Origin of the sequence: Donghicola sp. XS_ASV15 (assembly GCF_041224595.1) — a bacterium.
Taxonomy (GTDB): domain Bacteria; phylum Pseudomonadota; class Alphaproteobacteria; order Rhodobacterales; family Rhodobacteraceae; genus Donghicola.
The window spans coordinates 1-111,133 of record NZ_JBGFGN010000103.1 but is presented as its reverse complement, the minus strand read 5'-3'; the positions used below and the strand labels follow the sequence as shown (position 1 = coordinate 111,133).

General features: G+C 59.5%; 109 protein-coding genes and 1 riboswitch. Of the genes, 66 read left to right on the top strand and 43 right to left on the bottom strand.

The annotated features are described in order from the left end of the window. Positions 1–189: 189 nt before the first annotated feature. From tnpB to AB9K37_RS03900, 7 genes are all read right to left on the bottom strand, one after another. Positions 190–540, bottom strand: a complete 351-nt coding sequence (gene tnpB / locus AB9K37_RS03930; RefSeq protein ID WP_369835648.1) for an IS66 family insertion sequence element accessory protein TnpB — start codon at positions 538–540, stop codon at positions 190–192. Continuing rightward, positions 537–938: a transposase gene (locus AB9K37_RS03925; protein WP_369835647.1), complete on the bottom strand. Its 402-nt coding sequence runs from the start codon at positions 936–938 to the stop codon at positions 537–539. The genes tnpB and AB9K37_RS03925 overlap by 4 nt, the downstream gene beginning before the upstream one ends. 32 nt (positions 939–970) lie before the next feature. After that, positions 971–1,108 (bottom strand): hypothetical protein, encoded by a 138-nt coding sequence (locus AB9K37_RS03920; RefSeq protein WP_369835646.1) that lies wholly within the window; start codon positions 1,106–1,108, stop codon positions 971–973. A 121-nt stretch (positions 1,109–1,229) separates the two neighbouring features. Beyond that, positions 1,230–2,474, bottom strand: coding sequence for an organoarsenical effux MFS transporter ArsJ (gene arsJ, locus AB9K37_RS03915; protein ID WP_369835645.1), 1,245 nt, complete (start codon positions 2,472–2,474; stop codon positions 1,230–1,232). Continuing rightward, positions 2,471–3,469: an ArsJ-associated glyceraldehyde-3-phosphate dehydrogenase gene (locus AB9K37_RS03910; protein ID WP_369835644.1), complete on the bottom strand. Its 999-nt coding sequence runs from the start codon at positions 3,467–3,469 to the stop codon at positions 2,471–2,473. Before AB9K37_RS03910 ends, arsJ begins: the two co-directional genes overlap by 4 nt. Then, a complete protein-coding gene (locus tag AB9K37_RS03905) occupies positions 3,466–4,290 on the bottom strand; it encodes a helix-turn-helix domain-containing protein (RefSeq protein WP_369835643.1) in 825 nt (274 codons plus the stop codon). The genes AB9K37_RS03910 and AB9K37_RS03905 overlap by 4 nt, the downstream gene beginning before the upstream one ends. Before the next feature lie 94 nt (positions 4,291–4,384). Beyond that, positions 4,385–5,815 carry an alanine/glycine:cation symporter family protein gene (locus AB9K37_RS03900; protein ID WP_369835642.1) on the bottom strand — a complete coding sequence of 477 codons (1,431 nt, stop codon included), beginning with the start codon at positions 5,813–5,815 and terminating at the stop codon, positions 4,385–4,387. Positions 5,816–5,953: 138 nt separating this feature from the next. Between AB9K37_RS03900 and AB9K37_RS03895 the strand changes: the two genes are divergently transcribed. Then, positions 5,954–6,766 (top strand): helix-turn-helix domain-containing protein, encoded by an 813-nt coding sequence (locus tag AB9K37_RS03895; protein ID WP_369835641.1) that lies wholly within the window; start codon positions 5,954–5,956, stop codon positions 6,764–6,766. On the opposite strand, the gene AB9K37_RS03890 is transcribed toward AB9K37_RS03895, so the two are convergent. After that, the gene (locus AB9K37_RS03890) at positions 6,763–7,716 is read right to left on the bottom strand and encodes an asparaginase (RefSeq protein ID WP_369835640.1); all 954 of its coding nucleotides are present in this window, start codon (positions 7,714–7,716) and stop codon (positions 6,763–6,765) included. The genes AB9K37_RS03895 and AB9K37_RS03890 overlap by 4 nt on opposite strands. Positions 7,717–8,110: 394 nt before the next feature. Here AB9K37_RS03890 and AB9K37_RS03885 point away from each other — a divergent pair, with 394 nt between their 5' ends. Further along, positions 8,111–9,364 (top strand): AGE family epimerase/isomerase, encoded by a 1,254-nt coding sequence (locus tag AB9K37_RS03885; RefSeq protein ID WP_369835639.1) that lies wholly within the window; start codon positions 8,111–8,113, stop codon positions 9,362–9,364. Here AB9K37_RS03885 and pobA read toward each other — a convergent pair. The 3 genes from pobA to AB9K37_RS03870 all read right to left on the bottom strand — a co-directional run bounded on the left by pobA (position 9,358) and on the right by AB9K37_RS03870 (position 13,137). Then, positions 9,358–10,527 (bottom strand): 4-hydroxybenzoate 3-monooxygenase, encoded by a 1,170-nt coding sequence (gene pobA / locus AB9K37_RS03880; RefSeq protein WP_369835638.1) that lies wholly within the window; start codon positions 10,525–10,527, stop codon positions 9,358–9,360. The two genes, AB9K37_RS03885 and pobA, sit on opposite strands and share 7 nt — an antisense overlap. Positions 10,528–10,633: 106 nt before the next feature. Next, a complete protein-coding gene (locus AB9K37_RS03875; protein WP_369835637.1) occupies positions 10,634–11,446 on the bottom strand; it encodes a sugar phosphate isomerase/epimerase family protein in 813 nt (270 codons plus the stop codon). Next, complete coding sequence (locus tag AB9K37_RS03870) at positions 11,443–13,137, bottom strand: FAD-dependent oxidoreductase (RefSeq protein ID WP_369835636.1); 1,695 nt, start codon at positions 13,135–13,137, stop codon at positions 11,443–11,445. The genes AB9K37_RS03875 and AB9K37_RS03870 overlap by 4 nt, the downstream gene beginning before the upstream one ends. 120 nt (positions 13,138–13,257) lie before the next feature. Between AB9K37_RS03870 and AB9K37_RS03865 the strand changes: the two genes are divergently transcribed. From AB9K37_RS03865 to AB9K37_RS03750, 24 genes are all read left to right on the top strand, one after another. After that, positions 13,258–14,166, top strand: a complete 909-nt coding sequence (locus AB9K37_RS03865) for a LysR family transcriptional regulator (protein WP_369835635.1) — start codon at positions 13,258–13,260, stop codon at positions 14,164–14,166. A 140-nt stretch (positions 14,167–14,306) separates the two neighbouring features. Next, positions 14,307–15,311 carry a Bug family tripartite tricarboxylate transporter substrate binding protein gene (locus tag AB9K37_RS03860; protein ID WP_369835634.1) on the top strand — a complete coding sequence of 335 codons (1,005 nt, stop codon included), beginning with the start codon at positions 14,307–14,309 and terminating at the stop codon, positions 15,309–15,311. A 126-nt stretch (positions 15,312–15,437) separates the two neighbouring features. Further along, positions 15,438–16,016, top strand: a complete 579-nt coding sequence (locus AB9K37_RS03855; RefSeq protein ID WP_369835633.1) for a tripartite tricarboxylate transporter TctB family protein — start codon at positions 15,438–15,440, stop codon at positions 16,014–16,016. Next, positions 16,013–17,530: a tripartite tricarboxylate transporter permease gene (locus AB9K37_RS03850; protein ID WP_369835632.1), complete on the top strand. Its 1,518-nt coding sequence runs from the start codon at positions 16,013–16,015 to the stop codon at positions 17,528–17,530. The genes AB9K37_RS03855 and AB9K37_RS03850 overlap by 4 nt, the downstream gene beginning before the upstream one ends. Next, positions 17,530–18,381 carry a shikimate dehydrogenase gene (locus AB9K37_RS03845; RefSeq protein ID WP_369835631.1) on the top strand — a complete coding sequence of 284 codons (852 nt, stop codon included), beginning with the start codon at positions 17,530–17,532 and terminating at the stop codon, positions 18,379–18,381. Before AB9K37_RS03850 ends, AB9K37_RS03845 begins: the two co-directional genes overlap by 1 nt. Further along, complete coding sequence (locus AB9K37_RS03840; RefSeq protein ID WP_369835630.1) at positions 18,381–20,267, top strand: bifunctional sugar phosphate isomerase/epimerase/4-hydroxyphenylpyruvate dioxygenase family protein; 1,887 nt, start codon at positions 18,381–18,383, stop codon at positions 20,265–20,267. Before AB9K37_RS03845 ends, AB9K37_RS03840 begins: the two co-directional genes overlap by 1 nt. A 193-nt stretch (positions 20,268–20,460) precedes the next feature. Beyond that, complete coding sequence (locus tag AB9K37_RS03835) at positions 20,461–20,769, top strand: hypothetical protein (protein WP_369835629.1); 309 nt, start codon at positions 20,461–20,463, stop codon at positions 20,767–20,769. Next, positions 20,769–22,010, top strand: coding sequence for a methyl-accepting chemotaxis protein (locus AB9K37_RS03830; protein ID WP_369835628.1), 1,242 nt, complete (start codon positions 20,769–20,771; stop codon positions 22,008–22,010). The genes AB9K37_RS03835 and AB9K37_RS03830 overlap by 1 nt, the downstream gene beginning before the upstream one ends. A 462-nt stretch (positions 22,011–22,472) precedes the next feature. Continuing rightward, entirely contained in the window at positions 22,473–24,842 is a 2,370-nt protein-coding gene (locus tag AB9K37_RS03825; RefSeq protein WP_369835627.1) for a substrate-binding domain-containing protein, read from the top strand. A gap of 21 nt (positions 24,843–24,863) precedes the next feature. Next, positions 24,864–26,147, top strand: coding sequence for a hypothetical protein (locus AB9K37_RS03820; protein ID WP_369835626.1), 1,284 nt, complete (start codon positions 24,864–24,866; stop codon positions 26,145–26,147). A 104-nt stretch (positions 26,148–26,251) separates the two neighbouring features. Then, a riboswitch (TPP riboswitch) is annotated at positions 26,252–26,378 on the top strand. A gap of 136 nt (positions 26,379–26,514) precedes the next feature. After that, positions 26,515–28,314, top strand: coding sequence for a phosphomethylpyrimidine synthase ThiC (thiC, locus tag AB9K37_RS03815; RefSeq protein ID WP_369835625.1), 1,800 nt, complete (start codon positions 26,515–26,517; stop codon positions 28,312–28,314). After that, positions 28,314–29,240, top strand: a complete 927-nt coding sequence (locus AB9K37_RS03810; protein WP_369835624.1) for an FAD-dependent oxidoreductase — start codon at positions 28,314–28,316, stop codon at positions 29,238–29,240. The genes thiC and AB9K37_RS03810 overlap by 1 nt, the downstream gene beginning before the upstream one ends. Next, the gene (gene thiS / locus AB9K37_RS03805; RefSeq protein ID WP_369835623.1) at positions 29,230–29,427 is read left to right on the top strand and encodes a sulfur carrier protein ThiS; all 198 of its coding nucleotides are present in this window, start codon (positions 29,230–29,232) and stop codon (positions 29,425–29,427) included. Before AB9K37_RS03810 ends, thiS begins: the two co-directional genes overlap by 11 nt. A gap of 3 nt (positions 29,428–29,430) precedes the next feature. After that, positions 29,431–30,189 carry a thiazole synthase gene (locus AB9K37_RS03800; protein WP_369835622.1) on the top strand — a complete coding sequence of 253 codons (759 nt, stop codon included), beginning with the start codon at positions 29,431–29,433 and terminating at the stop codon, positions 30,187–30,189. Next, positions 30,189–30,788: a thiamine phosphate synthase gene (locus AB9K37_RS03795; RefSeq protein WP_369835621.1), complete on the top strand. Its 600-nt coding sequence runs from the start codon at positions 30,189–30,191 to the stop codon at positions 30,786–30,788. Before AB9K37_RS03800 ends, AB9K37_RS03795 begins: the two co-directional genes overlap by 1 nt. 1 nt (position 30,789) lies before the next feature. Further along, positions 30,790–31,506: a hydroxymethylpyrimidine/phosphomethylpyrimidine kinase gene (locus AB9K37_RS03790; RefSeq protein WP_369835620.1), complete on the top strand. Its 717-nt coding sequence runs from the start codon at positions 30,790–30,792 to the stop codon at positions 31,504–31,506. Positions 31,507–31,698: 192 nt separating this feature from the next. Continuing rightward, positions 31,699–32,736, top strand: a complete 1,038-nt coding sequence (locus AB9K37_RS03785) for an efflux RND transporter periplasmic adaptor subunit (protein WP_369835619.1) — start codon at positions 31,699–31,701, stop codon at positions 32,734–32,736. A gap of 3 nt (positions 32,737–32,739) precedes the next feature. Further along, positions 32,740–35,784, top strand: coding sequence for an efflux RND transporter permease subunit (locus AB9K37_RS03780; protein ID WP_369835618.1), 3,045 nt, complete (start codon positions 32,740–32,742; stop codon positions 35,782–35,784). A 192-nt stretch (positions 35,785–35,976) separates the two neighbouring features. Then, the gene (locus tag AB9K37_RS03775; RefSeq protein WP_369835617.1) at positions 35,977–36,894 is read left to right on the top strand and encodes a lipid A-modifier LpxR family protein; all 918 of its coding nucleotides are present in this window, start codon (positions 35,977–35,979) and stop codon (positions 36,892–36,894) included. A 76-nt stretch (positions 36,895–36,970) separates the two neighbouring features. Further along, positions 36,971–38,026: a Hint domain-containing protein gene (locus AB9K37_RS03770; RefSeq protein ID WP_369835616.1), complete on the top strand. Its 1,056-nt coding sequence runs from the start codon at positions 36,971–36,973 to the stop codon at positions 38,024–38,026. Between the two features lie 143 nt (positions 38,027–38,169). Next, positions 38,170–38,790, top strand: coding sequence for a 30S ribosomal protein S4 (rpsD, locus tag AB9K37_RS03765; RefSeq protein ID WP_072704785.1), 621 nt, complete (start codon positions 38,170–38,172; stop codon positions 38,788–38,790). Between the two features lie 160 nt (positions 38,791–38,950). Beyond that, a complete protein-coding gene (hisC, locus tag AB9K37_RS03760) occupies positions 38,951–40,036 on the top strand; it encodes a histidinol-phosphate transaminase (RefSeq protein ID WP_369835615.1) in 1,086 nt (361 codons plus the stop codon). Next, positions 40,033–40,953 carry a prephenate/arogenate dehydrogenase family protein gene (locus AB9K37_RS03755; RefSeq protein ID WP_369835614.1) on the top strand — a complete coding sequence of 307 codons (921 nt, stop codon included), beginning with the start codon at positions 40,033–40,035 and terminating at the stop codon, positions 40,951–40,953. The genes hisC and AB9K37_RS03755 overlap by 4 nt, the downstream gene beginning before the upstream one ends. Next, positions 40,950–41,825 carry an extensin family protein gene (locus AB9K37_RS03750; RefSeq protein WP_369835613.1) on the top strand — a complete coding sequence of 292 codons (876 nt, stop codon included), beginning with the start codon at positions 40,950–40,952 and terminating at the stop codon, positions 41,823–41,825. The genes AB9K37_RS03755 and AB9K37_RS03750 overlap by 4 nt, the downstream gene beginning before the upstream one ends. A gap of 12 nt (positions 41,826–41,837) precedes the next feature. Here AB9K37_RS03750 and AB9K37_RS03745 read toward each other — a convergent pair whose 3' ends face one another. After that, entirely contained in the window at positions 41,838–42,824 is a 987-nt protein-coding gene (locus AB9K37_RS03745) for a DUF2125 domain-containing protein (RefSeq protein ID WP_369835612.1), read from the bottom strand. A 63-nt stretch (positions 42,825–42,887) separates the two neighbouring features. On the opposite strand from AB9K37_RS03745, the gene AB9K37_RS03740 reads away from it, so the two are divergent. The 3 genes from AB9K37_RS03740 (at position 42,888) to AB9K37_RS03730 (ending at position 46,660) form a co-directional block, all read left to right on the top strand. Continuing rightward, a complete protein-coding gene (locus AB9K37_RS03740) occupies positions 42,888–43,418 on the top strand; it encodes a gamma-glutamylcyclotransferase (RefSeq protein ID WP_369835611.1) in 531 nt (176 codons plus the stop codon). A 71-nt stretch (positions 43,419–43,489) separates the two neighbouring features. Beyond that, on the top strand, positions 43,490–44,701 hold the full coding sequence (locus AB9K37_RS03735) for a biopolymer transporter ExbB (protein WP_369835610.1): 1,212 nt from the start codon (positions 43,490–43,492) through the stop codon (positions 44,699–44,701). Positions 44,702–44,704: 3 nt separating this feature from the next. Further along, the gene (locus tag AB9K37_RS03730; RefSeq protein WP_369835609.1) at positions 44,705–46,660 is read left to right on the top strand and encodes a peptidoglycan -binding protein; all 1,956 of its coding nucleotides are present in this window, start codon (positions 44,705–44,707) and stop codon (positions 46,658–46,660) included. Between the two features lie 30 nt (positions 46,661–46,690). Here AB9K37_RS03730 and AB9K37_RS03725 read toward each other — a convergent pair whose 3' ends face one another. The 3 genes from AB9K37_RS03725 to gloB form a co-directional block, all read right to left on the bottom strand. After that, positions 46,691–47,647: a M23 family metallopeptidase gene (locus AB9K37_RS03725; protein WP_369835608.1), complete on the bottom strand. Its 957-nt coding sequence runs from the start codon at positions 47,645–47,647 to the stop codon at positions 46,691–46,693. Then, positions 47,648–49,984, bottom strand: coding sequence for an ATP-dependent Clp protease ATP-binding subunit ClpA (clpA, locus tag AB9K37_RS03720; protein WP_369835607.1), 2,337 nt, complete (start codon positions 49,982–49,984; stop codon positions 47,648–47,650). Between the two features lie 155 nt (positions 49,985–50,139). Continuing rightward, on the bottom strand, positions 50,140–50,910 hold the full coding sequence (gene gloB / locus AB9K37_RS03715; RefSeq protein ID WP_369835606.1) for a hydroxyacylglutathione hydrolase: 771 nt from the start codon (positions 50,908–50,910) through the stop codon (positions 50,140–50,142). A gap of 62 nt (positions 50,911–50,972) precedes the next feature. On the opposite strand from gloB, the gene AB9K37_RS03710 reads away from it, so the two are divergent. The 7 genes from AB9K37_RS03710 (at position 50,973) to AB9K37_RS03680 (ending at position 57,293) form a co-directional block, all read left to right on the top strand. After that, positions 50,973–51,722: a class I SAM-dependent methyltransferase gene (locus tag AB9K37_RS03710; protein ID WP_369835605.1), complete on the top strand. Its 750-nt coding sequence runs from the start codon at positions 50,973–50,975 to the stop codon at positions 51,720–51,722. Positions 51,723–51,972: 250 nt separating this feature from the next. Further along, on the top strand, positions 51,973–52,533 hold the full coding sequence (locus AB9K37_RS03705) for a F0F1 ATP synthase subunit delta (RefSeq protein ID WP_177218625.1): 561 nt from the start codon (positions 51,973–51,975) through the stop codon (positions 52,531–52,533). After that, a complete protein-coding gene (atpA, locus tag AB9K37_RS03700; RefSeq protein ID WP_369835604.1) occupies positions 52,534–54,072 on the top strand; it encodes a F0F1 ATP synthase subunit alpha in 1,539 nt (512 codons plus the stop codon). Between the two features lie 18 nt (positions 54,073–54,090). Continuing rightward, a complete protein-coding gene (locus AB9K37_RS03695; RefSeq protein WP_369835603.1) occupies positions 54,091–54,963 on the top strand; it encodes a F0F1 ATP synthase subunit gamma in 873 nt (290 codons plus the stop codon). Positions 54,964–54,984: 21 nt separating this feature from the next. Continuing rightward, positions 54,985–56,406 (top strand): F0F1 ATP synthase subunit beta, encoded by a 1,422-nt coding sequence (gene atpD, locus AB9K37_RS03690; protein WP_072704827.1) that lies wholly within the window; start codon positions 54,985–54,987, stop codon positions 56,404–56,406. Between the two features lie 22 nt (positions 56,407–56,428). Next, positions 56,429–56,827: an ATP synthase F1 subunit epsilon gene (gene atpC / locus AB9K37_RS03685; RefSeq protein WP_072704830.1), complete on the top strand. Its 399-nt coding sequence runs from the start codon at positions 56,429–56,431 to the stop codon at positions 56,825–56,827. A gap of 115 nt (positions 56,828–56,942) precedes the next feature. Then, entirely contained in the window at positions 56,943–57,293 is a 351-nt protein-coding gene (locus AB9K37_RS03680) for an H-type lectin domain-containing protein (RefSeq protein ID WP_293709705.1), read from the top strand. Here AB9K37_RS03680 and AB9K37_RS03675 read toward each other — a convergent pair. Then, positions 57,290–58,312 (bottom strand): ribose-phosphate pyrophosphokinase, encoded by a 1,023-nt coding sequence (locus AB9K37_RS03675; protein WP_072704836.1) that lies wholly within the window; start codon positions 58,310–58,312, stop codon positions 57,290–57,292. The two genes, AB9K37_RS03680 and AB9K37_RS03675, sit on opposite strands and share 4 nt — an antisense overlap. 102 nt (positions 58,313–58,414) lie before the next feature. Between AB9K37_RS03675 and AB9K37_RS03670 the strand changes: the two genes are divergently transcribed. The 3 genes from AB9K37_RS03670 to AB9K37_RS03660 all read left to right on the top strand — a co-directional run bounded on the left by AB9K37_RS03670 (position 58,415) and on the right by AB9K37_RS03660 (position 62,914). Then, positions 58,415–59,014, top strand: coding sequence for a 2-hydroxychromene-2-carboxylate isomerase (locus AB9K37_RS03670; protein ID WP_369835602.1), 600 nt, complete (start codon positions 58,415–58,417; stop codon positions 59,012–59,014). A gap of 229 nt (positions 59,015–59,243) precedes the next feature. Beyond that, positions 59,244–62,051, top strand: a complete 2,808-nt coding sequence (gene polA / locus AB9K37_RS03665) for a DNA polymerase I (RefSeq protein ID WP_369835601.1) — start codon at positions 59,244–59,246, stop codon at positions 62,049–62,051. A gap of 71 nt (positions 62,052–62,122) precedes the next feature. Then, complete coding sequence (locus AB9K37_RS03660) at positions 62,123–62,914, top strand: alpha/beta hydrolase (protein WP_369835600.1); 792 nt, start codon at positions 62,123–62,125, stop codon at positions 62,912–62,914. A 15-nt stretch (positions 62,915–62,929) separates the two neighbouring features. On the opposite strand, the gene AB9K37_RS03655 is transcribed toward AB9K37_RS03660, so the two are convergent. After that, positions 62,930–63,166, bottom strand: coding sequence for a DUF2798 domain-containing protein (locus AB9K37_RS03655; RefSeq protein ID WP_369835599.1), 237 nt, complete (start codon positions 63,164–63,166; stop codon positions 62,930–62,932). A 92-nt stretch (positions 63,167–63,258) separates the two neighbouring features. Further along, positions 63,259–63,834, bottom strand: coding sequence for a DUF1285 domain-containing protein (locus AB9K37_RS03650; protein WP_369835598.1), 576 nt, complete (start codon positions 63,832–63,834; stop codon positions 63,259–63,261). Between the two features lie 82 nt (positions 63,835–63,916). Here AB9K37_RS03650 and AB9K37_RS03645 point away from each other — a divergent pair, with 82 nt between their 5' ends. From AB9K37_RS03645 to AB9K37_RS03630, 4 genes are read left to right on the top strand one after another with little or no spacing between them, the layout of a single operon-like run. Continuing rightward, complete coding sequence (locus tag AB9K37_RS03645) at positions 63,917–64,924, top strand: AAA family ATPase (RefSeq protein ID WP_369835597.1); 1,008 nt, start codon at positions 63,917–63,919, stop codon at positions 64,922–64,924. Beyond that, on the top strand, positions 64,921–65,790 hold the full coding sequence (locus AB9K37_RS03640; RefSeq protein WP_369835596.1) for a DUF58 domain-containing protein: 870 nt from the start codon (positions 64,921–64,923) through the stop codon (positions 65,788–65,790). Before AB9K37_RS03645 ends, AB9K37_RS03640 begins: the two co-directional genes overlap by 4 nt. Beyond that, the gene (locus AB9K37_RS03635) at positions 65,791–68,538 is read left to right on the top strand and encodes a DUF4159 domain-containing protein (RefSeq protein ID WP_369835595.1); all 2,748 of its coding nucleotides are present in this window, start codon (positions 65,791–65,793) and stop codon (positions 68,536–68,538) included. After that, positions 68,535–70,586 carry a hypothetical protein gene (locus AB9K37_RS03630; RefSeq protein WP_369835594.1) on the top strand — a complete coding sequence of 684 codons (2,052 nt, stop codon included), beginning with the start codon at positions 68,535–68,537 and terminating at the stop codon, positions 70,584–70,586. Before AB9K37_RS03635 ends, AB9K37_RS03630 begins: the two co-directional genes overlap by 4 nt. A gap of 7 nt (positions 70,587–70,593) precedes the next feature. Here the strand turns inward: AB9K37_RS03630 and AB9K37_RS03625 are convergent, their stop codons facing one another. Together AB9K37_RS03625 and AB9K37_RS03620 are read right to left on the bottom strand one after the other, a co-directional pair. Beyond that, entirely contained in the window at positions 70,594–70,860 is a 267-nt protein-coding gene (locus AB9K37_RS03625) for a hypothetical protein (protein ID WP_369835593.1), read from the bottom strand. 137 nt (positions 70,861–70,997) lie between these two features. After that, the gene (locus tag AB9K37_RS03620) at positions 70,998–71,717 is read right to left on the bottom strand and encodes a DUF599 domain-containing protein (protein ID WP_369835592.1); all 720 of its coding nucleotides are present in this window, start codon (positions 71,715–71,717) and stop codon (positions 70,998–71,000) included. Positions 71,718–71,810: 93 nt separating this feature from the next. Between AB9K37_RS03620 and AB9K37_RS03615 the strand changes: the two genes are divergently transcribed. The 5 genes from AB9K37_RS03615 (at position 71,811) to AB9K37_RS03595 (ending at position 77,251) form a co-directional block, all read left to right on the top strand. Then, positions 71,811–73,259, top strand: coding sequence for an FAD-linked oxidase C-terminal domain-containing protein (locus tag AB9K37_RS03615; RefSeq protein WP_369835591.1), 1,449 nt, complete (start codon positions 71,811–71,813; stop codon positions 73,257–73,259). A gap of 84 nt (positions 73,260–73,343) precedes the next feature. Continuing rightward, the gene (locus AB9K37_RS03610; protein WP_369835590.1) at positions 73,344–74,456 is read left to right on the top strand and encodes an FAD-binding protein; all 1,113 of its coding nucleotides are present in this window, start codon (positions 73,344–73,346) and stop codon (positions 74,454–74,456) included. Next, the gene (glcF, locus tag AB9K37_RS03605) at positions 74,456–75,772 is read left to right on the top strand and encodes a glycolate oxidase subunit GlcF (RefSeq protein ID WP_369835589.1); all 1,317 of its coding nucleotides are present in this window, start codon (positions 74,456–74,458) and stop codon (positions 75,770–75,772) included. Before AB9K37_RS03610 ends, glcF begins: the two co-directional genes overlap by 1 nt. 63 nt (positions 75,773–75,835) lie before the next feature. Then, entirely contained in the window at positions 75,836–76,657 is an 822-nt protein-coding gene (locus AB9K37_RS03600; protein WP_369835588.1) for a serine protease, read from the top strand. Between the two features lie 129 nt (positions 76,658–76,786). After that, on the top strand, positions 76,787–77,251 hold the full coding sequence (locus AB9K37_RS03595) for an Hsp20 family protein (protein ID WP_369835587.1): 465 nt from the start codon (positions 76,787–76,789) through the stop codon (positions 77,249–77,251). Between the two features lie 57 nt (positions 77,252–77,308). Here the strand turns inward: AB9K37_RS03595 and AB9K37_RS03590 are convergent, their stop codons facing one another. Beyond that, positions 77,309–78,274, bottom strand: a complete 966-nt coding sequence (locus tag AB9K37_RS03590) for an NAD(P)-dependent alcohol dehydrogenase (protein WP_369835586.1) — start codon at positions 78,272–78,274, stop codon at positions 77,309–77,311. A 98-nt stretch (positions 78,275–78,372) separates the two neighbouring features. On the opposite strand from AB9K37_RS03590, the gene AB9K37_RS03585 reads away from it, so the two are divergent. Further along, positions 78,373–79,269, top strand: a complete 897-nt coding sequence (locus AB9K37_RS03585) for a LysR family transcriptional regulator (RefSeq protein WP_369835585.1) — start codon at positions 78,373–78,375, stop codon at positions 79,267–79,269. Here AB9K37_RS03585 and AB9K37_RS03580 read toward each other — a convergent pair. Continuing rightward, positions 79,266–80,735, bottom strand: a complete 1,470-nt coding sequence (locus AB9K37_RS03580; RefSeq protein ID WP_369835584.1) for an NAD-dependent succinate-semialdehyde dehydrogenase — start codon at positions 80,733–80,735, stop codon at positions 79,266–79,268. The two genes, AB9K37_RS03585 and AB9K37_RS03580, sit on opposite strands and share 4 nt — an antisense overlap. Before the next feature lie 91 nt (positions 80,736–80,826). On the opposite strand from AB9K37_RS03580, the gene AB9K37_RS03575 reads away from it, so the two are divergent. Then, positions 80,827–81,603 carry an alpha/beta hydrolase gene (locus AB9K37_RS03575; protein ID WP_369835583.1) on the top strand — a complete coding sequence of 259 codons (777 nt, stop codon included), beginning with the start codon at positions 80,827–80,829 and terminating at the stop codon, positions 81,601–81,603. Here the strand turns inward: AB9K37_RS03575 and AB9K37_RS03570 are convergent. The 4 genes from AB9K37_RS03570 to AB9K37_RS03555 form a co-directional block, all read right to left on the bottom strand. Beyond that, positions 81,600–82,358 (bottom strand): MaoC family dehydratase N-terminal domain-containing protein, encoded by a 759-nt coding sequence (locus AB9K37_RS03570; RefSeq protein ID WP_369835650.1) that lies wholly within the window; start codon positions 82,356–82,358, stop codon positions 81,600–81,602. The genes AB9K37_RS03575 and AB9K37_RS03570 overlap by 4 nt on opposite strands. A 22-nt stretch (positions 82,359–82,380) precedes the next feature. Beyond that, positions 82,381–82,926, bottom strand: coding sequence for an NADPH-dependent FMN reductase (locus AB9K37_RS03565; protein WP_369835582.1), 546 nt, complete (start codon positions 82,924–82,926; stop codon positions 82,381–82,383). A gap of 172 nt (positions 82,927–83,098) precedes the next feature. Next, entirely contained in the window at positions 83,099–83,779 is a 681-nt protein-coding gene (locus tag AB9K37_RS03560) for an OmpA family protein (protein WP_303968059.1), read from the bottom strand. A 107-nt stretch (positions 83,780–83,886) separates the two neighbouring features. Beyond that, positions 83,887–84,774 carry a methylated-DNA--[protein]-cysteine S-methyltransferase gene (locus AB9K37_RS03555; protein ID WP_369835581.1) on the bottom strand — a complete coding sequence of 296 codons (888 nt, stop codon included), beginning with the start codon at positions 84,772–84,774 and terminating at the stop codon, positions 83,887–83,889. A gap of 52 nt (positions 84,775–84,826) precedes the next feature. Between AB9K37_RS03555 and nth the strand changes: the two genes are divergently transcribed. Both nth and AB9K37_RS03545 read left to right on the top strand, forming a co-directional pair. Further along, the gene (gene nth / locus AB9K37_RS03550; RefSeq protein ID WP_369835580.1) at positions 84,827–85,471 is read left to right on the top strand and encodes an endonuclease III; all 645 of its coding nucleotides are present in this window, start codon (positions 84,827–84,829) and stop codon (positions 85,469–85,471) included. Positions 85,472–85,488: 17 nt separating this feature from the next. Beyond that, the gene (locus AB9K37_RS03545) at positions 85,489–86,478 is read left to right on the top strand and encodes an adenosine kinase (RefSeq protein ID WP_369835579.1); all 990 of its coding nucleotides are present in this window, start codon (positions 85,489–85,491) and stop codon (positions 86,476–86,478) included. Positions 86,479–86,555: 77 nt separating this feature from the next. Here the strand turns inward: AB9K37_RS03545 and AB9K37_RS03540 are convergent, their stop codons facing one another. The 8 genes from AB9K37_RS03540 to AB9K37_RS03505 all read right to left on the bottom strand — a co-directional run bounded on the left by AB9K37_RS03540 (position 86,556) and on the right by AB9K37_RS03505 (position 93,205). After that, positions 86,556–87,599 (bottom strand): low specificity L-threonine aldolase, encoded by a 1,044-nt coding sequence (locus AB9K37_RS03540; RefSeq protein ID WP_369835578.1) that lies wholly within the window; start codon positions 87,597–87,599, stop codon positions 86,556–86,558. After that, positions 87,599–88,069 carry a YcgN family cysteine cluster protein gene (locus AB9K37_RS03535; protein WP_072704925.1) on the bottom strand — a complete coding sequence of 157 codons (471 nt, stop codon included), beginning with the start codon at positions 88,067–88,069 and terminating at the stop codon, positions 87,599–87,601. Before AB9K37_RS03535 ends, AB9K37_RS03540 begins: the two co-directional genes overlap by 1 nt. Beyond that, positions 88,066–89,001 carry a bifunctional riboflavin kinase/FAD synthetase gene (locus tag AB9K37_RS03530; RefSeq protein ID WP_369835577.1) on the bottom strand — a complete coding sequence of 312 codons (936 nt, stop codon included), beginning with the start codon at positions 88,999–89,001 and terminating at the stop codon, positions 88,066–88,068. The genes AB9K37_RS03535 and AB9K37_RS03530 overlap by 4 nt, the downstream gene beginning before the upstream one ends. Before the next feature lie 38 nt (positions 89,002–89,039). After that, positions 89,040–89,483, bottom strand: coding sequence for a MaoC family dehydratase (locus tag AB9K37_RS03525; protein ID WP_369835576.1), 444 nt, complete (start codon positions 89,481–89,483; stop codon positions 89,040–89,042). A 122-nt stretch (positions 89,484–89,605) separates the two neighbouring features. Beyond that, positions 89,606–90,481, bottom strand: coding sequence for a TIGR01459 family HAD-type hydrolase (locus AB9K37_RS03520; protein ID WP_369835575.1), 876 nt, complete (start codon positions 90,479–90,481; stop codon positions 89,606–89,608). 98 nt (positions 90,482–90,579) lie between these two features. Beyond that, the gene (locus AB9K37_RS03515; protein WP_369835574.1) at positions 90,580–91,068 is read right to left on the bottom strand and encodes a DUF2867 domain-containing protein; all 489 of its coding nucleotides are present in this window, start codon (positions 91,066–91,068) and stop codon (positions 90,580–90,582) included. A 135-nt stretch (positions 91,069–91,203) separates the two neighbouring features. Further along, on the bottom strand, positions 91,204–92,124 hold the full coding sequence (locus AB9K37_RS03510) for a manganese-dependent inorganic pyrophosphatase (RefSeq protein ID WP_369835573.1): 921 nt from the start codon (positions 92,122–92,124) through the stop codon (positions 91,204–91,206). 85 nt (positions 92,125–92,209) lie between these two features. Continuing rightward, positions 92,210–93,205, bottom strand: coding sequence for a TraB/GumN family protein (locus AB9K37_RS03505; RefSeq protein ID WP_369835572.1), 996 nt, complete (start codon positions 93,203–93,205; stop codon positions 92,210–92,212). 229 nt (positions 93,206–93,434) lie between these two features. Between AB9K37_RS03505 and groES the strand changes: the two genes are divergently transcribed. The 4 genes from groES to AB9K37_RS03485 all read left to right on the top strand — a co-directional run bounded on the left by groES (position 93,435) and on the right by AB9K37_RS03485 (position 97,078). Next, positions 93,435–93,722 carry a co-chaperone GroES gene (gene groES / locus AB9K37_RS03500; protein ID WP_072704948.1) on the top strand — a complete coding sequence of 96 codons (288 nt, stop codon included), beginning with the start codon at positions 93,435–93,437 and terminating at the stop codon, positions 93,720–93,722. Between the two features lie 45 nt (positions 93,723–93,767). After that, positions 93,768–95,408, top strand: a complete 1,641-nt coding sequence (groL, locus tag AB9K37_RS03495; RefSeq protein WP_369835571.1) for a chaperonin GroEL — start codon at positions 93,768–93,770, stop codon at positions 95,406–95,408. A 128-nt stretch (positions 95,409–95,536) separates the two neighbouring features. After that, positions 95,537–96,013, top strand: coding sequence for a GNAT family N-acetyltransferase (locus AB9K37_RS03490; protein ID WP_369835649.1), 477 nt, complete (start codon positions 95,537–95,539; stop codon positions 96,011–96,013). Between the two features lie 228 nt (positions 96,014–96,241). Next, entirely contained in the window at positions 96,242–97,078 is an 837-nt protein-coding gene (locus tag AB9K37_RS03485; RefSeq protein WP_369835570.1) for a DMT family transporter, read from the top strand. On the opposite strand, the gene AB9K37_RS03480 is transcribed toward AB9K37_RS03485, so the two are convergent. Then, on the bottom strand, positions 97,044–97,493 hold the full coding sequence (locus AB9K37_RS03480; protein WP_072704957.1) for an NUDIX hydrolase: 450 nt from the start codon (positions 97,491–97,493) through the stop codon (positions 97,044–97,046). The genes AB9K37_RS03485 and AB9K37_RS03480 overlap by 35 nt on opposite strands. A 74-nt stretch (positions 97,494–97,567) precedes the next feature. On the opposite strand from AB9K37_RS03480, the gene AB9K37_RS03475 reads away from it, so the two are divergent. Next, positions 97,568–98,752 carry an alpha-D-ribose 1-methylphosphonate 5-triphosphate diphosphatase gene (locus AB9K37_RS03475; protein WP_369835569.1) on the top strand — a complete coding sequence of 395 codons (1,185 nt, stop codon included), beginning with the start codon at positions 97,568–97,570 and terminating at the stop codon, positions 98,750–98,752. Here the strand turns inward: AB9K37_RS03475 and AB9K37_RS03470 are convergent. The 3 genes from AB9K37_RS03470 to AB9K37_RS03460 are packed head-to-tail and all read right to left on the bottom strand — an operon-like array spanning position 98,745 to position 100,572. Continuing rightward, complete coding sequence (locus tag AB9K37_RS03470) at positions 98,745–99,818, bottom strand: 5-(carboxyamino)imidazole ribonucleotide synthase (RefSeq protein ID WP_369835568.1); 1,074 nt, start codon at positions 99,816–99,818, stop codon at positions 98,745–98,747. The genes AB9K37_RS03475 and AB9K37_RS03470 overlap by 8 nt on opposite strands. Next, the gene (purE, locus tag AB9K37_RS03465) at positions 99,811–100,299 is read right to left on the bottom strand and encodes a 5-(carboxyamino)imidazole ribonucleotide mutase (RefSeq protein WP_293709626.1); all 489 of its coding nucleotides are present in this window, start codon (positions 100,297–100,299) and stop codon (positions 99,811–99,813) included. The genes AB9K37_RS03470 and purE overlap by 8 nt, the downstream gene beginning before the upstream one ends. A 48-nt stretch (positions 100,300–100,347) precedes the next feature. Continuing rightward, on the bottom strand, positions 100,348–100,572 hold the full coding sequence (locus tag AB9K37_RS03460; protein ID WP_369835567.1) for a YdcH family protein: 225 nt from the start codon (positions 100,570–100,572) through the stop codon (positions 100,348–100,350). Between the two features lie 159 nt (positions 100,573–100,731). Here AB9K37_RS03460 and AB9K37_RS03455 point away from each other — a divergent pair, with 159 nt between their 5' ends. Continuing rightward, complete coding sequence (locus AB9K37_RS03455; RefSeq protein ID WP_072704970.1) at positions 100,732–101,145, top strand: Hsp20 family protein; 414 nt, start codon at positions 100,732–100,734, stop codon at positions 101,143–101,145. 5 nt (positions 101,146–101,150) lie between these two features. Then, positions 101,151–101,378: a DUF1150 family protein gene (locus tag AB9K37_RS03450; RefSeq protein ID WP_072704973.1), complete on the top strand. Its 228-nt coding sequence runs from the start codon at positions 101,151–101,153 to the stop codon at positions 101,376–101,378. A gap of 112 nt (positions 101,379–101,490) precedes the next feature. Here AB9K37_RS03450 and trxB read toward each other — a convergent pair whose 3' ends face one another. Continuing rightward, positions 101,491–102,441, bottom strand: a complete 951-nt coding sequence (trxB, locus tag AB9K37_RS03445; RefSeq protein WP_369835566.1) for a thioredoxin-disulfide reductase — start codon at positions 102,439–102,441, stop codon at positions 101,491–101,493. Positions 102,442–102,657: 216 nt separating this feature from the next. Between trxB and AB9K37_RS03440 the strand changes: the two genes are divergently transcribed. Continuing rightward, positions 102,658–103,158 (top strand): Lrp/AsnC family transcriptional regulator, encoded by a 501-nt coding sequence (locus tag AB9K37_RS03440; RefSeq protein ID WP_072704980.1) that lies wholly within the window; start codon positions 102,658–102,660, stop codon positions 103,156–103,158. A 718-nt stretch (positions 103,159–103,876) separates the two neighbouring features. Here the strand turns inward: AB9K37_RS03440 and pgeF are convergent. Genes pgeF through lgt form a run of 3 tightly spaced genes read right to left on the bottom strand, consistent with a single transcriptional unit; the run spans position 103,877 to position 106,568 of the window. Continuing rightward, complete coding sequence (pgeF, locus tag AB9K37_RS03435) at positions 103,877–104,632, bottom strand: peptidoglycan editing factor PgeF (RefSeq protein ID WP_369835565.1); 756 nt, start codon at positions 104,630–104,632, stop codon at positions 103,877–103,879. A 2-nt stretch (positions 104,633–104,634) separates the two neighbouring features. Further along, a complete protein-coding gene (locus AB9K37_RS03430; RefSeq protein WP_369835564.1) occupies positions 104,635–105,702 on the bottom strand; it encodes a class I SAM-dependent methyltransferase in 1,068 nt (355 codons plus the stop codon). Continuing rightward, a complete protein-coding gene (gene lgt, locus AB9K37_RS03425) occupies positions 105,699–106,568 on the bottom strand; it encodes a prolipoprotein diacylglyceryl transferase (RefSeq protein WP_369835563.1) in 870 nt (289 codons plus the stop codon). Before lgt ends, AB9K37_RS03430 begins: the two co-directional genes overlap by 4 nt. 96 nt (positions 106,569–106,664) lie before the next feature. Between lgt and AB9K37_RS03420 the strand changes: the two genes are divergently transcribed. The 5 genes from AB9K37_RS03420 (at position 106,665) to AB9K37_RS03400 (ending at position 109,860) form a co-directional block, all read left to right on the top strand. After that, positions 106,665–106,910 carry an accessory factor UbiK family protein gene (locus AB9K37_RS03420; protein ID WP_369835562.1) on the top strand — a complete coding sequence of 82 codons (246 nt, stop codon included), beginning with the start codon at positions 106,665–106,667 and terminating at the stop codon, positions 106,908–106,910. A gap of 298 nt (positions 106,911–107,208) precedes the next feature. Further along, positions 107,209–107,709 (top strand): YbjN domain-containing protein, encoded by a 501-nt coding sequence (locus AB9K37_RS03415; RefSeq protein WP_303961033.1) that lies wholly within the window; start codon positions 107,209–107,211, stop codon positions 107,707–107,709. A gap of 60 nt (positions 107,710–107,769) precedes the next feature. Further along, the gene (proC, locus tag AB9K37_RS03410) at positions 107,770–108,582 is read left to right on the top strand and encodes a pyrroline-5-carboxylate reductase (RefSeq protein ID WP_369835561.1); all 813 of its coding nucleotides are present in this window, start codon (positions 107,770–107,772) and stop codon (positions 108,580–108,582) included. Continuing rightward, entirely contained in the window at positions 108,575–108,913 is a 339-nt protein-coding gene (locus AB9K37_RS03405) for a tRNA-binding protein (protein WP_369835560.1), read from the top strand. The genes proC and AB9K37_RS03405 overlap by 8 nt, the downstream gene beginning before the upstream one ends. After that, positions 108,907–109,860, top strand: coding sequence for a 2-hydroxyacid dehydrogenase (locus AB9K37_RS03400; RefSeq protein ID WP_369835559.1), 954 nt, complete (start codon positions 108,907–108,909; stop codon positions 109,858–109,860). The genes AB9K37_RS03405 and AB9K37_RS03400 overlap by 7 nt, the downstream gene beginning before the upstream one ends. Positions 109,861–109,886: 26 nt before the next feature. Here AB9K37_RS03400 and AB9K37_RS03395 read toward each other — a convergent pair whose 3' ends face one another. Further along, complete coding sequence (locus tag AB9K37_RS03395; protein WP_369835558.1) at positions 109,887–110,480, bottom strand: thymidine kinase; 594 nt, start codon at positions 110,478–110,480, stop codon at positions 109,887–109,889. Between the two features lie 130 nt (positions 110,481–110,610). Here AB9K37_RS03395 and AB9K37_RS03390 point away from each other — a divergent pair, with 130 nt between their 5' ends. Continuing rightward, complete coding sequence (locus AB9K37_RS03390; protein ID WP_369835557.1) at positions 110,611–111,084, top strand: BrnA antitoxin family protein; 474 nt, start codon at positions 110,611–110,613, stop codon at positions 111,082–111,084. Positions 111,085–111,133 lie beyond the last annotated feature (49 nt).

Sequence of the window (111,133 nt, the reverse complement as noted above, 5' to 3'; positions counted from 1 at the left end):
CCTCACAGAATTGGCCTGACGGCCAATGCGCCTTGGACCGGGCTTGCTATATGAGGGCCGCACGCTCCAAGGCGCTCGCCCCAAACTGGCCGACTTTTGCTCCGCCACAATGGCCGAATTTTACTCCGCCGTTGACACCATACCACAGGCGCCCCGGATCCCCAATAAAAACGGGCGCTTTGCAGCATATTACCCAGCTTTTGTAGGGCGTTGCGTCCAACGCGGGTTGCGCCAGTCAATCCCTTCGAGAAGATAACCGAGTTGCGCCGCAGAGACCGGCACAGCGGTGCCGGACTGGCTGACAGGCCAGATGAATTTACCTGCTTCCAGCCGCTTGAGATAGAGCGACATACCAACGCCGTCATGCCAGAGAACCTTGATCAGATCGCCTTTGCGACCCCGAAAGCAGAAGATCTCTCCACCATGGGGATCGCGCCCAAGTCCTTGCTGGATCTTCAGCGACAGCGTGTTCAAGCCGCACCGCATGTCCGTGACCCCTCCTGCGATCCAGACCGTGACGCCTGCCGGAAACGCGATCATTGCGGATCCACCACACAAAGCAGCCCCGCAAGCGTCGCCGGCGCAATGCTTGCAGGAGCCGTCAGCCGCCGCCCATTGGCCAGAACTATCTCGATCGTCCCATCGCTGCGGTCCTGATCTGTCTCGGGCTGAACTGGGATGGGGCTTTCCGGAACCAACTGAACGAATGTGTCTTGGTCAGCGCCCTCACACAACGTCCCTTCGCGACACGCCCGCCGCCACAGGCTGAGCAGTGATCGCGACACCCCGTAGCGGCGCGCGGTGGCTGACCCCTCCCGGACCCCTTCAAAGCTCTCTTCGACAATCCGGAGCTTGTCTTCATCAGACCAATGCCGCCGACGCGGCGTGTCCTCCGGTGATAAAATCTCGACGTTGGGAAAGTTGCTTAAAAATGACATAAGCCATGCCTTAAGCCTAATTCCTAAATGCGCTAAGACGCTCCTCGCCGAAGGCGTACCAGAAGCGCGCCAAGATCCCCACTCAGGTCGATCGCATACCCGTCACGTGCGTCCGGGATCAGCATAAGCTTCTCGATCAGCCCGCGAAGGCTCTCCCAAATCTCAACCATCTCACGACGATCCCCCAAGAGAACGGATAAAGGCCGTGACTTCGTAGGGGGCCGCTCGGCAGCAGCCCTCTCACAAACCCCTCAAATTCCCAATCCTGAATCAGGTACCGGCGGCCAGACCTCAGCTCAGCCGTAAGCGTCCTGCAGCCAACGCGGACAGAAGCACGAGCGCAGTCGCTGTCCCAAGCAGTAATGGAAGACCGCCAACCTGATATGAAAAACCAGAGAATAACGTGCCGAGGAGGCGGCCCGATGCATTTGCCATATAATAGAATCCGACATCCATCGTCACGCGCTCGGATCCAGTAAAGGACAATATGAGATAGCTGTGCAGTGATGAGTTCACTGCGAACACGGCGCCAAAACAAAGCAAACCAACAATCAAAATACTCGTCAGCCAGATCGAAGGCTCCCCAGAGAACAGAACGATGCTTGTGAGCGCTCCGGGCACTAAGGCAAGGAGAAGTGCCCACCGACGTGCATCAGAAATCAGATCCGCTTCTGAGCGTGACGCGGCCTTTAAGATCTGCGGTGCGAACCCCTGAACCAAACCGTATAGGATGATCCAGACGGCCATGAAGCTCCCGATCATAAAGAACGCCGCACGGTTCCCTGCCTCGGACCCATCAGACAAAACACCGTAGAAGTAAATCGGGATCCCAACCACAAACCAGACGTCCCTCGCACCGAAGAGGAACAGTCGCGCAGCAGACAGCCAATTCACGTTGGCTGACTTCGAGAACACTTCAGAGAATTTAGCACCTTTGCGGCCAGTGGGTAGCCCAGAGGGCATCGTGAAGATGATGACAATCAGGATCAGCAAGAGGATCGCCGCCATCAGATAGGTGGCCGCCACAAAACCAAGTGTTGCGAGCATCAGCGCACCAAGAAGGAAACCCGCACCTTTGACTGCGTTTTTGGAACCGGTCAACACGGCGACCCAGCGGAAAAGGCCGTCGCCAGACGGTGCGAGCAATTTGACAGCAGATTTTGACGACATTTTCGCAAGATCTTTGGCGACGCCGCTGGCGCCTTGGACACACATCACATAAGCGACCGAGACTGCGATGGACCATGCCGGATCCAGCTGTGCGAGCGCCAGCAATGCCAGCACCTGTATCCCGAGGCCAACATACAGCGTAGAGGTCAGCCCAAACCGCGCTGCAATCCAGCCTGCGGACAGGTTGGTGATCATTCCGGCAATCTCGTAGAGCACAAAGAGGTAAGCCAGTTGGACGGGGCTGAAACCCAATGTGTGAAAGTGCAGAAGCACCAGCATCCGCAGCGCCCCATCCGTCAGCATAAAAGCCCAATAGGCGGCAGTGACCGCGATGTATGCGGACAGGCCTTCGGGACGCGTGCTCACAGGCTGGCTCCGACCATCAGGGCAACGTCGGCGAGGCGGTGTGCGTAGCCCATCTCGTTGTCATACCAAGCGTAGATTTTGACCTGAGTGCCGTTGATCACCATGGTCGACGGTGCATCCACAATCGAGGAACGGACGTCGTTGGTGTAGTCGGTGGACACCAGCGGGCGTGTCTCGTAGCCCAGAATACCAGCCAATTTGCCCTCGGACGCGGCTTTGAACAGGGCATTGACCTCATCGGCGGTTGTCTCGCGCTCCACCTCGAACACGCAATCGGTGAGCGAGGCATTCAGCAGAGGTACACGGACAGCATGGCCGTTCAATCGGCCCCGGAGTTCGGGGTAGATCAGCGTGATCGCCGTGGCGCTGCCCGTTGTGGTGGGGATCAATGAGTTCAGCGCCGAGCGGGCGCGGCGCAGGTCTTTGGCGGGGCGGTCCACGATGGTCTGGGTGTTGGTCACGTCGTGGATTGTGGTGATCGAGCCGTGCTTGATCCCGAGGTTTTCGTGGATCACCTTGACCACCGGGGCGAGACAGTTGGTGGTGCAGCTGGCGGCAGTAACGATCTGGTGCGTCTCCGCGTCATAGACATCGTTGTTCACGCCGTACACGATGTTCGCCGTAGGGCCGTCTTTGACAGGGGCCGAGACGACGACTTTTTTCACGCCCGCCTCGAAATAAGGAGCCAGCTTGGCTTCGCTTTTGAAAACGCCGGTGCAGTCGATAACCACGTCGACGCCGTCGAGCGGCAGGTCGTTCAGGTCAGATGTCCCGACAAAGGGCAGGCGGGTTCCGTCGATGGTGACACTGTCCGCATCATGGCTGAACGCGGCGTCCCAGCGGCCGTGGACGGTGTCGAATTCCAGCAGGTGCGCGTGCATCTCGGGATCGCCCACTGCGTCGTTGATCCATGCGATGTCTGCGCCGCGCTCTAGTAGTGGTTTCAGGGCAAGCTTACCGATGCGGCCAAGGCCGTTCAGTGCGTATGTGGTCATGCGTCATAGTCCTCTGGTAGGCGGGCGATGAAGTCGACCGCGCTTTGCATGGCGATCCGGTCCATCGAGTCGAGGCGGAGTTGTACGAAGGCAGCGATGCGTTGGCGCAGTGCAATGAAGGTTTGCTGGAAGGCGGCTTGCATGTCTGCGCCATCTGCAACCAGACTGCTTGGGTCGGGTAGACCCCAATGGCCATTGATGGGCTGCCCCTCCCATGTCGGGCATTCTTCGTTGGCGGCATGGTTGCAGACGGTGAACACGAAATCCATCTCTGGGGCGGTGTGCCCATAGAAAGCGTCCATGTGTTTGGGCGAGAGCCCGACAGCCGTAATTCCGTTCGCCTCCAAAGCCTGCAGAGCATTCGGATTCACTGAATCTCGCGGGTGGGTGCCGGCCGAGTAGGCTTTGAAGCGGTCGCCGGCCATGTCCCGCAGAATTGCCTCTGCCATGATTGAGCGCGCGGAATTGCCGGTGCACAGGAACAGCACGCTTCTCTTGCCGCTGGTCTGCGGTACAGGGACTGGGGCGCACATTTCGGGGCGGCCACGGCAGCAGTCGATCAGCAGATAATCAAAGGTCTGTCGCACAGTCTCCATATCCACAGAGTACATCAGCGAGGTGCCCGCACGTTGCTGTGTCACCAGCCCGACCTGCATGAGCGAAGACAGGTAGGTGGACAGGGTGCTGGCCTTCAGGTCCAAGGCTCCTGCGATTTCCCCCGCAGGCAATCGGTCCGGATAGCGGCGCATGAGCAGGCGGAACAGGGCCAGCCGCGCAGGGTGCCCCAGAATAGCAAGACGATCGGGAATCATTTTTTCCATATTTCAGGTATATCCGAAATATGACTGTTGGAGCGTGAAATTTTTGTAACGCCGCAATAAAAAAGGGCCACCCGAGGGTGGCCCTAAGTTTGGCTTAGCCGTTGTGGCCGCGCCATGCTGTGCGGTCGATATCGAGATCCGCAAAGTCATCGGGGTTCAGGACAGGGCGTTCGATCCCGTCCTTGAGTTGTTCTCGGAAGTCGCGCAGCAGGCGCATCGCGACAGGGAAGAGCATCATGATCGCAAGCAGGTTTACCAGCGCCAGAATGCCCATCATCGGGTCCGAGAAGAAGAAGAAGACGGCGGTTGCTCCGGGTGCGACGGCGCCAACGAAAACAATGCCCATGATCGCCAGACGGAAGCCGACCAGAACCGCTTTGCTCTGGGTCATGAAAGTCAGAGCGTTTTCGCCAAGGTAGTAGTTGTAGATGATCGACGAGAAAGCAAAGAGCAGGATCGCCAGTGTCAGGTAGTACTGCGCCCAATCTCCAAGGTGGAAGACGATCGACTGCTGTGTCAGCGCGACACCGTCGATGCCTTCGGCGCCCGGAACGTAGACGTCACCCAGCAGGATCACGAACGCGGTGCACGAGCAGATCAGGATCGTGTCGATAAAGACCGAGAACGCCTGCGTGATGCCCTGGCTGATCGGGTGACGCACATCTGCAGTCGCCGCGACGTTGGGGGCAGAGCCCAGACCGGCCTCGTTCGAGAACAGACCGCGACGCAGACCTTGGGCAATCGCTGCACCCATGCCGCCGCTGACGGCTTCTTCCCAGCCGAATGCGTTGCGCACGATGGTGGTGATTACGGCGGGGATGTCACCGATGTTCATAACGATCACAACCAGCGCCATCAGGATGTAGCCGATTGCCATGATCGGAACGACCACGTCAGATGCTTTGGCAATGCGGTGAATGCCACCAAAGATGATGAAGCCAGAGATCACAGCCAACGCCAGACCGGTCCACAAACGGTCCACACCCAGCGAGTCCTGTACAGCGCCCGCGACGGTGTTGCCTTGGAATGCGTTGAAGCCGAGGCCGAACGCCGCGATCAGGCAGACCGCGTAGACAACCGCCAGCCATTTGTAGGACGCGCCGAGCCCATGCATGATCGCAGTCGCCGGACCACCGCGGTAGCCGCCGTCATCGGTCTTGCGCTTGAACAGCTGCGCGAGCGAACATTCCACGAGGCTGGTGGCCATGCCGACCAGTGCAATCGCCCACATCCAGAACACCGCACCGGGCCCGCCAAGGGTGATCGCAACCGCAACGCCCGCAATGTTGCCACCGCCGACACGACCGCCAACAGACACCAGTAATGCCTCGCGTGCAGAAATCTGGGAGTTGTCGTCCGAGTTGTTCTTGTTCGACAGCACGCGGAACATGCGGCCAAAGTACTCGATCTGGACAAAGCCTGTGGCGATGGTGATGAACGCGCCAAAGACGACAAGGATCGGGATCAGGGACCAACCCCATGTCAGATCGCCGATCTTGCCAAAGATCATTTCTAGAAATTCCATGAAGCCCCTCGTGGATCTGGTCTTGGTTCAGAGTTCGGGGCACCCTAATGAGCGAAACTGGGGTTACCATTTCGCTAGCTTGCGCACATGCGGTGCGACTTGTAGGCAAAGTAGCGTCAACTAGTGAAAGATGTCTCCATGTCCCGAGATTTGCCCGCCAACCTCAGGGCGCTGTGCAGTTATCATAAATCCATCGCCGAAGTGTGCCGGCAGTTGGGCATGAACCGCTCGCAGTTCAACCGCTACCTCAGCGGCGAGACGTTTCCCTCCCTGCGGATCATGCGGCGGATGTGCGATTTCTTTGGTGTCGAAGAAGCTGAACTGCTGCTGCCCCATGGACAGTTCATGGAGTTGATCCGGCTCAAGCCACAGGAATCCGGCGTGCGGGCTGAAACCAACAAAATCGCCGCAATTGCCGAAGACTTGCGCATGGGCTCGCGGACCGATCTAGACCGCTACGTGGGCTACTATTTCACCTACTATAGCTCCATGTCCCATCCGGGGATGATCTTGCGAGCGCTGACGCAGTTGTACCGTAGCCAGCACGGGATCAACGTCAAAAGCATCGAGAAGGTCGGCTTGCCTGGTCAGGCCAAGTTCACCTGCAAATACGAGGGCGCTTGCTTCTTGTTAGGGGATCGCCTGTTCTTGACCGTGATGGAGATGCTGACCCGCAACGAGGTCATGCAGATCATTCTGTATCCCAGCTATAACAACCGGATCAATTATTTGACGGGCGTTGTGACAGGGGTGGCCGCCCGTGCGCCGCGCCCGCCAGCGGCCACGCGGATGGTCTGTCAGTATCTGGGCCAAAGCCTTGATCTGCGCAAGAGCCTGAAACTGAGCGGGCTATACCAGCCAGAGGACGCATCGATCCCCGCAGAGGTGCGTGACATGCTGTCGGGCGGTCTGCATGCCGCGTCCGGCCTGATCGAGGCGCCACTGCCCTAAGCGGCGGTGTATTCGCCGCACTGGCAGGTGGTCAGGTAATCGTGCTGCGAGTCAATATTGTCGAATTGGCTCAGGGCGAATTGGATTTTGGCATAGGCCATTTCGGGTGTCATGTCGCGGCCGTCGATCACACCGGTCTCGCGCAGGATGCCGCCTGCCGCGTAGGTGCCAAGGCGAATCCCTCCCTCGGCGCACTGGGACACGGCGACGACCGGGATCTGCCGCTCTTGTGCACGGTGTAGTGCTGCGCGCAAGGCGGGCGTGTCCGGTGCCGTACCAGAGCCATAACAACGCAAGACGATGCCCGCACAGGTGTCTGCGGCAAAGCGAATGAGCTCCGTGCAGGTTCCGGGCGTGATCGAGACCATGCCGACGCGATGGTCGCCGACCCGAGCCAAAGCAAAGGCATCAGCAGCGACAGCAGGCGGGGTCGAAACGACCTCCGCCTCAAAGGCGTCGAACGCATGGGAATGGGATTTTCGCACGCGCCCGCCATGCAGCAGGTTGCCCGCAAACTGCACCCAAACGCCGGATGGGGCCTTGGTCGCGGCGCATAAGGCATCGCGCAGGTTTCGGGTGCCGTCCGTGCCTTCTACCGTCAGGGGGAGCATCGCACCGGTCACGATCACTGGCTTCTGCACTCCGCGTAGGGCAAGGCATAGTGCCGCCGCCGTGTAGGCCAGTGTATCCGTTCCGTGAGTGACCACGAACCCGTCAAAATGCTCGTAGCACTCGTGGATTGTCTGCGCGATCTTGGCCCAGTCATTCGGAGAGGCTTGGGCACTGTCGATCAGCGGATCAAAGGCGTGCACCTCCACTTCATCGGACAGGTCCCCTGAAGACTGTATCGCCTGAATGGCGGTTTCAAGCACACCTGCACTTGGAGCAAACCCTTGATCGGTCTGCACCATTCCAATCGTTCCGCCGGTATGAATCACTAACAGAGCCATGTCGTCCCCTTGTTCTTGCGGTTTTATCCCTTGGATCGCCCGGATGCGGTCAGGTGCCTTATGTTGGCGAAGTCTTCCAGATATCGCAGCCTTGGTCGATGGTGTGATTTGCAGTATCTGTGGCGTCAATTAGCGCCACAGCGCACAAGTCTCTTTGGGCGTCCTTTACTATATTGGGGATCACGGCCTTCTGAACGCGCCCATTTTCGTCGTGGTATTGCCAGTACATCTCTCAATAGCCGGGCAATGATCTCCCCCCCTCTCATGAAGTTTTTGACGAGAAGCGCACGTCCACCCTGCGGTCAAACGGACTGTGCCTCGGCTGATCCTCAATCGTCTTGAGCTGTTATCGCAAACGCGCATATTGGGGGCGATTAGAGCAGGAGCACGCCCGATGACCCATCCCGCACCCGGCCCTGAAGTTACGGGATATTGGCTGAACACCGAAGAACACCGTAACTGGCTGCAAACGCAAGCGCAGCGCCAGTTCAATTTCTTTCGCCCTGCGGTGCGCAAAGGCGGTGGGTTTCACACACAGGGATATGACGGTGCGCCTCTGCCGAGCACCCTGCAAGAGCTTCACTCGACCACGCGGATGGTCCACTCTTTCGCAATGGGGCATCTGGCAGGGCAATCGGACTGTCATGAGGTTATCGATCAGGGCATCGACTATCTGTGGAATGCTCATCGCGACGACGAATACGGCGGCTATGTTTGGGGCGTGAACGACGGCCAAGTCGCTGATGGGCGCAAATTGGCATACGGGCATGTGTTTGTGCTGCTCGCGGGCGCTTCGGCGAAGCTGGCTGGTCACCCCGACGCGGACCGCCTGATTGAGGACGCGACGTCGGTCCTCGATTTCCACTTCTGGCAAGAAGATCACGGGCTGTTCTTGGATGAATGGAACCGCGACTGGACGCCCTTTTCCAGCTATCGCGGGATGAACGCGAACATGCATGGGGTCGAGGCATTGCTCGCTGCCTACGAGGCGACTGGCCGCGAAGTCTACATAAAACGCGCTGGTCGCATTCTGGATTTCTTCATGCGCAAGATCGCGGGGCAGAATGGTTGGCGCATTCCAGAGCATTACACTGCAAACTGGCAGATCGACCGCAGTTATGACGGGGATCCGATGTTCCGGCCAAAGGGTACGACTCCGGGTCATTCGGTCGAGTGGGCGCGTTTGCTGCTACAGTACTGGGATCTGGGGGGACGTCCTGACGATGGTACACTTGGTATCGCACGGCAGGTTGTGCATCGAGCGCTAGAGGATGCTTGGGATCAGAACAATGGCGGGCTTGTCTACACGCTAAAATTTGATGGCACACCAGACATCGCGGACCGCTACTGGTGGCCCGTAACCGAAGCGATTGGCGTCCTCGCCAGTCTGATCAAGATCGATCCGAATGACGCCGAAGAGGGATGGTATCGCCGACTGTGGCAGTTCGCCGACCAGCATTTCATCGACCACGACAAAGGTGGTTGGTTTCCCGAGATCGATGCTGATGGCAAGCCCATGGCGACCCAGTTTGTGGGTAAACCGGACATTTACCACGCGCTACAGGCCACGATGTTCCCATTGACCAGTGGGGTGTCACGCTATGCCGAAGCCTTTGCGCGCACTCCGGTCTGGCCTGCCGATCAGTAGGGCAGGCCGATATAGTTTTCGGCCAGGTCGCGGCGGGCCGTTTCCGAGTCCGCCAAATGGCGCAAGGTCGATTTGCGCATCTGCTCGGCAAAACTGTCCTCGCCGTCAAAGCGGTGCAGCATCGTGGTCATCTGCCAGCTGAACCGCATTGCTTTCCAGATGCGCTGTAGGGCGCGGGCCGAGTACTCTTCGACCCCTGTGGTACTGCCGCCTTTGACCGCGTCGATCAGGGCTTGGTGCAGGTAGAACACGTCCGATGCGGCCAGATTCAGCCCCTTGGCCCCTGTGGGCGGCACGATATGCGCCGCATCCCCGACCAGGAACAGGTTCCCCCAGCGCAGGGGTTCCGAGACAAAGGACCGGAGCGGCGCGATTGATTTCTCGATCGAAGGACCCGTGACTAGACGACTGGCCGCTTCGGACGGGATGCGGCGGCTGAATTCATGCCAAAAGCGGTCGTCGGACCAATCGTCTACCGTGTCGGTCAACGGTACCTGCACGTAGTAGCGCACCAGATTTTCGTTGCGCATGGAGGCCAGTGCAAACCCATGGCGGGAGTTCGAGTAGATCAACTCGTCATGGACAGGGGGCGTGTGGGACAGAATACCAAGCCAGCCAAAGGGATACACGCGCTCGAATTCGCTTCTCTTCTCTTCGGGGATTGTTTTTCGGCTGACACCGTGGAAGCCGTCACAGCCGGCAACGAACAGACAATCAAGGCGCTTTTCCTCGCCCTCGTGGCGGAAGGTGACATAAGATTGGCTCTGGTCCAGATCATGGATCGAGACGTTCTCGACCCCGTGCAGGATTTGTGTGCCCATCTTGTCCTGCGCTGCATAGAGATCGGTGGTCACTTCGGTTTGCCCATAGACCATCACCTGTTTGCCCGTCAGCTCTCTGAAGTCGATGTGGACCATCAGGTCTTCGTCGGTCAGGTAGCAGCCATCATGTGGGATGCCCTCCGTCGCCATGCGGTCGCCAACCCCGGCCTCGCGCAGCAGATCAACCGCGCCCCATTCCAGAATGCCCGCACGGATGCGGGAGAGGACATGATCGCGCGTGGATCGCTCTAGAATAACAGTCTCAACACCCGCCTTGTTCAACAGCTGCGACAGCAACAAGCCCGACGGTCCGCCACCAATAATCGCGACCTGTGTTTTCATGGTAGACCTCCCCTGTTCGTGGCGTTGAGTGTGCCCTCGAAGGGAGAGGCCGGTAAATGGAGTGCTCCAGCCTGTTATGGTATTTTTCGTGCATTGCGCGGGTTGGTTACGCGGGGCTGACTTCTTTCAGTAGCGCGCGGGTTTTTGCGGCAAAGTCCGCGAAGGCCTTGGCGTATCCTTCAGGATCAAGCGCAGTGGGGCGCGGAATTTCTAGCCCGATCGGAACATTCGGTGCGACCTTGACGAATGCGGCCAGATCGATCTGGCCATCCCCTGGGGCAAACCGTTCCCCGCGCGCGGTGTGCAGCAACTCTTCGGTCGTGTAACTGTCCTGCACCGGAGCATCGCAGAGATGCAAGAATGGCATCCGCGCTGCGGGGATTTGCGCCAACAATTCAAGCGAGGAACCAGAGCGGTCAAAGTGCAGGCTATCGACCAACAGCCCGACGTCATCTCCGGCGGTTTGCACCACCTGCCAGCACGTCTGCAGGTCGGGCACGGATGTCCATGGAAAGAACTCCAGCACAACGCCGATGCCACGAACCTGTGCAGCCTCGGACAAGGCGGTGATCGTGTCTGCCAAGCGCGACAGGTCGTCGTCATATGGCGCGAGGATCGCTGTCTTTGCCCCAAGGTCCGCGCCACAATCAAAAAATGGCAGCAAGCTCTCGGCGGTCGTTTCCTTGGTCACTTTGACAAATTCTATGTCGTTCACGCTTAGGCCAGTGTGTCGCAGCGCGCTTTTGGTCTCCCGCATCATCTGCGCGTCCTGCCACAGGGGGTAACCGGGTGAGTCGGGCGTGACCTTGATAAGGCGTAGGCCGACAGCGTCCAGACCGGCCTTGGCGGCGGTTTCGATCAAGGTTGGCGGGCTCAACTGGATGGCGCTCAGGTGGGCGATGGACAGGGCTCTGGTCATTGGGGCGTTCCATTGGTTGCAGCGTGACGGCCTGCGATAAAGCCAAAAGTCATGGCGGGGCCAAGGTTTATGCCTCCGGCCGGATAGAACCCGCCAAACACCGAGGCGGCGTCAGTGCCTGCCGCATAGAGGCCATCAATGGTGCTGCCGTCTGCCCGCAACACTTGCGCATGTTCGTTTGTCGCGAGGCCTGCAAAGGTGCCAAAGCTGCCGGGGACCACCTCGACGGCAAAGAATGGGGCTTTGCGAATCGGGGCGACGTTGGGGTTCGGTTGCTGCTCTGGATCACCTTGCAGGCGCATGTATGGCGTCGTGCCGCGACCAAAGGCCGGATCTTCGCCGCGATCCGCGCCATCATTCCAGTCGTTGATGGTTTGGCTCAGGCCAGTGGGGTCGATCCCGCAGGCTCGCGCTAGTTCCTCTGGGGTTCGGCCCGTTTTCAGGTAGCCGCGTTTGATCCAATGACCATAGGGCAGAGGCTGGGGGCGCACGACGCCGATCCCGAACCGGCGCAGGAAGCGATGATCGCAGATCAGCCAGCTGCGGGCAGGGGTGCCATCAGGCGTCGCGCGAAGCAGCGCCTCGACATAGTCGTGATAGCCAAGCCCTTCGTTGCAGAACCGTTGACCATTGGCGAGCACGCCGATCAAGCCCGGTTTACCCCGGTCAATGATGTGGGGAAATTGCGCGACCCGCCCGTCGGGCCAGCGCACGGTGGACACTGGGCAGAACGCCGCTGGACGGGCGAGGTCGGTGCGAACATGGCCGCCAACAGCCTCGGCCAGTGCCAGGCCCGCGCCATTCGCGCTATCGACGGCCAAAGTGCGGTGCTCTTTGTCGCGCGGGAAAGTCTCGGCGCGGCGCTTTTCGTCATGGGGGTAGCCGCCGCACGCCAGAATGACCTGAGGTGCGGTGATCTGTGTACCATCAGACAGCGCAACGCCGGAAACGCGCCCCTCGGTGATCAGCAGATTGTCCACAGTCTGGCCAACGCGAATGTCCACGCCAGCCATACGGGCCGATTTCAGCAGCCGCCCGACCAGCGCGATGCCATTCCGCAAATCCATGCCGCGCCGATAAAGGGCGAGATCGCGGAAATGCCGGAGGGTGCGTTTGGTCACATAGGCAAAGGATTTGATCGACCGCGTCATAGTCATAAATGCGCGCAGGTCCGCGCCGGCCTGAATGGTCATGCCCAGAAAGGTCGTCTCGCGCACGGGTTCGCGTAGCAGCTTGATGTCATCTCCCAGATCGCGGGCATCATAGGGGCGGGCGATGACGGATCGGCCGCCGGTGCCCGAGCCTTCGATGTGGCCATAGGTGTCAGGAATGGGAAAGCCGCCGTCGAACTGGAGCGCAGTGCCGGATTCAAAGAAGCTGACCATCTCTGGTGCGGCCTCGAGAAACGCATCCACGCGCTTGGCGTCGAAGTAGTTGCCAAGTACCCCCTTGAGGTAGGCCCGAGGCGCATCGATATCTTCGTCAATTCCGGCGCGCTTTGCAGGGCCATTGCGGGGGCTCCAGATCCATCCACCGGACCAAGCGGTCGTGCCGCCCACCACAGGTTCCTTTTCGATGAGGACAACGCGTGCGCCATGTCCCGCTGCTGTGACCGATGCCGACAAACCGGCCGCGCCAGAGCCAAGGACGATCACGTCAAAGCTATATTTTGCAGGTGTATTTGTTGTCAAAGCGCTGTCCCCCATCCCCTCGATGGCGCATATTTCGAGTATTCCTTGGCATAACGTCAATTACAAGTATGTCGTTTTGCGGAACATCGTGTTAATGGGCTTGGGCAGGAGGAGAGGGACATGAAAGAAATTACCCTTCGCCAGATCGAGGTCATCCGAGCTGTAATGCTGCGCGGCACGATTAGTGGCGCGGCAGACCATCTTGGGGTCTCTGCCCCGGGGATTTCTCGGTTGATCAAGCACACCGAAGAGAGTCTTGGGATACGCCTTTTTGAACGCCGTGCCGGTTTGTTCATTCCAGCGGTTGAGGCCAGCGCCGTGTTCGATCAGATTCGCGAGGTCTATAAGGGCGTCGAAAATCTACAGCTCGCGCTCGACTCTCTGCAAAAAGGGGAGGACGTGCGACTGGCCTTCGCCTCGGCCCCGTCCGTCGCGCAGTTCATTGCGACTCGGGCAATCCGCGATCTGCGCGGGCGTTATCCGGACCTCTACATCGACCTGAATATTCTCAAGATCGAAGAAACCGTGGACTATCTGCTGCTAGAGCGCGGAGAGTTCGTAATCATGAGTTCTCCGGTTCAGAACGCGGGAATCGAGAACACCAAGATCGCCGAGGGCCGAATCGTCGTGATCGTGCCAGAGGGGCATAGGCTCGCTGAGCAGTCCGAGATATCTATCTATGATCTAGAGCACGAACCTTTGATCGGGATCGATCCATCGGATCCCTACGGTCAAATCCTTGCCAAACCGTTTGTTGATGCCGGGCTGACGATGCAGCACTCCATCCGGGGTCGCTTTGCTCAGACACTGGTGAGCTTTGTGCGGCACGGGCTGGGGGTGGCGCTGATCGACGAATTTTCCGTGGCCGAGGTGTACATGCCTGGTTTGGTGCGTAAGCCATTGAAAGAGAAGGTTGTTGTTCAGTCCTATGTGGTCCAAAAAAAGGGGCGAAACCTCTCGGCTTTTGCCGAGGATGCGATCCGTCTCTTGACCCGAGAGCTGACGGATGCCGCCAAGCATTGGCGCTAGCGCACTAATTACAAAAATAACTTCAAGTTAATGTGAGATAACTTAATGTATTTGACGTTATGCCTTGGCTTCGGCACTCTCGGGCCTTAACGGATGGCCCTGCAAGCTATCCTGAAATCATCTCATTGGGAGGAGATACCATGAAACGTTTCGCTTTCGGCGCCGTCTCGGCGCTCGTTCTTTCTGCAACTGGTGTTCTGGCGGCTGACTATCCCGCCAAGGAAATCCAAGGCATCATCCAGTGGGGTGCCGGTGGTTCGACCGATACCGTAATGCGTTCGGTCACCCCCCACGCCGAAGACGCTCTGGGTGGCACTGTTGTCATGCAGAACATGACCGGCGGCGTTGGCGCGATCGCGCTGAACTACGTCGCAACTCAGTCGACCGACGGCTACACCCTGCTGATGGGCGCGGAAAACCCGCTGCTCTACAAAGTCATGGGTCTGGGCAAGAAAGACTACACCGACTTCACCCCCATCAACCTGCTGGCACGCGGCACCCCGATCCTGGTGGCAAGCCCTGACGCGCCCTTCGATGATTACGCAGGCATGATGGCCTACATCAAAGAGAACCCCGGCGAAGTCCGCTTCGGCGCGACTGGCCCCGGCGGCCTGCCTTCGGTTGTCACCGCGATGATCGAAACTGTTGAAGGCGAGCTGGACGTGATCTCGGTTCCCTACGATGGTGATGGCCCCGCGCTGACCGCTCTGCAGGGTGGCGCGATTGACGTGATGCCCGCCGTTCTGGGTGCAGCGATCGAAGGCATCCGCGCAGGCAACATGAAGCCTCTGGCTCTGTTTGACGTCGCTGCCAACGAAAAGCTGCCCGAAGCGCCCGCGGTCACCGACTTCAACGAGACCTACAACGATTTCCTGCCTTGGGGTCCGTTCTTTGGTGTGTTCGTTGCCAAAGGTACGCCTGATGACGTCGTTGAGAAACTGTCGGCGGCATATGCCGAAGCAGCAACCAACGAAGACTTCGTTCAGTTGATGGACAACCGTGGTTTCACCATGATGAACATCTCGGGTGCCGAAGCCGAAGACTTCCTGTCGACTTGGCAGCAGAACACCACTTGGCTGCTTCAGGACGCTGGTCTGACCAAGAGCTCGCCCGAAGAGTTCGGCATCGCGCGTCCCGGCGAATAAACTAAACTGACAGATCGCCCGCTTGGCGGGCGAAGCTGCTATACTGGCGCCGCTCGTCCCTAGATGGGCGGCGTCTATCGTTCCGCAGGGCGGGCCACGCCTTGCACTAGGCTGATGGAGGAAGCCATGGAACCCGATTTTCGCGGTGATGCTGATCACCACGATGGTACGTCCGACGCCACTCCGGGTGGCTACGCAGACAGCCGTCGCCCCGGTGAACTGGCTTTCACCATTTTTCTGACCATAGCGAGCGGTGCACTTTTGTGGAACGCCTACGGTATCGCGGGCTTCGAGGCGCTGTCCTCGCCCGGTGCGATCCCTATGGCCACAGCTGCCGTCATGCTGATCTCGTCCATTGTCATTCTGGTCAAGACGGCCCGACTGAAGCTCGTGACGAACGAAACCATGTCCAAGGATATTTTGCCTTGGCTCGTGATCGTCATGTTCGTTTTGCTTGTGGCATTTGGTATCGCTCTGAAACCGCTTGGGTTTATTCCAACGGCCGCAATTTTCTTGGTCCTCTCGATGAAGCTTATGGCCCGCCGCAGCTGGCCTGTGACCTTGCTCATCGCTCTTGGATCTCTCGTGGTGATTTGGCTGATCTTCCGCATCGTGTTCACGGTGCTCTTGCCCGCAGGCATCGTGCCCGAAGCAGAGTTCATCCAGTACTTCCGCGACCTATTCTCCGCAGGAGGTGACGCATGAGCGCCCTGATGGATATGCTGATGATCTTTACAAACCCGCAGCTTTTGTTGCTGGTGGGCTTGGGCACCTTTGCCGGCGTTTATGTCGGTGCCATTCCCGGCCTTTCGGTGACGATGGCGGTGTCGATCCTGATTTCGTTCACGTTTTCTTGGGATGTTCTGCCTGCGATCTCTCTGATGATCGGTATCTACATGGGCGGCGTCTATGGAGGCTCTCGGACGGCGATCCTGCTCAATATTCCCGGTGCGCCTTCCGCGATTGCCACCGCGATGGATGGCTATCCCATGGCCAAGCGGGGCGAGGCAGGGACCGCCATCGGCGTGACCACCGTGATGTCGTTCTTTGGTGGCTTTATCGGGATCGGTGTGCTGGCTCTGGCCGCGCCCTTCGTCTCCAAGTTTGCGCTGACCTTCCAGCCACGGGACTACATGCTGCTGGCCGTTCTGGGTATTCTGCTCGTGGGGTCGCTATCGTCCGGTTCGCTGATCAAGGGAATCTTCGCAGGAGCTTTGGGAATTGGCATCGGTGCGGTGGGCATGGATCCGTTGACCTTTACCGAGCGTTTCACCTTTGACATCCCGCTCTTGACCCAAGGCATTTCGTTCATTGCCGTAATGATCGGAATGTTCGGTGTGTCCGAGGCGCTGCTTCAGCTGCATCACATCGACATGCCCGCTGTGCGTCAAAAGATCGACCGCATCATTCCGTCCTTCAGCACCGTCAAGAAACACCTGCCGCTGTCGGTCCAGACCTCCTCAATTGGTGTGATTATCGGTGCTTTGCCGGGGACGGGCGGCGATATTGCGGCGCTGATGGCCTATGACCACGCGAAACGCGTGACCAAGAATCCTGAGCGTGAATTCGGCGACGGTGCAATCGAAGGTCTTGTCGCCCCTGAAACTGCGAACAACGCGGCGGTGGGCGGTGCGTTCATCCCGATGATGACCCTTGGTATCCCCGGTGATGCGGTGACTGCGATTATGATCGGTGCGCTCTATATCCACGGTCTGAACCCCGGTCCGATGCTGATGATCGACCAGCCGCACATGTTCTGGTTCATCGTGGGCGCTCTGATCACTGCGAACTTCTTTATTCTGCTGTTCGGCTTGACCGGTATCAAGCTGTTCACCAAGATCGTGGAAATCCCTCGCGCGTTTCTGATCCCCCTGATCATGCTCTTGTCCATCGTCGGCGCCTATGCGGTGAACAACTCGATCACCGACGTCTACTGGATGCTTGGCTTCGGTGTGTTTGGCTACTTTATGCGCCACTACGGCTACCCGTTGGGACCGGTCATTCTGGGTGTGATCCTGAGCCGCCTCTTGGACGATAACTGGCGCCGTGCCATCATCTCCGAGCGCGAGGATTTGGGACGCTTCTTTGGTGGTCTCTTCTCCAGTCCGCTCTCGACCGTGTTGTTCGTTGCCGTGGTGCTGATTTTCGTTTCGCAAACCCCGCTGTGGACCAAGGGCAAAGCTATGATCTTTGGCCGTAGCAACCGGAGTGCATCGTAATGCAAGACCTGCCTGCCAAACTTCAACTTGGCCTGATCGGCGACAATATCGCCGCATCGCGCTCGCCCCTGCTGCACAAGATTGCGGGCGAGCAAAACGGGATGGACGTCAGCTATCTGCGTCTGGTCCCCCGCGAGATGGAGCAGGACTTTGACGGTGTGTTCCAGTTCGCCAAAGACAATGGCTATCGCGGGATCAATGTCACCTATCCCTACAAGGAGTACGTGACCAAATTCCTCGAAGTCGAGGACCCGCTGGTCCGCGGCATCGGCGCGTGCAACACCGTGATCTTTGGCGAAGGCACCCCCAAGGGTCACAACACCGACTACTCGGGCTTCATGTCGGCCTATCGCAGCGTGCGGGGGGATCGTGCCCCCGGTGCGGTCCTGATGATTGGCACGGGTGGCGTAGGGCGTGCGATTGCCTTTGGCCTGGTCGGTCTGGGCTGCAAGGAACTGCGCCTAGTCGACCGTGATATGCCCAAGGCAGAGGCTCTGGCCGCTGACATCCGCAAGACCGCACCCGATGTCAAAGTCGTGTGTGGCTCGAATGCCGAGGCTTTGGCCGATGGCGCGCAGGGCATCGTGAACTGCACCCCCGTGGGCATGGTCGGCTATGACGGCACCCCGCTGGCGGAATGGGCGATGGCTGGTGCGGCGTGGGCGTTTGACGCGGTCTACACCCCGCCGAACACCCAGTTCCTGACCGACGCCAAGGCTAACGGACTCGACATCATCTCCGGCTGGGAGTTGTTCTTCTTCCAAGGCGTCCATGCTTGGAAATTCTTCTGCGGCGCGCCCCTCGATGAACCTGCTCTTCGTGCGGAACTCATGACCGAAAGGACCTACTGATGAAGACCTCGATCGCCACTGTATCGGTCTCTGGCAACCTGCGCGAAAAGCTCGAAGCAATCGCTGCCGCAGGCTTCTCGGCGATCGAGATTTTCGAACAGGACTTTATCGCGGACGAAGGCACCCCACGCGATGTGGGGCGCATCGTTCGCGACCACGGGCTGGAAATTGCACTGTTCCAACCCTTCCGCGATTTCGAAGGTCTGCCCGGTGCTCTGCGCGCCAAGGCCTTTGATCGCGCCGAGCGTAAATTCGATCTGATGCAGGAATTGGGCACCGATCTGGTGCTGTTCTGCTCGTCGGTGCATCCGCAGGCATTGGGCGGTATCGACCGCGCTGCCGAGGATTTCGCTGAACTTGGGGAGCGCGCGGCCAAGCGCGGCATCCGCGTCGGCTACGAGGCTTTGGCGTGGGGCACCCACGTCAACGATCACCGCGATGCGTGGGAAATCGTGCGCCGCGCAGATCACCCGAACATCGGTCTGATCGTGGACAGTTTCCACACCCTAGGCCGCAAGATCGACCCGAACACCATCCGCCGCATCCCCGGTGACAAGATATTCTTTGTCCAGCTGGCAGACGCGCCGATGATCGAAATGGACCTGCTGTACTGGTCCCGCCACTTCCGCAACATGCCGGGCGAGGGTGATCTGGCCGTCACTGACTTCATGCGTGCCGTTGTCGCAACAGGGTACACCGGTCCCGTCAGCCTCGAGATTTTCAACGACCAGTTCCGGCAGGGCAACCCTAAGACCGTGTCTCGCGATGGATACCGTTCGCTGATCAACCTGATGGACGACGTACGCCGTCAGGAACCCGAAGTCGCGATGCCCCTGCCAAAGCTGCCGCCCAAGGTCGAGGTTTCTGGCACGTCCTTTGTCGAGTTCGCTTCGCGGGGAGATGACGCAGAGAAGTTGCGTAAACAGCTTGAGGTTCTAGGCTTTGCCAAGACTGGCCAGCACGTCGACAAGAAAGTCGCGCTCTGGCAGCAGGGCGATATCCGCGTGATTATTAACGAAGAGCCCCACGATTTCGCGGGCTCGGCCTATAATATGCATGGCACTTGCGTGTGCGATTTCGGTTTGGACGTCGGATCTGCGGCAGACACTGTTACCCGCGCCAAAGCGTTGGGTGCGACCATGTTCTCGCAGCCCCTGTCCGAAGGACAAATCGACATTCCAGTGATCCGTGGTCTCGGGGGCAGCTTGCTGCACTTCCTTGATCACTCCGAAAAGCTGGCCCCTGTTTGGGATCAGGAGTTCGCACCTGTCCAAGCTGACACCTCCGGCGTGGGCTTAAAGCATGTGGACCACGTCGCGCAGACCATGACCTATGACGATATGCTGTCATGGTCGCTGTTCTACACCTCGCTCTTTGACATGAAGCAGTCGCCAATGTTCGACGTGACCGACCCTGACGGTCTGGTACGGTCGCGCGCGATGGAGGCCAAGTCCGGCAAGTTCCGCATCACCTTAAACGGCGCGGAAACCCACCGGACGCTGGCGGGCGCATTCCTAGCGGATAGCTTTGGCGCACCGGTCCAGCACATCGCATTGGCGACCGATGATATCTTTGTCACAGCGCAGAAGTTGGCCGATCGCGGGTTCGCGACTTTGCCGATCTCGGGCAACTACTACGATGACCTCGCCGCACGGTTTGACATTGACCCGGACCAATTGGCGACCATGAAAAAGTTGAACATCCTTTATGATCGGGACGATCAGGGAGAGTTCTTCCAAGTCTACAGCCAAGCGATTCCCGGCGGCCTATTTGTCGAGGTGCTGGAACGTCGCAATGGTTACGCAGGATACGGTGCGCCCAACGCGCCAATGCGTATCGCCGCCCAAAAGCGGCTGGCGCGGTCAAAAGATATGCCAAGAAACTAAAGCCTTCTCCTCGGTCGAACAAACAAACAGGTGCCAAACGGCGCCTGTTTTTCTTTTGTTTTCAATGGGGCAGGTCCTAATGGGGATGTTTGGACAGCAACTTGGTCAGTGCATTCTAACCCGATTGGATGAGCGTCTGGCGCATAAGTCGGGACCCGATTGATCGCATTGAAGCGTGCAGTAAACAGACTACATGCGAAACCTTAACCCTGCGCCCCTTCTAGCTCTCGGACTGATCGCCATTCTCTTTGCAGAACTGGCAAGCGTTGCCGTGGCTGCTGTGCCTGATGATGCGGAACTCGTGCTCGTGGTCTCGCCGCCGTGGCGCGGTGGCCCCGAGGCGATTGTCGCAGCCGCTGGCGGTTCGGTCGTTGGTCCGACCAACGCTCCGCTTGCTGTGGTGGCAACTGACGCGACGCCCGCTGCGTTCAAAGACGCAGGTGCATGGTTTCTGCTTGACCCCAAAAACGTTCCATTCCTCTGCGCAACGGAAACACCCTGATGAGTACTGACGACACCACATCCTCCAAGGAAAGCGCCATCGCGCTGACCCGAAAAGTGGCCATGGGCATGTCCCCCATTGCGCCGATCGCTGCATTTCTGGTTGGCGGCAACCTGACCGCTGAACTGATCGCGGCCTCGGCCTTGCTGGCGGTAGCCTTTGCTTCGAACCGCGTGGCGGTGAAGTCGCAAGCTGTGGTTCTAGCGGTGGTGCTGATCGGCCAGTGTGTGGCGTTCACCTCGGCCTTTGCGGGGCATCCGTGGCAGCTGGACTCACACATGCTGTTCTTTGCCGTTCTCGCGATTATCGCGACTATGGGCAGCATCCCTGCTTTGCTGGCGGGTGTCGCGGTGACAGCTGGTCATCACCTCGCTTTTGGTCTGCTTGCCCCTTCGCTGGTCTTTCCGAGCTTAGAAATGATGGACGCACTGGGGCGTGTCGTATTTCATGCGGCCATCGTGATCTTTGAGGCAGCGATCCTGCTATGGTCCATGGCGCGCTCGCAAAAGGCCGAGGCACTGATCATTTCTGGCCGTGAAGAGCTTAGCAAGTCTGCTGCTGCCGCTGAAGAAGCGCAGGTTGAGGCAGAAGCTGCTCGGGAGCAGGCGCTTGAAGTCGCGGCGCGCACCCGTAAAGAAGGCCAGAAAGCCGCTGTTGCAGTCGAAGAGATTTCCGCCGCAGCTAGTGCCGCCGCTGATACCGCCGGCAATGCACGGACCGTCGTGGAACAGACCCGCTCCTATGCAGAGGGGTCCGGCGATGTTGTGAACCGTGCCATGGATGCGATGGCAGCGATCAAGACTTCGTCCGCGGAGATTGATACAATCATCACTGTGATCGACGAGATTGCGCGCCAGACCGACCTGCTGGCTCTGAACGCCGCCGTTGAATCGGCACGCGCGGGTGAAGCGGGCCGAGGCTTTGCGGTTGTTGCCCAAGAAGTCCGTAAGCTGGCGCAGCGCTCGGCGGATGCGAGTCAGCAGATCCGCAATCTTGTGACGACATCATCCGAACAGGTCTCTGAGGGTGTGGAGCTGGTTGGCGAAACCGGCGAGGCGCTGAACCAGATCCTTGGTGCGGTTTCGGAGTTGTCAGAACTGATGAGCGGCATCGCAGAGAATGCTAAGCAGCAGTCCGAAGGCTTGAACCAAGTTAGCGTCGCGATCTCCCAGATCGACACCATTTCCGAGGATGACACGCGCCAGACCATCACGTCTCGGCCGTCTCTCGCTCTGGCATAATCTGGTTGATTCACCTTGAATTCTGGAAGCGCTCGTGCACCCGCACGGGCGCTTTCGCGTTTCATGCGATCGGGGGGGCAGAGATCCGTGGTAATATTGCCGCAGCCTTCGATTTCACTCTGCGGGCCTGCCAAAAGTTTAGTCTGGAATTTCCATTTGGCGTCGGGCCATTAGGCAAGATGCTGTTTCTCTACGCGTTATTGTAACGCTCATAATTTCACCGAAATTTGAATACTGTTGCACTTTTTGGTTGCAAAGAAAGAATCTGTCGCCATGCTTCGAGACAAGGAAACTAAGCATTTTCCTGTCGTAGAAATGTAATAATTTATTGGGATTTGTCGGGGGAATTCCTAAGGCGGTGGCGCTGATCCAGCCTGCGATCTGCAATTATAAATTGCAGGCGGCTGTTTCTTTTTGCCCGGCGTCCGGATTGTCTCGCCGCAAAATGTCAAAGGACTTTTGATGTTTAAGACTATCGCTACCGGTTTTACGTGTTCGCTGATTGCTGCGCTGCTCACGTCGACAGCAGCCGTGGCTCAGGACAAGATGACGTTCGCGACCAGCCAGCCGTATGGCCTGATTTCCGGTTCTGACCTGCCCGATGGCGGCGTGGGTACTTTGGTATTCCAGCACATTCTGGATAAAGCCGGAATTGCATCGGATGTTACTTTTGCCCCGAGTTGGGGTGAGGCCGAAGAAGGTGCCCGCCAGAGCAATTATAACGGCGCGTTTCCTTTCTACTACACTCTGAGCCGGTCTCTTTCTTTCCGCTACACCGATGCCGTTCTTGCTGTCGGAGAACGCCTGTATTCCAACGACACGCGGCTCGGGTCTCTGGATGATCTGAAAGGGCAGGATCTGTGCTACCCTGCGGGCTACGATCTGGCGACATCGTTGCAGCTACGGGTCGATGGCGGGGATTTCGCCCGTGTCACTGCCGATGACATGAATGCATGTTTTGAAATGCTGGCGAACAAGGACGTCTTTGCCGTTCTCGCAGACCAGAGCGAGGCAGGGTTTGTTCTGAACTTCGCCGAATATGACGTCTCTTCTGTTCGCGAAAGCTCTTTTGATCTGGCGCGCCGTACCCTGCACTTGATCTTGCCCTTCGATGCCCCGAATGCCGAAGAGGTCGTGACCGCATTCAATGCAGCTTTGGCCGAAGCCCGCGAAAGCGGCGAGCTGGAAGCTCTGGTCAAAGACCGGATTGATGTGGACCTCATGCCAGTGAGTGCGACGGATTACCGTTTGAAGTCGGCGGTCGATGCAACGCTGAAGCTACATGACGGCTCTCGTCAGACTGGCCGCATTCTGGAGTCTGCGCCCGGCCGCTATGATGTGAACACCCAGTATGGCCCTATTACCTATCCGCGCAGCATCATCGCCGATATCTGCCCTGTGAATGCCTGTCCGGGTGACGAGGTGGTCGCCGCTGCACCTGCCGAGACCGCGCCGGTAGAAGTCGCCGAAGCCGTGGCCGAGGATGTGGCTGAAGCGACCGTTGCCGAAGATGTGGTCGCAAGCCTTCAGCCGAACACACTGCGCTTGCAAGGCTCGAATACCATCGGCGCACAACTTGCTCCGGCTTTGATTGAAGCGTGGGTTGCCCATGAAGGTGCAGAAATTGGGGCTTGGGTTCTCGGCGAGGAAAACGAGCGCGCCGTGGAAATCCAAGGAACTTTGCCGGGCGGTGCCAGCGAGGTCACTCTCGCTGCGCATGGCAGCTCGACGGGTTTCCGCGCGATGCTTGAAGGCGCGGCAGATATTGCAATGGCCTCGCGTCGGATCAAAGAGACCGAACGCAATGACCTGATGGTTGCCGGCTATCCCGATCTTCTGGCTGATGATGCCGAGGGAGAGGTGATTGTGGGTCTAGATGGCGTTGCCGTCATCGTTCACCCCGAGAACCAAATCCGCGAGCTGAGCATTGATCAGGTTCGCGAGGTTTTTGCGGGCTCCATCACCAACTGGTCCGAGCTCGGTGGTCAGGATTTGCCGATCGTTGTGCACACCCGCGATGGCAAGTCTGGCACCTTTGACACGTTTGAGTCGTTGGTCATGAATGACCTGCCGATGGTCGGCTCTGCTCGGGAATTCGAGTCGAATGCGAACCTGTCTGATGCTGTGCGCGCAGAGCCGGGTGCGATCGGCTTTACCGGTCTGTCCTATGTGCGCAACGCCAAAGCGCTGCCGCTGAAGGTCTGTGACGCGATCCACAGCCCAACAGGCTTCTCGGTCAAGACCGAAGAATACCCGCTAAGCCGTCGTCTTTACATGTACGAGAACACTCAGAGCGACGCTGCGGACGTGAATGCCTTTACCGACTTCGTAGTGGATGAGGGGCAGGAGATCGTCGCAGAGAACGGATTTGTCGACTTGAACCTTGGTGTTCGCACCGGATGGGAATCTGTCGATGCATTGGCGAACATTCAGTTCATGGCCCACCAGAATGGACCAGTTGTCCGCGATTACGTTCTGACTGTTCGGGACATGGACCGGCTTAGCGCGACCTTCCACTTTGTGACCGGTGAATCTGCCTTGGATGCTCGCTCGGTCAGCGATCTGTCCCGATTGGCAGAATGGGCGCAACAGCCCGAAAACGCAGATCGCAAGCTGGTGTTTGTGGGCTTCGCAGACAACCGAGGGGGTTACGAAATCAATCTCGAGATCTCTCGTAAACGTGCCGAGAGCGTTGCCAACGCACTGCGTCAGCAGTTGGGGCGCGATGTGGAAATCGAAGTCATGGCTGTCGGCGAAGATGTGCCCGTCGCGTGCAACGACGAGAATGGTTTTGACAAAAACCGCCGCGTCGAAGTTTGGGCCTCGCGCTAAGCGCAGAAAGGGGAGTTTGTAATGCGTGTTCTGTTTATAACAGCCTGTGTGCTCGCGCTCTGCGGAATGATGCAGCAGGCAACGGCTCAGGCATCTACCGATCTGGTCGAGGAGGGAGAAGTTCGTCAGGCGGTGCGCATTGATGCTCCGTCCGAGCTGCCACAAGAGGCGACGGCCCCTGCGTCGCCTGTAACGGACGGAGGGGCCGGCCTGGCCCTTCCTAACAGTTTTGATGAGCCTAAACTTGATATTAAGTCCGTGGCTCAGGCACCAGCGCCAGCTCCGGTGCCGGCAACAGAAAGCTCGCCAGAGCCGGTGATGCCTGCGTGCGATGATCCTCAGACCGTTCAAATGGTAGAAGAAAATGGTGCCCTGCGGGTGCTGGTCTCTCCGATCTGTGCAGAGCAGGTGCGGCTGTCGCTGACCGATCGTGAGGGTGCAATCGCGAAGCCAGCATTTGATGTGATCGACCGCACGTTGCGCGTGGATTTGCCCTGCGGGCGCAGGTTCAAGACACTGAAATTGCTTGCGGACTATCAACCCATTTCCGTAGCATTATCTCCTCGAGAGGTGCCGTGCACCGAAGAGGTGGTTCAAGTGGCGCAACCCGTAGCCCCGCCAGCCCCAGTTGGATCAAGCTCTTGCGGCAATGCTTTTGAGGCCACAATCGACGATGGCATCCTGTCAGCCGCCTTCACTGGATGCACGGCAGGCGAGACCATCACGCTCTCCTATCGCGGGGTGAGCTTTGAAACGCTTGCCGCCGAGGATGGCAGCGCAGTCTTGCGTCTGCCCTTGCTCGCGCCACAATCGCAAGTTGAGACAGCCGATGGGGCGATCCATGACGTCACGTGGCCCGAAGCAAACCAGACGATCCGCGTTGTTCTGGCGTGGAGCAGCTCGGTGGATCTGGACCTGTATGTTCTAGAGCCCGGTGTTAGCTACGATACCTTCGAAGCCGAGCCGCACGTCTCGCGCGAGGGCGCTGCGTTTGGAACCGCAGGTCAGATGGTCGTGACATCGGACGGCGCGGATGCTGCCACCTTCGAGGTATACGATAGCCCCCAAAACGCAGGTTTGCAGGGCATGGGCGCAGTCGTTGTCGCGGACGTGAGCCGAGGGATGACGCCATCGGGCGCCTTCTGCGAAGGCGGCGATCTGGCGGGGCCAGAATTTCGGGTCTTGATCGGCGGCGCAGAAGCCCCCGATCAGGCGCGCTTTGCCTTTGAAAAAGCCGAGTGTGGCAGCGAGCTGACCCGAGGACAGTACTATCGACGCGTCAATGACATCCGCCCCTTCTGGTAGGGGTATTGAAACTAGAGCGAACAGGGCGGCCGCCGTGCCGCCCTTTTTCTTTGCCTGCACGTCTTTCACAAGAATTGACATGCCGACGCGAACCCGCGATGGTGCCCACACGTCGGGGGAGTCCCACCTAGGGGACTGAGAGGCTGACAGCGGGAGATTGCGCCCGCGGTGACGCGACCCTTTGAACCTGACCCAGTTGATGCTGGCGTAGGAAGACCGAAGGGTATCCCGACATCGTGTATGTACGGGCGGTCCTTTCGGGCCGCTCATGGCCTGTTTGCGTATTCGTGCGCGTGGGGCCTGCGCGGTCCCTTTCTGCATCCTGTTTCACTTGGGTCTTTTCGAGATTGTCTTGAGGAGACCATAGATGAAAGACAACGCGACCCCGCAGATCACAACCGGCGCCATGCCGGCGTCTTGCAAGGTATACGAGCCCGGCCAAATCCACGACATCCAAGTCCCCCTGCGGCAGATCCATGTGGGCGGAGGCGAGGCCCCCGTTTCGGTTTACGACAGCTCGGGCGTCTACACCGATCCCATGTCCAACACCGACATCGCGCAGGGCTTGGCCGCGCAGCGCGGCGCATGGCTGAAGGCCCGCGGGGATGTTGAAGCCTACACTGGCCGCCCTGTGACCGCTGCTGACAATGGCTATGCCGAGGGCAATCGCCTCGTTCCGTCCTTCCCGCACCAGCGCGACCCGCTGCGCGCCGTGGATGGCAAAGCTGTGACCCAGATGGCCTATGCCCGCGCTGGCATCATCACCCCCGAAATGGAATACGTCGCGATCCGTGAAAACGTCGGCCGCACGCAGGCGTGGGAACAGGCCCGCGATGGTCAGGACTTTGGCGCGTCGATCCCCGATCTGGTGACGCCTGAATTCGTCCGTCAGGAAATCGAAGCAGGCCGCGCGATTATCCCCGCGAACATCAACCACCCCGAGCTGGAGCCCATGATCATCGGGCGCAACTTCCTTGTGAAGATCAACGCCAACATCGGGAACTCGGCCGTGACCTCCAGCATGGAAGAAGAGGTCGACAAGATGGTCTGGGCCATCCGTTGGGGCGCGGATACCGTGATGGACCTGTCTACTGGTCGCAACATCCACAACATCCGTGACTGGATCATCCGTAACGCGCCTGTGCCGATCGGGACTGTGCCCCTGTATCAGGCCTTGGAAAAGGTGAACGGCATTGCCGAAGACCTGACGTGGGAGGTCTTCCGCGACACCCTGATCGAACAGGCCGAGCAGGGCGTGGACTACTTTACCATCCACGCGGGCGTGTGTCTGCACATGATCCCCATGACCGCCAAACGCGTGACCGGCATCGTCAGCCGTGGCGGCTCGATTATGGCCAAGTGGTGTCTGCACCATCACCGCGAAAGCTTCCTCTACGAGCATTTTGACGAGATTTGCGACATCATGCGGGCCTATGACGTGTCCTTCAGCCTTGGGGACGGTCTGCGCCCCGGCTCGGTCGCTGACGCGAACGATCAGGCGCAATTTGCGGAGCTGGAGACACTGGGAGAACTGACCAAGATCGCATGGGCCAAGGACTGTCAGGTCATGATCGAAGGGCCCGGCCACGTCGCCATGCACAAGATCAAGGCCAACATGGACAAGCAGCTAGAGCATTGCCACGAGGCGCCGTTCTACACCCTCGGGCCGCTGACCACCGATATCGCGCCGGGCTACGACCACATCACCAGCGCCATCGGGGCGGCGATGATCGGTTGGTTCGGGACCGCGATGCTGTGCTACGTGACGCCCAAAGAGCACCTTGGTCTGCCCGACCGCGATGACGTGAAAACTGGGGCGATCACCTATAAGCTCGCGGCCCATGCGGCGGACTTGGCCAAGGGTCATCCGGGCGCGCAACTGCGCGATGACGCCCTGAGCCGTGCGCGGTTTGAGTTCCGGTGGGAAGACCAGTTCAACCTGTCGCTCGACCCCGACACCGCTCGCGAGTTCCACGACGAGACCATGCCCAAAGAGGCGCACAAGGTCGCGCATTTCTGTTCCATGTGCGGTCCCAAGTTCTGCTCCATGCGGATCAGCCACGACATCCGCGCCGAGGCCCAGAAGGCCGAGGGCATGGAGGCCATGGCCGCCAAATTCCGCGAAGGCGGTGAGCTATATGTGCCCGCCAAAGAGGACGCCGAGTGATGTACTCTGTCCTTGGGGCAGGGGTGGCGGGGCTGTGCGTCGCCACAGCCCTGTCCGAACGGGGGTTGCCCGTAGAACTGGTTGCGGGGCCGGACATCCCGGCCTCTCACTGGGCTGGCGGGATGTTGGCGCCCATGTGCGAAGGCGAAAGCGCCCCGCCGGAAGTCGTGCAAATGGGCAAACACGCCGCCGACTGGTGGAGCGCCCGTTTCGACGGTGTGCATTGGCGCGGCACCTTGGTGGTGGCCTCCCCACGCGATCAGGCAGAACTCCAGCGGTTTGCCAGAGCCGCACGGGGGCACCATACGGTTGATCCGGCGCACTATGAGGCGGATCTAAAAGGCCGGTTCAGCCGCGCGCTTTACTTCCCCGAAGAGGCCCATATGGATCCCCGCGCTGCGATGGCTTGCCTGCGTCAGCGGCTTGCGGATAGCGGCGTGGCTATGGTGAAAGCCACGAAGGGTCAGATCATTGATTGCCGCGGCCTTGCCGCCCGTGACCAGTTGCCCGACCTGCGTGCCGTGCGCGGTGAAATGCTGTTGGTCCACGCCGCAGACGTACACCTGACCCGCACCATCCGTCTGCTGCACCCGCGCTTTCCCTGCTATGTGGTTCCGCGTGGCAATGGCGTCTACATGATCGGCGCGACCATGGTGGAAAGCGACGATGACGGCCCCATCACTGCCCGTGCGCTGATGGAGATGCTGTCCGCCGTCTACACGATCCACCCTGCCTTTGCCGAGGCGCAACTGCTGGAAACGGGCACAGGCCTGCGCCCCAGCTTTCCCGACAACATTCCCTGCATCCGCGAAATCGGTGGCCGCATCCACGTGAACGGCATGTACCGCCACGGGTTTCTGGCCGCGCCCCACTTGGCCGGACGGCTTGCGGATCGCCTGACCAAAGAGATCAAACATGCAAATTGAACTGAACGGCAAACCCTTCGAAACGGACGCCGCGACCCTCGCCGATTTGATCGATGTCGAAGGGTTCGAGGCCCCAAGTGTCGCGACAGCCGTCGACGGGATTTTTGTGCCTCGCGCCACCCGCGCCTCTGTGTCCTTGACCGAAGGGCTGCGGATCGAGGTGCTCTCTCCGATGCAGGGGGGCTGAGCGATGTTCTATGGCGTTGACCTGTCCAGCCGTCTGATGCTGGGAACCGCGCAGTATCCGTCTCCCGCCATTCTAGCCCAGGCGATTGCCGCCAGCGGGACCGAAGTGATCACCGTTAGCCTGCGCCGCGAAGGGACAGGCGGCGCGTCTTTCCGCGACCTGATCCGCGCCAGCGGCTGCCGTATCCTGCCCAATACGGCTGGATGCCACAGCGCCAAAGAGGCGATCACGACCGCCCACATGGCCCGCGAACTCTTTGGCACCAATTGGATCAAGCTAGAGGTGATCGGTCACGCGGATACCTTGCAACCTGACCCCTTTGCTCTGGTCGAGGCGACACGGGTGCTATGTGCGGACGGGTTCAAGGTGTTCCCCTACACCACAGAGGATCTGATCGTCGGGGAGAAATTGCTGGAGGCAGGGTGCGAAGTGCTGATGCCTTGGGGCGCCCCGATCGGTTCGGGGCAGGGGCTGCGCAACGCGGCGGCTTTGGCCACCATGCGGGCACATTTCAGCGGCGTGCCCCTGGTCGTGGACGCAGGTATCGGCGCACCGAGCCAAGCCGCGCAGGCCATGGAAATGGGGTTCGATGCGGTGCTGTTGAACACTGCCGTGGCCAAGGCGGTTGATCCCGTGGCGATGGCCCATTCGTTTGGCGCAGCGGTGCAGACGGGGCGCATGGCCTATGACGCAGGACTGATGCCCCCGCGTGATATGGCTTCTGCGTCGACACCGATCTTTGGCATGGCGGAGCTGGCCTGATGGAGAAGTTCTACCTGATCACGGGCAACGCCGACCTGCTGGAGCGTCTGGTGCCGTTGGGTGTCAAACTGGTGCAGCTGCGGATCAAGGATGCCGCGCCCGATGACCTGCTTGCCCAAGCCACCCGCGCTCGCGATTGCTGTGCCAGGCATGGCGCGCAACTGGTCCTGAACGATTATTGGGAGTTGGCGTTAACACTGGGGATCGACTTTGTCCATCTGGGGCAAGAGGACATGGACACAGCAGATTTTGACGCCTTGCGGCGGGCGGGGGTGCGCTATGGCCTATCGACCCATGATCGCGATGAACTTGAGCGCGCCTTGGCGCTAGAGCCAGCCTACGTCGCGTTGGGTCCAGTTTATCCAACCTTGTTGAAACAGATGAAGTGGTCCGCTCAGGGGCTCAACCGAGTACGCGATTGGAAGCGACGCACGGGGCAAACCCCTTTGGTTGCGATCGGTGGACTCACCCCTGACCGAGCTTTGGGAGTTCTAGAGGCGGGTGCTGATAGCGCCGCTGTCGTCACCGATATCCAGCAAGCACAGAGCCCCGAAGCGCGCACGCGCGAATGGCTCGCGGCTATCGCGGGGGCCAACTAAGATGAAGCAAGTGCTGGCAATCGGAGGTTTGGACTCCAGCTGCGGCGCGGGCGTTATTCGGGATGCTGCGACGATCCAGTCCCTTGGCATACAGCCACGCGTGGCGGTGACGGCGGTGACAGCGCAAACGGCGACTGGAGTACAGGATATTCATCCCGTTCCTAGCCAAACACTAGATGCACAAATTGTACCGGCACATGCCATCAAGATCGGGATGCTCTGCGATGATAGCCGTGTGCGTACCGTGTGCCGCGCACTGGAGAAGTTGTCTCCATGCCCGATCGTCCTTGATCCGGTTCTTTCCGCGTCAACCGGGGGGCGATTGCTTTCGGATGCAGGGGCTGGATGGCTTTTGACAGAACTCATTCAGAAGGTCACACTCATCACTCCCAATTTGCAGGAGCTATCTTTGCTGGCAGATTGGTGTGGTGAGCAAAGCCAAGACCCTCTGAATCAGGCGGATGCCCTGCGGCGTGCCGGAGCGGCAGCGGTTTTGATCAAGGATGGTCACGGGAGCGGGAAGGTTGCCAAAGATCGCCTCGTGATGGACGGAGAAAGTCATGTGTTCGAAGCGCCGAGGCTCGGCGTCAGCCGCAGGGGGACAGGATGCACTCTGGCCAGTGCGATTGCCTGCGGCTTGGCGGAGGGCCGAAGTTTGTCGCGTGCCTGCGAAATTGGAAAATCGGTCGTCACAGCCTATCTCTCCGAAGCGGCATAGAGCAGAGGTGGGCCTTGCCTTTCTGCATTTGCGAAGGGCCGCTTGTGCATTCAAGTTACAGAAAATGCGCTGTCATCTTTTGCAAAAGAAGGGGTATTGAGGAAACTGAACCGATTAGTTCAGATTCTGTCTGGCTTATCTGGACAGGCCTGCTTTAATGGTCTTGTAAGCGCTCACTTGCAGAGGATCCCCATGCGTAGACTTCACGCTCTTTTCGCCGCGCTGGCACTGGCCGCGCCTTTGGCCTCGTCTGTCGGGGCCCAAGAAGCGCCGAAACCTGTGAAACTTATGACCGTTACCACGCAGCCGCAGACCATCCAGCGACGCTTCTTTGGTCAGGTCGCAGCATTGCAGACGGTCGATCTGGCCTTTCAGGTGGGTGGGCAGATCAAGGTTCTGACGGCCCCCGAAGGTCAGGCGATTCCTGAAGGTGACGTGATTGCGCAACTGGATCTGGATGCCTACGAACGGGCGCGTGCGCAGGCCGAGGTTAACCTAGACAAGGCCAAGCGCGATCTCTCGCGTCTCGAGTCCCTGAGCGGCGCGGCGGTCAGCGAAGTATCGATCCGTGACGCGCGCACTCAGGTTGATTTGGCGGAAATCGCCCTGAGCGATGCCGAGGACAATCTGGATCACGCCACGCTTCGTGCGCCGTTTGATGCGCTTGTGGCCCGCCGCGAGGTTGCCAATTATACCACAGTATCGGCGGGCAACCCGGTTGTGCGTCTGCACGATGTGTCGGAAATGCGCGTCGAGATTGAAGTTCCCGAAGTGCTATTTCGCGAAGCCGGTCAAAGCCGGAGTGTAACGTTCGAAGCTATTTTCCCGGGTGAGTCAGAGCGTTTGCCGCTGGAGCCCCGTGAGTTTGAGGCCGAAACCAGTTCCGTTGGGCAGACCTATACTCTGACACTGGCCTTCGAGGAGAACCCCGGTGCAGGGGTCTATCCGGGTGCATCGGTATCGGTCGCAGCCAGCACTGAGATGCCCGCCAAAGAGTCCGTTTTCCTACCCGAGACTGCACTGGCGTTTGATCCCGCCGGAGAGCCTTTGGTCATGGTGTTCGACGAGGCTGGGACAGTCAGCGCCACGCCTGTCGAAATCGAGATCGCCTATGATGGCCGTGTGCGGTTGATTGGCGGTGTGGCCGAGGGGGCCGAAATCGTGATGACCGGAGCCTCGCAATTGCAGGATGGCCAGTCTGTCCGCCGCTTTACCCGCGTCGGAGAGTAACCCATGTCTATTGCACGCGCGTCCATCGACAAGGCGCTGATCACGTGGCTCCTGATGATCGGGTGTTTGCTCGGTGGGATCTGGGGATTTGCCACGATCGGTCGATTGGAGGACCCCGCCTTTACCATCAAACAAGCGGTTATCATCACCCAATATCCCGGCGCAGCTGCGGATCAAGTGGCCCGAGAGGTTACAGAACCGCTGGAATCTGCCATCCAGAAGATGTCCGAGGTCGAGACGATCACATCGTCCAACAAACCCGGCGTGAGCCGGATCGACGTGGAAATCGAAAGTACCTTTGACGGGACCGAACTCCCCCAGATTTGGGACAAGCTGCGCAAGCGGGTGAACGATGCCCGAGGCAGCCTGCCTTCGGGCGCTGGAACGCCGTATGTGAATGACAGTTTTGGGGATGTCTTCGGGGTTTTCTTTGCCATCCAGACCCCTGGATTCACTGATGCAGAGACCCACGAAATTGCAGAATTCCTGCGGCGTGAATTGCTGACGGTCGACGGCGTCGCCGACGTGGACCTTCAAGGTCTACCCGAAGAAGCCGTGTATGTGACCCCTGACATGGCGATTGCCCGAAATCTGGGTGTTGCACCGACGGCCATCTCCAGCGCTATCGCGAATTCCAACGCTGTCGCCAGCGCGGGCAGTGTCACGATGAACGGGCAAGACATCCGTATCGAGGCCCCTCAGGGTTCCAACACGGTTGACGAGATTGCACGGCTGACCATCGGCGTCGGTGGCGAGATTATCGACCTTCTTGATCTGGCAGCCGTCAGTCGCGAACGCGTCAGCGATCCGGACATGATCATTCGCTTTAACGGCGAAGAAGCCTTTACCATGGGTGTGTCGGGCAAGTCTGGTCAGAACATCGTGGACATCGGGCACCGGATTGATGACCGTCTTTCGGCACTTTCGCAGGATTTGCCGGCTGGTGTCGAAATTCACCCTGTCTACCAACAACACGTGGTCGTCGAAGAGGCCTCGAACGCATTTTTGGTGAACCTCGCGATGTCGGTGGCGATTGTTGTGATCGTTCTGGCGCTGTTCATGGGATGGCGCGCGTCGGTAGTTGTGGGGGCAACCCTGCTGCTGACTGTGGTTGGTACCGTATTCTTTATGGCGATCTTTGGCATCGAGATGGAACGCATTTCGCTTGGCGCACTCATTATCGCGATGGGGATGCTGGTGGATAACGCCATCGTGGTGGCCGAAGGGATGCAGGGTGACATGGCGCAAGGTAAGACGGCGCGCGACGCCGCCGAAGACGTTGCCAGCAAAACGCAGACGCCTTTGCTTGGGGCGACAGTGATCGGGATCATGGCCTTTGCGGGCATCGGTCTGTCACCTGACGCGACCGGCGAATTTCTGTTCTCTCTCTTTGCGGTGATCGGCATCTCCCTGCTGCTCTCTTGGGTGCTGGCGATTTCAGCGACGCCGCTGCTGGGGCACTACTTCTTCAAGGTCGGTGCGAGTTCCGCAGAGGGCAATTACAACGGCCCGATCTTCCGTGCCTATCGCCGGACGCTGGATTTGGCGTTGACCCTGCGCTGGCCTGTGTTGGCGGTGCTGGGGGTGGTGACTGTGATGTGCTATATCGGCTTTGGGCAGGTGAAGCAGCAGTTCTTCCCCGACAGCAACACCCCACTGTTCTACGTGCACTACAAACTGCCCCAAGGCGGCAGCATCCACAGGACTGCTGCCGACATGGAGCTGCTGGAGGACTGGCTTGCCGAGCGCGAGGAAGTCGTTTCGGTCGCCACGTTTGTGGGCGGTGGTGCCAGCCGCTTTATGCTGACATATGGTCCCGAAGAGGCGCTGCCGACCTATGGTCACCTGATCATCCGCACGCACTCTTTGGAAGAAATTCCCCAATTGCGCAGCGATCTGGAGATCTTTGGCCGCGGGCAACTGGTTGCTGGCGAGTTCCGGACAGAACGTCTGGCCTTTGGTCCCGGCGGCGGCGCCCCAATTGCGGCACGTTTCTCGGGCAGTGATCCGGTGGTCCTGCGGGAGTTGGCCGCCGAAGCTTCTGCTCGTATCATCGAGGCGTCTGACTTGCTCCAAGATCTGCGCACAGATTGGCGTGAGCGTGAGTTGGTCCTGCAACCGGTCTACGCCGAAGACCGCGCGCAAGCGGTTGGTGTCGCACGCGAAGATCTGGCCTCGGCCTTCTTGACCGCGACAGATGGTATTCAGGCGGGAACCTACCGAGAGGATGATCGGCAGATCCCCATCGTGGTCCGCAACGCAGTCAATACCGAGACAGGTAACCCCGATTTGTCGGATCAACTGGTCTATTCCAGTGCGGCAGGAAACTATATCCCGATTGTGCAACTGTTTGACGGGTTCGACTACGAAGCCCAAAACACGCTAATCCAGCGCCGCAACCGCGTGCCGACGATTACGGTCGAAGCGGGCGTGGCCGATGGCGAAAACGCAGCGGCCGTTTTCAACACGATCCGCCCTGTGATCGAGGCGATGGAATTGCCCGAAGGCTACATGCTGGAGTGGGGCGGGGAATACGAGGATTCGACCAAGGCTCAGAGCAGTTTGGGCAAGCAGTTGCCCTTGTCTCTCTTGATCATGGTCTTGATCTCGATCTTGCTCTTTGGGCGCCTGCGGCAGCCGCTGATCATCTGGCTCTTGGTGCCGATGGCGGTGAACGGTGTGGCTCTTGGTTTGCTGGGGACGGGCCTTCCATTCAGCTTTACCGCGCTGCTGGGTCTGCTCAGCTTGTCGGGGATGCTGATCAAGAACGGCATCGTTCTGGTCGAGGAAATCGATCTGGTCCGAGCCGAAGGCGTCCCCTTCCGCAAGGCGGTGCTGGATGCGTCGACCTCGCGTCTGCGGCCCGTGGTACTGGCGGCGGCGACGACCATCCTTGGGATGATCCCGTTGCTTTCGGATGCATTCTTTGCGTCGATGGCGGTGACGATCATGGGCGGGCTTGGCTTCGCGTCGATCCTGACGCTCATTGCGGCCCCGGTGCTGTATTACATGCTCTTCTTCCGCGAACGGCATGCCGAAGCTGCGTAAAACACTCTCAAAAACCAACAGGATGGGCGCTCTTGCAGCGCCCTTTTCCGTTTAAGCCCATCATCAAAGTGTGGCATTTCAGTCGGTACTGTTGGAAAAACTAACGAAAGGGTGAGCGAAGAAGCTGGAAAAACAAATTCTCACTTTGCTATGGTTGGCACGTGCCTGGGGGGGCACATCAGTGAGGTCAGCATGCGCGCGATCTATGGGGCAGCCATTGCCCTTTCTCTTTTGGCACCCGCCTCCCACGCTCAGGACACACAATTCCTGGGGTTCGGCTATCAGATTTCCAACGACTTCATCGGCGACGGTCATGACCGTTACCGGACAGGCTCGACCCAAGCGAGCATCATGTTCGGCCGTGAGTGGCACGGATCGCTGGGAACGCAGTATTTCGACACGCTCGAACTGCGCGGCAGTACAGAAATCGCGGCGCCTGATAATCTTGAGAACCCTGTAGACGGCGACCGTCCTTATGCAGCTGTGGCGCGTTTGGGGGCGCATACCCATTTCGCCGAAACACTGTCCCGCACTGATTTTGATATGGGTGTCGGGGTAGAAATCATCGGTCCGCAGACCAAGCTGGATGAATTCCAGGCGAACTTCCACCGCTGGATCGGTGCGGACGACGCCAGCAACGAGACCCGCAAGGCGATGATTCAGGACAATGTCTTTGGCTACGGTCACATCGAAGCGTCAAAGACCATGGATCTTGGACGGTCTTCGCGGGTGACGCCCTTTATCGAAGGCCACGCGGGTCTCGAATCCTTTGCCCGTATCGGTGCGGATTTCGAATTTGGGGGCCTGATTTCGGATGATCTGAAGGTTCGCGATTACACCACTGGCCAGACCTATACCGCGATCCGTGGCACGCTGAGCGCGATGACCCTCACTGCAGGCGCGGACTTTGGCTACATGGTCGACTCCGCGATGCTGCCCGAGTCCGATGACTATGACCTTGTTCAAGAGCGCGCACGCACGCGTGCAGGCGTCACTTGGGAAGGTCAGCAGTCCTCGGCGACTTTTGGTCTGACCTATCTGAGCAAAGAGTTCGACAACCAGACAAGCGGTCAGGTTCTGGGCTCGTTCAACCTGAAATACAGCTTCTAAAAGAGCCTGCACAAACGGGCCTGACAGGGCGGTAAAGCCGCCAGAGCAGTAACTATAACCAGTGGATGCAGGCACAATGGCGATTGCAGGCACATTTGTAATTCATTGGGCGCAAACGGTCATCGAAGGATTGACCGACGCGCCCCTGAGTGACCTCGCGGCAGGTGCTTTGTGGCGCTGGAGCGGGGAACTGACCCGTGTCGATGGCCCGCGCTCTGTGCTCCAACTCTCTGACGCCATCGGCGAGGCGCATCTGCGCCGTGGTGCGGCGGGTATGGCGCGGCGTCTGATCGGGGATGCCTCTGCCGCTCCTCTTGAATCAGCCACGCGCCAAATGGCAGAGCAAAGCCTGACTGTCTCTGACGGTACAACAAGCCATACAGCGCGGATCGTGCGCAGTCCGGCGTCGGGGCATTTGCTCTTGTGTTTCGATCAGGATCACCCCCGTCCGAACAGGGACTACTGGGTGATCAAGCTAGCGTTGGATGACAGCGATCGGACGGCGCTGTCGTCGGCGCTGCCAGATCGGCCTGCTGGCGTAATCTGTTTCGGGGCTGGTACACGGATTGATACACCCAAAGGCCCGCGCCTTGTCGAAGCCTTGCAGCCGGGCGACTTCGTAATGACCCGCGACAGCGGCCCGCAAGAAGTGCTTTGGGCTGGCAGTCGCCGGATGAGCGGCGCACGCCTGTTTGCGATGCCCCAGTTGCGCCCTGTGCGCATCCATGCCTCGGCCTTTGGCAAAGACCGCCCCGACGAAACGCTGATCGTTTCTCCGGAACATCGGCTCTTGGTGCAAGGGGATGCCGCTCGTGCCCTGTTCAATACACCAGAGGTGATGGTGCAGGCCCGCGATTTGGTGAACGACCGGACCATCCTCTGTGCTCCTGATATGCGCGAGGTGACCTATGTGCACATCCTGCTGGGGCGGCACGAGGTGATCTGGGCCAACGGGATTGAATGCGAGAGCTTTCATCCGGCCACGGCGTCAATGGATGCGTTGGATCAGGGGGACCGGATTGCACTAGAGCAGCTCTTGCCTTGGGTTAGCGACACTCCTATGCGCTATGGTGATTTTGCGCGCCGTCCGCTTTCGCAGTCCGAAGCTGCCATTCTCGCCTACGACTTCTAAAAAGCCTCTCAACGCTGTTGACTCTGCTGCGCGGACCTATATAGGGGCGGCTCACATTGGTGTTGGTGGCCCCCGCAAGGGGATGCCTGTCAGGGGAAACCCAGTAGGACAACGCCCTTCATACTTAACGAAGGAGATCAGCCGTGACCAAACGCACGTCTGCCAAGTACAAAATTGACCGCCGCATGGGCGAAAACATCTGGGGTCGCCCCAAGTCGCCTGTCAACCGTCGTGAATATGGCCCCGGCCAGCACGGTCAGCGCCGCAAGGGCAAACTGTCGGACTTCGGTCTGCAGTTGCGCGCCAAGCAGAAGCTGAAAGGCTACTATGGCGACATGACCGAGAAGCAGTTCCGTCGCATCTTCGGTGAAGCAGAGCGTCGTCGTGGTGACACTGGTGAGATCCTGATCGGTCTGCTGGAAAGCCGTCTGGACGCAGTTGTTTACCGCGCTAAGTTCGTTCCCACCGTTTTTGCGGCACGTCAGTTCGTGAACCACGGCCACGTTCTGGTGAACGGCAAGCGCGTGAACATCCCCTCGTACCGCGTCAAAGAAGGCGACGTTATCGAGGTTCGCGAGAAGTCGAAGCAAATGGTTGTTCTGCTGGAAGCTGTTCAGCTGGCAGAGCGCGATGTTCCTGACTACATCGACGCCGACCACAGCAAGATGACCGCAACCTTCGTTCGTATGCCCGGCCTGTCGGACGTTCCTTACCCCGTCGTAATGGAACCGAACCTGGTTATCGAATTCTACGCACAGAACTAATCCTGATTTCAGGACAGGTTTTGTGCCACAAGCGCCGTCCCAATGGGGCGGCGCTTTGCTTTTGTGGGCATCTGGCCACTTTCCGGGGGCCATGGGATCAAAGTGCTCTTTCCCAGTCGTCATCTGCGCGATATGCAGAGCCCGAGTTACGGAGGCCCAGATGAACAAACCCGTCCCCCAGCCCGGCATCATGGAGATTGATCTCTACGTCGGCGGCGCGTCCGGCGCGCCGGGTTCCAATGTGGTCAAGCTGTCCTCGAACGAGAACCCGTTCGGTCCGTCCGAGGCAGCAGTCAAAGCGGCAGGCGTCGCGGCGCATCAGATGCATCGCTATCCCGAAATCGACGGGTATTCCCTCCGCGCCGCTTTGGCGGACAAATACGGGCTAGAGGCGGACAACATCATCCTCGGCGTGGGCTCTGACGAAATCCTGCAGATGATCTGCAACGCATACGCCGGCCCGGGCGATGAGGTGATCTACACTCAGCACGGCTTTGCCATGTACCGCATCTGTGCCCTTGGCGCGGGCGCGACGCCGGTCGAAGTGCCTGAATGTGATCGCGTGACCGATGTTGACGCCATTTTGGCGGCCGTGACGGATGCGACCCGCATCGTCTTTATCGCGAACCCGAACAACCCGACCAGCACCATGATCGGTCTGGCCGAAGTGACGCGTTTGGCTGATGCCCTGCCATCGCACGTCATGCTGGTTCTGGATGGCGCTTATGCCGAATTCGTTGAAGAATACGATGGCGGGGCCGAACTGGCCCGTACCCGTCCCAATGTCATCATGACCCGCACCTTCTCCAAGCTGTATGGCTTGGGTGGCCTGCGTGTGGGCTGGGGCTATGCGCAGCGCGACGTGATCGACGTGTTGAACCGCCTGCGCGCGCCGTTCAATATCTCGACCATCGCGCTCGAGGCCGCCAAAGCGGCCCTTGCCGACACCGCGCACATCGATAAGTCGCTGGCTGAAAACGCCCGACTGCGCGTTTGGCTGTCCGAAGCCTTGGCAGCCATTGGTGTGCAGTCCGATGCCTCCATGACCAACTTTATTCTGGCCCGCTTCCACGATCAGGAAGAGGCCGACGCCTGCAACGACTACCTGAAGTCGCAAGGCCTGATCGTACGGTCGGTCGCCAGCTATAACCTGCCGCACTGCCTGCGGATCACCGTCGGGGACGAGCCGTCCTGCCGCCGCGTGGCGCATGCCATCGGCGCGTTCAAAGCAGGAGCGCGTGCATGACACAAGTCTACGACCGTGTGGCGCTGATCGGCCTTGGCCTGATCGCGTCCTCGATGTTCTGGTCAATCAAGCGTGGCGGTCTGGTGGGCGAAGTCACCGGTTATGCCCGCTCGGCTGAAACCCGAGACACCGCGCGCGAGATCGGCCTGTGCGATCGCATCTGTGACACCGCAGCCGAGGCTGTGAAAGACGCGGATCTGGTAGTGCTCTGTGTCCCTGTGGGCGCTATGGGCGCTGTGGCGGCAGACATAGCTCCGCACCTGAAACCGGGTGCGACGATCAGTGATGTGGGGTCGGTCAAGCAATCTGTGATCGACACCGTTGGCCCGCACCTGCCCGAGGGCGTGCATTTTGTGCCTGCTCACCCGCTGGCAGGGACAGAGCATTCGGGGCCGAAGTCCGGCTTTGCCGAGCTGTTCGATAACCGCTGGTGCCTCTTGGTGCCTGTAACGGATTCCGACCCAGAAGCAGTCGCGAAGCTGCGAGCGCTGTGGGAAGGCATTGGCTCCAATGTCGAGGAAATGGATGCCGAGCACCACGATCTGGTGCTGGCCGTCACCAGCCACACGCCGCACCTGATTGCTTATACGATGGTGGGTGTGGCGGACGACCTGCGCCGCGTGACCGACAGCGAAGTGATCAAGTATTCGGCGGCGGGTTTCCGCGACTTTACGCGGATTGCCGCCAGTGACCCGACAATGTGGCGCGACGTGTTCTTGACGAACAAGGACGCGACGTTGGAAATTCTGGGAAGGTTCACCGAAGAGCTGTTTGCGCTTCAGCGGGCCATTCGCACAGGAGACGGGGATATGCTGCATTCTTATTTCACACGGACCCGCGCAATCCGCCGCGGGATCCTAGAGGCGGGCCAAGACGTAGACGCGCCCGATTTTGGTCGCGGAAAGGCTGCAAAATGATGCGCGCTGCGGTGCTGGCGGTGTTGCTCGGTGCTACCGCTGTCTCTGCCTTTCCCATTGAAACGTCTTTGCGCCCTGTCGCGCGCCCCGGCTCTGCCGATGGTCAGGTTCTTGTTGCGACCGATGCGTTAGCGTCGGTGCTGCGGCCCAAAGCCCGTCCCGCCGCAGAAAAATCCACAGTTGTTGCCGTCGTTGCGCCCGAGGAACACGAGGTGGCGCCAGAGGCCGTCGCAGCAGAAGCAATCGAGGTTGCTTCGGCAACCTTCGTTCTACCTCAGGCCCTTCGCCCAATTCCTCGTCCCAAGGCCGTCACCGAAAAGGCGATCCAACGCCGCCAGATGCAGCAACGCGGCGCTGTTTGTGGAGATCTGAGTATTCAAGGTGACGATATCGGCGTTGTTCTGGCTTCGACCTTTGGTTGCGGCGTCGACAGCGCTGTCAAGGTGAAGTCGGTGTCTGGCATCGCTCTGAGTCAGCCCTCGACTATGGACTGCCAGACCGCTAAAGCCCTGAAAAATTGGGTAGATAACGGGTTGAGGCCAGCGGTCGGAAGCAAGGGGGGCGGTGTCTCCAAGATTCAGGTCATGGGGCATTATGTTTGCCGCCCGCGGAACAATCAGGCGGGAAACCGGATTTCAGAGCATGGACGCGGTCGCGCGATCGATATTGGCGGCTTTACCCTGAAAGACGGGACGAAAATCAGCGTTCTCAAGGATTGGCGTACGAAGTCGAATGGCAAGATCCTGAAAGCCGCTTACGCCAAGGCCTGTGGCACATTTGGCACGACTTTGGGCCCGAACGCGAACCGCTATCATCAGGATCACTTCCATTTTGATACGGCTCGCTATCGTAGCGGGTCTTACTGCAAGTAACCCTTCAGCCCCTTAGCGGGGGCTGAGACGAGGTGCCGGACCTAGCGACAGCTGGCCGATTTTCATCATGCCATCCACCAAGGTCAGCGTGCCGTCAAACTCTCGCGGATCGCCGCTACTGGCGGCCAACATGCCAACCATCATCCTGGTCGATTGTGCTTGGGCATGGCTGATCGCGCCGGAGTTTGCGATGTCGCTGATCATTTGATCCCAGTTCTGTAATTTGAAATCCAGAGCGCCCGAAGGAACGCCCATGTCATCAAATTCAAGCGTGCCGCTGGCCGCAACCTGAAGCGAGGCCCAATGGATGTCGGCCGAAACGATCTCTACCTTGGATGGAGAGGGTGGTGCGACTGACGCAGTGCTTGCGTCAATGGGCTCAGCAAAGGTCATGCGCGTGTCGAGCGCGAGGGTTTCAAAGCGGTCCGGCAGAGTGATTCCACCCACGAGCGGCAGTTTCAGTGACATTTGGTCCGCCGAAACTGCGATCTTGTAGTCAGAGATTGCCCCGGCTTCGCGTTCTGCCGCGAATTTGAAGTCCTGCGCGGACCAAGACCCACGATCGGACTTCGCTTCGATTCCTTTGCCGACGAGCGACAAACGATTGAGGATGTCGCTGTCATCGCTATTCAGAACGACGCTCGCACGCAAATCTTCGTGCCGTAGGGTCGCGTTGATGAATGGGGTCTGCACAATCTGGCTCTCGGGCCAAATGGCGATCATGTGCGAAGGCTTGTAGACCAGCGAAAGCAGTTGGAAAAAAGGCGCGGACCACTTCACGCTACCCTCTTGATTCACAAGTGTAACCTCGTCCAGCGTGGTGTCGACACGGTTCGGGAAGCCGGCCACGGTAAGGTCACTGTAGGATGCCTCCCAGCCGTCTTGCTGCTTGGCTGTGAACCAATTCTCGATCGCGGCTCTCTTTTGACCAGAGGCATAAAACCAAAATCCGGACCATAATCCGGCTAAAATAACTGTAATCGCAATAAGGCGTTTCATGCCCTTACCCTTTCTAAAAATCTGCCCCCTGTTTACAGACGCTAGAAAAAGGAGGCCAGCATCATGAGCATGTGGGTATTCGGATATGGGTCACTTCTGTGGAATCCAGGTTTTGAGGTCGCGGAAAAAAGGCTCGCGACCCTAGAGGGCTATCATCGGTCATTCAGTATGCGCTCGGTCACCCATCGGGGAAGTCGCGATGCGATGGGTCTTGTTCTCGCGTTGGACGCAGACGTCGCGGCGACATGCGACGGTCTGGCGCTGCGGGTGGCTCCGGGCACGGAAGACGCGACACTGGACTACCTGCGCGAACGCGAGTTGGTGACGGCAGCCTATTTGGAACGGCACCTGCCGGTGCATCTGGAGGATGGCCGATTGGTCGAGGCGGTGACCTATATTATCGATCCCGATCATGGCCAATATTGTGGCGGTTTGCCACTAGAGGATCAGGCCCAGATCATCGCACGCGCACGGGGCAAGATGGGGCCGAATTGGGAGTACCTCTATAATACCGCATCGCAACTCCGCGAATTGGGAATTTCAGATGCAGATTTGGACTGGCTCGAGAACCGAGTGCGCGAGATCATTGGATAATCCTTTGCGCTTTGGTGCTTAGTCCCTATGGTGAGGTCGGATTTCAACTACGAGGGCAGGGGGCGTCACGCATGAACCGCGAGTCCGAGCCGCATTTTTCTCAGCCGATCCGGCAGATTTTCTTGATGGTCGTCGCTTTGGGTTTGACCGGAGCAGGGGCCTCTTTCGCGTATGGCGTGGTCCGCCCACTGTTCGTCGCGAACCCGTGGTTGAACGGAACGATTGCGCTGGTCTTTGTCTTTGGGGTGTTGGCTTGTTTCGTTCAGGTCGGGCAGCTGATTGCATCTGTACGCTGGATTGAAGCTTTTGCCGGAGACCGAAGCGACGCGTCGGTCCGAACGCCGCGTCTGCTAAAGCCTCTGGCTGCGCTGCTCTCGTCTCGTGGCCACCGGATGAAGATCAGCTCGACTGCGGCACACTCTATTCTGGACAGCCTTGCCACTCGGATCGACGAAGCACGCGAGATCACGCGCTACGTGGTCAATCTGCTTATCTTCCTAGGTCTGCTCGGGACCTTCTATGGTCTGGCAACGACGGTGCCTGCGGTTGTGGACACAATCCGCAGCCTTGCACCGGCGGATGGGGATAGCGGTTCGGAAATGTTCTCGCGCCTGATGACCGGTCTCGAAAGTCAGCTTGGCGGTATGGGCGTGGCATTCTCCAGCTCGCTGCTCGGTCTCGCTGGATCGCTCGTCGTGGGCTTGCTCGAGTTGTTCGCGGGCCACGGCCAGAACCGCTTTTATCGCGAACTCGAAGAGTGGCTAACCTCGATCACGCGTCTTGGGTACGTGGGCGATGGCGAGGGCGCGAGCCCAGAGCAAGGCGCAATGGTGCAGGTCCTAGAGCAGATGGCCGACCAAATGGAGCAAATGCAGTCTGCGCTGATGAACTCTGACAAGCAGAGCAATTCTCTGGACGCCCATCTGGGGCAACTGACCAGCGCCGTGGACCGGATGAGTGAGAAGTTGGCCGTGGTTGACAACAGCGACCTGGCTCATGGGCTACAGCGCATTGCGCAGGGCCAGCAGCAGGTCGTTGATGCGCTTCATATGGCAATCGCGCAGGGCCAACAGCAAGGGGGCGAGAGCGCTCCTGACGAAGAGACGCGAATGCGGATCCGGTCGATCGACCTTCAGATGCTGCAATTGCTCGAGGACATGAAGGCCGGACGACAGGAAACCCTGTCGGAATTGCGGACGGACATCGCGGCCCTGACACGCGCGGTTCAGCGCCTTGGAACGTCGGATGGTGCCGTGTCGCGCCGGATGCGGGACGAGGGGTAAGCCATGGCTCTGTCGCGTAGAACGGGCCAACGGTTTCAGGGCTCGATCTGGCCGGGTTTCGTCGATGCGATGACCGGCCTTTTGTTGGTGCTCATGTTTGTTTTGACGATCTTTATGGTCGTCCAGTCTGTACTGCGCGAACAAATCACCGGACAAGAAAGCCAGATTCAGGATCAAGAAATCCAACTAGATGCCTTGGGGACAGAGGTCGCGGCTCTGGCTCAGGCCCTAGGGTTGGCCGAGACCAAGTCAGAAGGGCTAGAGACCCGCATCGGCGAATTGACGGCAACGTTGTCGGACACCCGCGCCGAGATCGCCGCCCGCACCGAAGAATTGGCCGAGGCACAGGATGCCATCACGGCCTTCGAATCGCGGGTGGCATCTTTGTTGTCTGAGCAGTCCAACCTCGAGGCTGAGCGTGACAGCCTGAACGCATCGCTTCTGAGCGCACAAGAAGAACTGGATGCCAAGGCTGAAGCTGCCGCTCTGGATGCGGCCAAACGCGCAGCGCTAGAGGCGATGGTGCAAGATCTGGAGGCCCAGTCCGCAGAGCAGGCGGCTGCACTGTCCGAAGCTGAAGCCGCGAGATTAACCGAAGCCGAGGCCGCTGCGGCGTTGCGCAAGCGATTGGAAGAGGCGGATACAGAACTGACCGCCATGACCTTGGCGCTCGAGGCGCAGCGCAAAGAGGCAGAAGACACTCTTACCAAACTGGCAGCCGCCAATGCAGTGCAAGACGATCTGAACAAGCGATTGGCGACGGTCATACTGGCGCGAGATGCGCTGAAGGACGAACTGGATACCCTTGCTGCGCAAAGTGCGCAGAGCGACGAAGCCCGATCAAAGCTTGAGAGCCGCTTGCAGGCAGCGCTCGCCAGCGAGCAGGATTCGCAAGAGGCGGCCGCTCGGGTGGCCAGCCTAGAGGAAGAGGTGGCTGCCGCATTGGCGGCCCGTCAGGATACCGAAGCAGAACTGCAGCGACTGCGTGAAGCGGGTATTTCGCTGGACGATCAGTTGGCAGCTGCGTTGGCGATGCAAGCGCAGGCCGAAGGGCGCGCAGAGGCAGAAGCCTCTCGTGCTGCCGATGCCGAAGCGGCGTCGGACAATTTACGGGAACAGCTGGCCGCCGCGCTTGCTGAACAAGAAGCGGCGACCTCTCAGTTGACCGCGGCTGAACAACGCGCTGCATTGCTGGCCACCGCGCAGGAGGCACTGGCAGGGCAAGAAGCAAAAACCGCCGAAGCCGAGTTGAAGGTCGAGTTGCTAAACCAGCAGCTATCGGCGCTGCGAAGCCAGTTAGGTCAGCTTCAAGGGTTGCTGGATGACGCCAAAGAAAGAGACGCAGCCGCTCAGATCCAATTGCAGTCCCTGGGCACTGATTTGAACGCCGCACTGGCGCGTGCTGCCGCCGAAGAGCGTCGTCGCCGCGAGTTGGAAGAAGCCGAGAACGCACGCCTCGCCGAAGAAGCTGCGCGTCTTGCTGCCGAGGCCGAGGAACTGGCGCGCTATCGCTCTGATTTCTTTGGCCGGCTTAGGGACCTTTTGGGCAGCCAAGAGGGCGTGCAGATCAAGGGCGACCGTTTTGTCTTTTCGTCCGAGGTTCTTTTCGATCAGGGCGATGCGACCCTGTCGGGCGAGGGTCGTGCGCAGGTCGGCAATGTTGCAAGCATCCTGAGAACAGTTGCGAACGAAATCCCCGAAGGGATCGACTGGATCCTCCGTGTCGACGGACACACAGACAACATTCCCCTATCGGGAACCGGCGAGTTCGCGGATAACTGGGAATTAAGTCAGGCCCGCGCTCTGTCAGTTGTGCGTTATATGGTAGACGACTTGGGCATTCCGCCCAACCGTCTTTCGGCCAACGGGTTTGGCGAGTTCCAGCCTATCAATCCAGAGAATTCTACCGAAGCCCGCGCTCAGAACCGCCGCATCGAGCTGAAGTTTACTGAGCGATAAGAAAAGGGCACCAAACGGTGCCCTTTGAGCTTAGCGGTGGATTTCGACTTGTGTGACGCGTCTGTCCAGCTCTTTGCCATCCCGAGAGAGGGTAATTTGCCCCGTATAGCGCCCTGTGGGCCAGCCGCCGCTCGGCGCCTTGCGTCCCCCGGCTCGGAAATACTGTGCTTGATGTTTGTCCAGCGTGACCTCTTGATCGAAGATCTCGCCATAAGGGCCGGTGATCGAGAACGCCATCACATCGCCGGGCTGAGACCCAAAGGCAAAGCCCCACAGCACGACAGGATCGGTGCGGGTGATGTCAGGCTCAGGTAACCCATCTTTGATGGCATCATAGGCAGGCACTTCATTGTCAAAGCCTAGGGTGTAGAGCGCAGTTGGCTGATAGCTGATTGGTTCTGCCCAAAGCGCCAAGCTGCTATCACCGCAGGCCGCGGTGTCTGGGGCAAAGGGATCTACCACCTCGCCGTTGTGGCGAACCGAAAGGTGCAGGTGGGGGAACTGCGTGCGACCGCTAAAGCCGACCTGGCCCAAGGGTGACCCTGCTGCGACGGTATCGCCCGTTTTTACCGACACTGTCCCCAAGGCCATGTGGCAGTACTGGGTTTCCCAGCCATCGCCATGATCTATGACGACGCCGTTGCCGCAGTCACGCCCCTCAACCTGTTCTGGCGGGGTGTCGTCGAGCCCGAGGTCTGGCATCCCATCTCGGACACCACGTACGGTACCATCTGCCGCTGCCAGAACAGCGACACCAGCGCGGCGATCTTGATGGGTCGGAAGGGCGAAGTCTGTGCCCTTGTGCCCATCGTAGCTCAGGCTTCCGCAAGTGAAGTCAGACGAGGCTTCGCTGGGATCTCGATCGGTGTATTGCTGGATAAAACAGGTTTTTCCTAAAGTGCAGTCGATGGGAAGTTGCAGGGAAATATCCTGCGCCAGAAGCGGAGAAGCCCCCGCCGTTATGGCGAGGGCAATCAAATGTTTCATTTAGTTTGCCGTGAGTAATGGAGGCTTTTTGCCAGAAGTTAACCGTTTGCTATCCGGTCCCGAGATTTCGAGCTTCAGCTCGCCGTCCTCGACACTGACCTTGACGATGCCGCCTTTGGTCAACTGACCGAACAACAGCTCCTCGGCCAGCGGCTTCTTGAGGTTCTCCTGAATGACACGACCCAGCGGGCGGGCGCCCATCTTGTCGTCGTAGCCCTTGTCGGCGAGCCATTCGGCAGCGGGCTGGGTCAGCTCGATATGGACGTTGCGGTCCATGAGTTGAGCTTCCAGTTGCAGAACGAACTTTTCTACGACCTGCAGGATGACCTCTTTGGGCAGCGGACCAAAGCTGATCACCGCATCCAGACGGTTGCGGAATTCCGGAGTAAAGGTGCGCTCCACGGCGGCGGTATCTTCGCCCTCGCGGCGGTCGCGGCCAAAGCCGACAGCGGCCTTTGCCATATCCGCAGCACCCGCGTTCGAGGTCATGATCAGAACCACGTTGCGGAAGTCCACGGTGCGACCGTTGTGGTCGGTCAGACGCCCGTTATCCATGACCTGAAGCAGAATGTTGTAGACGTCGGGATGCGCTTTCTCGATCTCGTCAAGCAGCAGGACGCAGTGTGGGTGCTGGTCCACGCCATCGGTCAGCAGACCGCCTTGGTCAAAGCCAACATAGCCCGGAGGGGCACCGATCAGACGGCTGACAGCGTGCTTCTCCATGTACTCGGACATGTCAAAACGCAGGAGTTCCACACCAAGCTGATCAGCCAGCTGTTTCGCGACCTCGGTCTTACCCACGCCGGTCGGACCCGCGAACAGGTAGTTGCCGATGGGCTTCTCGGGTTCACGCAAGCCAGCACGGGACAGTTTGATTGCGCTGGACAAGGCGACGATGGCATCGTCTTGACCAAAGACCACGCGCTTCAGGCTGTTCTCCAGATCCTTCAGAACCTCGGCGTCGTCTTTGCTGACGTTCTTTGGGGGGATGCGGGCGATCTTGGCGACGACGCCTTCGATCTCTTTGACGCCGATGGTTTTGCGGCGCTTCGACTCTGCCACCAAGTGCTGTGCAGCGCCTGCCTCGTCGATCACGTCGATCGCTTTGTCAGGCAGCTTTCGGTCATTGATGTAGCGCGACGACAGTTCCACAGCAGACTTGATCGCGTCCGAGGTGTAGCGAATGTCGTGGTGCTCTTCGAAGTAAGGCTTGAGGCCTTGCAAGATCTTGATGGTGTCTTCGACACTGGGCTCCGACACGTCGATTTTCTGGAAACGGCGGCTCAGCGCACGATCCTTTTCGAAGTGCTGGCGGAACTCTTTGTAAGTGGTGCTGCCCATGGTGCGCAGCTTGCCGCCCTGAAGCGCGGGCTTCAGCAGGTTCGAGGCGTCCATCGCGCCACCAGAGGTCGCGCCCGCACCGATGACGGTGTGGATTTCGTCGATAAAGAGAACCGCGTCGGGGTGATCCTCGAGTTCGGTCACAACGGCCTTCAGACGTTCCTCGAAGTCACCACGGTAGCGGGTGCCAGCCAGCAGTGCGCCCATGTCCAGCGAGTAGATGATGGTGTTTTTCAGGACATCAGGGGTCTGGCCCTTGATGATCTTGCGCGCCAAACCTTCGGCGATGGCAGTTTTGCCCACACCTGGATCACCCACCAAGAGCGGGTTGTTCTTGCGGCGGCGGCAGAGCACCTGAATGCAGCGCTCGACTTCTTCGCCGCGACCGATCAGCGGATCCACATCGCCTTTGGTGGCTTTCTTGTTCAGGTCCACGCAATATTTGGCCAGCGCAGATTCCTTGTTTTCGCTCGGGTTCGGGCCTTCACGTTCGACATTCTGGGCCTCTTCCTGCTCGGACGCGCCGGTAACAGGACGGCTTTCGCCAAACGAGGGGTTCTTGGCGACGCCGTGGGCGATAAAGTTCACCGCGTCGTAGCGGGTCATATCCTGCTCTTGCAGGAAGAACGCGGCATTCGATTCGCGCTCGGCAAAGATCGCGACCAGAACGTTCGCGCCAGTGACTTCGGTGCGGCCCGAGGACTGCACATGGATGGCGGCGCGCTGGATCACGCGTTGGAAAGCAGCGGTGGGGACCGCTTCGGAACCATCGACTTCGGTGACTAGGTTGGAGAGGTCATCATCAATATATTCGACGAGCGTGCTCTTGAGTTCGCTCAGGTCCACATTGCACGCGCGCATGACCTGAGCCGCATCGGGTTCATCAATGAGGGCCAGCAACAGGTGCTCCAGCGTCGCGAACTCGTGCGAGCGCGCATTGGCGAGGGCCAATGCCGAATGGATTGCCTGTTCGAGAGTATTCGAGAATGAAGGCACTGGGGGTGCTCCTCTTGATCGGGGTCAGAGGGGCCCGAGGCCCCAACCAACCGTGGCCTGCATAAGTTAAAGTTTGGTCGTTCCGCGCGGCTCTTCAAGAGAAAACTTGGAATTATCCGACCAAATAGGATTACGCGGATGATCTTTGTGATGGGTTAAAAGGCATCTTTCATCGCGCGGATACGAGCAAACACTGAGGAATCTGCTGCATGAACCATGCCAAGCGACTCTTTCACATCACTGTTACTCGCCCGCAAAAACGGATTCGTTTTAAGCTCTGTTTCGATTGAAGCCGGCACCGTGGGCTCATCCTTGGCGCGTTTTTCGGTAATTTCTTCGGCGCGGTTTTGCAGATCAGGATTCTCTGGCTCGACTGTCAGAGCGAATTTTGCATTGGATGCGGTATATTCATGGCCGGAGTACACCAAGGTTTCGGGGGGCAAGGCGGCCATTTTGGACAGGCTTTCCCACATCATCTCGGGGGTGCCTTCGAACAAGCGGCCACATCCCAGCGCCATAAGGCTGTCGGCGGAAAAGAGCGCTGCGCTCTCGGGGAAATAAAAGGCGATGTGACCGACCGTGTGGCCTGACACATCTAGAACTTGGCCTGTTTCCGAACCAATCTGCACGACACTGTCTTCTTTAACCTTGAGGTCGAGCGGCGGCATACGGTTTTGGTCCGCCTCGGCACCAACAACCCGCGCTTGGGGGAAGCGCCCTAGCATGTCGGGCAGGCCTTGAACGTGGTCGTGATGATGGTGGGTCAGAAGAATGATATCGGCCGACCAGCTCTTGGCATCCAAGGCGTTTAGAATGGGGCCGGCGTCGGGAATGTCGATGACCGCGGTTTCGCCCGTTTCAGGGTCGTGCGCCAAATATGCGTAATTGTCCGCAAGGCAGGGAACTGTAATGATCTCGAGGGGCATGGCGTTTCCTGTCGCTATTGCTATTGTTCCCAAGAGACTGACCGAAGGGGCACCAAGGCGCAATGCATCTGGATGTGCAAGATCTGCGAAATTTCTACTATCGCAGCGCTTTGGGGCGGGCCGCGCAGCGCGTGATCCGCGACGAAGTCGTGCGCCTCTGGCCCGAAGCGCGGGGACAGTCTGTTCTGGGATATGGCTTTGCTGTTCCCCTTTTGCGTCCTTATCTGCAGACGGCGCGCCGTGTGACTGCGCTGATGCCGGGCCCCCAAGGGGTGATGTCATGGCCTGCTGGGATGCCGAACGTCTCTGTCCTTTGTCAGGAAGCCAACTGGCCGATCGAGACGGGACATATCGACAAGCTGATCGTCATGCATGGGCTTGAGACTTCTGAGCAGCCGGATTTGGTGTTGGAAGAGGCGGCGCGGGTTCTGGGTCCGGGCGGAAGTGCCATCTTTATTGTGCCGAACAGGGCTGGTGTCTGGTCCCGTCGGGACACCACGCCTTTCGGCTTTGGACGCCCCTTCAGTGCAAGCCAACTCGAGGTGCAGCTTCAGCGCAGCGGATTCCAGCCAAAGCGTACCAGCGCGTTACTGCACCAGCCGCCCTCCCATCGCCGATTCTGGCTGCGCTCTGGTCCGTTGATCGAGAAAGTTGCACGCACCGCCGGTGCCGGTCTTCCGGGGGGAGTCATTTTGCTAGAGGCGCAGAAACTCACACAGGAACCCTCTGGGGGCGGAACGGCAGTTGCGACGCGTCCGCTCAAGGTACTTGCTGGTTTGGCTGCGCCCGAGGCGAAACCCGCCGGCGCCTGAGGGAATCGCTGCTTGCCTCAAAATGTGTCACGAATGCGGCACAAGGTAGCGGCGCACGAGATTAATTTGCCCATCTCAACAAATGCTAGCGCCATCTACTACTTTAAAAGTGTGATCCAATGTTGCGAGGTCCGTCACCCTCTGCTAAGTCCTGCGCGATTTCGATGCCCGTAGGGATAGGACCTACGGGCAATAACGCCCCCGATACGGCAATTTGACGGGTCGGGGCCAAGACATCGGAAGGGTGGACGTGTCCGAACCAGCTTCGATCTCCTTCGGCATCGCGCAACGCTATGCCTCTGCCGTATTTGATCTCGCCCTCGAGACCAAATCGCTCGACTCCGTTGAGAAGGACGTTGACGCGCTGGCTGCCGCATTGGCAGGTAGCGATGATCTTCGTGAACTGATCAACAACCCCGTTTACACGCGCGAAGAGCAAGGCGCTGCGATTGCAGCCGTTGCAACTCAAATGGGCGTGAGCAGCATCGTGAAAAACACGCTGGAGCTGATGGCTTCCAAGCGCCGTTTGTTCGCCATGCCGCAGCTGATCGCAGCTATGCGCGAGAAAATTGCAGCCTACAAAGGTGAAGTCACCGCTGAGGTTGTCAGCGCCACGGCTCTGTCCGACGCGCAAAAGGACAAACTTGCAGCCGCTCTGAAAGAGAGTGTCGGCAAGGACGTTAAGATTGAAGCCGCCGTTGATGAAGCTCTCATCGGTGGTCTCGTTGTTAAGGTGGGCTCGAAGATGGTCGATACCTCGATCCGCTCCAAGCTCAACGCCCTACAGAATGCAATGAAAGAGGTCGGATAAATGGGTATCCAAGCAGCCGAAATTTCTGCGATCCTAAAGGAGCAGATTAAAAACTTTGGCCAAGACGCCGAAGTGGCCGAGGTTGGCCGCGTTCTTTCCGTCGGTGACGGTATTGCGCGCGTTCACGGTCTGGACAACGTTCAGGCTGGTGAAATGGTCGAATTCCCCGGTGGCATCCAGGGCATGGCGCTGAACCTTGAAACCGACAACGTCGGTGTCGTTATCTTTGGTTCGGACCGTGACATTAAAGAAGGTGACACCGTTAAGCGCACCAACTCGATCGTGGACGTTCCCGCCGGCGAAGGCCTGCTGGGTCGCGTTGTCGACGGTCTGGGTAACCCGCTGGACGGCAAAGGCCCCGTTGTATTCTCGGAGCGCCGCGTTGCTGACTCCAAAGCACCGGGCATTATTCCCCGTAAATCGGTTCACGAGCCCATGGCGACCGGCCTCAAAGCCGTCGACGCGATGATCCCGATCGGCCGTGGCCAGCGCGAGCTGATCATTGGCGACCGTCAGACCGGTAAAACTGCCGTTGCTCTGGACGCGATCCTGAACCAGAAGTCCTACAACGACGCTGCTGGCGGCGACGAAAGCAAGAAGCTGTACTGCATCTACGTTGCGGTTGGCCAGAAGCGTTCGACCGTTGCTCAGCTTGTGAAGAAGCTCGAAGAAACCGGCGCGATTGAATACTCGATCGTCGTTGCGGCTACCGCTTCGGACCCCGCACCCATGCAGTTCCTGGCGCCCTACGCCGCGACCGCAATGGCTGAGTACTTCCGTGACAACGGCAAGCACGCCCTGATCATCTACGATGACCTGTCCAAGCAGGCTGTGTCGTACCGTCAGATGTCGCTGCTGCTGCGCCGTCCCCCGGGACGTGAAGCGTACCCCGGCGACGTTTTCTACCTACACTCGCGTCTGCTCGAGCGTTCGGCGAAGATGGGTGACGATCACGGCGCAGGCTCGCTGACCGCGCTGCCGATCATCGAAACTCAGGGCGGCGACGTTTCGGCGTTTATTCCGACCAACGTGATCTCGATCACTGACGGTCAGATCTTCCTCGAAACTGACCTGTTCTACCAGGGCATCCGTCCTGCGGTGAACACCGGTCTGTCGGTTTCGCGTGTGGGTTCGTCGGCTCAGACCAACGCAATGAAAACTGTTGCAGGTCCGGTTAAGCTGGAACTGGCTCAGTACCGCGAAATGGCTGCATTTGCTCAGTTCGGCTCGGACCTCGACGCCGCAACCCAGAAGCTGCTGAACCGTGGTGCGCGTCTGACCGAGCTGATGAAACAGCCTCAGTACGCACCGCTGACCAACGCTGAAATCGTCTGCGTGATCTTTGCCGGTACTCAGGGTTACCTGGACACCGTCGCAGTAAAAGACGTTGGCCGCTACGAAGCTGGCCTGCTGAAGTTCCTGCGCACCCAGAAGAAAGACCTTCTGGACTGGATCACCAACGAAGATCCCAAGATCAAAGGTGATGCAGCGGACAAGATCAAAGCGGTTCTCGACGAATACGCCAAGACCTTCGCATAAGCCCGAAAGGACTGGATTATGCCAAGCCTTAAGGACCTCAAAAACCGGATCGAGAGCGTGAAATCCACGCGCAAGATCACCAAGGCCATGCAAATGGTGGCCGCCGCAAAACTGCGGCGGGCACAGGATGCAGCCGAGGCAGCACGCCCCTACTCGGAGCGTTTCAATGCTGTCATGGCAAGCCTTGCAGCATCGGTTGGTGGTTCTGACACGGCACCCCGCCTTCTGGCGGGGACCGGGTCGGACCAAGTACAACTTCTTATCGTGATGACCGCGGAACGTGGTCTTTGCGGCGGCTTCAACAGCTCGATCGTGAAACTGGCCCGTCAAAAGGCAGCGGAACTGAAAGCAGCTGGCAAAACGGTCAAGATCCTGACTGTCGGCAAAAAAGGCCGCGAACAGCTCAAGCGTGATCTGGGTGATCTCATGATCGGCCACGTGGACCTCTCCGAGGTGAAGCGTATCGGTTATGACAACGCACAGACGATCGCAAAGGACGTGCTGGCGCGTTTCGATGCTGGTGAATTCGACGTAGCGACCATCTTCTACGCCCAATTCCAGTCGGTGATCTCGCAGATCCCGACCGCACAACAGATCATCCCCGCGCAGTTCGAAGCGACTGCCGAGGAAACCGGTCCGCTCTATGACTACGAGCCCAGCGAAGAGGCCATTCTGGCTGACCTGCTGCCGCGCGGCGTCGCGACCCAGATCTTTGCTGCTCTGCTGGAAAACGGTGCATCGGAGCAAGGCGCTCGTATGTCGGCAATGGACAACGCGACCCGCAACGCGGGCGACATGATTGACCAGCTGACCATCGAATTTAACCGCTCGCGTCAGGCCGTCATTACGAACGAGCTGATCGAAATTATCTCGGGCGCTGAGGCGCTCTAAGGAAATCGGAGAAACAACGACATGGCAAACGCAGTCGGCAAAATTACGCAGGTCATCGGCGCTGTCGTTGACGTGCAGTTTGAGGATGCCCTTCCGGCAATTCTGAACGCGCTCGAGACTGACAACAATGGTAAGCGTCTGATCCTGGAAGTTGCGCAGCACCTCGGTGAAAACACCGTGCGTACTATCGCGATGGACGGCAGCGAAGGTCTGGTTCGTGGTCAGGCAGTGACTGACCTTGGCCAGCCCATCTCGGTGCCCGTAGGCAACGCAACTCTGGGCCGCATCATCAACGTCGTGGGCGAGCCCATCGACGAAAAAGGTGAACTGGCCGCGACCGAAACCCGTGCGATCCACCAGCCTGCACCCGAATTCATCGAGCAGTCGACTGCTTCGGAAATTCTGGTGACCGGCATCAAGGTGATCGACCTTCTGGCGCCCTACTCCAAGGGTGGTAAGATTGGTCTGTTCGGCGGCGCCGGCGTGGGCAAAACCGTTCTGATCATGGAACTCATCAACAACATCGCAAAAGTGCACTCGGGCTTCTCGGTGTTCGCAGGTGTTGGCGAGCGTACTCGTGAGGGCAACGACCTGTACCACGAGATGATCGAATCGAACGTTATTAAGCCCGACAACCTGTCGGAATCGCAGGTTGCTCTGGTTTACGGCCAGATGAACGAACCTCCGGGAGCACGTGCACGTGTTGCTCTGACCGGTCTGACTCTGGCAGAACAGTTCCGTGACCAGTCCGGTACTGACGTTCTGTTCTTCGTCGACAACATCTTCCGCTTCACTCAGGCGGGTTCGGAAGTTTCGGCTCTGCTCGGTCGTATTCCTTCGGCGGTGGGCTACCAGCCGACCCTGGCGACCGACATGGGCGCCATGCAGGAACGCATCACCTCGACCAAGCAGGGTTCGATCACCTCGATCCAGGCCGTTTACGTTCCCGCGGACGACCTTACCGACCCCGCACCCGCGACTACCTTCGCACACCTCGACGCAACAACCGTTCTGTCGCGTGCGATTTCGGAACTCGGCATCTACCCCGCGGTTGACCCGCTGGACTCGTCGTCGCGTATCCTCGATCCGGGTATCGTTGGTGAAGAGCACTATCAGGTTGCTCGTGACGTTCAGGGTATTCTGCAGAAGTACAAGTCGCTGCAGGACATCATCGCCATCCTTGGCATGGACGAACTGAGCGAAGAAGATAAGCTGACCGTTCAGCGTGCGCGTAAGATCCAGCGCTTCCTGTCGCAGCCCTTCGACGTTGCGAAAGTCTTCACCGGTTCGGACGGTGTTCAGGTTCCGCTGGAAAAAACCATCGCGTCGTTCAAAGCGGTTGTTGCTGGCGAATACGATCACCTGCCCGAAGCAGCCTTCTACATGGTTGGCGACATCGACGAAGTGATCGCAAAAGCCGAGAAGCTGGCAGCTGCTGCCTAAACCCTGCGGAAGGAGGCCCTGAATGGCTGATATGGTTCAATTCGATCTGGTCTGCCCCGAGCGTAGCCTCGCATCGGGCAAAGCCAGCGAAGTACTGATCCCCGGCGCCGAGGGCGAACTGACCGCGGGCCCCGGCCACGAGCCGATGCTGACCACTCTCCGTCCCGGTTTCCTCCGGGCGGAGCTGGAAGGCGGAGCGAAAGACTTCGTTGTGACCCACGGGTTCGTCGAAGTTTCGGCTGAATCGGTTTCGGTGATCGCCGAGCGCGCTTTTGCAGCAGCCGACGTTGCCCGCCCCGATCTGGAAGCGATCCTCTCTGAGGCGCGTGAACGGATGGAGCAGGCGGCTGAGGACGAAGAGCGTCACGGTCTGGAACGCTTTGTTGCCGATCTGGTGCACTTGATCGACCAGATGGACTAACGTCCACCGACAAAAACTATACGAAAGGCCCGCCTTGCATTCAGAAGGCGGGCCTTTTAGTTTTTCTGGCTAAGGTTAGTTTTATTTAAATAAGTTACGCGGTATCTGAAGTGGCATGAAGCGTCTCAATACCTTTCAGGTCGGAATCGACAGCGGCGATATTGTGCTCTTTTCGGATTTCGAAGAGGGCGGAGAGATGTGGCGTGGCTCTGGCCCGCGTGACCGCGTGAAAAAGATCAAATTTTCTGCGCAATATCAGGACCCGCCTTCGGTGACGGTCGGTCTGTCCCTGTGGGATCTGGACTCGGACACCAACGTGCGAGTCGAGATCACGGCCGAGAATATAACTGTTCGGGGATTTGATCTGGTGTTCCGCACGTGGGGGGACACCCGTATCGCCCGTGCTCGGGCGTCGTGGCAGGCCATTGGCAGCCTGCCACACGAGGATGACTGGCAGCTCTATTAAGCGCCGTTGCCGTTATACAGGCCTTCGTAGATCGGAACGAGCGTATCGGTTTCGAACAGCGACGACACAGAAGTACCATTCCAAATGTTCAGAATGCCCTGCGCAAACACGGGGGCGGTGGGAACGATCCGGATATTCGGGCAATCGAGGATTGCTTGGGTCGGCTCGATAGTGTCGGTGATCACGAGGCTCTTCATGACCGACTTGCTGACACGCTCGACCGCAGGGCCGGACATAACGCCGTGGGTGATGTAGCTGTGTACCTCGGTCGCGCCTGCGTCCATCAGAACCTCAGCAGCTTTGCAGAGGGTGCCAGCAGTGTCGCAAAGGTCGTCAACGATGATACATTTCTTGCCTGTCACGTCACCGATCACTGTCATTTCTGCAACTTCACCGGGCTTCTCGCGGCGTTTGTCGACGATTGCCAGCGGGGCGTTGATCCGCTTGGCCAGTTCACGTGCACGGGCCACGCCGCCAACGTCGGGCGAGATCACCATGACGTCTTCCATGCTGCCGAAGTGGTGTTGGATATCCAGCGCGAAAATCGGCGCGGCGTACAGGTTGTCGACGGGGATGTCGAAGAAACCCTGAATTTGCGCAGCGTGCAGGTCCATGGTCAGGATCCGCTCGATGCCGGCACGGGTCAGCATGTTGGCAACCAGCTTGGCGCTGATAGGGGTACGGGCCTTGGTGCGGCGGTCCTGACGGGCATAGCCGAAGTAAGGGATCACTGCAGTGATGCGACCGGCCGAGGAGCGACGCAGCGCGTCAGCCATGATCAGAAGTTCCATCAGGTGGTCGTTCGCCGGCTTTGACGTCGACTGGATGATGAACATGTCTTCGCCACGGACGTTCTCGAAAACCTCGACAAAGATTTCGGCATCGTTAAAGCGTTCAACACGGGCATCGACCAGACCCACATTCATTCCGCGGTGCATCGACATGCGACGTGCGATGGATTTTGCGAGGGTCATGTTGGCATTGCCAGAAATCAGCTTAGGTTCGGTGAGAGAGGGCATGAGCTGCGTCCTAGAAGGGGAGTTATGACGGATTCGTGACGTTGGCTTCGCTTAACACGCGGTAACCTTCACGCCAAGCAACGGAAGCACGGGAGGGCTCCAATGCCGCATATCGACTACTACTTTTCAACCTTGTCACCCTATGCTTACCTCGCCGGACAACGTCTGGAAGAGATCGCCACGAAACATGGCGCGGGCATCACGTACAAGCCTCTGGACATCATGGCACTTTTCCCGCGAACGGGGGGTGCCGCGCCCAAGGATCGACATCCTGCGCGGCTTGAGTACCGTGCGCAGGAATTGCCCCGTCAGGCCAAGAAATCGAAACTGCCGTTTAATTTTCGCCCGATGTTCTGGCCTACAAATGCGGCTCCGTCGAGCTACGCGATCATCGCCGCGCAAAACGCCGGAGCCGGTGATGTCGGCGCGTTGGTCCATGCGATTCTTCGGGCGTCGTGGGCCGAGGAAAAGGACATTGCCGAAGATGGGGTTGTTCGCGCCGCGCTAGAGGCCTGCGGGTTTGATCCCAAGCTCGCGGATAGCGGATTGTTGGTCGGGGCAGAGACCTATGCCGCGAATCTGGAAGAGGCGGTGTCACAGGGGGTCTTTGGCTCGCCATTCTACATTGTGGACGGGACCGAGAAGTTCTGGGGGCAGGATCGGCTGGATGATCTGGATGCCTTCTTGTCTGGCGAATTGTGATCCTAGATGTGGTGCCCCTGCGTGTTGGCCGGGGAGCATTTTGATCTGCGAGCTTATAATTCGCAAATTTCCGAATTATCGAAATCGAACTTTCTGAAAATGGGCACGCTCGGATTCTGGTAAATCGAATGGGGCGCACCTCAGGGAAATGCGGTGTCATTGCATCGGCGCTGGAAGAGGCCTTCTGGACGTGGCATTACCGGACCCAACAGCAGGAAGGAGCGCATTCATGAGCACGACATTCGGCAAAGGCTGCCATCTGCACCTCATTGACGGGTCCGCTTTCATTTTTCGGGCCTACCATGCGCTGCCACCGCTGACCCGCAAGTCGGATGGCCTGCCGATCGGGGCGGTCAGCGGCTTCTGCAACATGCTTCAGCGCTATGTCGAGGGCACCTCTGGCTCTGACGCGCCGACCCACCTTGCCGTGATTTTCGACAAGGGCAGCCACACCTTCCGCAATGACATGTACGATCAGTACAAAGCCAACCGCGAGGCGATGCCAGAGGACCTGCGCCCGCAGATCCCGCTGACCCGCGAAGCGACCCGTGCGTTCAACATCGCCTGCGAGGAGATGGAGGGCTACGAGGCCGACGACATTATCGCGACCCTCTGCCATCAGGCGCGGGATGCGGGCGGACGTGTGACCATCGTATCCTCGGACAAGGATTTGATGCAGCTGGTGGGCGATGGCGTCGTGATGTTTGACGCCATGAAGAACAAGCTGATCGACCGCGAAGGCGTCGAGGAGAAATTCGGTGTGGGACCAGAACGCGTCGTGGACGTGCAGGCTTTGGCGGGTGACAGCGTGGACAACGTGCCCGGCGCGCCGGGGATCGGGATCAAGACTGCAGCGCTCTTGATCAACGAATACGGCAGCCTCGAGGACTTGCTCGACCGTGCCGAAGAGATCAAGCAGCCGAAACGGCGCCAGACCCTGATCGAAAAGCGAGAGCAGATCGAGCTGTCCAAGAAGCTTGTAGAGTTGGACTGCAAAACCCCTCTGGAATTCACGCTGGATGATCTGGAAATCCGCGACCCCGATCCAGAGGTACTGCTCGGCTTCCTTGCCAAGATGGAATTCCGCACCCTGACCAAGCGCATCGCCGACGCGCTGGACGCCGAAGCGCCGGTGATCGAGGACAAAGCGCCGACTGTGCCTGCCGCAGCCGACGCCGCTCCGGTCGAGGATATTGCTTTTGAGCCCGAGAACTACACCTGCCTGACCGCCCCCGCGCAGCTGGAAGAGTGGATCGCGGCCATCCGCCAGCAGGGCTATGTGGCGATTGATACGGAAACGACGGCACTGGACGAAATGGTGGCCGACTTGGTCGGCGTCTCCCTGTCCACCGAAGCGGGCAAGGCGTGCTACATTCCCATTGGCCACACCAAGGGCGACGGCGATCTGTTTGGCGGCGCGGAAAAGGCCGAAGGGCAGATGGATTTCGACACCTGCCTGTCGCTGCTGAAACCCGTGCTCGAAGATGCATCCGTTCTGAAGATCTTCCAGAACGCCAAGTACGACATAAAGATTTTCCAGACCTACGGGATCACCGTGCAGGGCATCGCGGACACGATGCTGATGTCCTATGCGTTGTATTCCGGTCTGCACGGACACGGGATGGACGCCCTGTCCGAACGCTATTTGGGACACAAGCCGATCCCGATCAAAGAGCTGATCGGCAGCGGGAAGTCCATGATCACCTTTGACAAGGTCGAGGTGGACAAAGCGACCCGATACGCAGCCGAGGATGCGGACATTACCCTGCGCCTCTGGCACAAATTCCGGCCTGAACTGCACCGCGAAAAAGTCACACGTGTCTACGAACGTCTGGAGCGCCCCTTGGTCCCTGTACTGGCCCAGATGGAGCGAGAGGGCGTGCTGGTGGACCGCGACACCCTAAGCCGGATGTCCAATGCCTTTGCCCAGAAGATGGCGCAGCTCGAGGAAGAGATCCACGAACTGGCGGGCGAGAAGTTCAACGTGGGTAGCCCCAAGCAGCTTGGCGAGATCATGTTCGACAAGCTGGGGTATCAGGGCGGCAAGAAGGGCAAGACCGGCGCCTATGCCACCGGTGCGGATATCCTGGAGGACCTGTCGACCGAGCATGAACTGCCCGGCCGCGTTCTGGACTGGCGTCAGCTGTCCAAGCTGAAATCGACCTACACTGACGCGCTGCAGGACCACATCAACGCCGACACGGGCCGCGTCCACACCAGCTACATGCAGACCGGCGCGGCGACGGGGCGTTTGTCCTCAACCGATCCGAACCTGCAAAACATCCCGATCCGAAGCGAAGAGGGCCGCCGCATCCGCGAGGCCTTTATCGCGCCCGAGGGCAAAGTGCTGGTCGCGCTCGACTACAGCCAGATCGAACTGCGCATTCTGGCGCATGTGGCGGGGATCGACAGCCTGAAAGAAGCCTTCCGCGAGGGGCAGGACATTCACGCCGCCACCGCGTCCGAAATGTTCGGCGTGCCGCTGGACGAGATGACCCCCGAGGTGCGCCGTCAGGCCAAGGCCATCAACTTTGGCGTCATTTACGGCATTTCCGGCTATGGTCTGGCCCGCAACCTGCGCATTCCACGCGGCGAAGCGCAGGGCTTTATCGACCGCTATTTCGAGCGGTTCCCCGGCATCAAGGCCTACATGGACGACACGGTGAAGTTCGCCAAAGAGCACCTGTTCGTCGAAACCATGTTTGGCCGCAAAATCCACACGCCCGAGATCGCGGCCAAGGGGCCGCGGGCCGGTTTTGCCAAGCGTGCGGCGATCAACGCACCGATTCAGGGCACCGCTGCCGATATCATCCGTCGCGCCATGATCCGGATGCCGGATGCGATTGCTGATCTGCCTGCAAAAATGCTGCTACAGGTGCACGACGAATTGCTGTTCGAAGTCGAAGAAGGCGCGGTCGATGATTTGATCAAAACCGCCAAGGATGTGATGGAAAGCTCTGCAATGCCTGCTATCCATTTGGATGTGCCTTTGATCGTCGATGCGGGCCGTGGGCAAAGTTGGGCCGAAGCACACTAATTGAAGAAAGTTCTGGAACAATAACGTGAAATTGGTGTTACCTTTCCGTGATTTCGAGGGGGAGCCAGATTTTGAACGTTCCTAAAAGTGTTGAATTTATTCATCGTGACCTGACTATTCGCGGCAGCTTTTATCAGATCCCTGCGCCGATCGATTATGTGGTTTTGAACCACGGATTTTCGAGCAATCGCTATGGGACAGGCCGATTGTTTGTGCAGTTGGCGCGGGCACTCCACGATGAGGGGTTTGCGGTTGTGACCTTTGACCGTCTGGGCCACGGAGAGAGCGATGGCGACTTTTCCGAGATTTACGCCTCGGACGAAGTGCGCCAGCTTGAAGTGGTGTTGGAAACGCTCAAGCGGCGCAGCGGCAGGCCGGTTCACGTGGTCGGACACTCGCTCGGCGGGATGGCCGCAGCCGTTCTATCTGGTGAGCGGCCAGATTTGGTCAAGTCTCTCACTCTTTGGGCACCTGCTGCTAGCTTCGTCGAGGACATCGCCGCGGGCCATATCATGGGGGACCCGCTGCCCGCGAACCCGGAATCAGAGCTGTTTGATTTTGACGGGCAGGGTGTTGGTGCGTCCTTTATCCGCGATGCAAAGACGTTCGATCCGTATAATGGGGTGGACCGCTTTGATGGACCTGTGCACCTGCACCATTCCGAGGATGATCCAATCGTTCCCGTATCCGCGTCAGAGCGCTATTTGGACATCTGGGGCGCTCAGGCGAAACTGCATCGTTACGAAATCGGTGGACATGGCTGGACACAGCTGGATGCCCGCGCGCGTCTGGTCCAACACACCGTCCGCGACATCGAAGCTGCTTCAAGTATGCTGAATTCCGGCCTGCGTCCGGCCTGCTAGGCGGCCAGATCCCCGTCAGGCGGCGTCAGGTGCGCGGACGACCAAGGCGACCAATCGGCGGGCCACAGGGGCGACCAGCAGCACTGCCGGAAAGGCAACCAGCCAGCTAGAGCCCCATGCGCCCATCCACTCTGCGCCAAAATTTGGGACAAAGCCCAAGGCGCGATACGTCGCGATTCCCGAGACGAGGCAGGACATCATGCCCGACAGGAACAGGCTGAACAGGTATGGGGCGTATTTCGGGTGGATCATTGCTGCGCTCCGATCAGGTGGACGAGACGGCCCAAGCATACTCTTGGTCCTGATGATGTGAAGGCGGCAATGGCGCACAGTCGGGCCTGCGATTATTCCAATTCTTCCGATGGAATGAAGGGGAAGAACTCTGTGCCAGAGACAATTCCGAACCAGCGCATTCCATTATGGTCGCGGTGTTCCCCTCGGTCGATTAGGCGATAGAAGCTTTTGCGATCAATCAGCGCTTCGAGTTCGTCCCGGACGTGCACATAGGGGGCGGGCTCGCCCGTTTCCGGATCACGGACGACGCGGATCGGATGCGCTGTTCCTGCGCTGGTTCGGTCGCCAACATTGGTGACAAAGGTCAAAACCGGTTGGCCATCCGAGTCTGTGACATCAAAATCGATAGCAACGAACGGCGCGTCATCCACTTGAATGCCGACCTTCTCTACGGGGGTCACAAGAAAGTACTTCCCGTCTTCGCGCTTCAAAATGGTTGAAAACAGTCGCACCAGCGGAGCGCGGCCGATGGGCGTTCCGTTGTAGAACCAAGTGCCATCGCGCGCGATACGCATATCCAGATCGCCGCAGAAGGGCGGGTTCCATTTGTGGATCGGAGGCAGACCGCCTTTGGAAGCAGCACGGGCAGCGGCGGCGATGTCATCTGCGGATGGCTTCACGCTCATGTGTTTTTAGTTCCCTTTTGCCATTTCGGAATCCTGAGATACCCTATCTGTATATAGCATTCCCCAGAGCAGGAGCCACACCATGACCGAAACCGCCGATCTGGTGTCCGAAATCGAAACCTTCGAGGAAAAACTGGCTCTTGCCCGCGAGTCGATCACGAAACGGTTTATCGGACAGACGCGTGTCGTGGATCTGACGCTAACCTCTTTGCTCTGCGGGGGGCATGGTCTGCTGATCGGCTTGCCGGGCTTGGGTAAAACGCGATTGGTCGAAACATTGTCGACAGTAATGGGCTTGGACGGCAAGCGGGTTCAGTTCACGCCGGACCTGATGCCGGCGGATATTCTGGGCTCCGAAGTGCTAGAGACCGATGCGGACGGGCGACGTGCGTTCAGGTTCCTTGAAGGGCCGGTATTCTGCCAATTGCTCATGGCTGACGAAATCAACCGTGCCAGCCCGCGCACCCAGTCGGCGCTTTTGCAAGCGATGCAGGAACGCGCTGTGTCCATTGGCGGCGAGACGCGATCACTGCCCGCGCCGTTCCACGTACTGGCGACCCAGAACCCGATCGACCAAGAAGGCACCTATCCGCTGCCCGAGGCGCAGCTTGACCGTTTCCTTGTTCAAATCAACGTACGCTACCCTGATCGCGACACCGAAAAGGCAATCCTGCTGGCCACGACCGGCGCAACCGAAGAGCAGTCGCGTCAAATCTTTACAGCCGATGAACTGGTCGCAGCCCAGAAGCTGCTCCGCCGGATGCCCGTAGGTGACAGTGTGGTCGAGATGATTCTGGATCTGGTGCGGGTATTCCGCCCCGAAGATGCCACTGCTTTGCCCGAAGTCATTCAGGATGTGTCTTGGGGCCCTGGACCCCGTGCGGCACAGGCTCTGATGCTGGCCGTCCGGGCAGAAGCCATGCTGAACGGCCGTCTCGCACCGAGTGCCGAAGATGTGGCGCGTATGGCGGATCCGGTCCTGCGTCACCGGATGCAACTGACATTTGCCGCCCGTGCGCGGGGGCAGCAGATTGAAGATGTGATCGCCAGCGGTGTTGCCCGTATCACAGGGCACGAGGCCGCCGCGTGACCGAGGCCCCCCACCTTCGCAGTCGCGCAGAGGTTCTGGCGGCAGCCTATCCGCCGTTGCTGGCCAGTGCAGAGCGCTTGGCTGCCAACGTGCAACTGGGTGATCATGGTCGCAAACGCGCTGGCGCTGGTGAAGCATTTTGGCAGTACCGACAGCTTCAGACTGGTGACGATGCACGCATGATCGACTGGCGTCGTTCAGCGCGGGGCGAAGAGCAATTTATCAAGCAGCGCGAATGGCAGATCGCACAAAGCGCCTTGCTTTGGGTGGATCAGGCCAGTTCCATGAACTTCGCCAGTGCACAGGGGCTGCCAAGCAAAGCAGACCGCGCGCGCCTGATCGGAATGGCCACCGCTGTGCTGTTGGTACGAGGCGGTGAGCGCGTGGCCTTGGGGGCGGTGTTGCCCCCGCGCCGCGGGACTGGACAACTCGAGAGGATCGCAGGGGCCTTGGTGCAGGACCGCCCCGATGACTATGGCGTGCCTGACCTGTCGCCCATGGTGCCGAACAGCCGCGCGCTGATCGTCTCTGATTTTCTGGGGGATATCGAGCCACTGAAAAAGGTGCTGACCCGCGCAGCAGGCCGCGGCATTCGTGGGGCGCTTTTACAGGTCCTCGACCCGGCCGAAGAAGAATTTCCGTTCCGAGGCCGCACGATCTTCGAAAGCATGAGCGGAGGCGTGCGCCATGAAACGCTGCGGGCCGATACGCTAAGAGAACGTTACCTCTCGCGTTTGGCAGAGCGCAAAGCGGAACTGGCGGATGTCGCCTTGCAGACCGGCTGGATGGTCGGACATCACCACACGTCTGAAACGGCGCAGGGGGCCTTGTTGTGGGTCTATCAAGCCGTGCAGGGGAGCACATAAATGGCGGTTTTCGGAGCTTTGGGATTCGCGGCACCGTGGCTTTTGGCGGGGCTTCTGGCGCTTCCTGTGCTGTGGTTCCTGCTTCGTGCTGTGCCGCCTGCGCCTGTACGGCGCAAATTTCCTGCGGTCTCGTTGCTGCTTGGGCTCAAGGACGACGAACACCAGAGCGACAAGACCCCGTGGTGGCTGCTACTCTTGCGGATGCTGGCAGTTGCGGCGGTGATCATTGGTCTGGCTGGTCCTGTGCTGAATCCGGATTCTCGTCAAAACGGACGCGGGCCATTGCTGGTTGTACTGGATGCAACATGGGCGAGCGCGGCAGACTGGCGTGGGCGCATCGCGCGGCTCGAGCCCATGTTGGCTGAAGCGGGGCGCAATGGCAGATCGGTGGCCGTTCTGTCTTTGACCGCGCCCGCTCAGGTCACCTTTCAGGATGCCTCTGCAGTGATCGAGGGGCTTCCGGGCTTGGTTCCCGCCCCGTGGTCCCCGCGTTTTGACGTGGTGTTGCCTGATGGAAATTTCGAGACGTGGTGGCTGAGCGATGGTCTGGAATATGAAGGCCGTGGAACATTGGCCGAGGATCTGGCCGCGCGTGGTAATCTGACTGTTTTCGAAACAGGTCGCACTCCGGTCGTTCTTCGGACTCCTTTGGCCGAGGGCGGCGAAGTGGCGCTTACTGCGGAGCGGCTTCGACCTGGCGCAGCCGAAGAGATGCAGATCTCTGCTTTGGGCCCTGATCCGTCTGGTGTCGAACGTGTGCTTGGAACTGCGACCGCGCAATTCGAGGCTGGTGCGACCGAAGCAACGACAAACATGGATTTACCTACCGAGTTGCGGGCGCGCGTTGGACGATTTGCAATTGATGGCCTGCGCAGCGCGGGAGCGGTAACACTCACCGATGACCGGATGCAGCGCCGCGAAGTCGCTCTGATTGATGGCGGGCGCGACCGCGAGGCGATCGATCTGTTGTCCCCGCTGCATTATCTGCGGCAAGCGTTGGAACCGACCGCCGATTTGCTGGACGGTAGTCTCGAAGATATCCTACTGGCCAACCCTGACAGCATCATTCTGGCCGACGTGGCGCGTCTTGCACCGCAGGAAGAAGAGCAGCTTTTGGAGTGGATCGAAGGTGGTGGACAGCTGGTCCGCTTTGCCGGTCCCAGACTGGCAGCCAGCGATGTCTCGCGCGACGCGGAGGATCCTTTGCTGCCCGTTCGTCTCAGGGCTGGGGGCCGTAGTGTTGGCGGGGCAATGAGTTGGGGCGATCCCAAAACACTTGCACCGTTCCCAGACAGCAGCCCCTTTGTCGGGCTGGCTTTGCCTGATGATGTGGACGTGACTTCCCAGGTCATGGCGCAACCTGATCCAACGCTCAGCGAACGGGTCATTGCCAGCCTCGCAGATGGGACTCCGCTGGTGACCCGCAAAGCGCATGGGGCGGGGCAAATTGTGCTTTTCCATGTGACTGCAAATGCGGAATGGAGCTCTTTGCCCCTGTCGGGTCTGTTTGTCCAAATGCTGGAACGGCTGTCGATTTCGTCGCGCACAGAGCGGCCAGATGCAGCGCAACTCGAAGGGACAACTTGGCAGCCTGCGCAGGTCCTAGATGGGTTCGGGCGTCTTCAGAGCGGGGACTCTTTGCCCGGCGTGGCAGGCACAAACCTATTTGAGCGCCCTCTCGGAACTGATCTACGTCCCGGTCTTTATGAGTCCGAGGGTCGCCGCCTGTCCCGCAACCTGATCGAAGAGGATACCATTTTGGCGCCTGTCGTCTGGCCTGCATCGGTAACTGTTCAGCCTCTGGTCGCGCCGGATTCACAACCCTTGGGAGGCGTCTTTTTGACCCTTGCAGCGCTTTTGTTGACGGCGGATTTGCTAGCGTCACTCGCTGTGGGCGGCCGTTTACGCCGCGGGGTCGCGGCAACCCTTGCGGGGCTGTTCATCCTCTCTGTGCCGGTCGAAACCCGTGCTCAAGAAGACATGCCTTCGGTTCCTGACGATCAGATTCTGGCTGCGGGCGAGGTGACATTCGCCAACATCCTGACAGGAGACGCGACGCTGGATGCGCTGTCGCTGGCCGCCATGCGCGGGCTGTCTCGGACGCTGTTCGACCGGACCTCTGTCGAGCCAAGCGAGCCACGTTCCGTAGATTTGGAGAGGGATGAACTTGCGTTCTACCCTTTGCTATACTGGCCGATTACGCCGGAACAGCAGCGCCCGTCCGATGCGGCCTACGCAAAGTTGAACGAATACCTTCGCGGTGGCGGCATGGTTCTATTTGATACGCGAGATGCAGATACCTCGCGTTTCGGAGCCAATTCGCCCGAAGGCCAAAAGCTGCGGGAACTGGCTGCGCCTTTGGATATTCCGCCGCTCGAACCCATTCCCGAGGATCATGTTCTGACCCGCGCCTTTTATCTTCTGCAAGATTTTCCGGGCCGCTACAGCAGCCGGGATGTCTGGGTGGAGGCCGCCCCCGAAGATGCCATCCAGATCGAGGGTATGCCGTTCCGTGATCTGAACGACGGCGTAACACCCGTGGTGGTTGGCGGCAATGATTGGGCCAGCGCTTGGGCGATTGACGATGCTGGTTACTCTTTGCGAACGGTCGGGCGGGGTTACACAGGCGAGCGGCAGCGCGAGATGGCATTCCGGTTCGGGGTCAATCTGGTGATGCATGTGCTGACCGGAAATTATAAATCGGATCAGGTACATGTGCCTGCTCTGTTGGACAGGTTGGGTCAATGACATACGAAATCGCATTCGCACCCCTTGTCCCGCTTTGGATCGTGTATGGCGCGGTAGCATTGGCCGTGGCAGTCACAGCACTGGCATATGTCCGCCGGCTCTCTGGGTGGATCTTGCGGGGGCTCGCCCTTGGCGTCATTGCCGCGGCTCTGGCAGGGCCTGCGCTGCAAGAGGAAACAGCGGCGCAACTCTCGGATATCGTATTGTTGGTCGAGGATCGCAGCGCCAGCCAGCGGCTGTCGGACCGGGCATTTCAGACTGCTGAAGCCGCCGAAGCGATGGCGCAGCGCTTGGCTGAACGTCCCAACACTGAAGTGCGTCGGATTACCGTCGGTGACGGGACTGAAAACGCGGGCACTCAAATGATGAGCGCCCTTGCCGAGGCCATCGCCGAAGAGCCGAAAGCCCGTATCGCAGGCGCAATTCTGCTCTCGGATGGACGTCTTCATGATCTGCCCGCTGCGCCTGATTTGCCCGCGCCGCTCCATCTGATGCTGTCCGGTCAGGAAACTGATTGGGACCGGCGGCTGGTGGTAAGCAATGCCCCGGCTTTTGCGATCCTCGGAGAGGAAATTACCCTAACCCTAAGGGTCGAAGATCAGGGCGCGGTCCCAAGCGGAATTGGACCCGCAGAGCTATCGGTTTCCGTTGACGGCGCTCCGGCGCGGACTGTTCTGGTGCCGGTGGGGCAAGACATGGAATTGCCGGTGACCTTGTCCCATGCGGGGCGCAACGTCATCGAATTCAAGGTCACTGCCGCCGAAGGCGAGCTGACCGACCATAACAACAGCGCGCTCGTTCAGATGAATGGCGTGCGGGATCGATTGTCTGTCCTTCTGGTCTCTGGCGTGCCCCACGCGGGCGAGCGGACGTGGCGCAACCTACTGAAGTCCGATAGCTCGGTGGACTTGGTGCATTTCACGATCCTCCGTCCTCCGGAAAAGCAGGATGGCGTGCCGGTCACCGAACTCTCTTTGATCGCGTTTCCAACCAGAGAGCTGTTTCTGGAAAAGATCGACGACTTTGATCTGATTATTTTCGACCGCTACAAACGGAGGGGCATCCTTCCTGCGCTCTATTTGGACAACGTTCGGAATTACATCGAAAACGGTGGGGCGGTTCTGGTCTCGGCCGGGCCGGACTACGCCGGTGCCGAAAGCCTCTTTCGCTCTCCTCTAGGAGAGGTTCTGCCAGGTGAGCCAACAGCGCGTGTTCTCGAACAGGCCTATGTGCCCCGTGTGACTGAAACGGGACAACGCCATCCCGTAACCGAGGGGCTCGCACCCCTTGACGTCGATCCGGATTGGGGCCGTTGGCTGCGCCAGATTGAGGTCGATCCCCAAGGCGGCGATGTGGTGATGTCGGGCATCAATGACCTGCCGCTTTTGATTCTGGATCGTGTAGGAGAGGGGCGTGTTGCGCTGCTTGCGTCCGATCAAGCTTGGCTCTGGGGGCGCGGTTTCGAAGGGGGCGGACCCCAACTGGAACTGCTGCGCCGTCTGGCGCACTGGATGATGGGCGAGCCTGAACTGGAAGAGGAATCGTTAACCGCCGAAGCCATTGGTCAGGAAATTCGCATCGTCAGGCGATCCCTGACCGGAGACGTTGGTGCGGTGACGGTCACAGCGCCCGACGGAACCGAAAGCGAAGTCATTCTCGAAGAAATGTCTCCGGGCCACTACGAGGCTTTGATCACAGGCGATGAAATGGGGCTCTATCGTCTGGCAGAAGGTGAGCACGAGATCGTCATTGGCCTTGGCCCTGCGGCACCCCGCGAGTTCGAAGAGACAATTGCCAGCGGTGCGCTGCTTGATCCTGTTTTGGCTGCCACGGGTGGGGGCGTCTGGCGGATGACTGATGGCCTTCCTTCGATCCGCGACGTGCGCCCGGGTCGTCCTGCGATCGGGCGTGGCTGGATTGGTCTCACGCCGCGGGATGCGTCAGAGGCACGTGATATTAGCCGTGTCCCGTTGCTGCCGGCTTGGATGGTGCTCTTGGTGATCTCTGGTCTGGTGATCGGGGCATGGCTGCGCGAAGGGCGGAACTGAGCCTGACTTAGTTCCGTAGCTTTACCAAGTAACGCGTTTTCGATAGCCCATCACGCTTGCAGTGCAGGCGGATATAGACCCGCCGCAGTCCGTCGGGCACATTCAGGCTGGACAGCGATCGCGTGAAGGGTTGCTCATCTACATGTGGATGCAAGAGCTTGCGCCGACCGATTTCCTGACCCGTCTGAGTTTCGACGATCCAGTAGTCGATATAATGCTGCCATCCCGTGTCTTCGTGGCGCACCGTCACTTCGATCCGCCATCCCATTCCCATGGTTTGGCAGTCGCCTTTTCCACCTTACCCTCCCCCGCTAGAGCAGGAATCGACAAGGGCATAGATAGGAAAATTGAGAGGAATATCGCGGATTTGAGCATGGCCAGACCCTAACATGAGTCTTGGCCTTTCAACTCTCACAAGCCCGTGGGTGGGGGCATTCCGTCGCTGGTATCCATCAGGACTTGGCGGGATTTTGAGGCAAACTCGCGCCGCCACAACACACTCACCGTAAAGACCGTCGCGCCAAACAGGGCCCAAGGGCCGAGCAACCACGCGCTGGCGCCAAGCGAAAAGTAGACCGACCGCAGGCCGCGATTGAATGCGCGTGCGGCGCTGATGTTCAAAGAGGCCGACTTGTCCGCGCGGACATAGGCTGTTGGGTCGTTTGGATCGTTGGAAACGGCGGCCATCAGTACAGCGCAGTAGCCAAAGAGACGGTTGGACCACACGAACTTCAGGAACGCATTGGTCAGAAAGACCATGATGAACAGAATCTTGATTTCCCACACCACAGCAGGCGAGGTGTCGAGTGTCAGATCCTCGGCCACGCCTTGCAGCTGTTCGGAGTTGCCAATTGCTGCGAACCCGCCGCCAAGGGCAATCATGCTGGCCGACGCAAAGAAACTGGTCGCCTGTCGCAAACCGCTCAGGATCGTTGCGTCAAAGATTCGCGGTTGGCGTGTTACCATGTGCTTTAGCCATTCGCGCCGATACTGGGCCATAAGTACCGAAACACTTGGGTTTTTTCCGGGATTTTCGATGCGTAGGCCAATCAGTAGCCACGCGATCACCATCAAGGTGACAGCACAGAAATCTGCGATTTCAAACAGGGTGATACGGTCGAGCCAAGTCATGCCTGCACTGTAGTTTGGACGCTTGGTTCTTGCCAGATGGAAAAATTGGTTATATTTTTTGACCAGACGCGCCAAGTCGAGGAGGAGCCCGCTATGGAAATGCCAGCACCAAACCCCACTATTCTGGCAAAGAAGGCAGAATTGGTCAGGCGACTGTCCGAGGTTTTGCCAGAAGATGCGGTCATCCACGAAGAGTCCGAGACCCGCGCCTATGAATGCGACGCGCTGACGGCGTACCGCTGTCCGCCCTTGGCGGCGGTGTTGCCTGCCTCGACCCAAGAGGTTTCTGAGGTGCTGCGGATTTGCCATGATCTGGGGGTGCCTGTGGTGCCTCGCGGGTCGGGAACCTCGCTCGCGGGTGGGGCGCTGCCAACGGCAGATTCAGTGATCCTTGGCGTGGCGCGTATGAACGAGGTGCTGGAGACCGACTACGACAACCGCTTTATCCGTGTGCAAACCGGACGCACGAACCTGAGTGTCACGGTGGCGGTGGAGGCAGATGGTTTCTTCTACGCGCCTGACCCGTCTTCGCAGTTGGCCTGTGCGATCGCAGGGAACATCGCGATGAATTCGGGTGGGGCCCACTGCTTGAAGTACGGCGTGACCACGAACAACCTGATGGGCGTGACCATGGTGCTGATGGACGGCACCGTCACCGAGATCGGAGGCGCGCATCTGGACGCGGCGGGCTTGGACTTGCTGGGGGTGATCTGTGGGTCCGAAGGGCAGCTTGGTGTCGTGACCGAGGCGACCCTGCGCATTCTGGCAAAACCCGAAGGGGCGTTGCCAGTGCTGATGGGCTTTGACACGAACGAGGGCGCGGGGGCCTGTGTGTCGGATATCATCAAGGCTGGCGTGTTGCCCGTGGCGATCGAATTCATGGACCGCCCTTGCATCGAGGCCTGCGAGGCCTTTGCCAAGGCGGGATACCCCATGTGTGAAGCGCTGCTGATTATCGAGGTCGAGGGTAGCCCCGAGGAAATTCAGCACCAGTTGGGGCTGATCAAAGAGATCGCCGCCGCCCACAACCCCGTGGACTATCGAGAGGCAGCGGATGCAGACGAGGCCTATCGGATTTGGCTGGGGCGCAAGTCTGCCTTTGGCGCGATGGGGCAGATCAACGACTATATGTGCTTGGATGGGACAATCCCCGTTTCGGCCCTGCCCGAAGTGCTGCGCCGGATTGGCGAGCTGTCGAAGCAATATGGGCTCGGCGTGGCAAACGTCTTCCATGCGGGTGACGGCAACATGCATCCGTTGATCCTGTATAATGCGAACGAGCCTGGTCAGTTGGAACTGTGTGAAGCCTTTGGCGCGGACATTTTGCGACTGTGCGTCGAGGTCGGTGGTTGCCTGACCGGTGAGCACGGAGTCGGTATCGAAAAGCGCGATTTGATGGTGGACCAGTTCGATCCGGTTGATCTGGAGGCTCAGATGGCAGTGAAAGACGTGTTTGATCCGGCGTGGCTTTTAAACCCCACCAAGGTCTTTCCGCTGGCGTCGTCCGAGGCGCGCCGCGCTGTGAAAATCGCCGCCGAATGAATGGAAGCCGGGTATGGGGGCTGTCTGCCCCCTCTTGGGCCTAGGGCCCAATTCACCCCCGAGAGTATTTGGACAAAGATGAATATGCGACCTGAGACAGAGGCCGAGTTGGCCGAACTGATTGCAGGGCGGGATGCGCCCTTGTGGATTCGCGGTGGCGGGACTGCTGGGATCGTGCCGCAGGGCACGGATGTCATTGAGACGTCTGGGTTGAAGGGCATCTCGTTATATGAACCAGGCGCGCTGACGCTGGTGGTGAAGGCGGGCACAGCGCTCGGGGAGATTGAAGGGACACTGGCCGCCGAAGGGCAGCGGTTGGCTTTCGAGCCTGCGGATTTACGTGCTGTGCTCGGGACTGATGGGGCGCCCACGATTGGCGGTGTGGTTGCGATGAACGTGAGTGGGCCGCGCCGTATCCAAGCGGGCGCCTGCCGCGATTTTCTGCTGGGTGTGCGCTATGTGGATGGCCTTGGCACCGCAGTTAAAAATGGTGGTCGCGTGATGAAGAACGTGACCGGCTATGATCTGGTCAAACTGATGGCGGGCGCGCACGGCACATTGGGTGTAATGACTGAAGTGTCGATGAAGGTTCTTCCTTTGCCAGAAGCGCAGGGTTGCGTTCTGATTGATGGTCTGTCGCCTGATGACGCCGTTGCTGCGATGTCGGCGGCGCTGGGGTCGCCCTATGACGTGACCGGCGCGGCACATTTGACCGAAGGGATGGACGGCACGCCAGTGACCATGGTGCGTGTCGAGGGCTTTGGCGCGCAAGTGGACTACCGGACCGGCAAGCTGAAGGAGATGCTCGGCCGGTTCGGAGATGTACACGTCGAAACAGATGCAGAGCGGGTGACCGCCGGTTGGGGCTATGTGCGCGATCTGACGGGGTTTGTCGGGGCCAAGGGCGATCTATGGCGAATCTCAGTGAAGCCGTCTGACGGACCCGAGGTTTTAAGGGTGATCGACGCGACCAAAGCTCAGATGGATTGGGGGGGCGGCTTGATTTGGGCTGTGGTGCCCGAGGCATCGGATGTGAGATCGCAGTTGGGTGTGGCTGGTCACGCGACTTTGGTGCGTGGGGCAGGGCAAGCGCGCTTTCATCCGGAAACGCCCGTCAATGCGCGATTGGCCGAGGGCCTGCGCGCGAAATTTGATCCCAAGGGGATTTTTAACCCCGGACTGATGGGAGCCAACTGATGCAGACTTTTTTCACCGACGAACAGCTTCAGGATCCAGGCACCAAGCGCGCCAACGAGGTCCTGCGGACCTGCGTTCACTGTGGGTTTTGTACGGCAACCTGCCCGACCTACCAGGTGCTGGGGGATGAACTGGATAGCCCCCGTGGCCGCATCTATCTGATCAAGGATATGCTGGAAAACAACCGCGTGCCGGACGAAAAAACCGTGCGCCACGTGGACCGTTGCCTGAGTTGTCTGGCTTGCATGACCACATGTCCGTCGGGCGTGCATTACATGCATCTGGTTGACCATGCACGTGCGTACATCGAAAAGAACTATACGCGTCCTTGGCACGACCGCGCCCTGCGCTGGATGCTTGCGCAGATTCTGCCGTACCCCTCGCGCTTCCGGTTCGCGCTTTTCTTGGCAAAACTGGGTCGTCCGTTCAAAGGCTTGGTGCCTGACCCACGATTGAAAGCGATGCTTGAGATGGCGCCCAAATATGTGCCACCCGTCAGCGTCAACGATGCGCCTCAGACTTTCGAACCCGTTGCGAAAAAGAAGATGCGGGTTGCGCTGATGACAGGCTGCGCGCAAAAAGCGCTGAACACTGACATCAATGATGCAACTATACGTTTGCTCCGAAGACTCGGCTGCGAGGTGGTGATCGCGAAAGATGCGGGATGCTGCGGTGCTCTCACGCATCACATGGGGCGTGAAAACGACAGCCATGTCGCTGCGGCGGCAAATATCCGCGCATGGATGAGCGAATACGAGCAGGGCGGTTTGGACGCAATTGTGATCAATACCAGCGGTTGCGGGACGACAGTCAAAGACTATTGGCACATGTTCAGAAACAGTGAGCTGTCTGCCGCGGCCGAGCAAGTTTCCGCTTTGGCAATGGATATCAGCGAGCTTTTGCTCAAGCTCGACATCCCCGAAGGCGAAAACAAGGACTTGCGGGTTGCCTACCACGCGGCATGCTCCCTTCAGCATGGTCAGCAAGTGAAATCCGCGCCGAAAGAGCTGTTGAAGAGAGTTGGTTTTCAGGTGCTTGAACCGCAAGATAGCCATTTGTGTTGCGGGAGCGCGGGAACCTACAACCTGATGCAGCCCGAGATTTCCGGTAAGCTCAAAGAACGAAAAGTGCGCACCCTTGAAGCCATTCAACCAGACGTCATCGCGGCCGGAAATATCGGGTGCATGATGCAGATCGGCTCCGGCACAAAGACGCCGATTGTTCACAGTGTCGAGCTTTTGGATTGGGCGACCGGCGGACCTCTGCCGCGTGCCATGGGGGGTGTTTGCCCCGGAGAAGTCCCGATTTTGGTTTAACCCGCCCTACTTTTGCCTCATCCTGAGATTATTGCGAAAGATGAGTGTAAGTGGAGGTTGGGTTTGCGCTTCATACTGGCAGCAATCGCGCTTTGTTTCGGAATGACTGCGGCCGACGCAGCAAGCGAAACAGAGTTGCGTCGTCTGGAAACTGGCGTCGACAGCCGCGGCTGGGAAGGCGTGGGGCGTCTGGACGTGGGCGGCAAAGGTTTCTGCACAGGTGCCCTTGTTGCGCCTGACCTTGTGCTGACCGCAGCCCACTGCCTGTTCGACAAAGAAACCGGTGAGCGCGTCGATCTGGACCAGATGGAGTTTCTAGCGGGATGGCGGAATGGCCGGGCGCTGGCCTATCGCGGCATACGCCGTGCGGTGACCCATCCCTCTTATCGCTACGATCGCAGCGAAGGCCCGGAGCGCGTGCGTCTGGACCTGGCGTTGCTTGAGTTGGTCCAGCCGATCCGAAACACACAGGTGACGCCCTTCCCGACTGCGCCTCTCCCGCACCGCGGTGCCGAGGTCGGCGTGGTGTCTTACGCCTATGACAGAGCCGAAGCGCCCTCTCTCCAAGAGGTATGCAACGTGATGTCCGTGCAGGATGGCGTGATCGTCCTGTCGTGTGATGTGGACTTCGGGTCCTCTGGGGCGCCCATTTTCCAGATTACGCCGTATGGTGCGAAAATTGTGTCAGTCGTCGCAGCCAAGGCCGAGGTGAATGGCGATCCTGTTGCATTGGGATCTGACCTGTCTTTGGCCTATCGCGAGCTCCGCGCAGAGCTGGAGATGGACAACGTCCGCAACACGATGGGGGCCAAAGGGCCGCGCCATGTGATCGTCGGACAGAACACGCATAGCAATGGCACAGGCGCGAAATTCATTCGCCCCTGACCCTCTTGAAAGCCTGATCAGCCCTTCCCAAATTGTGTTGTGTGGATGCCCATGATGGGGTCCACGCCCACCCCTGCCTGTCCATGACGGAAGGCACAGCAACACAGTTATCGCTTTACGGAGGATGACATGCGTAACTTTGATCTGGCCCCCCTGTATCGGGCCACTGTCGGTTTTGACCAAATTGCGGACCTGATGGACCGGGTTCTGGCGAATGACGCCCCGCAGCCGACCTACCCCCCCTATAACATCGAAAAAACTGCCGACGATGCCTACCGCATCTCAATCGCTGTTGCCGGCTTCGGCGCAGAGGATCTGAGTGTCGAGGTCAAGGAAAAGGCGTTGGTTGTCTCGGCCCGCAAGGGCGACGAAGAGACCCCGCGCACCTACCTGCATCGTGGCATTGCGACCCGCGCGTTTGAGCGCCGCTTCCATCTGGCGGATCATGTCCGCGTCGTTGGCGCGACCCACACCGATGGGATGCTGCACATCGACCTGAAACGGGAAATCCCCGAGGCGCTGAAACCGCGCCGCATTGAGATCGCATCGACCAAGCCTGCGGGCCAGTCGATCGAAGGCCACGCCAACGCGTGACCGCTTGTTCAGGGTGAATGACAGGTGGCTCGGCAGATCGCCGAGCCCCTTTGCTGTTCAGCCAAGAGACAGGACGACCGTCCCGCGCGCATGGCGGGTCTGAACGCGGCTGTGTGCCTCGAACACGTCGATCAGATCGTAAACGCGGTCGACAACGGGGGTTACCTTGCCCTCGGACATCAGAGCGGTCAGTTCCTGCATGTCCTCCGCAGTGTCATCGTTGACGTGCAGCTTCATGCGCTTGCCGCCTTTTTTCTGGGTCATGAGCTGGCGCAACTCCCTCACGCCGAAATTCAGCGGGACGTACAGTCCTGACGGCTTCAACACATTCTGCGCCGTGGCAAAGGAGCTGGCTCCCACGCAATCGAATATCACATCATAGGTGTCTTTGCCCGACAGGGGATCGGTTTCGTGGTAGTTGATGACCTCATCTGCGCCAAGGGATTGTGCCAGCTCCTCGCTAGTGCTGCCACATACGGCAGTTACGTGTGCGCCCTTGCCCTTGGCGATCTGCGTGGCATAGGCCCCGACGCCGCCTGTAGCACCGATGATCAGGATGCGCTGGCCATTTTTCAGTTCAGCCACATCACGCAGAAACACGAGCGCGCAAAGCCCGCCAAAGGGCACTGCCGCCGCGTCCGCATAGTCCAGACCCTCTGGCATCACGGCGAGAGCTCGGTCCTCGTGGATGGTCAGGTATTCGGCGTGGGCTCCACCGCCAGAGAAGCCAAAGACCTTCTGACCCATTTTGAACTTGGTGACGCCCGCGCCGACCTCGGTCACTTCGCCCGCAAAGGTCATCCCGAGGATGGGCTTGCGCGGCCGGAAGAGACCGAACATCAACCGTCCCACGATCCACAGTCCACCGGGGAAATCCGACGCGCGCAGACGCCAGTCTGCGGTGGTCACGGCACTGGCATGAACGCGGATCTGGATTTCTTTGGCCTTGGGTTCGGGGGTCGGACGCAGCTCTAGCCGCAATACATCCGGCGCCCCGTACGATTTGTACGAAACTGATTTCATCTGAGAATGTCCTGAATGGTGTGATCTTTAGTCGAAATTAACTAGAATCGGTCCATTAAAAAATTATCGAAATTCAGACCGGACATATACAGATTCGCATGGATTGGACCCGCGTAAAATTTGACTGGAACCACGCAAGAGCGTTTTTGGTCACCGCAGAAGAGGGCTCTTTGTCCGCTGCCGCCCGCGCTTTGGGCATGACGCAGCCGACTTTGGGGCGTCAGGTGGCTGCTCTTGAGGACGAGTTGGGGATTGCCCTGTTCGACCGCGTGGGGCGTGGGCTGGAGCTGACAGAGTCCGGTGACAGTCTTCTGGCTCATGTCCGCGCAATGGCCGAGGCGGCAGGCAGTTTGTCTTTGACCGCCACGGGCAAATCCCAGTCCATTGAGGGCACAATCCGCATCACTGCCAGCGAGATTTACGCGGCTTATCTGCTGCCGCCCATCTTGCCGCTGATCCGCCAGAAAGCGCCTGATTTGACGGTCGAGATCGTGGCCAAGAACGATATTTCGGACCTGCAACGGCGTGAGGCAGACATCGCCCTGCGCAATGCGCCGCCCGAGGGCGATACCCTGATCGCCCGCAAAATTACCGAGGATTACGGATACCTCTTCTCGACCGAGGATTACGCGGAAAAGCTGGGGGACCTGCGGGACGAAGGCAACCTGCAGCGCGCCAGCTTCATCGGGATGGAGCATAACGACCGCTTGATCGGTGGACTGAATAAGATGGGGCTGGGGGTGACCACGCAGAACTTCCCCTATCAAACCAGTGATCATCTGGTGCATTGGGAAATGGCCAAGCAAGGGCTCGGCGTGGGGATCGTTCCGGTGTGGCTTGGGGACTCAACGCGAGACATGGCGCGGGTCGATTGCGGGCTGGACCCGATCTCTTATCCCGTCTGGCTGGTCGCTCACAAAGAGCTGCAGACCAGCCGAAAAATCCGGCTGGTCTTTGATCTACTGGCGGCTGAGGTGCCGCGCCTGCTGGGTTAGACCGACAGGCAGACGTATTTCAGCTCGAGATATTCTTCGATACCGTGGTGGCTGCCCTCGCGGCCCAGACCCGACTGTTTCACGCCGCCAAAGGGCGCTTGCTCGGTCGAGATAATGCCGGTGTTCACGCCCACGATGCCATATTCCAGCGCCTCGGAAACCTTGTGCACGCGGCTTAGGTCCTTGGCGTAGAAATAGGCGGCGAGGCCAAAGATGGTGTCGTTCGCCATTTCGATCACGTCATCCACATCGCTAAAGCGGAAGAGGGGTGCGAAGGGGCCAAAGGTTTCCTCTTTCGACACCTTCATGTCCTGAGTCACGCCGGTCACGATTGTCGGCTCGTAGAAGGTGCCACCTTTTTCGTGGGGCTTGCCCCCAAGGATCACGGTCGCGCCCTTGGATACGGCGTCCTGCAGGTGGTCTTCGACCTTTTCCACGGCCTTTTCGGTGATCAGCGGGCCCAGATCGGTGCCGTCTTCCAGACCATTGCCAACCTTCATCGCGGCGACCTTGGCGCGCAGTTTCTCGGCAAAGGCGTCGTACACGCCGCCCTGCACATAGATGCGGTTCGCGCAGACGCAGGTCTGGCCGTTGTTGCGGAACTTGCAGGCGATCGCGCCCTCGACCGCGGCGTCCAGATCGGCGTCGTCAAAGACAATAAAGGGCGCGTTGCCCCCCAGCTCCATGCTGCACTTCATGACCTGATCGGCGGCCTGACGCAGCAGAATGCGGCCCACGCCGGTCGAGCCGGTAAAGGTCAGCTTGCGCACGCTCGGGTTCTCGCAGAATTCCTGACCGATGCCAGCGGCGTCCGAGGCGGGCAGGATCGACAGGATGCCCTTGGGTAGTCCCGCACGTTCGGCCAATACGGCCAGAGCCAGCGCCGAAAGCGGGGTTTCCGAGGCGGGGCGCGCAACGAACGAACAGCCCGCCGCGATGGCGGGGCCGCACTTGCGAGTGATCATCGCGGTGGGGAAGTTCCAAGGCGTGATCGAGCCAACGACACCGATGGGCTGCTTGAGCACGTGGATGCGCTTGTCGGGCTGGTGGCCGGGGATGATCTCACCCAGAATGCGCTTGGCCTCTTCGGCGTAGAATTCGATGAAGCTGGCGCCATAACTGATCTCGCCTCGCGCCTCGGCCAAGGGCTTGCCTTGCTCGGCGGTCATGATCTTGGCCAGGTCTTCTTGGTTTTCCATGATCAGATTGAACCACGCGCGCATCACATTCGAGCGGTCCTTGGCGGTGCGGGCGGCCCATTCCTTTTGGGCGAGGCGGCCTTTTTCGACGGCGTCGGCGGTTTGTTCGCGGGTCACGTCGGCGACCATTGCCAATACTTCGCCGGTGGCGGGGTTGGTCACTTCGAATTGACCGCCTGCGCCGTGCACCCAGTCTCCGGCCATATAGGCTTGGGTGGCAATCAGGCTGGGATCCGCCAGAAGTTCGGAGAGGGGCGATGTGGTCATAAGAGCCTCCGTTGGCATTCGTATTTCATTTTCCGCTGGCATAGCAGAAGCAGGCCTCGCTACACTTGTCCAGCGAACAGGAGTGTCAGGTATGAACTTGGATCGTGCATACGAGAACACAGCGTTTATTCCGGACGGAAGTTCCTTTCCCGCGCGATGGAATGCGCAGGCAGAGGCGTTTCGGATCGCGCATTCGGGTTTGTCGCGGCTGGATCGGCCCTACGGCGAGGGTGCGCGCCAGAAGTACGATCTATTTTTGCCCGATGGTCCTGCGCAGGGCACACTGATCTTTGTCCACGGCGGCTATTGGAAGGCCTTTGACAAGTCCACGTGGTCGCATCTGGCGTCTGGCGCTGTCGCGCGCGGGTGGGCCGTGGTGATGCCAAGCTACACCCTATGTCCCGAAGCGCGCATTGCCGAGATCGGGGCAGAGATTGCATCAGTCGTCACCCAAATAGCCGAGACGTCAAAAGGACCGCTGGTTCTGACAGGACATAGTGCGGGCGGGCATCTGGTGGCGCGCGCCGCAGCGGGTTTGCTACCTGCGAGCGTCATGCACCGTATCCGGCGGGTCGTTCCGATTTCGCCCGTGGCGGACTTAGAGCCACTGATGCATACCTCAATGAACGAAATCCTACGGATTGATGCGGATGAAGCTCTGCGAGAGAGCCCCGTCGCCTTGGCCAAGCCGGATGTGCCCGTCACTGTCTGGGTTGGCGGAGCAGAGCGCCCCGCATTTATCGAACAAGCGGCCAAGCTCGCGCGGGTTTGGGACTGTGGGCTCGAGATTGCGGATGGGCGGCACCATTTCGACGTGATCGATGCGCTGGACCGCAATGGCAAGCTTTTGAACTTCTTGCTGGCCTAGATGCGGGCTACGGCTTGCATGCATTGGCGTCCGTCTGGTCCGCGTACCCACATTGCGCCATCGGTCCCAAGGCAAAAGGCGATGTGTTCACCATGCAGGGCAGGGGCCGTGGCGCGGAACTCAAATGATGTCAGGGGACCAAGAGCGCGCTCGGCCAGCAGCATCAGCAATTGCGCCAACAGCGGGCCGTGAACCACAAGCCCGTCATAGCCCTCCACCTCCCGGCAGTAGTCCAGATCATAGTGAATACGGTGACCGTTGAAGGTCAGCGCCGAATAGCGAAACAGATCGGTGCTAGAGAAACTGCGTTCCAGCAGGATCTCGCCGTCATCGCGCGCCATCGGCGGTGTCGCGGGACGCGCGTCCGGCTCAGGGTCGTTCAGGTAGACGATGTCCTGATACTCTGTGACACAAAGCTTGTTATTCTGGCGGATGTCGTGGCGGAGGGTGACAAACCCTAAGGGACCAGAGCGCCCCTGTTTGTGCGCGGTCTTGTCTACAGCTGTTGTTTTCTCGGCGGTTTGCCCAAGGTGCACCGGAGCGTGAAATTCGAGCCGGCCGCCCGCCCACATCCGACGCGGCAGTCCCATGTCAGGCATAATGCCCTGTCCGACTTTGGGATGCCCATCACGCCCAAGCCCCGCATTCTCGACCGGATCCCAGAAGTAGATCTGATGAAAGAAGGGCGGCATGGTTTCCGCGATGTCGGGCATCCCCAGACTTGCCGCCAACGCCTGAGCGCGGGCGGGGTCCATAATATCGGTCAGGGTGGTGGCGTTAGCCAAGGGCGATTTCCTTTTTCAGGCGATCAATCAGCCCCGACAGCATCTTCTGAGACATCTCGTTCTTCAAGTGCCCTTCGTCGTCAAACGCTTCATGCGCTTGGGCGATGGTCAGCAGGGGGCCGGGGATGATGCGGGCTTGGTGGGGAACCAAGCAGGTGCGGGTCATCAGTTGGCCAGACTCGCCGCCCGTGCGGCCCATGTTTGCGGACATCACCAGCACCGGTTTATCGGCAAGCGGATTTGTCTTGGTGCGGCTCAGCCAGTCGAGCGCGTTCTTCAGTACGCCAGTGATCCCTTTGTTGTATTCGGGCGAGGACAGGATGACCGCATCGGCCTGTGCGATCTGATCAGCCAGTGTCGTGACGGCGTCTGGCACGCCGTTCGCCTCTTCGTCGTCCCCATCATAGAGGGGCAGCTTCAGGTCGCCTTCAAGGAAGGTCGCATCGCCATAAACGCGCTTGGCCTCGGCCAAAAGCATACGGTTGTAAGAGCCCTTGCGCAGAGAGCCGGACAGCAAAAGAATTGTGGAATCGGACATTGGGAAGCCTCTGAATTAAAATACGTTTCCTCCTATAGATAGGCCGAGTGATGCGCCGCTCCAGATCAATTTTCGCAGGGGTTCAGCGCTCTGACGCATAGGCGAAGACCAACGCAAAAACGCCCGACCAAATTGGCCGGGCGCTTTGAAAATCGACAGGCGAAGTAGCCTATCAGTTGTTCGGGATGATGACGATTTCGACGCGGCGGTTCGCTGCGCGGCCCTCGGGGGTCAGGTTGGTCGCGATCGGTGCATCTTCGCCGCGGCCAATGGTCGACACGCGGCTGTAGGACACGCCGTTCTGGAAGAGCACGTCTGCAACTGCCGATGCGCGGCGCTGCGAAAGGTCTTGGTTGTAGCCTGCGTCGCCCACGTTGTCGGTGTGACCGATGACCTGCACGCGCGAGTTGGGGTAGCTGTTCAGGTTGTTTGCCAGAGCGGCCAGATCGCCACGCAGTGCGCCGCTGACGGCGGTGCTGTCGGTTGCAAACAGGATGCTCTGGGGCATGGTCACAACCAGACGGTCACCGGTGTTGGTCACGTCGATCGCGCTGTTGTTCATGCTGTTACGGAGCTCAGCCGCCTGCTTGTCCAGCTGGTTGCCGATGATGGCACCTGCGCCGGCACCCAGTGCCGCGCCGATGGCTGCACCGCGCAGTTTGTCCGAACGGTCGTCGCCGCCGGTGATCGCACCCGCCAGACCACCGATCGCCGCGCCCGCCAGCGCGCCTTGCTTGGCACGGGCATTGGGGTCCTGATAGCCGCCACCGCTGTTCAGGTAGGCGGGATCGGTACATGCCGACAAGCCCATCAGAGCGGTCATTGCGGTTGCGATAATAATGCGGTTCTTCATGGCAGTGCCTCTTCCTTCACGGGCGATACGCCCTTTTGATCTGTCTATATCCTAATGCCAGAGGCGCAGGAAAGTTTCATGAAGGTGTTTAGGCAAGCCTTTGCCCGTCACTTTTCCGCTATATTTGCGTCAGCCCGCGCGGACTCGTATGCCAGCATGGCGCGTTTGACAGGCAGGCCCCAGTGATAGCCTCCCAACTCGCCGCTTTTGCGCAGGGCGCGGTGGCATGGGATCAAATAGCTGATGGGGTTCCGGCCCACGGCGGTGCCCACAGCGCGAACCGCTTTTGGCGACCCCACGCGGGTCGCGATTTCGGAGTAGGTTGTTACGTGGCCTTCGGGGATGTTCAGCAAGGCTTCCCAGACTTTAATCTGGAAGGGGGCTCCGATCATGTGAAGGCGCGTTTCCCCGCGGCCCGCCATGGCAGCGTCGAAGAGGGGGGCGATTCTGTCGCTGCTTTGTACAAACTGCGCTTTGGGCCAGCGCTTCGCCAGATCGTCAAAGGCCACGTCGCGCCCCATCTCGGACCCGAAGGCCAGCCCGCAAATGCCACGCTCTGTCCCCATGACCAGCGCGGGGCCAAAGGGGCTGTCGAACCAGTCCCATTCAATCACCAGCCCCTCGCCGCCACGGGCGAAATCACCGGGGCTCATGGCCTCCCACCGGACGAACAGATCATGCAGACGGCTGGACCCGGACAGGCCGACCTCGTCTGCGACCGCCAGCGTTGTCATGCGCTCTGACAGCATCCGTTTGGCCTGACCCAGTTGCAGGTACTGCTGGTAGCGTTTGGGCGAAATGCCGACCCACGCCGAAAACAGCCGCTGGAAGTGCGCGGGGCTCATGTCCATCCGTTCGGCCAGTCCCTCTAGGGTCAAGGGTCCCTCGGCGCTGTCGATCAGATCAATCGCCCTGCGCATGGCGCCGTAATGATAAGAACTGTCCACCAAGTTGCCTCCTGTCGATCTTGGGCCATCTGTGCCATGAATGTGCATCAGCGGGCGACCCGAATGTTGCGCAAATGAAATTCTCGGGGCATGAGGAAGCATGGCCAAACAACTCGATTACATGACAATGCGCGAGATCTTCTCGCGCTTTCAGGCAGCCGAAGCCGAGCCCAGGGGCGAGCTGAACCACGTCAACGCTTACACGTTGGTCGTGGCCGTTGCGCTGTCGGCTCAGGCCACGGACGCTGGCGTGAACAAGGCGACGGCCAAGCTGTTCGAAATCGCCGACACCCCGCAAAAGATGCTGGATTTGGGCGAAGAGGCGGTGATCGAGCATATCAAGACCATCGGTCTGTATCGGAACAAAGCCAAGAATGTCATCAAGCTCAGCCGCATTCTGGTGGACCAGTACGGCGGCGAGGTTCCCAATTCCCGCGCCGCGCTGGAGAGCCTGCCGGGCGTGGGGCGCAAGACTGCAAACGTGGTGCTGAATATGTGGTGGCATTATCCGGCTCAGGCGGTGGACACGCACATCTACCGTTTGGGCAACCGTAGCGGCATCGCCCCGGGCAAGGACGTGGTCGCCGTAGAGCGCGCGATCGAGGATAACGTGCCCGTCGATTTCCAGCAGCACGCCCATCACTGGATGATCCTGCATGGCCGCTACGTCTGCGTGGCGCGCAAGCCCAAATGCGGCAATTGCATCATCCGAGACCTCTGCCAATTCGAGGACAAGGTCCTCTGACCCAAAGGAACTGACCCGTGAAAAAATACCAGATTGTCGGCATCGGCAACGCGATCGTCGATGTGCTGACCCAGTCCGACGACACCTTCCTCGAGATGATGGACATCGAAAAGGGCATCATGACCCTAGTCGAGCGCGAGCGCGCCGAACTGCTGTACGCCTCCATGAAAGAGCGCACTCAGGCCCCCGGGGGCTCGGTCGCAAATACCATCGCAGGGGCGGGTAAACTGGGTCTGCGGGCGGCCTTTATCGGCCGTGTGCGCGATGACGCTCTGGGCCGGTTCTACGCCCAAGAGATGGACGTCGGCGGTACTGATTTCGTCAATGCGCCGGTCGAAGGGGGCGAGCTGCCCACCTCGCGCAGCATGATCTTTGTCTCGCCCGATGGTGAGCGGTCGATGAACACCTATCTCGGCATCTCTGCCGAAGTCGGCCCAGAGGACGTGGACGAAGCCATCGTCTCGGACACTGAATATCTGTTCCTCGAAGGCTACCTGTTCGACAAGCCCAAGGGCAAAGAAGCGTTCCAGCGCGCGGCCAAACTCTGTCAGGCGGCGGGCGGCAAAGCGGGCATCGCGATCTCTGACCCCTTCTGCGTGAACCGCCACCGCGAGGATTTCCAGCGCCTGATCGGCGAGCTCGACTTCGTGATCGGCAACGAAGCCGAGATCAAAGCCCTGTACGAAGACGAGGATCTGGACACCGCTCTGGCCCGCGTCGCGGCCAAGAATCCGCTGGTGGTCTGCACCCGCTCTGGCGATGGCGTCAGCATCCTGCAAGGCGACACCCGCGTGGACGTCCCCGTGGAAAAGGTCACCCCCGTCGATGCAACCGGCGCAGGAGATCAGTTCGCAGCTGGCTTCCTGTTCGGCCTTGCCACAGGGGCAACGCTCGCCACCTCTGGTCGTATGGGCTGCATCGCCGCCCGCGAAGTCATTGGCCACATGGGCCCACGCCCCAAAGCCGACCTCCGCGCTCTGTTCCGCCGCGAAGGTGTCCTGAGCTAACGCTCTTTCTTGGGATAAATACCCCCCGCCGGAGGCTTTGGCACATCGACGCCAAACCACCGGCGGGGAAACGCGTTTTAGCTGGCTTTCAGCACAGCCAGAAACTTGTCCAGCTCGTCATAGGGCACTGACCAGTCGCAGACAAAGCGGGTTAGCAGCATCTCGTCCGGAGCCCCGTGATCGCGGTTGCCCCAGTGGTTAAAGGCGACACCCGCCGCGCCAAGCCCCTGCAACACGCTGCGCGGCAGTTTGGGGAAAAGCATGTTGGCGCGGGGGGCGTAGGGCCATTGGATACGGGCATCCATGCAGAGCGCTTCGGCCAGATATTGACCGCGTGCGTTCGCGGCGGCCCCCAGCTGCAGCCACAAGTCGTTGCGCACGAAACCCAGCATTTGCGCTGCCAAAAAGCGGTTCTTCGAGAACAGATGTCCCGCGCGCTTGCGCCGTGCGGCAAAGCCTCGGGCGCGATCGGGGTTAAAGAAGATGACAGCCTCGACGCCCATGCAGCCCGCTTTGGTCCCGCCAAAGGTCACGACGTCCACGCCCGACTGCCACGTCATTTCCGCTGCAGACACCTCCAGCGCCGCGCAGGCGTTGGCGAAGCGGGCGCCGTCTAGATGCACGGGCAGGCCAGCTGCATGTGCGATGGTGGCAAGCGACTCGATCCGGTCCAATTCATAGAGCTGCCCGCGCTCGGTGACAGAGGTGATGCTGACTGCGCCGGGTTGGGCCGAGTGGACGCCGCCTTCGTTCAGGTCGGTGATCAAGGCGCCAAGGGCGTCAGGGTCCATCAGATCGCCTTCGCCGACCAGATAGGTCTTGCCCACGCCGTAGAACTCTGGCGCGCCGCATTCATCCTCGTGGATATGGGCGGCGGCGGTACAGAGCACAGACTCGTAGGGTTGGCACAGGGTCGACAGGGCCAGCGCGTTGCCAGAGGTGCCGGTGGGCACAAAGAAAACCTCGGCCTGCGGGGCTTCGAACAGCTCTCGGATCGCGGTGATCGCGCGGGCGGTGTAGGGGTCGTTGCCGTAGGGAAGCGCGTAGCCCTGATTGGCCTCTGTCAGCGCCTCCATGATTTGGGGATGGATGGGGCCGGTGTTGTCAGAGGCTAGGTACATCAGGTGGGCTCCTCGATAATATAGTCTTCCCAGTCCTCTTCATCGATCTCGAATTCGGGGACTGTCCAGCCCTGTACCGACACACCTGCGTCGTGAACCGATTGCGGCGTTCCGGTCAGCAGAGGGTGCCATTCGGGCAGGGGTTTCTTTTGCCAGAGCAGGCGGTATGCGCAGGTCTCGGGCATCCAGTAGGCGTGCTGGTCCAGTGTGTCAGGTTTCAGCACGATGCACTCGGGCACGAATTGGTGGCGGATCGGGTACTGGCTACAACGGCAGGTCTGATCGTCCAGAAGGCGGCAGGCCACTTTGGTCAGGGCCACTTCACCTGTGTCCGGATCTTCGAGCTTGTTCAGGCAGCACTTGCCGCAGCCGTCGCACAGGGCTTCCCATTCGGTGTCGGTCAGCTTGTCCAGTGCAAAGCGTTCCCAGAAGCGGGAGCGGATTTTCTTGCGGTCGATCGGGTCTTTCATAGGGCGGCCAGGATTTCGCGCGCCTTGGCGCTGTCCGCATCCATCTGGGTGATCAGCGTTTCGAGCCCGTCGAATTTCAATTCTGGGCGCAGGTAGTCCACGAGCCCGACCGACAGGTGCGTGCCGTAGAGATCCCCTTGGAAATCAAAGATAAAGGTCTCGAGGTTGGGGGTGTTTTCCCCGAACATCGGACGCACGCCAAGGGACGCAACCCCATGGTAGTTGCCCTTGTGGGGGCCTTCTTTGACCTCGACCAGCACGGCATAGACGCCGAGTTTGGGCAGGTGCAGGCCATCCACGGACATGTTCGCGGTGGGATAGCCCAGATCGCGGCCGCGCTGTTCGCCGCTGATCACAGGGCCGTCGATGCGGTGCCAGTGCCCCAGCATTTCAGCGGCGTGGCGGGGATCACCGTCGGCCAGAGCCTGACGGATTGCGGTCGAGGACACACGGCCCTGAGAGCCTTGGATCATATCGGCGATTGTCACGTCGAACCCCATTTCAGCGCCCATGCGGGCCAAGTCTGCGGCGGTGCCACTGCGGCCCTTGCCGAATTGGAAATCGTTGCCCACCACCACGTGGCAGAGGCCAAGCCCTTTGATCACGTCACGGGCAAAGGCCTCGGCGGTCAGGCCGGCGAGTGGGCCGTTGAAGGGCAATTCATACAGGACCTCGACACCTAGTTTTTCCAGCCGCGCGGCACGGGCCTCGGCGCTCATTAGGCGGAACGGGGCGCGGTCGGGCGCAAAGAACTGTCGGGGGTGGGGTTCAAAGGTCATGACGCCCAAGGGGGCGTTCAGACGCTGTGCACCGGCGCGGGCCAAGTCGATAACCGCTTGATGCCCCAAATGAACGCCATCGAAATTTCCGATGGCGACGCTGGCACCTTTGTTTTCCGGTGCGATGTACTGATGATCGCGAATGATGCGCATAAAGGGCAGTTAGCGCCCCTTATGCGGGGACGCAAGGCTCAGTCGAACTTGCGGCTGGGTGCGAGCACTTTTGCCTCGCCCTTGAGCACAGGCTTGCCGTCGATTTCGCACACACAATCCAAGGTCACGCGGCGCTTGGCGTGGTCGATGTCTGTGACAGTGACCTGCGCTTTGACCATGTCGCCGGGGCGGACAGGAGCCAAGAATTTAAGGGTCTGGCCCAGATAGACAGTGCCGTGACCGGGCAGCTGTTCACCAATGACCGCAGAGATCAGACCGGCGGTCAGCATGCCGTGGGCGATGCGCCCTTCGAAGATGGTGTCGTTCGCGTATTCGTCGTCCAGGTGCACGGGGTTCCGGTCGGTAGAAACCTCTGCAAAAAGTTCGATGTCACGGTCCGTCACCACTTTGTGCAGGTGACGGGACATGCCCATCTCGATGTCTTCGATGCAGATGGTTCCACGGGGCAGGTTATCCAACATTCGGGTCCTCCGATCTGGATGCCAAGGTTGAAGGGGTAATTTTCTGGCACCAGTAAGCTACGACTTGGCAACTTTATTACTTTGCGTGCGCAGAAAATCAAGCCCCGTGACACCTGTTTGCCTTAGCGTAAGAACCCGATTGCGTAGGTTGGGTTTGATTTTTCCTCGTTAAGATAAGAGGTTAGGGCTTCTTCGTCGGGCTGATGCGACGTTTTGGTAATATCGCGGGCCAAACCGCCTGTGATGAACAGCGAATCGATGCCTTCGCCGATGGCGCCCTGGATGTCGGTGTGGATGCCATCACCCACGGCCAGAATCGCGTTGTCATTGATGCTGGCGTCGACTTCGGACAGACGGCGGCGGGCCAGATCGTAGATCGGCGGATGGGGTTTGCCGAAGTACAGACTTTCACCACCCATTTCTGTATAAAGCTTTGCCACTGCGCCCGCGCACCATTCGCGGACCTCGCCGCGGTCCACAACGATGTCGGGGTTCGCGCAGAGCAGCTTCAGGCCCTTTTGCTTGGCCAGCAGCAGTTGGGGGCGCAACGTGTCGGGGTCGGCCTTGGCATCAAAGGGGCCGGTGCAGATGATGCCCTCGGCCTCGTCCAGCTCAACCCTTTGAATATCAACGGGATCTTTGATCAGGTGCAGGGGCTCGAAGAAGGGTTCATCGGCGGGGGTGCCGATATGGTAGACCTTTTCCCCGACGGCGCCGGTCAGCATGGCGGCACGGGCGCTGTCGCCGCTGGTGGCGATGGTGTCCCAACAATCAGCGGGCACGTCGAACTGCTCAAGCAGCTGTTTTTCAACGCCTTTTCGGGGGCGGGGGCTGTTGGTCAGCAGGACGACCTTGCCGCCATTGGCGCGGAAGGCACGCAGGGCTTCGATCGCGTCTGGCAGGCCTTTGACCCCGTCATGGACGCAGCCCCACAGGTCGCAGAACAGGGCGTCGTAGTTGTTTGAGATCTCGGCGAGGGACTCGATGATGCGGGTCATTGGGGCACCTTATTCAGGGTCTGGTTTACGTCTGGTTTGCGTATGGCAAACGTCATGACGTGGGTAATCCGTTCCCAACTAAGGTCAAAGTGCTTTCTTTATGTGACAGATTTGTCCGCGAGCGGCATGCGGTTCAGCATTGCGCGCACAATGAAGCGGTGCGCGACCGCGACGGGCATCATATACGCACGGCCAAACAGATTGTGGGTCACGACCGAACTGATGATCCACAGGCGGCGGTCATGGACGGCCACGCAGGTCAGGACGTCCAGATGACGGTCGCGCTCGGTCAGGAGTAGGCGGTCGGGGCGGGCGTCCTCGACCAGAAAGAAGTCCAGATGATCGCCGGTCTGCACCGAGTCCACCCGCTGACCGGAGAAGCCGCCGATCTGTTTGACGCCGAAGAGGCCGGAAATCTTGTCGCGGATTTTGAAGGCGAGGCCCATGAGCGGGAGGGGACGCTCCATCATGGCGTTCCACGCCTGAAGGGCGGTCATGTCTTGGGGCAGGGCACGCGATTGGGCATCGAAGTAATTGAGCTGGCCGCGTGGGGCGAGGAGTTCGGCATTCGGGGGCAGGTCAGGCATGCAGGGCCTCAGTTTTTCAATAGGGCCACTCTAGCCTGTGCGACTGCAACTGCGAGGCGCGTCATTGCCGCAGCGCCAAAGAAAAAGGCCGGACGCGAGGGCCCGGCCTGTTCCTGAATGCGCCTTTGGGGTAGCTCAGACCTTGAGGTTCGGGATGATCTGCTTTTTGCGGCTCATGACGCCGGGCAGGACAACGGTGTCGCCGTCCACGGTCGCGCCAAAGCTTTTCTCGGCGACGGTTTTGACCAGATCGTTGGGGACCAGCAGGGTGGCCTCTTCTTTGATGATGTCGACAACGAACAGCAGAACCTGATCAACGCCATCTTCGGCTTCGACGGTCTTGAAGGATTCCATCAGGCTGTCCTTGCGGTCCAGCGGGATCTGGGGCGCGGTGGTTTCCAGAACCGAGACGCGGAATTTCTTGCCTTCGACTTCGTACTCTTTGGAGTCCATGCGGATCAGTTCCGCGTCGGAGAAGGCCGAGACATCCGATTTCGCAGCAAACATTTCCGCCGCGTATTCGGTGATGTCCACACCCAGATCTTTGGCCAGCGCATAGGCGATGGCTTTGTCCTCTTGGGTGGTGGTGGGCGAACGGAATTCCAGTGTGTCGGACAGGATGCACGACAGCATTGCGCCTTTGATGCCGGTGGGGGCCTGAGCCAGATCGTCGCCGATCATCTTGTACATGATGGTCGCGGTGCAGGCGACGGGCTCGATGCGGATGTCGATCGGACCTTTGGTTTCCAGACCGCCAACCAGCTTGTGGTGGTCGATGATCGCACGGATGTCAGCCGCATTAATGTCGGCGGGCAGCTCGGCGGGGTTGTTGGTGTCGACGATCACAACAGGGGTGTCGGCGGCCACGTCCGAGATGATCTCGGGCTTCTCGAGGCTCCAGCGTTCCAGAACGAATGCCGCTTCGGTGTTGGGCTCGCCAAGGAGGACGGGCTTGGCAGGGGTACCTTTGATTTCGTTCAGGTACCACGACCAGATGATCGGGGAGCCGGTCGAGTCGGTGTCAGGTGCCTTGTGGCCGAAAACGAGTGTGGTCATTGAAATGTCCCTTGGCGGATTGAACTGTCGCGGGCCTTATAAAAAGCATCTGCCCCCGTGTCACGCAGGCCGAAAGGACAGGATGTCACAAGGGCAGGCGTGTTAGCGCGAAACCAGCGTTTTCCAGCAAAGCAACAAGGCCGTTTTCCCCGATCAGGTGTGCGGCCCCCACGGCCACAAGGATATCTTCGTCCTGAACAGCGTCGAGAATCACCGGCAGCCAGTTCTGGTTGCGGCGGTCGAGCAGCAGATCCTGCATGCGCGCGGACTCGGCCTCGATCTGTTCGGCGGTCAGGCCGGGGATGCGGTGGCTGAGGACTTCGGACAGGCCCCACGACCGCGCGTGGCGTTCGTCGAAATAGGCGTCGAGGGTGGCGGTAAAGGCGGCCTCTGATACCTCGTCCGGCATGATCGACAGGGCCATGATATCCACCTGCTCTTGGTAGGGGATTTCGGAGAAGGTCGAGAAGATGGTCTGCCAGTCCTCTAGGCTACGAACGGGTTTGTCCAAGGCGAGCGCCGCGCGTTCGACCATTTTGTCCAGACCGCCGACGACAGAGATCATGGTGTCCATGGCGCAGGGCGGAATCGACAGCATCATCGACACATACCACGGGCGCATCTTGGCGGTCAGCGGGGCAGGGAAGCCGCGCGCGGCCATCGCATCGCGCAGCTGGGCCCATGTGGCGTCGTCCAGTAGGTCAGGGAGAGTCGGTTTGTCGGGCGCAAAGATAAGAGTGGGGTCCGACGCGATTTCTTTGTTCATCTCAGATTCGCCGCTGGCTTCGGTTTCCAGGTAAACGGCGTTGATGTCGCGCAGAATCGGGCGCACGGCCTCCATGGTCTTGGCGTGACGAGGATCGGGTAGGTGCATGGTGCCAACGATATACACGCTGCGCCCATCCCGTGTGGCCTGCCAGAGGGTGCCGGAACCGTTAGCGGTCTCATCCTCGATTGCTGCAATTGCATCCTGTTCTGCGGGGGTCAGGAACTGCTCTGGATCGGGGCCAGCGCCGCAAGCGGCAAGTGCCGGAAATGCATGAAGAAGACTCAGAAAGACAAAGGCAATCAGGCGTAACATGGGATCTCCGGTCCGGATGGCGGCTGCGTAACATATGGCAAAATAATGGATATTTGTCCCGTCTTCCGCGCCGAAATTTTTCCGAAAAAATCTGCACACAGAATGCTTGACACTCAAAGAGGCGATACCTAGCTTCGCCTCGTTAGCACTCGACACGAGAGAGTGATAACGCCCTCGGTCCTGCCGAGGAACCAACAGGAATTTAACTTTGAGCCAAGGAGCCTCAGAGATGGCATTTACCCCGCTTCACGACCGTGTTCTGGTCCGTCGCGTAGAGAGCGAAGAAAAAACCGCTGGCGGCCTGATCATTCCCGATAGCGCGAAAGAGAAGCCCGCAGAGGGTGAAGTTGTCGCAGTTGGCGCAGGCGCCCGTGACGACAAAGGCGCACGCGTCGAGCTGGACGTAAAATCCGGCGACCGCGTTCTGTTCGGCAAGTGGTCCGGCACCGAAGTGACCGTCGACGGTCAAGAGCTGCTGATCATGAAAGAAAGCGACATTCTCGGCGTTATCGCCTGAGACCGTCTTTCTTAACGCAACCCAATTCAGACGAGGAAAAGCACAATGGCTGCTAAAGACGTCAAGTTTGATACCGACGCCCGTAACCGTATGCTCAAGGGTGTGAACATCCTGGCAGACGCTGTAAAAGTAACTCTGGGCCCCAAAGGCCGTAACGTCGTACTGGAGAAATCCTTCGGCGCGCCCCGCATCACCAAAGACGGTGTTTCGGTTGCCAAAGAGATCGAGCTGGAAGACAAGTTCGAGAACATGGGCGCCCAGATGGTGAAAGAAGTTGCTTCGCGCACCAACGACGAAGCAGGCGACGGCACCACCACCGCGACCGTTCTGGCTCAGGCCATCGTCAAAGAGGGCATGAAAGCTGTTGCAGCGGGCATGAACCCCATGGACCTGAAGCGCGGCATCGACCTGGCAACCGCCAAAGTCGTCGACGCGATCAAGTCGGCAGCGCGCCCCGTTGAAGGCACCGACGAAGTTGCTCAGGTTGGCACCATCTCGGCCAACGGCGAAGCAGAAATCGGCCGTCAGATCGCAGACGCGATGCAGAAAGTCGGCAACGAAGGTGTGATCACCGTCGAAGAGAACAAAGGTCTGGAAACCGAGACCGATGTCGTCGAAGGCATGCAGTTCGACCGCGGCTACCTGTCGCCCTACTTTGTCACCAACTCGGACAAGATGATTGCCGAGCTGGAAGACTGCCTCATCCTGCTGCACGAGAAGAAACTGTCGTCGCTGCAGCCGATGGTTCCCCTGCTCGAGCAGGTTATCCAGTCGCAGAAGCCCCTGCTGATCATCGCAGAGGACGTCGAAGGCGAAGCGCTGGCAACTCTGGTTGTCAACAAACTGCGCGGCGGCCTGAAAATTGCTGCTGTTAAGGCACCTGGCTTCGGCGATCGCCGCAAGGCCATGCTGCAGGACATCGCTATCCTGACCGGCGGTCAGGTCATCAGCGAAGACCTGGGCATGAAGCTGGAAGGCGTCACCATGGACATGCTTGGCACCGCCAAGAAAGTCTCGATCTCCAAAGACGAGACCACCATCGTTGACGGCGCAGGCGATAAAGCCGAGATCGAAGCCCGCGTTGGCCAGATCCGCAACCAGATCGAAGAAACCTCGTCGGACTACGACCGTGAGAAGCTGCAAGAGCGCGTTGCCAAACTGGCAGGCGGTGTTGCTGTGATCCGCGTCGGCGGCATGACTGAAGTCGAAGTGAAAGAGCGTAAGGACCGCGTTGATGACGCACTGAACGCGACCCGCGCGGCTGTTCAGGAAGGCATCGTTGTTGGCGGTGGTGTTGCTCTGGTTCAGGGCGGCAAGTCGCTGGCAGGTCTGGAAGGCGCAAACGCTGACCAGAACGCTGGTATCGCAATCGTTCGCAAGGCTCTGGAAGCACCCCTGCGCCAGATCGCCGAGAACGCAGGCGTCGACGGTTCGGTTGTTGCTGGCAAGATCCGCGAAAGCGAAGATCTGAAGTTCGGCTACAACGCTCAGACCGACGAATACGGCGACATGTTCGGCTTTGGTGTCATCGACCCCGCGAAAGTCACCCGTACCGCTCTGGAAGATGCGGCATCGGTTGCTGGTCTGCTGGTCACCACTGAAGCAATGGTTGCAGACAAGCCCGCCAAAGACGGCGGCGCAGCACCTGCAATGCCCGACATGGGCGGCATGGGCGGCATGATGTAATCTGCCGATCCAATTGGATTGAGGGAAGGGCGTCCTGCGGGGCGCCCTTTTCTTTTGCGGTGTGGCTGTGGTTATCGTGGTGCCGTGAGTATTTTTTGCAAAAAGAAGAGGGCAGGTCTGTGCTGAAGATGCCGGAATTTGTGCGCGAGATGCGGCGCGGAGAAGAAGAGGCTGTAGATGGGCTGCTGCGACGGGCTTTTGGCGGCGCGGAGGAGGCAGCGTTGGTTGTGGCTTTGCGCAAGTCGGGGGGCATGGCGGGCGAGATGGTGCTGCCGTTCGAGGGCGGTGTCGTTGGGTACTATGCGCTGAGCGCAATGAAGGGGCCCAGGGGCTGGCTTTGTTTGGCGCCAGTGGCCATTGACCCTGACTGGCAGGGGCGCGGGCACGGGCGGCGCATGGTGAAGCAGCTGGTGGCGTGGGCGGAGGCGTCTAAGTCGTCGGTTTGTGTGTTGGGTGACGTTGATTTTTACAAAAACTGTGGCTTTTCGCCCGTTTCTGACGTTGAATTGACGACAGCATATGATGCCGCGCACACGTTGGTGACGGGGACGGGCCCTTTGAAAGGGGCCGTGACGCTGGAATATCCGAAGGCCTTTGGAAGCTAAGGTGTGCTGGACAGATCCGCGCTGGGTGATGTGGTGCCGGCCAATGCGATGGCCGTACTCTATCAACGGCGCGGTGCGGGCTGCAGTTTAGCGGGTATGACGGGCCGCGCGGTTGGACATCGGGGGATTGTGCGGGTCGCGTGTACCTTGGCGGCGGATGGGCAGGATCGCGCCATATTGATCCAAAGTGCCATGTCGGACGGCCCAGATCTTGCATAGGGTGTTTCTATGCAGCTGATTGTTCTGACAACCCTGACCATGATCGCCTTTGCCGCGAACTCGATCCTGAACCGCATGGCGGTGGACGGGGCGGGTATGGCGCCGATGGCCTTTGCCGCCGTTCGGCTGGTGTCAGGTGCTGCGGTGTTGGTGCTTTTGACCCGCGCGCCCCTTGTTTTTAAGGGGCGAAGGCGGGGGATCGGGGTACTGGCGCTGTTGGCCTATGCGGTCGGGTTTTCGTTGGCCTATGGCGCGTTGGATGCGGGGCTCGGGGCCTTGATCCTGTTCGGGATGGTCCAGATTACCATGTTTGCGGCGGCCGTTGCGGCCAAAGAGCAGATGCCCGTGCAACGTTGGGTTGGCGGGCTTTTGGCGTTCGGCGGCTTGGTTTGGCTGCTGAGCCCGGGCGAGGGGGCCGTGCCCCTGTGGCCAGCGGCCTCTATGGCAATCGCGGGCGTGGCATGGGGCTTTTATTCTCTGGCAGGCAAGGCTGAACCGGATGCGGTCGCTGGCACGGCTGCGAATTTTTTGTTGGCTGCGCCGCTCGGTGTGCTGGCTTGGGCCGTCATCGGCGGCGGGTTGACCCCGATGGGCACCGTTCTGGCGGTGATTTCGGGGGCTGTGACCTCTGGCATGGGGTACGCGCTGTGGTATCGGCTGGTGCCGCAGCTTGGGGCCAGCCGCGCGGCTGTGGCGCAACTGACCGTGCCTGTGATCGCCGCTGGCATGGGGGCGTTCCTGCTGGCCGAGGTGCCGAGCCTGCGGCTGATCCTGTCGGGGGCGCTGGTTTTGGGCGGTGTGGCCCTGTCGCTTAGTTCCGGATGGGCTCGAGCGGGTCGTAGCTGAGCCCCGTCTCGCCCCAAGCCACAGCGGCAAGGCTGCTGGGTTTAACCTCTAGATCATTGATTTCTTCGCGTGTGACCCAGCGGCGCTGGGTGACGACGCCCTCTGGATCCTGCCACGCGGGGTCCAGCGTTGCGTCCTCAATTGTGCAGCGAAAGAACACCTCGACCTGATGAAAGCCCGAGTTCGGATCGTGGAACTCGTTGATCAGGCAGGGCTCTAGGACTGTTACATCCAATCCCGTTTCTTCCTTCATCTCTCGCATGAGGGCGCAGGGCAGGCTTTGGCCTGCGTTCACGCCACCGCCCGGCGCGCACATGAGGGCGCTGCGCCCGTTGGGCCATGCATTCACCAGCAGCAGTTTGTCATCATGCAGGATCACGGCGCGGACGGCCACACGGGGGGATTTGGGCTTCATGGTCTTTATGCGATTTGAGGGCTATAGCGAGGGCGAGTCTGGACGTTGTACTAGGGGAAGGGCAAAGGACGCCCATGTCAAATCAAGCTTTGATCCTTGAAAACGGGGATGTTCTGGGGCGCGACGCCTCGGGGCGCAGTACCTTGTTGATCGCAGATGGTCAAATCGCCGAAATCTTCGGTGGAAACGAAGGGGTTGATGGCGGAATTGCCGATGCAGTTGGTCGGAAAGTCGATCTGAGCGGCTGGACCGTCGCGCCCGGCATCGTGGATGTGCATGGCGACGGGTTCGAGCGTCATGTAGCCGTTCGGCGCGGAGCACTGACCGCGATGGAGCACGGTTTGTTCAGCGTAGAGGCTGAATTGGCCGCAAATGGCATCACCACAGCCGTTTTGGCCCAGTTTTACAGCTGGGAGGGCGGGATGCGGGGCCCTGAGTTCGCGGATCGCCTGTTTTCTGCATGGGAGCAGGCCGCGCCACAGGTGAAAACAGATCTCCGGCTGCAGTTGCGGCTGGAAACCCATATGTTCGAGCAATTCGACGATGTACTTCGGCTAATCGACAAAACGGGGCTGCGATACGTCGTTTTTAATGACCATTTGCCCCATGACCGTTTGGCGGCCGGAAAAACGCCGCCTCGGCTGACGGGGCAGGCTTTGAAGTCCGGACGGAGTCCGGAAAAGCATCTGGAGAACATGAAACGGCTGCATGGTCTAAGTGACCGTGTCTTTGGCGAATTGCAGGCCTTTTCTGCTGAATTGACGAAGCGGGGCGTGCAAATTGGCAGCCACGACGATGACACCGCTGAGAAACGCGCAAAGTTCCGTAGTTTGGGCGCGAATGTCAGTGAATTTCCCGAAACGATTGAGGCCGCGCAGGCCGCACGGGACGCGGGCGATCTGGTTGTGATGGGTTCGCCCAATATCGTGCGTGGGGCCAGCCATGCGGGCAAGGTCAGCGCGCGAGAGATTGTGGGGATGGGGCTGTGTGATGCCTTGGCGTCCGATTACCACTATCCGAGCCCGCGCTATGCGGCGCTGGAACTGGTGAAAAAGGGCATCTGCGATCTGCCTGCCGCGTGGCGGCTGGTGTCAGAGGGGCCGGCCAAGGTGCTGGGTCTGACGGATCGCGGTGTGATTGAAGCTGGAAAACGCGCCGATCTGGTGATTTTCAACCGCGACACGGGCCGTGTGGGCGCGACGATGGCGGGCGGAAAGATCACCTATATGACCTCTCCGCTCGCGGAGCGTTTTATTTAGCGCGGATCACGCGGTTGACGTGGCCCATTTTGCGACCAGCGCGGGCTTCGGCTTTGCCATAGAGGTGGATTTGGGTGTCCGCCTCTTTGGCCAATTCCGGCCAAGTGTGCGCGTCGTCGCCGATCAGGTTGGTCATGACCACATCAGCGTGGCGCGCGCCATCACCAAGGGGCCAGCCCGCCACGGCGCGGATGTGCTGTTCGAACTGGTCCACGGCGCAGCCTGCTTGGGTCCAGTGGCCCGAGTTGTGTACGCGGGGCGCGATCTCGTTGACCACAAGTCCTTGGGGCGTTACGAAAAGTTCCACACCCATCACGCCAACGTAGCCCAGACGGTTCAGGATCTGACCCGCCAGCAGAACCGCGTCGGTGCGCTGCTTGCCGGTCAGGTTCGCGGGCACGGTGGTGGTGTGCAGGATGCCGTTCACGTGCACGTTCTCGCCGGGATCAAAGCACGCAACTTCGCCGGTGGTGCCACGGGCGGCGATCACGGAGACCTCGTGGGTGAAATTCACGAAGCCTTCGAAAATCGCAGGGGCGCCGTTCATGTCAGCCAATGCTTGTTCTGCATCCTCGGGGGCCATGATGCGGGCCTGTCCCTTGCCGTCGTAGCCGAAGCGGCGGGTTTTCAAGATCGCGGGGGCGCCGATTTCGGCCAGCGCCTCGGTCATGTCGTCCATGTCGTCGATCGCGGCGAAGGGAGCGGTTTTCAGGCCCAGATCGGAGAGGAACGCCTTTTCCGTCAGGCGGTCCTGAGAGACAGCCAGCGCCTTGCGGTTCGGATGGATCGGCTTGGCCGATTCCAGAATGTCCAGCGCCTCGGTCGGGATATTCTCGAACTCGTAGGTGACGACATCGACGGTTTCTACCCATGCTTTCAAGGCGTTAGCGTCGGTGTAAGCGGCGGTGGTCAGGCTGTCGCTGACTTGGCCTGCGGGGGCGTTCGGATCGGGATCAAAGATCGCGGTACGCAAACCCAGACGGGCCGCTGCCAGTGCGAGCATCCGGCCAAGCTGACCGCCGCCCAAAATGCCAATGGTGCTACCGGGGGCGAGGGGCTCAGTCACGGACGGGCTCCTCTGCGATGGAGGCGGACAGGTCCGCGCGCCATTTATCAAGGCGTTCGGCCAGGTCGGGATCGTTCACGGCCAGAATTCCAGCAGCCATCAGGCCCGCGTTGGCAGCGCCTGCGCCGCCGATAGCCATTGTCGCCACGGGGAAGCCACGGGGCATCTGCAGGATGGAATAGAGGCTATCGACACCAGACAGCGCCTTGGTCTGCACGGGCACACCGATCACGGGGATGCGGGTTTTCGAGGCCATCATGCCGGGCAAGTGGGCTGCACCGCCAGCGCCCGCGATGATCACGTGCAATCCACGGTCCGCGGCAGTTTTACCGTAATCCCAAAGGCGGTCGGGGGTGCGGTGAGCGGATACGATCTTGACCTCGTGTTCGATCCCGAGGGCATCAAGCATATCGGCGGCTTCTTTCATGGTGGGCCAGTCCGACTGGCTGCCCATGATGATCCCTACGCGCGGCTGGGTCATTGGCAATCCTCTAGCAAATTGAGTGCGCCTTATAGCGCACACACTAGATTACGCAATAATGTCAGGGGTCAGTTGGTCGCGGATGCGTTCCATCCGGTCCTTGAGATGCAGTTTCTCGCGTTTCAACCGCTGCAGGGTCAGCGCGTCAGCCGTGCCCTTTTCCTGCAGGGCTGTGATCGCCTCGTCCAGATCGCGGTGCTTGACCTTGAACACCTCCAGCTCGTAGCGGAGCACTTCTTCTTCGGTCATGGAAATTTCGCTGCGTGCGTTCATTTTGGACACCGGATGTAAAAACAGAGTTCCATAGTACCAAGTCGTTAGGCTTTTCGCAAAGGTCTTGCGCACCGATTGTTGCGCTACCATATTTGGGGGGACAAGGCGGGTTGCCATAGCGGGGCCTGCCAGACGGTCGCTTGATATAAGGACATGTCGATGACGAAACTCACTCTTGGTGCGCACCCCTATTTGTTGGGGTTCGAACAACTGGAACGCCTGGTCGAACGAACCGCCAAAAGCGGCAACGAAGGCTATCCCCCCTATAATATCGAACAAACCTCTGACCGATCCTACCGGATTACGCTCGCCTTAGCGGGCTTCCGAGAGGAAGATTTGTCAATAACTGTCGAAGATCGCCAACTTGTTGTGCGTGGAAGGCAGCAAGATGACAGTGCAGAGCGGGTTTTTCTGCATAGGGGCATTGCCGCACGGCAGTTCCAGCGTAGCTTTGTATTAGCGGACGGAGTCGACGTCGGCGAGGCCTCTATGGAAAACGGCCTGCTTCACATCGATCTGAACCGCACCGTGCCTGACGCGGTGGTACAGGAAATCAAAATCCGAAAGGGGTGAAGACTATGGACACCAAAGTCGATTTCATCAGCGGCGCCGAACGCAAGATCGTCTATGTTCGTTCCGTCGAGGTTGCTGACCTTCCCGAGGACGTTCAAGAGCAAGCAGAGGGGCTGACAACCTTGTACGCGTTGCACGACACAGACGGAGAGCGTCTTGCTCTGGTCCGTGACCGAGAGATGGCATTTGCTCTCGCTTGGGACAACGATATGGCACCGGTCGCGGTGCACTGAACCATTCGCCCGCTAAAGGGGCAAACAAGGCGGCCTGATGGGCCGCCTTTGTTATTTCATGAAGTAATGAAAAAGGCTGCCATCGCGGGCAGCCTTTGTTGTTTTTAAGGGATTATTCCGCGTCACCCTGTTCCGCAAGGAAGCGTTCCGCTTCCAGAGCGGCCATACAGCCCATGCCAGCCGAGGTGATCGCCTGACGGTATTTATCGTCGGTCAGGTCGCCTGCCGCGAACACACCGGGGATCGAGGTTGCGGTGCTGTCAGGCTTGGTGACCACGTAGCCGCCCGAATGGGTTTCCAGCACATCTTTGACCAGTTCGTTCGCGGGCGCGTGGCCGATCGCCACAAAGAAACCGTCACACGCGATGTCGGTGATCTCGCCGGTGTCCACGTGCTTGGCTTTGACTCCAGTGACGCCAAGGGGCGCTTCGGTGCCGACAACTTCTTCGATCGCGTGGTTCCACAGAACCTCGATCTTTTCGTGCTTGAAAAGGCGGTCCTGCAGGATTTTCTCGGCGCGCAGCGAGTCGCGGCGGTGGATCAGGGTTACTTTGGAGGCGAAGTTGGTCAGGAACAGCGCCTCTTCGACGGCTGTGTTGCCGCCGCCGATGACCACGATCTCCTTGCCGCGATAGAAGAAGCCGTCACAGGTCGCGCAGGCAGACACGCCGAAACCTTTGAACTTCTCTTCCGACGGCAGGCCCAACCATTTCGCGCGAGCGCCGGTGGCCAGAATAACCGCGTCGGCGGTGTAGGTGGTGCCGCTGTCGCCGTGGGCCACAAAGGGGCGCACCTCTAGGTCCAGCTTGGTGATGTAGTCGCCAATGATTTCGGTGCCCATGGCGCGCGCGTGCGCTTCCATGTTGGTCATCAGTTCGGGACCTTGAATTTCGGTGTGACCGGGCCAGTTTTCGACCTCGGTGGTGGTGGTCAGCTGACCGCCGGGCTCGATGCCCTGAACCAGCAGGGGCTCCAGCATTGCACGGCTGGCATAGACACCTGCGGTGTAACCTGCAGGGCCGGAGCCGATGATCAGAACCTTGGTGTGACGGGTCTCGGCCATAGGGCACCTTTCTGTCTTGCGTCTTTGTCTCAGGCGCAGGATATAGACGCCCCGCCGCGGTGGTTAAAGGGGCTGCTTGCACAAGTGATACGGCGCGAAAAGCAGCGCCGCCTTGCGTCTTGCGAAAGTCCGCTTAACTTTCTTGCGCTTTGTTGAAAGATTGTTGCGCAGACTGTGGTAGGATGTATAAGGTTCGGAAAAAAGCAGGAAAGCCCAATGCCCGGAACACGACTTGATCCCATCGATCGAAGAATCCTGGCCGAGTTGCAAGCCGATGGCCGAATGACCAACGTTGAACTCGCAAAGCGCGTCGGAATCTCTGCACCTCCTTGTTTGCGCCGTGTCCGGACCTTGGAAGATGCCGGATACATCAAAGGGTATCACGCCGAAGTCGATGCCCGCGCGCTTGGCTTTGAGGTCAAAGTTTTCGCCAATGTCGGTCTGATCAGTCAGGCCGAAGCGGATCTAAGCGCGTTTGAGGCGCGCTGCCGTGCGTGGCCGCTGGTCCGCGAGTGCCATATGCTGAATGGCGAGGTCGATTTCCTGCTGAAGTGCGTGGCGCCTGACCTGTCGACGTTCCAGTCGTTCCTGACCGAAGAGCTGCTGAAGGCGGACAATGTGGCCAGCGTAAAAACCTCTCTGGTCATTCGCGGCGAAAAGGACGAGCCCGGCGTGCCGTTCGATGTCCTAGAGGAACGTCTGAGCCGCAGCGCCTGATCCGCGACGGAACCTGCGGGTTCGCGCGTATAGATATGGCAAAGGATGCCGCCCCGTGTCTGATGCGCGGGGCGTTTTTGTTGCCGAGGGAGGGGCAGATGCCAGACAAAGAAAAAAGCGACCCCATGTGACGGTTGAGGCTCCGTCGGGATCGCTCTTTGCTTTCAACACGCCGTTTCCGGCATAAACCGCGAGGCCTGCGGTCTGGAAGGACCGTCCCGAAGGACGACCAACCCGCTGTGAGGCGGGGTTGCCTTATTCATGCCGCAATCGGGCGGGCGTGTCAAAGATTTGACGCAAGATTTGCGAAAAACGTGGAACTGTTCCGGTTTCTCGTGGCCAATCGTGGCGACAGGGCCGGATTGTTGCGCCATGCGGCACCAAGCCGTGCCGCTATTTCTGCAATGAACTGCGATTGAGGTTTGGGCGCGATTCGATAGCTCTGGTTCAGGCTGTCTTACGAATCGGTTCCGCGCGTTTGGCAATCATGGTTTTTCGGGATTTGCCGCGTGTCCAAGGCATTGGGGCCGTGCAATTTTCGGATGCCGATTTCAGCACCGATTGGATAAACCGGGTCTTGGGTTTCATGTTGCCGCTCACGATGTTTGTTTTTCTTACGCATATCTTTGCGCTCGAATAAGGCAAACCTGTGGCAGTTTGTTGAATTAAAGGCGGTTATCATATGTTTTTGCAAAGGACTCGCGCCGCCCTCCACACGCTATAGGCGAATGGCGGAAATGAGGCGCCCATAATCCGCCTCTCCTGCATGACAAGTGCGGCGGAAAGAATAGAATCGATCCGGGTCCGAATAGGTGCAATGACCGGTCCACTGCGCGTCGCCCACACCAGCGCTGCGCAGGCGGTGCAGGCCGTAAGAGGGCAGGTCGAACATCAAACGATCCCCTTCGCCTTGGGCAAAGAAGCGGGCGTTCTCGGCATCCTCCGCGATGAAATCATCGAAAAATTCGGGGCCAACTTCGTAGGCGCGCTGGCTGATCGTCGGGCCGATCAGGGCGCGCGTGTTGGCGCGCTGCGCGCCGATCTGCTCCATCGCGTCGAGTGTGGCGTCCAGAATGCCGCCGACGGCGCCCTTCCACCCCGCATGGGCCGCGCCGATCACGCCAGCTTCGGGATCATGGAACAGGACGGGTTGGCAATCCGCCGTCAGAATCGCGATGGCGATCTCTGGGTTCTTGGTGACGATGCCGTCCGCCTCGACCGGGGCGTCCAGTGGGCCATCGACTGCGACGGCGGTGGCCGAGTGTGTCTGATGGACGGTGACCAAGTTCGGCGGTGTGACGCCCATCGCTTCGGCCACGCGGGCGCGGTTGATCGACACAATTTCCTTGAGGTCAGACGACCCCGCGCCGCAGTTCAGTCCGGCAAAGATCCCCGAGGATGCGCCGCCCTTGCGACCGAAAAAGCCGTGTTGGGTGGGGGCAAGGAGGGGATCGGAAATGATGTCGAGCGTCATGATTATTCGCTGAGTCCTGCGGGAATTGGGGCGCCCTCGGGGTAGATCCCGAGCACTTTGAAGAGCGTTCCCATTTCTTCGGGGTGGGTCAAGCGGCGATGCGCGGCGATATGGTTTTCCAGAGGTGTTCCGGTCAGTTGCTTGGCGAGCGCCTGCGCGCGGGCGGTGATGCCCAAGCGCTCTAGAAACAGGCCCTGTCCCGTCAGTCGGGTATATTTTGCGGGGCTGGCGGCGGTTGCGATCGCCTCGAAATCAACATGGGCGGTCAGGTCGGCGTGGCCGGGCATCTCCAGCGGGTCGGCGTATTCGTGCCGACGCAGCGCCTGAAACGTGTCCCCCTGAGAGCGCCAGTCGCCGTAGTCGATAATCAGCGCGACACCGCCATTCTTGGCGATCCGGCTGCCGATCTCGGTGGCCATGGCGCGGGCGGGGGCGCAGGTCTCGACCAAATCACCCTCGACCGTGTCATCAAGTCGGTGGACGAGCGCGTCCAAAGGTGCGGGCGTTGCACGGGCACGGGTCAGGCGCCCTTCGGCCGCGGTCACCAGAATTTCGCTCCAGCCATCCTGAGCGCGTTGGAACTGGCGGATCGGCAGAGCGTCAAAGAATTCGTTGGCCACGAGGTAGAGCGGCACATCGTCGGGCAGGTCTGCGCAGTGGTCGTGCCACGTGGGCATATAGCCGGCCAAGCGCACCGATTGCGCCTGACGCAGGGCGGGCGACGCCTCGACCAGATGCACCTCGGCGGCGGCATGAAACCCCGGCACGCGGCGCGTGGCGCGCAGGATGTCGGCCATCAAAGAGCCGCGACCGGGGCCAAGCTCTGCCATGACAAAGCGCTGGGGGGTGCCTTGATCCATCCACGCTTGGGCCAGCCCGAGGCCGATGACTTCGCCGAACATCTGGCTGATCTCTGGCGCGGTAGTGAAATCCCCCCGTGCACCCAACGGGTCACGGTTGGTGTAATACCCCAGATCCGGATGCAGCAGGCACGTGCTCATGTAGTCAGCCAAGGAGATCGGGCCTTGGGCGGAAATCCGGCTCAGGAAATGGTCAAGCAATTCTGTCATGGGCGAACGCTATGTCTGCGGCGCACGTAGGCAATGATAAAAAGTCCAATCAGCAGCATGGGAAGCGACAGAAGTTGCCCCATACTCAGCCCGTAGTCCCCAACCCAGAGCGCGTAGCCATAGGGGTTGGATTCATAGAACTGCGGATCACTCTCGCGGAAGTATTCGACGAGAAAGCGCGACAATCCATAGCCCGCAACGAATGTTCCGGTCACAATGCCCGGCGTGCGCAGGTATTTGCGGCCCCATACCATCCAGAGGATAAGCGCGCCAAGGATCAGGCCCTCGAGAGCGGCTTCATACAGCTGGCTGGGGTGGCGGGGCAGGCCAAGCGGATCGGTGGGAAAGATCATCGCCCACGGCACATCAGTCGGACGGCCCCAAAGTTCGGCATTGATAAAGTTCGCGATCCGGCCCAGCAGCAGGCCTGTGGGCACTGCCAGCGCCAGCGCATCGGCAAGGGGCCATTTGGGAATGTTGTTACGGGCGGCAAAGAGCCACGCAGCGACAACAACCCCCGCAAACCCGCCGTGAAAGGCCATGCCGCCATGCCAGACCATCAGGATTTCGGCCGGATGGGCCATGTAATAAAGCGGTTTGTACAGCAGGACAAAGCCCAGACGGCCGCCCACAATCACACCAAGGATAATCCAAGTCAGCAGATCTTCGACTTGGCGTGGGGTCATCGGGGGCTGGTCGTTCTGCCACAGGCTTGGGCGCTTTAGGGCGCGCACGATGAGCTGCCAGCCGATGATCAGGCCAGCGATATAAGCCAGCGCGTACCAGCGCAGGGCGAACGCGAACCCGCCGATTTCGATCGAAAAGAGTTCGGGGGAAAAGTTGGGGTACGGTATAAGTGCCTGCATGTGCGTCTGTGTGCCGTTGTCTTTCAGGCGAAGTCAAGGTTGAGCCTGACGCCGTCACGCCCCATATAGAAGTCAAATGTAACGCCGGAGACACCAATGCAGACCAAGGGCAAGATTTTCGACGATCTTTCGCAACTGATGACCAACGCCATGGGTGTCGCCCAAGGCGCAAAGCAAGAGGCCGAGACCGCAGTCAGCTCTGTGCTGGACCGTTGGCTGGCCGAGCGGGACTTTGTCACCCGCGAAGAATTTGACGCGGTGCGCGCCATGGCGCAAAGAGCCCGCGAAGAGAACGAGGCGCTGAAGGCGCGTCTTGATGCTCTGGAAAAAGGTCAGGGTTAAGAGTCACTTACCCGATTTTTGGGCGAGAATTGGATCAAGGGGCGGTACGCATGTGCCGCCCCTTGACTCTTTTGTGAATGCACGGCAACCCGCTACCAAGTGGGCGGATTTGGGCGATTGTCCTGATCTATCCACAACTTATTGCGACTCGGCCTGCAGAAATCGCTGGACGAACGAATCAATAACCCGCACCATATGTCGTATAGAGGGCGGCGCTATGCCGCTTTTCCTTGAGCAGGCACCTAGCGCTTGGGGCGCTGCCACGTCCCAAAGCCATCTAAAAAATCGAGGTGACGGCATGGCGGTAACAGAAGAGTTTCTGAGCGACGATCTTCATCCGATCGACCTCGTGGAAACGTTAGCTGAAAACAGGGCTTGGGATTTCGACCGGGTCGGGGACAACCAGATCGCCATGGCGGTCGTGGGGCAGTGGCGCACGTATTCGATCACCCTGGCGTGGTCAGACTATGACGAGACGCTGCGTCTGGTTTGCACCTTTGAAATGGATCCGCCGCATCACCGGATGCCGCAGGTGTATGAGACGTTGAACCTGATTAACGATCAGGTTTGGTCCGGTGCGTTCAGCTACTGGGAAAAACATCGCCTGATGGTCTATCGCTATGGTCTGCTGCTCGCTGGCGGTCAGCTGGCGACGCCTGCACAGGTGGACTTGATGATCAGCAGCGCTGTGTCGAACGCGGAACGTTTCTATCCTGCGATGCAGCTGGTGGCTTGGGGCGGACGCGAGCCTGCGGATGGCCTGCAAGTCGCCATTGCAGAGGCGTACGGCCGCGCCTAACCTGTCCCCAAATTCAGGCGGGGCGGGCTGGACCTGCCCCTGAAAAACGGGGATTTCCTTATGGATATGAAAGACGTGGCCGAACGCGGCCTTGTTCTGCTGGGATGTGGGAAGATGGGCTCGGCCATGCTGGCGGGCTGGCTCAAGGGCGGATTGCCGAACACCTCGGTGTGGGTGATAGACCCGTTCCCCTCTGACTGGGTTCAGGCCCAAGGCGTCCATGTGAACGCCGATTTGCCCGCCAACCCCGCGCTGGTTCTCATCGCTGTTAAGCCCCAGATGATGGGCGAGGCTCTGCCGACATTGGCGGAAATGGGCAGCGATACGCTGTTCGTCTCGGTTGCGGCGGGGACATCTCTGGCCACTTACGAGGCCGCTTTGGGCGCGCACAGTGCGATCATTCGCTGTATGCCGAACACACCCGCTGCCGTAGGCCAAGGGATCACCGCGCTGATCGGCAATGCCAACGTTTCCGAAGATCAACTGGCCCTGTCCGAGGCACTGTTGCAGGCGGTCGGCCAGACCGTGCGATTGGAGAGCGAGGACCAGATGGACGCTGTAACCGCCGTCTCCGGATCCGGTCCGGCCTACGTGTTCCACATGATCGAATGCCTCGCTGCCGCTGGCGAGGCTGAGGGTCTGTCGCCCGAACTGGCGATGAAACTGGCGCAGGCGACTGTGGCGGGAGCAGGGGCCTTGGCCGAAGGGGCGAACGAGGCGCCCGCGCAGCTGCGCGTGAACGTGACCAGCCCGAATGGGACCACCCAAGCGGGTCTCGAAGTGCTGATGGACGAGAACGCTGGTTTGCCGCCTCTGGTCCGCGCGACCATCAAGGCCGCCGCAGACCGCAGTCGGGAGTTGGGCCGTGGCTGAGATTTCCTATGACGAATTCGCCAAGGTCGACATCCGCGTCGGCCGCGTGGTCAAAGCCGAACCCTATCCAGAGGCGCGCAAGCCCGCGATCAAGCTTTGGATCGATTTCGGGCCCGAGATTGGGGAAAAACGCAGCTCTGCTCAGATCACCGCGCACTATGCGCCCGACGAGTTAGTCGGCCGCTTGGTCATGGGCGTGGTGAATTTCCCGCCGCGCCAAATCGGCAAGTTCATGTCCGAGGTTCTAGTTCTTGGCTTCCACGACGCCGACGATGCAGTCGTACTGGCCACCCCAGACAAAGAAGCCCCAATCGGAGCGCGCCTATGTTGAAGCTGTTTGTGACCCGCCCGCTGCCCGAAAAGGTCCTGAATGCCTTGAGCGAGCGGTTTGAAATGACCGTCCGTTCCAGCGAATTGCCTATGGAATTCGATGAAATGACGGCAAGCCTGCGCGATTATGACGTAGTTTTGCCCACCCTGCGCGATCTTTATAGCGCCGAGGTGTTTGCCGCCGTAGATCAGCCGCGCTGCAAGCTGCTGGCGAATTTCGGGGTTGGCTTTAATCATATTGACGTGGCTGCGGCCAAGGGCGCTGGCGTTCTGGTCACCAACACTCCCGGCGCTGTTACTGATGCAACGGCAGATATTGCGCTGACTTTAATGCTGATGGTCACGCGCCGCGCTGGCGAAGGCGAGCGTCTGGTGCGCTCTGGCGGCTGGACCGGTTGGCATCCTACGCAGATGCTGGGGATGCACTTGACGGGCAAACGCTTGGGCATTCTGGGGATGGGGCGCATTGGTCAGGCCATTGCACGGCGCTGCCACTATGGGTTTGATATGACGGTGCATTACTGCTCTCGGACGCCCAAAGAGGCGGTGATGGAGACGTCTTGGCACAAGTCTGCGGCAGAGCTGGCGGCTGCGGTGGATGTGCTGGTTGTCGCCGTTCCTGGCGGCGCTGAGACGCGGCATCTGGTGGATGCCGAGGTGCTAAAGGCGCTGGGACCTAACGGGTATTTGGTAAACATCGCTCGGGGTGATGTGGTGGACGAGGCGGCACTGATTGCGGCTTTGGAAGCTCGAAAGATCGCAGGTGCGGGCTTGGACGTTTACGAAAATGAACCAGAGGTTCCCGAAACGTTAATGGCCCGCTCGGACGTTGTTTTGTTGCCGCATCTGGGCACAGCGGCGCTGGAAGTGCGCGAGGCGATGGGCATGGTCGCAGTTGAGAACCTGATCGCGTTTGCCGAAGTGCGGGAATTGGTGAATCCCGTCTGATTTGGGTATTTTTACCAAGAAAGAGGTTAAGAGGTGATGGTCGCGTCGCCCGTGGCCTCTCTGAAGTGGCGGCGGCAGAGGCTGATGTAGGTTTCGTTGCCGCCAATTTGCACTTGATTTCCAGAGGTTTGGACGGTGCCGTCGGGGTTTTTGCGGATGACCATGGTGGCTTTTTTGCCGCAATGGCAGATTGTGCGGACTTCTCGCATTTCGTCTGCCAAGGCGAGGAGTGCCGCCGATCCGGGGAAAAGTTTTCCAAGGAAATCAACACGTAAGCCGTAGCACATGACCGGAATGGACAAATCGTCAACAATTCGGGCAAGTTGCCAGACTTGGTCTTCGGTCAGGAACTGGGCTTCGTCCACGAAAATGCAGGTGATCGGGCCGGATTTCAGGCGGGAAAGGACTTTTTCCTCTAGGTTTTCCAGTGGGTTGAAGGTATCCGCGTCCGCGCCGATGCCGATGCGGCTGGCGATGCGGCCTGTCCCTGCGCGGCCGTCGATTTCGGCGGTCAGGAGATAGGTTTTCATCCCTCTTTCCAGATAGTTATGGGATGCCTGCAGCAAAACCGTCGATTTGCCCGCGTTCATGGTGGAGTAGTGGAAATAGAGCTTGGCCATGGCGCTTCTTTTAGCGTCTGGATCACGGCTGGCAAGCGTATGGCTGACGTACAGACGTTGCGTACGGTCGGGGCAGGACGCTTTAACCCAATTTGCGGACTGTTAGGCATCCAAGTCGATGAGGTGTGCCATGCTGATCCCCGAAATCAAAACCCCCAAACAACGCGAACACTTTGGCTATCTGATGGATGTTCTGGCCCGACTGGAGTGGGACCTGCACCAGCCAATCATTAACGACAAACGCATTCCGTCGGACTGGCGAGACATGCTGAACCGGCGCGGGGCAGGGCGGAAGAAGAAGGTGACGCTGTGGGTCGAAGAGGACGTTGTTCGGTTTTTCAAGAAACAAGGAAATGGCTACACCACGCGCATGAACGACGTGCTGGTCGCCTTTATGCTGTCGAAGCTGTCAGGGCTGATTCACTCGCGGGATACGACCGAGGAATTTCTGGAAAGCGATATCCAGCGCAAGGACGAGATGCGGCCACAGTTCGGGGATTATGATCGGGCCGATGTCAACGGCGGAGTAAAATTCGGCCATTGTGGCGGAGCAAAAGTCGGCCAGTTTGGGGCGAGCGCCTTGGAGCGTGCGGCCCTCATATAGCAAGCCCGGTCCAAGGCGCATTGGCCGTCAGGCCAATTCTGTGAGGTTC

Excerpts from the sequence above, each read along its gene's own strand:
- tnpB (WP_369835648.1), bottom strand. The coding sequence starts at position 540 with ATGATCGCGTTTCCGGCAGGCGTCACGGTCTGGATCGCAGGAGGGGTC.
- AB9K37_RS03925 (WP_369835647.1), bottom strand. The coding sequence starts at position 938 with ATGTCATTTTTAAGCAACTTTCCCAACGTCGAGATTTTATCACCGGAG.
- AB9K37_RS03920 (WP_369835646.1), bottom strand. The coding sequence starts at position 1,108 with ATGGTTGAGATTTGGGAGAGCCTTCGCGGGCTGATCGAGAAGCTTATG.
- AB9K37_RS03910 (WP_369835644.1), bottom strand. The coding sequence starts at position 3,469 with ATGACCACATACGCACTGAACGGCCTTGGCCGCATCGGTAAGCTTGCC.
- AB9K37_RS03905 (WP_369835643.1), bottom strand. The coding sequence starts at position 4,290 with ATGGAAAAAATGATTCCCGATCGTCTTGCTATTCTGGGGCACCCTGCG.
- AB9K37_RS03900 (WP_369835642.1), bottom strand. The coding sequence starts at position 5,815 with ATGGAATTTCTAGAAATGATCTTTGGCAAGATCGGCGATCTGACATGG.
- AB9K37_RS03895 (WP_369835641.1), top strand. The coding sequence starts at position 5,954 with ATGTCCCGAGATTTGCCCGCCAACCTCAGGGCGCTGTGCAGTTATCAT.
- AB9K37_RS03890 (WP_369835640.1), bottom strand. The coding sequence starts at position 7,716 with ATGGCTCTGTTAGTGATTCATACCGGCGGAACGATTGGAATGGTGCAG.
- AB9K37_RS03885 (WP_369835639.1), top strand. The coding sequence starts at position 8,111 with ATGACCCATCCCGCACCCGGCCCTGAAGTTACGGGATATTGGCTGAAC.
- pobA (WP_369835638.1), bottom strand. The coding sequence starts at position 10,527 with ATGAAAACACAGGTCGCGATTATTGGTGGCGGACCGTCGGGCTTGTTG.
- AB9K37_RS03875 (WP_369835637.1), bottom strand. The coding sequence starts at position 11,446 with ATGACCAGAGCCCTGTCCATCGCCCACCTGAGCGCCATCCAGTTGAGC.
- AB9K37_RS03865 (WP_369835635.1), top strand. The coding sequence starts at position 13,258 with ATGAAAGAAATTACCCTTCGCCAGATCGAGGTCATCCGAGCTGTAATG.
- AB9K37_RS03860 (WP_369835634.1), top strand. The coding sequence starts at position 14,307 with ATGAAACGTTTCGCTTTCGGCGCCGTCTCGGCGCTCGTTCTTTCTGCA.
- AB9K37_RS03855 (WP_369835633.1), top strand. The coding sequence starts at position 15,438 with ATGGAACCCGATTTTCGCGGTGATGCTGATCACCACGATGGTACGTCC.
- AB9K37_RS03850 (WP_369835632.1), top strand. The coding sequence starts at position 16,013 with ATGAGCGCCCTGATGGATATGCTGATGATCTTTACAAACCCGCAGCTT.
- AB9K37_RS03845 (WP_369835631.1), top strand. The coding sequence starts at position 17,530 with ATGCAAGACCTGCCTGCCAAACTTCAACTTGGCCTGATCGGCGACAAT.
- AB9K37_RS03840 (WP_369835630.1), top strand. The coding sequence starts at position 18,381 with ATGAAGACCTCGATCGCCACTGTATCGGTCTCTGGCAACCTGCGCGAA.
- AB9K37_RS03835 (WP_369835629.1), top strand. The coding sequence starts at position 20,461 with ATGCGAAACCTTAACCCTGCGCCCCTTCTAGCTCTCGGACTGATCGCC.
- AB9K37_RS03830 (WP_369835628.1), top strand. The coding sequence starts at position 20,769 with ATGAGTACTGACGACACCACATCCTCCAAGGAAAGCGCCATCGCGCTG.
- AB9K37_RS03825 (WP_369835627.1), top strand. The coding sequence starts at position 22,473 with ATGTTTAAGACTATCGCTACCGGTTTTACGTGTTCGCTGATTGCTGCG.
- AB9K37_RS03820 (WP_369835626.1), top strand. The coding sequence starts at position 24,864 with ATGCGTGTTCTGTTTATAACAGCCTGTGTGCTCGCGCTCTGCGGAATG.
- thiC (WP_369835625.1), top strand. The coding sequence starts at position 26,515 with ATGAAAGACAACGCGACCCCGCAGATCACAACCGGCGCCATGCCGGCG.
- AB9K37_RS03810 (WP_369835624.1), top strand. The coding sequence starts at position 28,314 with ATGTACTCTGTCCTTGGGGCAGGGGTGGCGGGGCTGTGCGTCGCCACA.
- thiS (WP_369835623.1), top strand. The coding sequence starts at position 29,230 with ATGCAAATTGAACTGAACGGCAAACCCTTCGAAACGGACGCCGCGACC.
- AB9K37_RS03800 (WP_369835622.1), top strand. The coding sequence starts at position 29,431 with ATGTTCTATGGCGTTGACCTGTCCAGCCGTCTGATGCTGGGAACCGCG.
- AB9K37_RS03795 (WP_369835621.1), top strand. The coding sequence starts at position 30,189 with ATGGAGAAGTTCTACCTGATCACGGGCAACGCCGACCTGCTGGAGCGT.
- AB9K37_RS03790 (WP_369835620.1), top strand. The coding sequence starts at position 30,790 with ATGAAGCAAGTGCTGGCAATCGGAGGTTTGGACTCCAGCTGCGGCGCG.
- AB9K37_RS03785 (WP_369835619.1), top strand. The coding sequence starts at position 31,699 with ATGCGTAGACTTCACGCTCTTTTCGCCGCGCTGGCACTGGCCGCGCCT.
- AB9K37_RS03780 (WP_369835618.1), top strand. The coding sequence starts at position 32,740 with ATGTCTATTGCACGCGCGTCCATCGACAAGGCGCTGATCACGTGGCTC.
- AB9K37_RS03775 (WP_369835617.1), top strand. The coding sequence starts at position 35,977 with ATGCGCGCGATCTATGGGGCAGCCATTGCCCTTTCTCTTTTGGCACCC.
- AB9K37_RS03770 (WP_369835616.1), top strand. The coding sequence starts at position 36,971 with ATGGCGATTGCAGGCACATTTGTAATTCATTGGGCGCAAACGGTCATC.
- hisC (WP_369835615.1), top strand. The coding sequence starts at position 38,951 with ATGAACAAACCCGTCCCCCAGCCCGGCATCATGGAGATTGATCTCTAC.
- AB9K37_RS03755 (WP_369835614.1), top strand. The coding sequence starts at position 40,033 with ATGACACAAGTCTACGACCGTGTGGCGCTGATCGGCCTTGGCCTGATC.
- AB9K37_RS03750 (WP_369835613.1), top strand. The coding sequence starts at position 40,950 with ATGATGCGCGCTGCGGTGCTGGCGGTGTTGCTCGGTGCTACCGCTGTC.
- AB9K37_RS03745 (WP_369835612.1), bottom strand. The coding sequence starts at position 42,824 with ATGAAACGCCTTATTGCGATTACAGTTATTTTAGCCGGATTATGGTCC.
- AB9K37_RS03740 (WP_369835611.1), top strand. The coding sequence starts at position 42,888 with ATGAGCATGTGGGTATTCGGATATGGGTCACTTCTGTGGAATCCAGGT.
- AB9K37_RS03735 (WP_369835610.1), top strand. The coding sequence starts at position 43,490 with ATGAACCGCGAGTCCGAGCCGCATTTTTCTCAGCCGATCCGGCAGATT.
- AB9K37_RS03730 (WP_369835609.1), top strand. The coding sequence starts at position 44,705 with ATGGCTCTGTCGCGTAGAACGGGCCAACGGTTTCAGGGCTCGATCTGG.
- AB9K37_RS03725 (WP_369835608.1), bottom strand. The coding sequence starts at position 47,647 with ATGAAACATTTGATTGCCCTCGCCATAACGGCGGGGGCTTCTCCGCTT.
- gloB (WP_369835606.1), bottom strand. The coding sequence starts at position 50,910 with ATGCCCCTCGAGATCATTACAGTTCCCTGCCTTGCGGACAATTACGCA.
- AB9K37_RS03710 (WP_369835605.1), top strand. The coding sequence starts at position 50,973 with ATGCATCTGGATGTGCAAGATCTGCGAAATTTCTACTATCGCAGCGCT.
- atpA (WP_369835604.1), top strand. The coding sequence starts at position 52,534 with ATGGGTATCCAAGCAGCCGAAATTTCTGCGATCCTAAAGGAGCAGATT.
- AB9K37_RS03695 (WP_369835603.1), top strand. The coding sequence starts at position 54,091 with ATGCCAAGCCTTAAGGACCTCAAAAACCGGATCGAGAGCGTGAAATCC.
- atpD (WP_072704827.1), top strand. The coding sequence starts at position 54,985 with ATGGCAAACGCAGTCGGCAAAATTACGCAGGTCATCGGCGCTGTCGTT.
- atpC (WP_072704830.1), top strand. The coding sequence starts at position 56,429 with ATGGCTGATATGGTTCAATTCGATCTGGTCTGCCCCGAGCGTAGCCTC.
- AB9K37_RS03680 (WP_293709705.1), top strand. The coding sequence starts at position 56,943 with ATGAAGCGTCTCAATACCTTTCAGGTCGGAATCGACAGCGGCGATATT.
- AB9K37_RS03675 (WP_072704836.1), bottom strand. The coding sequence starts at position 58,312 with ATGCCCTCTCTCACCGAACCTAAGCTGATTTCTGGCAATGCCAACATG.
- AB9K37_RS03670 (WP_369835602.1), top strand. The coding sequence starts at position 58,415 with ATGCCGCATATCGACTACTACTTTTCAACCTTGTCACCCTATGCTTAC.
- polA (WP_369835601.1), top strand. The coding sequence starts at position 59,244 with ATGAGCACGACATTCGGCAAAGGCTGCCATCTGCACCTCATTGACGGG.
- AB9K37_RS03655 (WP_369835599.1), bottom strand. The coding sequence starts at position 63,166 with ATGATCCACCCGAAATACGCCCCATACCTGTTCAGCCTGTTCCTGTCG.
- AB9K37_RS03650 (WP_369835598.1), bottom strand. The coding sequence starts at position 63,834 with ATGAGCGTGAAGCCATCCGCAGATGACATCGCCGCCGCTGCCCGTGCT.
- AB9K37_RS03645 (WP_369835597.1), top strand. The coding sequence starts at position 63,917 with ATGACCGAAACCGCCGATCTGGTGTCCGAAATCGAAACCTTCGAGGAA.
- AB9K37_RS03635 (WP_369835595.1), top strand. The coding sequence starts at position 65,791 with ATGGCGGTTTTCGGAGCTTTGGGATTCGCGGCACCGTGGCTTTTGGCG.
- AB9K37_RS03630 (WP_369835594.1), top strand. The coding sequence starts at position 68,535 with ATGACATACGAAATCGCATTCGCACCCCTTGTCCCGCTTTGGATCGTG.
- AB9K37_RS03625 (WP_369835593.1), bottom strand. The coding sequence starts at position 70,860 with ATGGGAATGGGATGGCGGATCGAAGTGACGGTGCGCCACGAAGACACG.
- AB9K37_RS03620 (WP_369835592.1), bottom strand. The coding sequence starts at position 71,717 with ATGACTTGGCTCGACCGTATCACCCTGTTTGAAATCGCAGATTTCTGT.
- AB9K37_RS03615 (WP_369835591.1), top strand. The coding sequence starts at position 71,811 with ATGGAAATGCCAGCACCAAACCCCACTATTCTGGCAAAGAAGGCAGAA.
- AB9K37_RS03610 (WP_369835590.1), top strand. The coding sequence starts at position 73,344 with ATGCGACCTGAGACAGAGGCCGAGTTGGCCGAACTGATTGCAGGGCGG.
- glcF (WP_369835589.1), top strand. The coding sequence starts at position 74,456 with ATGCAGACTTTTTTCACCGACGAACAGCTTCAGGATCCAGGCACCAAG.
- AB9K37_RS03595 (WP_369835587.1), top strand. The coding sequence starts at position 76,787 with ATGCGTAACTTTGATCTGGCCCCCCTGTATCGGGCCACTGTCGGTTTT.
- AB9K37_RS03590 (WP_369835586.1), bottom strand. The coding sequence starts at position 78,274 with ATGAAATCAGTTTCGTACAAATCGTACGGGGCGCCGGATGTATTGCGG.
- AB9K37_RS03585 (WP_369835585.1), top strand. The coding sequence starts at position 78,373 with ATGGATTGGACCCGCGTAAAATTTGACTGGAACCACGCAAGAGCGTTT.
- AB9K37_RS03580 (WP_369835584.1), bottom strand. The coding sequence starts at position 80,735 with ATGACCACATCGCCCCTCTCCGAACTTCTGGCGGATCCCAGCCTGATT.
- AB9K37_RS03575 (WP_369835583.1), top strand. The coding sequence starts at position 80,827 with ATGAACTTGGATCGTGCATACGAGAACACAGCGTTTATTCCGGACGGA.
- AB9K37_RS03570 (WP_369835650.1), bottom strand. The coding sequence starts at position 82,358 with ATGGACCCCGCCCGCGCTCAGGCGTTGGCGGCAAGTCTGGGGATGCCC.
- AB9K37_RS03565 (WP_369835582.1), bottom strand. The coding sequence starts at position 82,926 with ATGTCCGATTCCACAATTCTTTTGCTGTCCGGCTCTCTGCGCAAGGGC.
- AB9K37_RS03560 (WP_303968059.1), bottom strand. The coding sequence starts at position 83,779 with ATGAAGAACCGCATTATTATCGCAACCGCAATGACCGCTCTGATGGGC.
- AB9K37_RS03555 (WP_369835581.1), bottom strand. The coding sequence starts at position 84,774 with ATGCACATTCATGGCACAGATGGCCCAAGATCGACAGGAGGCAACTTG.
- nth (WP_369835580.1), top strand. The coding sequence starts at position 84,827 with ATGGCCAAACAACTCGATTACATGACAATGCGCGAGATCTTCTCGCGC.
- AB9K37_RS03540 (WP_369835578.1), bottom strand. The coding sequence starts at position 87,599 with ATGTACCTAGCCTCTGACAACACCGGCCCCATCCATCCCCAAATCATG.
- AB9K37_RS03535 (WP_072704925.1), bottom strand. The coding sequence starts at position 88,069 with ATGAAAGACCCGATCGACCGCAAGAAAATCCGCTCCCGCTTCTGGGAA.
- AB9K37_RS03530 (WP_369835577.1), bottom strand. The coding sequence starts at position 89,001 with ATGCGCATCATTCGCGATCATCAGTACATCGCACCGGAAAACAAAGGT.
- AB9K37_RS03525 (WP_369835576.1), bottom strand. The coding sequence starts at position 89,483 with ATGTTGGATAACCTGCCCCGTGGAACCATCTGCATCGAAGACATCGAG.
- AB9K37_RS03520 (WP_369835575.1), bottom strand. The coding sequence starts at position 90,481 with ATGACCCGCATCATCGAGTCCCTCGCCGAGATCTCAAACAACTACGAC.
- AB9K37_RS03515 (WP_369835574.1), bottom strand. The coding sequence starts at position 91,068 with ATGCCTGACCTGCCCCCGAATGCCGAACTCCTCGCCCCACGCGGCCAG.
- AB9K37_RS03510 (WP_369835573.1), bottom strand. The coding sequence starts at position 92,124 with ATGACCACACTCGTTTTCGGCCACAAGGCACCTGACACCGACTCGACC.
- AB9K37_RS03505 (WP_369835572.1), bottom strand. The coding sequence starts at position 93,205 with ATGTTACGCCTGATTGCCTTTGTCTTTCTGAGTCTTCTTCATGCATTT.
- groES (WP_072704948.1), top strand. The coding sequence starts at position 93,435 with ATGGCATTTACCCCGCTTCACGACCGTGTTCTGGTCCGTCGCGTAGAG.
- groL (WP_369835571.1), top strand. The coding sequence starts at position 93,768 with ATGGCTGCTAAAGACGTCAAGTTTGATACCGACGCCCGTAACCGTATG.
- AB9K37_RS03490 (WP_369835649.1), top strand. The coding sequence starts at position 95,537 with ATGCCGGAATTTGTGCGCGAGATGCGGCGCGGAGAAGAAGAGGCTGTA.
- AB9K37_RS03485 (WP_369835570.1), top strand. The coding sequence starts at position 96,242 with ATGCAGCTGATTGTTCTGACAACCCTGACCATGATCGCCTTTGCCGCG.
- AB9K37_RS03480 (WP_072704957.1), bottom strand. The coding sequence starts at position 97,493 with ATGAAGCCCAAATCCCCCCGTGTGGCCGTCCGCGCCGTGATCCTGCAT.
- AB9K37_RS03475 (WP_369835569.1), top strand. The coding sequence starts at position 97,568 with ATGTCAAATCAAGCTTTGATCCTTGAAAACGGGGATGTTCTGGGGCGC.
- purE (WP_293709626.1), bottom strand. The coding sequence starts at position 100,299 with ATGACCCAGCCGCGCGTAGGGATCATCATGGGCAGCCAGTCGGACTGG.
- AB9K37_RS03460 (WP_369835567.1), bottom strand. The coding sequence starts at position 100,572 with ATGAACGCACGCAGCGAAATTTCCATGACCGAAGAAGAAGTGCTCCGC.
- AB9K37_RS03455 (WP_072704970.1), top strand. The coding sequence starts at position 100,732 with ATGACGAAACTCACTCTTGGTGCGCACCCCTATTTGTTGGGGTTCGAA.
- AB9K37_RS03450 (WP_072704973.1), top strand. The coding sequence starts at position 101,151 with ATGGACACCAAAGTCGATTTCATCAGCGGCGCCGAACGCAAGATCGTC.
- trxB (WP_369835566.1), bottom strand. The coding sequence starts at position 102,441 with ATGGCCGAGACCCGTCACACCAAGGTTCTGATCATCGGCTCCGGCCCT.
- AB9K37_RS03440 (WP_072704980.1), top strand. The coding sequence starts at position 102,658 with ATGCCCGGAACACGACTTGATCCCATCGATCGAAGAATCCTGGCCGAG.
- pgeF (WP_369835565.1), bottom strand. The coding sequence starts at position 104,632 with ATGACGCTCGACATCATTTCCGATCCCCTCCTTGCCCCCACCCAACAC.
- AB9K37_RS03430 (WP_369835564.1), bottom strand. The coding sequence starts at position 105,702 with ATGACAGAATTGCTTGACCATTTCCTGAGCCGGATTTCCGCCCAAGGC.
- lgt (WP_369835563.1), bottom strand. The coding sequence starts at position 106,568 with ATGCAGGCACTTATACCGTACCCCAACTTTTCCCCCGAACTCTTTTCG.
- AB9K37_RS03420 (WP_369835562.1), top strand. The coding sequence starts at position 106,665 with ATGCAGACCAAGGGCAAGATTTTCGACGATCTTTCGCAACTGATGACC.
- AB9K37_RS03415 (WP_303961033.1), top strand. The coding sequence starts at position 107,209 with ATGGCGGTAACAGAAGAGTTTCTGAGCGACGATCTTCATCCGATCGAC.
- proC (WP_369835561.1), top strand. The coding sequence starts at position 107,770 with ATGGATATGAAAGACGTGGCCGAACGCGGCCTTGTTCTGCTGGGATGT.
- AB9K37_RS03400 (WP_369835559.1), top strand. The coding sequence starts at position 108,907 with ATGTTGAAGCTGTTTGTGACCCGCCCGCTGCCCGAAAAGGTCCTGAAT.
- AB9K37_RS03395 (WP_369835558.1), bottom strand. The coding sequence starts at position 110,480 with ATGGCCAAGCTCTATTTCCACTACTCCACCATGAACGCGGGCAAATCG.
- AB9K37_RS03390 (WP_369835557.1), top strand. The coding sequence starts at position 110,611 with ATGCTGATCCCCGAAATCAAAACCCCCAAACAACGCGAACACTTTGGC.